The sequence below is a fragment of the Asticcacaulis sp. genome (assembly GCF_035497195.1).
GTDB lineage: Bacteria > Pseudomonadota > Alphaproteobacteria > Caulobacterales > Caulobacteraceae > Asticcacaulis.
This window is the reverse complement of the sequence record NZ_DATJDZ010000017.1, coordinates 110,754-226,096: the sequence shown is the minus strand read 5'-3', so window position 1 is coordinate 226,096 and position 115,343 is coordinate 110,754. Positions and strand designations below refer to the sequence as shown.

The window sequence follows — 115,343 nt, the reverse complement described above, 5'->3', positions numbered from 1 at the left end:
CCGCCACCGGCCGCAGCGGCGTGATCGCTTTTTCCGGTGCTTTCCACGGCCGCACGATCATGACCTCGGCCCTGACCGGCAAGGTGATGCCCTACAAGAAGCAATTCGGCCTGATGCCGGGCGAAATCTGGCATGTGCCGTTCCCGGTCGAACATTATGGTGTCACGGTCACGGACAGTCTGAAAGCGCTGGATACCCTGTTCCGTGTCGATATCGATCCCTCGCGCATCGCCGCCATTATCATCGAACCGGTGCAAGGGGAGGGCGGTTTCCACGTCGCGCCCCCTGAATTGTTGGTCGCCCTGCGGAAGCTGTGTGATGCGCATGGCATCAAGCTGATCGCCGATGAGGTCCAGACCGGTTTTGCCCGCACCGGCAAAATGTTCGCCATCGAACATTCGGGTGTCGAACCCGACCTGGTGACTGTGGCCAAATCGCTTTCCGGTGGTTTTCCATTGTCGGGCCTGATCGGTCGCGCCGATATCATGGATGCAGTCGATCCCGGTGGATTGGGATCGACTTTCGGCGGTTCGCCGCTATCCTGCGCGGCGGCTTTGGCGGTACTGGATGTGATTGAAAACGAACAGCTTCTGATGCGGGCTACGCAGCTTGGTGAGAAGATGCGGGCACGTTTTGCCGGCTGGCCTGAGGCACGGAATATCCGGGGCCTTGGCGCCATGATGGCCTTTGATGTCGCGGATGGCGAGATGGCGAAACGCATCACCGGCCGCGCGCTCGAACTGGGGCTGATCCAGCTTTCCTGCGGGGTCTATGGCGAAACCCTGCGCTTCCTGATGCCTCTAACCATTTCCGATTCTGTGTTCGATGAAGGCATGGACCTGCTGGCGCAGGCGTTGCAGGCCTGACGAAAGAGTGGTGACTTCATCGCACCGCCCGGCGCATCAAAGGCGTCTGGCGAACCCCGGAAGGTCTGCAACACTCCTGTCATAAAATGCGCGCCCTTGACGATCCGGCCACGGACAATCACGATGCGCGCAGTGGCGTAAAGGGGACTGAACAATGACGTGCAAGGGCTGGCTTTCAAGTGTATCTTTTGGGGCCATCGCCCTTGTTTTGCCCTTGGCGGGACCGGCTGGAGCCGTCGCCAACTGGGATATTACCAATACCGGCCAGCCCTATAAGGATATCGAGCTAAAGCTGACCGAAGGCACCTGGATGAGCCTCGATGTCAGCCCGGATGACCAGACCATCGCCTTCGACCTGCTCAACGACATCTATACGATTCCGGTAACCGGCGGTACGGCCACCCTGGTGCACGGTGGCCCGGCCACGCAGCGTATTCCCAGCTTCAGCCCGGATGGGTCTCGGCTGCTCTATCTCAGCGATGCCGATGGTGTCGATAACGCCTGGTCGTCGCGCCCTGATGGCTCTGACGCCCGCCAGATTACCCACGAGGACGGCGCCATCCTCGCCAGCCCGACCTGGACGGCCAAGGGCGATGGCGTTATCGCGGCGCGCACGAAAACGACCTTCCAGCAGATGTATGGTTCGGAACTGCGGCTTTACGATCTGGCCGGCGGTGATGGCCGCGTGGTGGTCGATGCGCCGGCCAATGGCCGCGATGTCGAGGAGGTGCGGCCATCGCCCGATGGGCGCTATGTCTATTATTCCGAACGCATCACCGCGCCGCATATCTATGTCGATGCCAACCATATGAATTTCGCCATCAAACGCCGCGATCTGCAAACCGGTGAGGTGACGCAACTCATTGATGGCTTTGGCGGCGCAGTCGATCCCGCGGTGTCAAACGATGGCAAGCGGCTGGCCTTTGTGCGCCGTGTCGGCGCGAAAACCATCCTGTTCGTCTACGATATCAAGACCGGCGAGCAGCGTCCGGTGTTCGACGGCCTCGACCGCGACGACATGGCCGATTTCGTGCCGCAGGGCCAGTATTACCCGCATTTCGACTGGTTCCCCGATAACCGCCATGTGGCGATCTGGGCGCAGGGCAAGATCTTCAAGGTCGATATGGATACCGGCGAGCGGACGGAAATCCCCTTCACCGTCAACGCCAAACACCGCATCACCACGCCGATCAGGGTCAAGACCGACCTGGCGCCTTCCGAGGTTGTCGTGCGCACCATGCCGCAGATCGCCCCGGCGCCCGATGGCAAGTCGATCATCGTCACCGCGCTCGATCACCTGTGGCGCAAGACCGGTGAGGCCGCGCCGGTGCGCCTGACGAACGCTGTGGCCAACGAACAAGACCCGGCCTTTTCGCGCGACGGCAAGCAACTGGCCTATATCGAGTGGGACGACGAAAAAGGTTCCTCGCTGAAGGTTGGCCCGGCGAGCGGCAAGGGCGGCAAGGTCATCGCCACCTCGACCGGCGTGATCCGTGATCCGTATTTCTCGCCGGATGGCAAGACCATCGCTTACCGTGTCCAGGTCGGTGACAAATCGATGGGCGGCTATCGTGACAAGGCCGGCGTCTATGTCGTGCCGGCTGCCGGCGGGGAAAGCAAATTCCTGGCCGCTAACGGCGAAACACCCCTCATCTCGCCGGACGGCAAGCGCGTCTATTACGTGCTCAGTGATTATGATGGCATCGACAACAGCAATTCGCAGCGGCTGGAAAGCGTCACGCTCGATGGTCTCGATAAGCGCATCCACGCCAAGACGCCCGACGCCGATACGACCGACATGCGCATCAGCCCCGATCTCAAGTGGCTGGCCTTCCGCGACCGCCAGCAATATTACGTCATGCCCTATGTCGAGACGGGGGAAACCCTCTCGGTCAGCGCGCTCAATGACGAGGTGCCAGCGGCGAAACTGACCGACCGCGGCGGCTATTCTCTGGTGTGGGCGGGCAATTCCTCGAAACTCTACTGGACGCTCGGCGAGGAGATTTTCAGCGCCGATCCAACGCGTTACCGCACGCCGGATGCGCCGCTGCCGCAGGCTTACAGCAAGCTCGGCCTGACTGTACCGGGCGACGTGCCTGAAGGCAGCATCGCCTTCACCCATGCCCGCCTGATCACCATGAAGGGCGATGAGGTCATCAATGACGGCACGGTCGTGGTCGAGCGCAACAAGATTGCGGCCATCGGCGGCGCCGATACCGCCATCCCGGCCGGCGCAAAGATCATCGACTCCACCGGCAAGACCATCATGCCGGGCCTGGTCGAGATGCATGGCCATGTCGATTGTTGCTACGGCATGGGTTCGGTGCCGCAAAAGCAACCGACGCGCTATGCCGAACTGGCCTTCGGCGTCACCACCACCTTCGATCCCTATTCCAACGAACAATCGACCTACGAAAGCACCGAGGCGCAGGAGGCCGGCGTCATCGTCAGTCCGCGCTGGATCGGGTCGGGCCTGGTCATGTATGGCCGGTCACGCAAGGCCGATTACACCTTCGTGCCGATCAATACCTATGCCGATGCGCAGGCCGCTTTGGCGCGCAAGAAGGCGATGGGCGGCATCGTCATCAAGAGCTACAAGCAGCCTTTCCGTTATCAGCGCCAGATGCTGATCAAGGCGGCGCGCGAGCAGGGCATCATGGTCGCGGTCGAGGGCGAAAGCCACTATTACAACAATATCAGCATGTTGCTCGACGGCCACACGGCTTTGGAACACAACCTGCCGCTCAACAACTATTATGACGATGTGGTGCAGTTGTTTGCGCAATCGGGCGTCAACAACACGACCGTGCTGAATGTCGTCTTCGGCGAACTGTTTGGCGAGAACTACATGTACCAGCGGACGCGAAGCTGGGACGATCCGAAGGTCAAGACCTATGTTCAGGAAACGATTTCAAGCTACAGTCCGCTGATGACGCCGGGCGGCGGCGCCCCCTATGTGCGCGGCATGACCACGATCCATGTGGCGGATGAGCTGTACAATATCGGCGTGCTGGCCGTTTCGCGCGCCACCAAGAAGCTCGATGACGCCGGCGCCCGTCTCGCTGTCGGATCGCACGGCGATTTCCCTGGCCTCGGCATCCATTGGGAAATGCAGATGCTGGCCGATGGCGGCATGAGCAATGCCCGTGTGCTGCGCGCCGCCACTATGGGCGGGGCCGAAAAGCTCGGCTTCGACTTCCAGTTGGGATCGCTGGAGCCGGGCAAGCTGGCCGACCTGATCGTGCTAGACCGGAACCCGCTGGAGGATATCGCCAATACCAACAGCGTGAAATACACCATGCTGAATGGCCGGCTGTATGACTCGCTGTCGATGGACGAGATCGGCAATTACAACAAACCGCGCACCAGGTTCTATTGGGAACTCCAGGATCGCCACGGCATCGACTGGAACGAAAGCTGGACAGGGCAATAACCATGAAAAAATTAGCCTGTTTCAGCCTGATCGCCCTTCTGGTCGCCCAGCCCGCCCTCGCTCAGACGTGGGATATCAACAATACTGGTCAACCGACCACCGAGGCCGATTTCACCGTCACTGAAGGCACCTGGATGACGGTTGCCGTGTCGCCGGACGGTAGAAGCCTGGTGTTCGACATGCTGGGCGACATCTACAAAATGCCGATCACCGGCGGAGCGGCGACGCCGATCCTCGATGGCATGGCCATGCAGCGCAGCCCGCGTTTCAGCGCCGACGGCCTGCATCTGCTCTATATCAGCGACGCCTCCGGCAGCGACAATGTGTGGGTGTCCGATCCGGATGGCCGCAATGCCCGTCAGATCACCCACGAGGCGACGAGCCAGATGACCGGTCCGGCCTGGGGGCCGCAAGGCACGATCGCCGCCGCCCGCATGGACGCCACCGTGCCGCATCTGCACGCGTCTGAAATCCGGCTATACGATCCAGCCGGCGGGGCAGGGCGCCTGCTCGCCAAACCAATGAGCGGCGAAAACGTTCACGAGGCGGCCTTCTCGCCCGATGGCCGCTATGCCTACTACACTGAAAAAGTCACCGGCCCCAGCGCGTCGCACGTCTATATCGACGGCAACCACATGAACTACGCCATTATGCAGCGTGACCTGCGCACCGGCCAGACCGATGAACTGATCAAGGGCTTCGGTGGCGCCACCACGCCGGTCGTGTCGCGTGACGGCAAACAGATCGCCTTTGTCCGGCGTGTGCAGGCCAAGACGGTCCTGTTTACCTATGATATCAAAAGCGGCGAGCAACGCCCTGTTTATGATGCGCTTTCGCGTGACGATCAGGCCGATTTCATCGGGCAGGGGCTGTACTATCCGCAATATGACTGGCTGCCGGATAACCGCCATATCGTCATCTGGGCCGATGGCAAGCTGCGCAAGATCGATACGCAGACCGGGCGGTCGGAAGAGATTCCCTTCAGCGTGCACGTCCGCCAGCAACTGACCACGCCGGTCCGTTTCCAGCACGAGATCGCACCCGCCACGGTCAAGGCGAAGATCATCCGCCAACTGGCCGTTTCGCCCGATGGCCGCACCACCCTGTTCCAGGCTCTGGGCGCCTTGTGGAAACAGACGGACGGCAAGCCGGTCAAGCTGGCCGCCAGTGCCTTCCCGCAGTTTGAGCCGGCTTTTTCGCCCGATGGCAAATCGGTCGCCTTTGTCGAATGGGACGATGAAAAGGGTTCGGCGCTGAAGATCGTAACCGGTACGACAGTGCGCACAATCCTGGCGACCACCGGCGTGATCCGCCAGCCGGCCTTCTCGCCGGACGGCAAGACGCTGGTGTACAAGATTGACAACGGTGACCATTGCCTCGGCGGTCATTCGACCAATCAGGGCCTCTATCTCATCCCCGCCGCCGGCGGCGAGCCGCGCTACGTCACCACGGCGGGTGATCATCCGATCTTCTCGCCGGATGGCCAGCGCCTCTATTTCGTCAAGGACGATTTCGTCGGTGATGATCGCATCGCCACTCTGTCGAGCGTTGATCTCAACGGTGGCACGCCGCGCGACCACGCGAAGACGCTTGATGCCGATACCTCCGAACTGCGCATCAGCCCGGACCTGAAGTGGATCGCCTTCAAGGATCATCAGCAATATTACCTGACGGCCTTTTCGCCCATCGGTTCGCCGGTCATCATTTCGGCGGCGGATACACGGGCGCCGGTCAGGAAGCTGAGTACGGACGGCGGCTATAGTGTCGTCTGGTCAGCGGATTCCCGAACGATCCGCTGGGCGCTCGGCGCCGAAATCCAGAGCGCCACGACCGGCGGTCAGGCGCTGGCGCCGCAAGATATCGACCTCGAAGTGCCGGGTGATGTGCCCGCCGGTTCGCTGGCTTTCACCGATGCGCGCATTATCACCATGAAGGGCGATGAGGTCATCGAGCACGGCACGGTCGTGGTCGAGGGCAACCGGATCGCCGCCGTCGGGCCGGCCGCCGCCATCACCATCCCGGCGGGCGCGAAACAGATCGACGCGTCCGGCAAGACCATCATGCCGGGCATGGTCGATATGCACGGCCATATCGATGTCTGCTACTATTCCTCGGCCGGGCTTTCGGCGCAGAAGCAGCCATCGCGCTATGCCGAACTGGCCTATGGCGTCACCACCAATTACGATCCATACAGTTCCGAACTGCCGGTCTACGAGATGGAGGAGATGACCAAGGCCGGGCTTATGGTCGGGCCGCGCGCCATTGATGCCGGCATGGTCGCCTATGGCCGCACCGGCAAGTCGGATGCGGTCTATTTGCCGGTCAACGACTTCAAGGACGCGCAGACGCTGATGCGCCGCAAGAACGCCCTGGGCGGCCTGACCGTCAAAAGCTATCGCCAGCCGATGCGTCAGCAGCGCCAGATGCTGATCAAGGCCGGCCGTGAGGCCGGGGTGATGATGGATGTCGAGGGCGAAAGCCACCTGTTCAACAACATGACCATGTTGCAGGACGGCCATTTCAACGTTCAGCACAACATGCCGATCGCTACCTATTATGACGATATCGTGCAGCTATGGTCGCGCTCACAGGTCTCGCATACGCCCACCCTGATCGTCCTGTTCGGCGAAATGATGGGCGAGAACTACATGTACGAAACGACCGAGGCGTGGAAAGACCCCAAGGCGCAGACCTTCGTGCAGGTCACGACCAGCGGTTACGGTCCGCTGGCCGCGCCCTATGGCGCGCCGCCCTACGTCCGCAACATGACGACGGTGCAGGTGGCGGATGAACTGTGGAACATCGGCTTCCGTTCGGTGGCCCGTTCGATGAAAGAGCTTGATGACGCCGGCGTCACCATCAATGTCGGGTCGCATGGTCAGATACCGGGCCTCGCCATGCACTGGGAAATGTGGCTGCTCTCGCAAGGTGGCATGAGCAATCAGCATGTCCTGCGCGCCGCCACGCTGAATGGTGCGAAATCGCTCGGCATGGATAAGGAAATCGGCTCCATCGAACCTGGCAAGCTGGCCGATTTCATCGTACTTGACGCCAATCCGCTGGACGATATCCGCAACTCCAATACCGTGCGTTACACCCTGGTCAACGGCCATCTGTACGACTCGAACACCATGAACGAGATCGGCAATGTCGATAGGCCACGCAGCAAATTCTACTGGGAAGTCGGCCGCGATTTCCACGGCATCGAATGGAAAAAGGCCTGGGCGCATGACTGATATCACCACTGACCTGCCCCAGGATAAAAGCTTCTGGGGCCACCCGAAGGGGCTGGGCTACATCGTCTTCACCGAGGCGTGGGAGCGGTTTTCCTTCTACGGGATGCAGGCGCTTCTGGTCCTCTATATGGCCGGGCACCTGTTCAAGCCGGAATTCGCCGCAAAGGTGCTGGGCTTCGGCGCCTTCCGTTCGGCGGTCGAGGGCGTCTTCGGGCCACTGTCCGTTCAGGCCCTGGCTTCGCAGGTGTTCGGCCTCTATGTCGGCATGATCTACCTGATGCCGGTGCTGGGCGGGCTGGTCGGTGACCGACTGACTGGCCGCAAGGCGGCGGTGGCGGCGGGTGCGATCCTGATGGCCATCGGCCACTTCATGATGGCCTTCGAGGCGGCCTTCCTGTTCGCGCTGCTGCTGATCATTCTCGGCTGCGGCCTGCTCAAGGGCAATCTGGCGGCGCAGGTCGGCAGCCTCTACGCCAAGACCGACAGCCGCCGCGATCAGGGCTATTCGCTCTACTGCATGGCCATCAATATCGGCGTCTTCGTCTCACCACTGGTCTGCGGCACTTTGGGCGAGCTTTACGGCTGGCACTACGGCTTCGGCGCGGCGGGCATCGGCATGGTGATCGGCACGCTGGTCTACCTGCGCGGCGCGAAATACCTGCCTGACGACGCCAAACGCATCAAGGGTGAACCCGCCGTTAAACTGCAAAAGGGCGACGGGTTGGCTATCTCGGCCACTTTGCTGATGCTGCTGATCACATCGCTTTACTGGGTGGCGCAATCGCAGGTCTGGAACACCTACGCCATCTGGGTGCGCGACCGGCTTGACCGCAGTTTCCTGGGCTTCGAGATTCCGGTGACCTGGTTCCAGTCGCTCGACGGATTGGCCGTGCTGGTGCTGACGCCGGTGGCGATCGCCTACTGGAAATGGCAGGCGAAAAAGCGCACGGAGCCGGTCGAACTGGTCAAGGTGGCGATGGGCTGTGGCGTGTTTGCGCTGGCTTGCGGGTTGCTGACGATTGGCGAACTGATCGCCGGCGCCGGCAAGGTGTGGCTGATCTGGCCGGTGGTCTTTCACTTCATCTGCGCCTGGGGCTATCTCTATGCCGGGCCAGTGACCCTGGCGGCGATTTCGCGCTCGGCGCCGGCACCGGTCAACGCCATGATGTTGGGGTCATATTATTTGTCGATCTTCATCGGCGGTGTCGCCAGCGGCTGGCTGGGACGGTTCTACGAGCACATGACACCGGGAAATTTTTGGTTGATGCACGGCGCCATCGTGGCGGCGGGGGCGGTGATCCTGATGGTCTTCCGCAAACCTTTGGCGCGGGCCATGCGTCTTGATGTGGCGGCCTGATCATGCGCCTGAAGATGATCCTGATGACGGCGGCGGGATGGTGTCTCACCGCCGGGGCGGAGGCGCGCACCCTTGAGGTCTGTCCGCAGACCTGCGCCTACAGCGATATCCAGACGGCGGTCGATGCCGCGACGGATGGGGATACGATTCGCCTGGGAGCTGGCGTTTATAAACCGGCGGCTTACCGCGACATCCCCTATGGCAAGCTGACGATCCGCGGCTTTGTCGTGCTCGATAACCGCCGTCTGACGATCACAGGTGAGGGGGCCGTGCTCGATGACGCCGATGGCGTGGCAACGAGCGCCTTGGTGATCCGAGGCGGGCAGGTGACGCTTTCAGGGCTTACCATCCGCAATTTCCATGCGGTCGATACCAAGGACGACATCTATGACGGCCACGGTATCTTCCAGATCGGCGGCCGGACGCGCCTGCGTAATCTGACCATCGAAGGCGTGACCAAGATGGCCCTGGTGGTGCGCGAAGACGGCATGGCCGATGCAACAGGGCTGACCATCGCGCATAACGGCGTCGGCATCTGGACGGACGAACGGGCGCGGCTCCGTTTGCGGAAATCAACGGTTGATGGCAACACCTATTCCGGTCTGGCGGTCTATGCCGAAACCCGCACCGAACTCAGCGAGGTCGCTTTCAACAACCATACGGACGACGCAATCTTTATCGACGGACAGGCGCAGGTGCGGGTGACGCGCTCGACCTTCCGCGACAACAAACCGTTGGTCTTCAATCTCAATGACCGCGCCATCCTGTCCGTTAGCGGTTCGCTGTTTTGTCACAATGAAGCGGTGTCGAAAATGGGGCTGGATGCCCTCGGCGGCGCCAATAAGGAATGCAAGGAATAGTTATGTTTCAATGGGATGACCCGTTTTTGCTCAGCGAGCAATTGACGGACGATGAGCAGATGATCATGGAGGCGGCGCATGATTATGCGCAAGGGTCCCTGATGCCGCGTGTGCTGAAAGCCTATAGCGAAGAATATACCGATCGCGCCATCTTCAATGAAATGGGCGAACTGGGCCTCCTTGGCGCGACGCTTCCGGAGCAATACGGCGGCGCCGGCGCCTCTTACGTCGCCTATGGCCTGGTGGCGCGCGAGGTCGAGCGCGTCGATAGCGGTTATCGCTCGATGATGAGCGTCCAGTCGTCGCTGGTCATGTATCCGATCCATGCCTACGGCAGCGAAGAACAACGCCTGAAGTACCTGCCGAAGCTGGCTTCCGGCGAATGGGTCGGTTGCTTCGGCCTGACGGAACCAGACTCTGGTTCCGATCCCGGCTCCATGACCACCCGTGCCGAGACAATTGACGGCGGTTATCGCCTGACCGGCACCAAGATGTGGATTTCCAATTCACCGATCGCCGATGTGTTCGTCGTCTGGGCCAAGCTCGATGGCATCATTCGCGGCTTCGTGCTGGAAAAGGGGCTGAAAGGTCTCTCCGCCCCGAAGATCCACGGCAAGCTGTCGCTTCGCGCTTCGATCACCGGTGAAATTGTCATGGATGGTGTCGAGGTCGGTGAAGACGCGATCCTGCCGAATGTTTCAGGCCTCAAGGGACCGTTCGGCTGTCTCAACCGCGCCCGCTATGGCATCGCCTGGGGCGCGATGGGCGCCGCTGAGGACTGCTGGCACCGCGCGCGCCAGTATGGCCTCGATCGCAAGCAGTTCGGCAAGCCGCTGGCCCAGATGCAGCTCTTCCAGAAGAAGCTGGCCGATATGCAGACCGAAATTACCCTGGGCCTGCAAGCCGCGCTTCGTGTCGGGCAGTTGTTTGACGCCGGGAAAATGCAGCCGGAAATGATCTCGCTGATCAAGCGCAACAATTGCGGCAAGGCGCTGGATATCGCCCGTCAGGCGCGTGACATGCACGGCGGCAATGGCATCCACGAGGAGTTCCATGTCATGCGCCACGCGCAGAACCTGGAGTCGGTCAATACCTACGAAGGCACGCACGATGTCCACGCCCTGATCCTCGGTCGGGCGCAGACGAGCTTGCAGGCGTTTTATTGATGGAAAAAGCGCTTACTTCTCCTCCCTACGCTTGCGTGGGGAGGTGTCAGCGCGAAGCCCGCAGGGCTGGTGTCGCTGACGGAGGGGCGCCCCTCCGGCGGGACAAGCCCGCCACCTCCCCATTTAAGAAATGGGGAGGAGAAGAGATGACATATTTCATAAGGATAGTTTCCATGAAAACAGCCATTATTGCTCTATTGCTGGCCACTGCCGGCTCAGCCTCCGCCGAAACCCTGACGGTCTGCGCCACGGATAAAACCTGCCGTTTCACCGGCGACAGCGGTATTCAGGCAGCGGTCGATGCGGCGAAGGACGGCGATACCGTCCTGATCAAGGCCGGCGTGTATCACCCGACAGCTTACCGTGACGTGCCGTTTCAGGACCTGGCCTTGCGTGGCTATGTCGTGATTGACCACAAGCGCCTGACGATCAGCGGTGAAGCCGGATCAATCATTGATGGCAAAACAGGAAATCCCAGTATTGCCTTCGTGGTGCAGGACGCCGATGTCGCATTCAAGAACCTGAGCATCCGTGATTTTCGCTACGCCGAGGAAGAGGACAAGATCTACGACGGCCACGGCATTTTCGCCATCAACAGCCGGGTCCGCATCGATGATGTCATGATGGAGCGCATCATCAAGATGGGAATTACCGGCCGGGGCGACAGCCTGATCGACGCCACCAATGTCAGGCTGCTCGACGGGCATCTGGGGGTCTGGCTGGAAGAATCCGCCCATGCGCGCCTGCGCAATATGGTGATCAGGGGTGGCGATTCCGCGGCCATCGGCGCCTATATGACCTCATCGGCCACCTTGTCCAATTCGGTGATCGACGGCAATACCGATGATGGCGTCTACGCCAAGGATCACGCATCAATAGTTGTCACCAATTCACTGATTTTGAACAACAAACCGTTCGGCGTTAATATCGAGGGTGAGGCGCATATCGTCGTCGCCCGCAGTGCGCTTCATGGCAATGCGACCGATTTCAGCGACAAGGTGACCAAAGGCGAGGGGTTGATCCTGGCCGATCCCCTGATTGACGTCGCCTACCGGCCGAAAGCCGGTTCGCCGCTGTCAGGCGTGCGCGATCCTGATCTCAACCGGCCGATTGGCCTCGATACAGAAGGAGACAAGTGATGCGTAAACTGATGCTTGCTGGGGCGCTTCTGGCCGCCATAGCCACGCCGGCCGCCGCCGAACAATACTGGACCATTGCGCCGATCACCGGCGTCGGCGCGGTGGGTAACGACCTCAAATACCCGCAATACAAGGACAGCCTCTATGTCGGTTTCGAGGACCGGTCCTGGTTGCCTGAAAAGTGCGCCAAGATGCCGGGCCTGCTGATGAAGGATGATGAGACGGCCCTCATGACCATGGCATTGGCCGCCTTTGAAAATGGCCGCCCAGTGATTCTCAAGGCTGACGACACCCAAATGATCGGTGAATATTGCACCATCTTCCAGATCACGCTTTACGGCCCTGGGCACAAGGAACCTTAGGAGAGCCGCTTTCTCAGCCGCCAGCCCGCCTGAACCAGGCTGGCGGCGGCAATACCGGCGATCAGAAGACTCAATAAGCATATCAACGTCTTGGTCCACATACCGCCCAATCGTCCGCTATGGATCGGCAACTGGAACTGCATGAAGCGATCGCCGGCCGTGCCTTCGCCGGGGAAACGTCCGCCGATCACCTGGCCGGTGGCGCCGTCGAAATAGAGCCAGTGGTTGCCCAGGCCCGCCGGGTCACGGTAGCCGTAGGCCATGCCGTAGAAATTATAGCCGTAGCTGTAATAGAGTTCGCCGACCGTATCGCCGTAACCGCGCCGCTGCCCCTCGGCTGTGCCGATACGCAGGGCGTCGGCGTAACTCAGCCTGCGCTCGCCAAATCCGCCGGTCATCCGGCCGCGCACGGTGTAGACGTCCGGAGAGACCTTCGAGACCACCGACACGACCGGTTTGAAAACTTCGTCGGCCAGGTTCATGTCGATGCTGGTGACGGCGATGACGAACAGGGGCAGGGCGATGGCGGCGCCTGTCAGGCTGCGGCGGTCGCGGCGGCGCGCCCCTCTTACGATATAGACCAGACAGGCCGCGCCGCCGACCAGTGCCGCAAGCCCCATCAGCCAGCGGCCGATCTCGCCGCTGGTCAGGCTGTGATGCACCTCGTAAGTCCAGTTGGTGAAATTCTGGCGCTCCAGGCAGCATTCGCCCCACAGCCGCGCGCCGACTTCCCGGCCGGTGGCCGGATCGACGTAGAAGGTGTCATTGGTCAGTGTGTTGTCGCCGCGCGGCTCCGTTGTCATCATGGCGGTGCGGCCAGGGTGTGACGGCGACTGTATGTACCACACCTTCAGTTCGGGGTGGACCGCCTCCAACCGCGCGATCAGTTCGGGCGCGGGCAGGGCGGGCGTGGTGACGGGGACATTGTAGAAGCCGGGGTTCAGGGCCTCGTCGATCTCGTAATAGAAGGCCTGGATGGCGCCGGTCAGCCCGGCGATGATGAGCAATGGCGCGAACAGCAGCCACACGCCGTAAGCCGCTGTTTTGGCAAGACGGATGGTTTTCGCCGGATCGAATGGCGTCATGATGTGGCTCCCCTGAAATTCGCTGGCAGATTGGGTGTGCTGATGGGCCAAAGTAAGGTGCCAATGGGCCAGTTTGCGTTGCGCGGGGGGCACCGGATATCGAAGCTTAAGGTGAGGAAATATAAAAAATATATATTTATATCAATTAGATGTGGCGTATTCTTGATGTAATTTCGCTGTCGTGATCGCTTGCTTTGCGACCCTAAGCGCCGGTTGCCTGTCAGCCGGATGTCAGCAAACCTCGCCTATCGGCTGATGCAATTCCAGTTCAACCGAAGGAAAGATCATGCGTAAATCCCTGCCATTTCTCGTTGTCGGCGCTAGCGCCCTGTTCGCTGTATCGGCGCACGCTGAAGACAAGCCGTTTTTCGATATCTCCGGCGAGATCACCGTCGCCACCGACGGCATGAGCAAGGATACGTCCGAAACCGGCAATGATCCGCAGGGCACCGCCTATATCCAGGCGGCGCACGGTCCGTTTTTCGCCGGCATCAAGGTCAAGAACATCACGAATTCGGATGGCGCCGATTCCCAGCAGGAATACGTGCTCGGCGTGAAGGGCAAGAAGGCCGGCTTCCAGCTTGGTTTGCAGGCCGCCTACAAGATCAAGGTCGGCGCCAAGCATTCGCAGAATGAATATGTCGAGTGGAAGGGCAATGTCAGCCGCGCCTTCGGCAACACCACCGCCAAGGTCGAAATCGAGTATTCGGCCGATTCTTCAGGCAACACGGAAGAGGCCATCTGGGTTGACGCCTCGCTGTCGCAAAAGCTGAACGCCAAATGGAGCGTTTCGGGTGGGATCGGCGCGCGCCGCCTGACCCCGGCCAAGGACTATAACGGCGTCAATCTGGGCGTCACCTATGCTCTGTTGCCGGCCACCAGCCTTGACCTGCGCTATTACGACACCGACAGGCACGAATATGGCGAAAAGAACAAGCCGCATCTGGTCCTCAAGCTGGCGCAAAAATTCTGATGCGTGCTCAGGCCTGTGCGCTTTTCATCGCGGCTCTTGCCTCTGCGCCCTTGACCGCGCAGGCGGCGGGGGAAGCCGCGGTCACGCCCTATCCGGCGGATTATTTCGCTCGTTCGCAACCGGCGACGGCGTTTGACATGGTGCGGCTCCTGCCGGGTTTTCGTCTTCAGGAAGGCGATGCCGAACTGCGCGGCTATTCCGGCGCGGCCGGCAATGTGCTGGTGGATGGCCAGCGCCCCGCCAGCAAGCAGGAAACGCTTGAAGATGTCCTGAAGCGCATTCCGGCGGAAACGGTGGAACGGATCGAATTGGTCCGCAGCGGCGCGGGCGGATACGATATGCAGGGCTATCCCCTGCTGGCTAATGTGATCAGGCGCAAGGGCGCCCGAATGCAGGGCCGGCTTGAACTGGAAGACGCTGCGTTTCAGCACGATTACAGCGCGCCGCGCGTGGCTGGCGAACTGACCTATGCGAAGGGCGACCGGGTGCTTGATCTCGCCGCCGCCCTCTATCGCACGATCGACGATGAGCATGGTTTCGGCTCGCGTAATCGCTACCTCGCCGACGGCACGCCGCTGCGTCTGACCGAATACGCCCAGCCGGAAGGCGAAACGACCGGTGAGATGTCGGCCGTCTATCGCCAGCCGGCGTGGGGCGGCAAGATGCGTCTCAATGGCCTGATCAAGGACACGCGGATGTTCGCCGATATCGGCAATGTCATTGTCTTTCCGGAAGCCGAGGTAAGCATCGGCAAGGAACGGCGGCATACGCGGGCCAGCGAATACGGCCTCCAGTATGAACGCTCGCTCGGCCAGCGCTATGCGTTCGACGTTCTGGCCATCCGGCGCGATACCCGCATCGACGCCATGGAAGCGTCATATGACAGTGACGGCGGCGGCGATCTGACCCGCGAAGACTCGCAGGCCAGCGAAACCCTGGCGCGCGGCGTTCTGCGCCGGCAGGGCGACGCCTGGACGCTGGAAACGGGGATCGAAGGCGCGATCAATGTGCTCGACAGCCATGCGGCGCTTGAGGAAGACGGCGCGCCGGTGGCGCTGCCTGCCGCCAATGTCCGGGTCGAGGAACAGCGCGCCGAGGCCTTCGTCACCGCCACCTGGCGGATGCGGCCGTCGCTGACCCTGGAAGCCGGCGGCCGCATGGAAGGTTCGGAATTGACCCAGGCCGGTGACAGCACCCTGTCGAAATCCTTGTCTTTCTTCAAACCCCGGTTGTTGCTGAACTGGAGACCGAAAGCGGGCGACGAATGGCGCTTCCTGTATGAACGCGAGGTCGGACAGCTTGATTTTTCCGATTTCGTCAGTTCGGCTTCGGTGACCGGCGGTAACATCACCGCCGGCAACAAGGATCTGGAGCCGGACAGCCTGTGGCGCAGCGAGGTCGCGTGGGAACACCGCTTCGCCGGCGGTTCGCTGGTCGTGGCGGTGCGCCATGAAGCCGTCAGCGATGTCGTCGATCACGTTCCGGTTTTCGCCGGCGGTCAGGTGTATGACGCGGTTGGCAATATCGGTGACGGGGAACGCGACGAACTGGAAGCCAATCTCAACCTGCCGCTCGATGCCTGGGGCGCGAAGGGCTTTACCGTTCAGGCCAATCTCACCCTGCGCCGCAGCCGGGTGACCGATCCGGCGACAGGCCTGAGTCGCCATATCTCCGGCGATGCGCCGCGCGAAGGCGATATCGGCCTGACCCACGACCTGCCGGACCGGCATCTGCGCTGGGGCGTCAATTATGTGCTGGCCGAGGCTGAGGCGAATTTCGCCATCGATGAGATCGAAGCCGATTCCCTGGGCGACCGGATCGACGCCTTTATCGAATACAAGCCATCCGCGCTGTGGACCGTCAGGGTGTACGGAAAGAACCTGACCAACAGCGCCGCACTGCGCACTCGCACCTTCTACACCGGTTTGCGTGGGACGGGCGACATCACGTACCTTGAGCGGCGCGTGTTGAAAAGCGGCCCCTATGTCGGCATCAGGTTGCAACGCAGCTTTGGCGGATAATCATGATTCACAGAAGGAAACTCTCATGAAACTGAATACGTCTTTATCAATGACTGCGCTGTTGCTGGCCGCTGGTCTGGCTGCCTGTTCGCCCAAACCGGCCACGCCCGCCGGCAGCGAAAGCGCCGCACCCCTCTGGAAGGTTGTCGAAACTTTGAAAGCGCCCGAAGGTGGCTATGATTACGCCTCGATTGATGCCGGTGCCCGCCAGCTATTCATCGGCCGCGAATACGGCGTCATGGCGGTCGATCTGACCACAAAGGCCGTCAGCACCCTGATCACGCGTGACGATGTGGCGGCGGTGCTGCTTATCCCCGGCACCGACCTGATGCTGACCACCAATAACGGCGCCGATACCGCGACCCTGCTCAATCGCAAGACCGGTGCGGCCCTGGCCGATATCAAGACCGGCAAGGGGCCGGACGGCGCGCTTTACGATGCCGGCAGCGGCCTGGCCTTCGTGATGAACGGCGATTCCGAGGACATTTCCCTGATCGACATCAAGGCGGCGAAGGTCGTGGCGACGATCAAGGCCGGCGGCGTGCCGGAAGCGGCGGCGAGCGACGGCAAGGGGCGTGTCTACGTCAATATAGAAGACACCAATGAGATCCTCGTCATCGATGTGGCTGGCCGCAAGGAAGTGGCGCGCTATCCGCTGGCGGGCTGCCATGAACCGACGGGCATCACCTACGATGCCGCCACCGGCCTACTGATCCCGGTCTGTCACAACAATACGGCCAAGCTGATCGATGCGGCTACCGGCGTCGACAAGGGCACGTTTGCGATTGGCGCGGGGGCGGATGGTTCGTTGTTCGATCCCAAGACCCGGACCGGCTATGTCTCCTGCATCGACGGCACCCTGACCATCTATAAGCTGGATGAACAGGGCCAGGTGACGGTTCTGCAAACGGTCAAGACGTCCGATGGCGCCCGCACCGCCGCTTTCGATCCGGTCAGCGGGCAGGTCTATCTGCCGGCAGCGACGGTCGAGCGTGACGACAAGGGCGAATACCTCCGCGCCGACAAGAACTTCAGCGTGGTGGTGGTCGGCAAGAGCTAAACCGGCGTTTTCCACCCCAAGGAAACGGCTAGTCCGCCAAGCGTTGAGCGACCGAGGGTGACATCGCCCTCGGTCGCTTCCGCGAGATCACGCACGATGGCGAGGCCAAGGCCATGACCGGTGCCGGCCTCATCCAGCCGCAGGCCGCGTTTGAGGGCGGCTTCGATGTGCGGCAAATCGATGCCGGGGCCGTCATCCTCCACGGTCAGGCATAGACGGGCTTCATTTATCTGCCCCTCGATGTGGACCAGCCTCCTGGCATGGCGCGCAGCGTTTTCGATCAGCGCACCGAGCATTTCGGCCAGGTCCTCCGGGGCCACCGGCGCGCGCAGGTCTTCGGTGATATCGATATGAAAGACGAGCGTTTCGCCACGCTCAGTGCGCTCGATAACGCCGATCAGGCCTTCAACGACTTTCAAAACCTCGGCGTCGATCGCTGATTCCGCGGCGGCGCGCGCGGCGGCGGAGCGGGCGCGCGTCAATTCGGCCTCCAGGGTGGCCCCCACGGCCGCGATGGCGCGATCAAGGCCATCGGCGGCTTCTTCCGCGCCGGCGGCGCGCGCCCTGCGGCTCTGGGCGGAGAGAACGGACAGTGGCGTTTTCAGGCTGTGCGCCAGGTCGCCGGCGCGCCGGCGGGCGCGGGACAGGTCGCTTTCGCGCGCATCGGCCAGGGCGTTGATAGCCGTGATCAAAGGGGCGATTTCACTGGGGTAGCCGGCGGGCAGGCGCGCGGCGGGGCTGCGGCGCAGGCGTTCCATTTCCACCCGCAGGCGATCAAGCGGCCGCAGACCGAGCGTTACCTGAACCCAGGCGGCGATGGCCAGCACAGTCCACAACAAGAAGAGGGAGCCGGCCAGTTCCCAGCCGAATTCGGCATAGGCCTGCCGCATATCGGCGTCATTTTCGGCGACCTGTATGAGCACCGCCGGGCTGGTCCTGTCAAAGCGCACCCGGCGCTCAACCACCAGCAGACGATCATTGAACGGCCCTGTGAGGGTTCTGGTGCGCCACTGCGCGGCGTCGGGACGGGCGGGCAGGGGCAGGCTCTGGTCCCACAACGAGGCCGAATGCAAGGCGCCAGACGGAAAAGATACCTGCCAGTACAGGCCGCCGGCCATTTCATCAAAACGCGGATCGCGCGGCGGATTTTGCAGAACTGGCGTACCGTTCGGCGTGACGGTAATGCCCGCCACGATCCGCTCGGCCTGCCGGATCAGGACCGTGGCTTCGCGTTGTTCGACATGGCGCTGGAACATCAGGTTCAACCCCGTCCAGGCCAGGGCCAGGGCGAAAAAGATGGCCAGCATGGCGGCGATCAGCAGACGCAGGCGTAAGGAAACCGGTTTCAAGGCGTCGTCTCCGCCAGGGTATAGCCGAGGCCGCGCCGCGTTTCGATGACGCTGGTGCCGATCTTGCGCCGCAATCGCGCCACCAGGGCCTCTATGGTGTTGGCGTCGGTGGTGTCACCCGCGCCATAGAGGTGCTCGGCGATCTCACCGGCCGAAATCACCCGGCCGGATTGGTGCGTCAGATAATCGAGAAAACGGAATTCCAGCGGCGACAGGCGTACCGGCGCGCCATCGACCGTGGCGATCATGCGGCTGGTGTCGAGCGCCAGTCCGCCGATGGTCAGGATGGGCGAAGCGCGTCCCGCCGCGCGCCGAATCAGGCCGCGCAGACGCGCGATCAGTTCGCCCATGGCGAAGGGCTTGGCGAGATAATCGTCGGCGCCGGCCTCAATGCCTTCGACCTTTTCCGTCCAGTCGCCGCGCGCCGTCAGGATCATGACGGGAAAATTGCGTCCGGCGGCGCGCCAGCGTTTCAGCACGGATAGGCCGTCCAGCTTCGGCAGGCCGAGATCAAGCACCACGACGTCGTAATCCTCGACATCGCCCTGATACCAGGCGGTTTCACCGTCCGTGGCCAGATCAGCGACAAAGCCGGCCATCTGCAAGGCGTGGCGCAGATCGGCGCCGACCTCCGGATCGTCTTCAACCACCAGGGCGCGCATCAGTCATCCCCAATCTTCACCACCTTGCCGGTTCGGGCATTGATATCGACCTTGCGGACGCGGCCGTCGGCTGTCAATATTTTCAGCTCGTATTTCAGGCCCCACTCTTTTTGTTCGAGTTCGACATCGATGATATCGCCCGGCACCGCCTTCTGGGCGATGACCAGAATTTTCGGCAGGGGCATGACCTCGCCGCGCGCCACCGCGTCGCGGATGGCCTGCTGTTCGGTGTTTTTGTGGTTTTCACGGGAATGCGGGCGCTGGTCATGACGGCTGTCGGACATGGCGACGGTGGCTGTCATCACGCCGGCGGCTGCGATGAGCGCCGCGATACGAAGCGTTTTGGAGGTGTGTGCATGGGTCATAACCGTTGTTTACACCGCCACGGCTGACGACAGGCTGACAGGTTTACAGCCGTTCGCGCAACCAGGCCGCCGCATCGCTGAACGCTTTTTCGGCCACTTCGGAGATGGATACGGCTTCCAGGAAACTATGTGTGGCGCCTTCGTAAACGATGGTGCGGGTCTCAACGCCAGCGGTCTGTAAGCGGCCATCCAGTATCAGGCTCTGCGTCGTCAACACGTCACACTGGGGGACGCATAGGAATACAGGTGGCAGATCATGCAGGTCGGCCAGCAGGGGCACGGCCAGCGGATTTACGTCGTCACTGCCGGTCAGATACTGCGACCAGAAATAGGCCATTTCCTCAGCCGTCAGCATATATTGCGGGCCGCCGTACTTACGAACATCGTCCGCTGACAGATCGATTGCGAAGGCGCCATAGTTGAGCACCAGCGTGCGCAAGGCCTTGCCGTTTCCCGTATCACGTAAATGAAGCGCCGTGCTCAGGGACAGGTTGGCGCCGGCGGAATCGCCACCCATCGCCAGCCGATCCGGATCTATGCCGAGCAAGGCCGCCTGATCGCGCACATGGTGAACAACGGTGATGACTTGTTCCAGCGCGACCGGGAAGCGCGCTTCGGGGGACAGCGAATAATCGACACCGACCACGCAAACCCCTGCGCGCGCCGCATATTCGCGCATGATGCGGTCGTGGGTATCAATGCTGAACATCACCCAGCCGCCGCCATGAATATAGATCAAGGCCGGCTTATTGGCGCCGCCGTCCGGGTTATAGACCCGAATGCGGACAGCGCCGTGCGGGGTCGGCACGCTCTGCTCGACCGTGGAAAACATGACCGGTCCGCCGGCCACCCAGGGCGCGCGCACCTTTTCGGCGATCTGCCGGGCATTCACCGCGGTTTTCTCCAGGTCGCCGCCGTGGGTGACATAGGCTTCGCCGGTGATCCGGATAAAGTCACGCACGCCGGGATCGAGGTCTGCGCCGGCAGGGGTTGAAGTCGTATTGAGCACAATTGAATCCTGTAACGTGATTTCAATGACTTTTAGCGGTGAGCGGGCGGGCCGGACTACGATGTGCGGATCAATTAATGTTCCGAACGGGCCAAACGACGGTCTACTTGCTCGCGGTCGCCAGATAGTCGGCGGCGGTCGTAGGCCCCTTCGTCACGGTGTCGGTGTGCTCGGCGATATATTTGCGGATTTCAAAGAAGAAATTCGAACCGGATGGCAGGCCGACCTTATCCCAGGCGGCGTCGAAGGCGGCGGCCTTTTCCGGCGGTGTATGGGCCGGCTGAAGCAGCAGGAAATCCCAGTCGGCGCCGTCGCTGTGGATATAGAGCTGGCGCGGCGGCAGACCGGCGAGCTTGTTGGCCTCGTCGCACTTGGCGATGAATTCCAGGAAGGCCTGATGCTGGCCCGGCGCGATGCGGTAGATCTCGACCATGGTACTGGCGACGGGGGCCGGTTCGGCGGCGGCGGCCACAACGGGGGCGCAAAGCAACAGGCTGACGGCCACGAGAACGGACTTTATCATTTGTTTTCTCCACTGTTTGGGTATTCGTTGGCGAACCAGGGTTCAGGCGCGGAAACGGTGTCCGGCCAGACCTGGTTCAGGTTGGCCGTGTCGTAGAGCCGGCCGTTTTTCATCACCTGGACGATCTTCCAGGCATTGGTGATATCCTGGCGCGGATCAGCATTGAGGATCAGCAGGTCGGCGAACTTGCCCGGCGTCAGGCTGCCGATTTCACCGACACGGCCGATGGTTTCGGCCGAACCGAGCGTACCGGCGTGAAGCGCTTCTTCTGGCGTCATGCCGCCCATGACATGTGCCTCAAGCTCCCAGTGGAAGCCAACGCCCGGCGTATTGCCGTGGGCGCCGATGCCGACAAGCCCGCCGGCGCGCTGGATATCAGCCGCGCCCTTGGCGACGGTTGGGAAGGCGTATTCCGACAGCGGTAGCCACTGGTCGAGGCGCGTGGTCATTTGCGCCAGGGCGAAATGCGGCGTGTAGTGGCGGTACTTGTCGCTGGCGGAGGGGGTGTCGCGGGCGATAAAATAATCCTGGCCGGTGGCCCCGCCATTGGTAATCTGCAAGGTCGTCGTGTAGCTGGTGCGGCTCTGCGCCAGTAACTGAATGACGTCATTATAGATCGGCAGGGTGACCAGCGCGTGTTCATTGCCGGAATAGCCGTCCATGATCTGTGTCAGGTCAAGCTTGAAAGATAACGCGCCTTCGGTCGTCGGCTGCAGGCCAAGATCGAGGGCGGCCATATTGATCCACTGGCGGACCTTGCGGTCACCGGCGCGATAGGACTTGATGTTGTGGAGACCGTAATCGTCACGGTAACGGCTGAGCGCCTTGCGGGTTTCATCCAGTGACGAGAAGCGGTTGAAGGAAAAGATGGCCGTGCCGGTGGAAGGCAGGCGCGGGCCGGTCATCAGGCCGGCGTCGAGCATGTCCTTGTAGGCGATTTCGTCGATCGTCAGAGTGGAAGGGTCGAAACTGGTGGTGACGCCATAGGCCAGGCGTTCGCGCAAGGCCCAATCCTCGGTATCAAGGATATCGCGGCGGACCGTACCGATATGATCGTGGGTATCGATAAAACCGGGCATGATCGTCTTGCCGGTGACATCGCGGATCATCGCATCGGCGGGAACATCGAAACTGCCACGCGGGCCGATTTTGGCGATGCGGTTGCCGTCGATCAGGATATCGGCGTCGGGTATGGCGGGCGCGTCCATAGGCAGGGCCGTGCCGCCACGCAAGAGCAGCAGGCCCTTGGGTTCATCACGCGGCACGACGACATCGGCATGATACGAGACCGGCTTGCCCGGATCGGCCGACCAGTTGGGTGTGTCGTCAAAGGTGATGCTGTCGAGTGAGCGCTCGTAAAAAGTCGAACCCAGGCTGTAGGTCAGTGTCTTGCCGTCCGCCGACCATTCAAAGAAATCGGCGCCAACATTGGTGATACGGCGGTGCTTGAGCTTCGGATCGGACAGGTCGATCTGCTTGATATCCGCGGTGGGACGCGCGACGACATGCAGTTGCTGGCCGACCAGGGCGGCGATCCACTTGCCATCGGGTGACAGACGCAAGGCATCGACCGCCACCGGGCCATCCTGGAAATACCAGCCGGGACCATTGACCGAAACGATATCGGTGACCGCGCCGGTCTTGAGGTCGATACGCGACAGGCCCGCGCCGGTTTGCAGATAGGCGGTATCCGGTTCACGGGTGAAGGTCGGACGTTGGCCCATTGTCAGGCTGGCGATATCCCGCGCAGCACCGCCCGCCACCGGCAGGCTGACCAGGGTCGCTTCGCGCAGCGCGCCGTATTCCATATAAAGGCGCAGGCGGTCGCGCTGGGGCGAGCGTTCGGCCAGCACCTGCGCGCCATCCGGCGTGAAGACCGGGTAGGTGTAGTAGTCGGAGGCCGGGCTGATCTTTTTCGGCGCGCCGCCATCGAGCGTCACGGTCCAGACATCGCCCGAATTGCGCGCCGACCAGGTGACATAAGCGAGAGACTTGCCATCCGGCGACCACGACGGCTGCCAGCCATCAGCGATTTCACGCGGTTTGGCGGCGGCTGATAGCGGCATGACGTAGATTTTGCCGAGCGCTGAAAAGGCCATTTGCGAGCCATCCGGCGACATCTGCGGCGTCTGGATGATATGGGCGTGGATCGGGCCGGTGTCTTCGGTGATTTTCTGCCGGCTGAGCGCGCCAAGCGCCAGTTGCACATGGGCGGCGAACGGCACCGGCGTGGCCTTGCCATCCAAAGCGATACGCTGGAACTTGCCGCCAACGGTGATCAGGATCGATTGGCTGTCAGGAGTAAAGGTATAGCGCGGCAGCAGGTCAAGCCAGCTATTGGCCTGCACCTGATCGTGCGTCACCGGAAAGGCCAGCCACTTGTCTTCGCCGGTTTGCAAATCACGCAGGCGCAGGCCGGTCTGGTTGTCGAAGCGGGTGGCATAGGCGAGGTAGCGGCCATCAGGCGAGACGGCCGGCCGGAAATAGGCGCCGGGATTGCGGCTGTGGCCGGAACCGGACGGTTCGGCGATGAGCGTGGTTTCCACGCCGTTGGCGATGTCACGTCTGACAATGGCCCACTCGTCGCGCTGGTCGGGATCGTCAGAACCCAGGTGGCGCGCCATGTAGAGCGATTTGCCGTCCGGTGAAGGCGTGGCGCCAAGGCTGCTGGCCCAGGCGTCGCGGCCCTGATCAGCCGTGGCCTTGGCGGGAATGATCAGGCTTTCCGCGCCATCAAGCCCATAGCGCCAAAGCTCGTAGGCATTATAGCTGGGGCGGTAGCGGCTGAGGGTGAGGGTCTGGCCGTCCGCCGCCCATTCGGGTGACAAAAGCACGGTGTCGTCCTCACCGAAACTGATCTGACGCGCGCCCGTGCCATCGGCCTTCATGATCCATAGATTGTCGGCGCCGGAGGCGTCGCTGATAAAGGCGATCTGTTTGCCATCGGGCGAGAAAACCGGCTGGGACTCGAACGGCAGGCCGGTGCGCAGGGGTTTGGCCTGTCCGCCCTTGGCATCCAGTGCATAGATATCGCCCAGCATGTCGAAGACCAGTGTCTTGCCATTGGGCGAGACGGCCAGCGACATCCAGGTGCCTTCTGTGGTGTCGAAGCTGATCTTGCGCGTGGCCTTGAGCGGCAGGACCTGCCCCTTAAGTTGGCGCGGGCGGACATTATCGAGTGCGCCGGCGCCGTCCTTGATCCAGCCAACGGCATTGCCGAACGGCACGGGCAGGTCGTCGTCATGAGCAAAGGCTGGCGAGGCGGCGAAAAGCGCCAGCAGGGCGACGAGAGGCAGCTTTTTCATTTCTGGTAAACCGGAGGCAGGGCGGCGGGTTTGGCGTACCGGTCGCGCAGCAGGGTCTGGCGTGTTTCCCGCGAGGCCTCGTGGCCCTGAACGAAGACCTTCCACGGATAATTGCCGGGTTCGAGCGGATCGCCGTCCCAGATAACGAGATCGGCGTCCTGATCCTTCGCCAGCGTACCGTAATGATCATTGATGCCGAATATGGCGGCCGGACTGCGAGTCATGGATGCAAGCGCCGTTTCATAAGGCAGGCCGTTGGCGACCGCCATGCCGGCGACCTCGCGCATCGCTTCGCCGGCGTCATAGGAGAGGTAGATGGTATTGCCGGAGGCGTAGAAGGCCAGCGGCACGCCCGCCTTGCCGAGAATGGCGGCGTTATCGAGACGGGCGCCGATCTGGTCAAAGCTGATCGGCAGGTTGTCCATTGGATCGAGAATGACGGGTATTTTCGCCGTCGCCAGCGCATCGGCACAGCGCCAGGCCTCGTTAGCCCCCATGATTGCCACGCGCAGCTTGAAATCCCTGGCTAGGGCAATGGCCTGACGGATATCGGATTCGCGCTGGGTGAGGATGACCAGAAGCTGGCCCCCCAGCACCTTTTGCAAGGCTTCAGCATCGAGGCGCGTAATCGGCTGATCGGGTTTGCCCGGTTTGTAGCGGCCTGCCTCGGTCAGGGCATTGCGCAGGAGTTGCCATTGCGCGCTGCGTGATCCGCCGGCGGTGGAAAGCGTGGCGCTGCCGATCTGGACGTACATCGCCGCCTGGGCGTGGTCGAGAGTATCACCGCTTTCAACCAGTTTGATCACCGCGGCCTGCCCCATAAAGGGGGCCGTGCCCGCAGCTCCAGGGTAGCTGACGGCGCGGGTCAGGCCATCGGCGCGCGCCACGGGCAGGAGCACGCTGTTGGCGTTGAGCGCGTACTGGATATCGAACGCTGCGCCAAGCGTGGTGTTGCTGCTCGATTTGTCGTTGGTCTCGTCGGCCGCGCCGGTTTCGACCAAGCCAAGCTGGGTGGCGGCGTTCATCAGGCCGGGCGTCACCATGCGTCCGCCGGCGTCGATAACGACCGTGCCTTCGGGTACGCCGCCGGACGCCGTTACGGAGACGATCCGGCCATCATGGACGATAATCGTGGCGTCGGACACCTTGCCGTTGCCAGTCATCGGCCAGGCTTCGGCATGGGTGATGGCCATATCCTGTGCGGAAACAGCCGCAGGCATCAGAAGCAGAGCAAGGGCAAGAAAGCGGATCATTGGACACCTCCCGCTTTGCGGCCAAGCTGGAAATCGCTCAGCGGCTGGTAGGCCGGATCGTAGCGGTCATAGGCGATGGCGCCATCGATCAGCACGGTATCGGCCTTGGTGTAGATGCTGAACGGATCACCCGACCAGATGACGATATCGGCATTGTAACCGGGGGCCAGGGTGCCGATGCGGTCTTCCAGACCCAGCACCTTGGCCGGATTGCTGGTGATCCATTTGATGATGTGCTCCGGCGGTTCGGCCAGCCCCATATGCCGCCCGGCGCCAGCCGCCTTGGCCGCTTCGATGTTCAGCCACTGGCCGATAACCGGCGAATCCGAGTGCATGGTGACGCACGCCCCGGCAGCGTCGAGCAGGGCGGCGTTTTCGCGGATGCCGTCATTGGCCTCCATCTTGAAGCCCCACCAGTCGGACCAGACGACGGCGCAGGTGTCCGTTTTGGTGAACAATTCCGGGTTTTTGTACCCTTCGACCGCATGGTGAAAGGCCGTAATTTTAAAGCCGAACTCGGTGGCCAGGGCCTGGATTTCGGCCATGTCGTCGGCGCGGTAGCAATGGACCTGAACCCGAAGATCGCCATCGAGCGTCGCGGCCAGGGTGTCGAGTTTCAGGTCGCGCGTTGGCGGCGGACCGTGCGGGTCTTTCTGGTAGTGTTCCCACATGCCGCGATAGGCGACGGCCTGGCTGAAGACATCGCGGAAATTGGCCATTTCGCCCTGGCGGCTGGTCGGCTTCTGGCCCTTGCCGCCGAAATAGCCCTTGGCGTTCTCGCCGCATGACATCTTGAGGCCTTGCGGCGCATTGGGGAATTTCATCGCCGCGACCGTGGTGGCGGGGATGGTGTGCAGGGTCACCGCCCGTCCGCCGATCTGCGGCGTCGATCCGGGCAGGACCTGGAGCGTCGTCACCCCGCCCTGCAAGGCGTAGATGAAACTGGCGTCCTGGGTATTGATGGCGTGTTCGATCCAGGTGTCGGCGGCGATCGGGCCGCTCATTTCGGACACATCGCCGGATTCGTTGTCGATCGAGGTCAGCGGCATGGAATAGGTGCCGTTGTGGCTGTGCGGATCGATGAGGCCGGGCGTCACCCAGCGCCCTTTGGCGTCGATCACGCGGGCATTACCACCATCGAGATGTGGGCCAATCGCCACGATCTTGCCGTCACGGCTCACCACGTCGGCGTCATCGAAGCGATGACCGGCGCCATCGAGCACGGTGGCGTGGGTAATCAGCAGGTCCTGACGGGGCAGGGGCTTGTAGGTGCTGGGATTGCCGCCGAGCATAAAGGGGATAACCGCCGCCGGTTTCGCAATCGGGGCCTTATCGTGCGGGGCGGGACGGTGCGGACGCGGTTTGGCGTCGGCAGGGCAGGCCAGAGACAGGGCGATCAGGGACATTCCCATTGCGCGAAGAAAGCATTTCATGAAACCGCCCTGATCTTTTTATCTTAAGCAAACATAATACATCAGGCCCGTCTTCGCGTATCGAAAAACGGGCCTGATTTTAATTAGAACTTCCGTGTCAGCGTTGCGGTCCAGGTCTGGCCGGCGCCATAAGTACAGCCGACGTAACCAGAGCAGCGGGCGACATATTTGACGTCGGTGATGTTGCTGCCGTTGAGGGCGATGCGCCAGGCCGGGGTGTCATAGTGAACCGCCGCGTCGAACAGGGTCGATTGCTGCCCCCAATAGCCGGCGCCATTGGAACCGAGGCTCTTGGAGGTGTAACGCACGCCCAGACCGAAACCGAGACCGCCGAGGTTGCCGGATTTCAGCGTATAGTCGGCAAACAGGGAGGCCTTATCCTTCGGCGTAGTCATGAGCGGACCGCCGACTTGAAGTGGATCGTTGCTGGCCAGGACTTCGCTATCCGTATAGGTGTAGGAGCCGTTGATCGAGAACTGCTCGTTGATACGCGCCACGAACTCGGTCTCGAAGCCCTTGACTTCGACTTCGCCGACCTGGGTGCTGGCGAATGCCGGCGAATACACCGTCGAAACGACATTGGTCTGCTTGATGTCGTAAATCGCGGCGGTGGCAAAGAGCCTGACGCCGTTATCCAGCGTGCGGCCGTCATACTTTATGCCCAGTTCGGACTGTTCGCCCTCGCTGGGTATGAAAGCAATACCGGTGGCTGTATCGGTCCCAATTACCGGCTCGAACGAGGTCGAATAGCTGGCATAGGGGGCAAAGCCGGAATCGAAGACATAGTTGGCGCCCACGCGATAGGTGAATTTGCCATCCTTGGTCTTGCTGCCGGTAGCGAGCTGCGTGGTTTCGTCGGTGTCATATCGGCCGCCCAGCGTCACAAAAAGCTTCTGGAGACCGATCTGATCCTGCACATAAAGACCCGTTTGCTCCAGGCGCTGGTTATTGAAGATGTAGGGATAGGTGTAGGCCGGCAGGGGCGTGGCATTATATACCGGATTATAAAGATCGATCGGCGAGAAACCGAGGAAGTTATAGGCCGCGAAATTTTTGACGTTACGATAATCGATCCCGGCAAGAACCTTGTGCGTTACGCTGCCCGATGTGAAGGTGCCGTCCAGACGGTTGTCGACAGCAAAGCTTTCCACATTTTCCATATAAGGATAGAGGCTGCGATCGACAGTGCGATTATCGGCTTCAAGCCAGGTTCCGTAGACCACGACGCTGTTTTCGCGGTACTTGCTGTATTTGGCGTTTGATTCAAACGACAGGTTGTCGGAGAACTTGTGGGTGTAGTCATAGCCGACGGCCCACTGGTTGCGTTTGTAGGTATTGTAATCGGGTTCGCCGAGATTGGTGGATTCGCTCACCCCGCCGTTCGGGTTGGGCAGCAGGGTGCCGAGAACCGGCAGGAAGCCGTTGGTGTCGCCGTCAACCTCGTCATCCTGCAAATAGGCCAGGCCGGTCAGGGTGTCGGCGTCGGTGATCTTCCAGGTCACGGTCGGCGCGATCAGGCTGCGCTTGGCCGAGACGCCATCACGTTCGGCGCCGCGATCAAGATAAAGACCGGTCAGGCGGGCGGATACAGACGAACTGAGCGCCCCGGTCACCGTGCCGGCGAGTGATCTGTAGTCATAATTGCCGAGCTTGGCCTGGATTTCACCGCCAAAGTTGCGGCTGGCGCGACGGCTGGTCTCGTTATAGAGGCCGCCCGGAGGGGAGTTGCCGTAAAGCGTGGCGGCTGGTCCCTTGATGATGCTGGCTGAGTCGAAGGCGTAGAGATCAACGCCGGTTGAGAAGATCGTCGAAGTGACCGGCGCGGCCAGGCCATCAATATACTGTTTGGGCGTGAACCCGCGCAGGGTGATGAAATCATAGCGCAGGTCAGGACCGTAGTTTTCGCCAAAAGCGCCGGACGTATAGCGCACGGCCTGTTGCAGATCGGTAAAGCCCAGCAGATCGATCTGGTCGCGGCTGATAACGGACACCGACTGCGGCGTTTTGATCAGGGGAATGTCCGTCTTGTTGGCCGACATGGCGCCGGCGGGTACGAAGCGCTTAGACTTGATGATGACGAGGGTCGTGCCGTCGACCGTTTCCTTGGTCGTCTTCAGGCCGTCATTATCGTCCTGCGCCACGGCGGCGCCGCTGATACAGGCGGTTGCGACTGTCGCCAGAAGCAAGGTCCGGGTGATGGTTTTCTTTATGAAAGTCCGTTGGGTCAGCATTTCAACTCCGCTCCTTATTGAATTGCTCATGATAAGAAAATGTCTTGTTAACGTGATGAAAGTGTAACGCTCTTTTTTGAAGGCCCGATGTTTAGCTCAGGACAGTTTATCTTGCGATCAGGCCGCGTAAAGTGGATGCCGGATCGCGTGTTGCCAAAGTGCTTCAGTTTTGCTCGAAACAGGCAAAAAACGGGAGGAAATGCGAAAATATTTTGTGCAACGCAATATTTTTTGAATGCGTTGTCATTTATCGCACGATATTCTTTTTCATAAGGCGTCTGCGCGTCCACCACAAACTGATGCCTATTCCGATCATGGTCATCAGCCACAGGCCAATGAGCAACTGCACAATACGACCTGTAACGCCGCCGATTTGCCCGGTATGCAGCGGATAGATGGTGTCGAGCATGAAGCGGGCCGGAGCATGAGCTTGGCGGGCGTCGTAATTACTCAGTGTGCGGCCATCCTGCGCGCTGATGTAGATCGTGGTCAGGCCCCAGATGCGCGGCATCTCGCCTTTTACCCGCAGGCGTACCTTGTACCACGGCGTATCCGAATCAGGCATCGAGAAGCCGGAGAGGGTGGCGCCCGGATATTGCGCAAGCGCCGTGGTCAGCGCGGCGGAAGGTTTGATCCAGGTTTCCGAGGCAGACGCGGACGCGGCGGGCGCGGGGATCGCCGCCTTGAAAAGCCCCTCAAGACCATCGTCAAAAGCCAACAGGACGCCGGCGGAAATGGTGATAAACGCCGGCACGGCCATCCATAAACCGAGCATCCGGTGCCAGCCATAAAGAAGGGGAACGGCAGCCTTGCCCTTGGGCCGGCGCAAGGCCTTTATCCATTGACCGGCGCGTGGCCAGGCGAGTTTGAGGCCCAGGGCGATGTTCGTCAGGAGGAGAATGCCGCTGAGGCCCAGGAAGGCGCGGCCGGTATCACCCAGCATCAGGGCCATGTGAAGCTCGCTCAGGCGGTCAAAGATATTGCCGTCGGAGAGGGTGTCGTTGCGGCGGTCGCGCAAGGAGTCGCCCTGGCCATCGACGCGCAGGGTGCGGTCCGCATCGGCATGGCTGTAGAAAATATCGAAGCGGTTGGCACTGTCATTGGCCGACCAGACGGACGAAATATGCGTGTCGGGTTGTGCCGCCAGGCTGTCGAGGCGCGCCCCTAGCCGTTCGGCCTGAAAGGCGGCGCGGCTGCCAGCGACACCGGCGTCATCCAGTTCCCAGCGGAAGACGATCAGACAGCCCGTGGCCGCCTGAAACACCCAGAGCGCGGCGAAAACGAGGCTGATATAGCGGTGGATTGTCTTGATCTGCATGTCGGAATACCCCCCGGTTTATTCGGCGTCTGGCCGATATGCGTTACGATAACCGTAGAAGGCGTAGATCAGTACGCCCGCCAGCAGATACAGGCCGAGGAAAATGGCCGGCAGAACATCGCCGCGACCGGCCTGTGAGATAATATCCATGCCGACCGGGATAACCATGCCGAGGCAGAGCACAATGGCCAGCAAGGGCACATAGCCGATCCACACCTTGCCGATGGTGAAGCCACCAAACGGCACGCGGAAGGGCCGGTGCAGATCGGGCCGATTATTGCGCAGCCAGATCAGGCTGAAAGCGACGATCGAAAAGGCCAGCGCCGTGCCGAAACTCACCATGTCGCCCAGCACGGAGATGGGCAGGAAGGCCGCGATAATGGCCGAGATGACGCATACGGTGATCGTGCCCCAGACCGGCGTCCTGAAGCGGGGATTTACCTTCGAGAACAGCGGCGGTATCAGGCCGTCACGGCCCATAGCGTAGCAGATGCGCGAATGGCCGTAGCCGTTTACCAGCAGGACGGAGGCGAGGCCGGTCAGGGCGCCGATCTTGATAATCAGCGAAAAAGCCGGCAGGCCGATACGATCGACCGCGACGGCGATCGGGTCGGCGACGCCGAGTTCCTTATAGGGCACGAGGCCGGTCAGGACCGCGGCCACCGCTATATAAAGCGCCGTGCAGACGAAGAGGGCGCCCAAAATGCCGATCGGCATGTTCTTTTGCGGATTTTTCGTCTCGCAGGCGGCGGTCGATACCGTTTCAAAGCCCAAATAAGCAAAAAACAGGATGGAGGCGCCCCGGACAACGCCTTGCCAGCCAAAGGCGAAACCGCCCTCATTTGCCGGGATGAACGGGGTCCAGTTGGCCGGGTTCACCGCGCCGGTGCCGACGGCGACAAAGGCGACAAGCACGGATACCTTTATGAAGACAAGCACGGTGGTGACGAGCGTGGACTTGGAAACCCCCAGGCACAGGATAACGGCGCTGATAAGCAGCGCCACCGCCGCGATCAAATTGACACCGCCGCTCAGCGAAAAGCTGGTCCGGCCATCCACGACGGTGGACACGACCGAAGGTGTGGACAACCAGGCGGGCACATGGACGCCGAAATCAGTGAGAAAACTGACCAGGTAGCTGGAAAAACCGACAGCGAGGGCGGAGCCGGCGAGGCCATATTCCAGCATCAGCAACCAACTCAGCCCCCAGGCCACAACCTGGCCGAGGGTGGCATAGGCGTAGGTGTAGGAGGAGCCGGATACCGGAATCGTCGAGGCGAGTTCGGCGTAGCACAGGGCCGTAAAGCCGCAGGCGGTCGCGGCCAGCAGGAACGACAGCATGACCGCCGGTCCGGCGAAATGGGCGGCGGCGGTGCCGGTCATGACGTAGACCCCCGCGCCGACAATGCAGCCGATCCCCAGAAGCATCAGTTGGAACCCGCCGAGCGTCCGGTGCAGGGGGTGTTCTTCCGCTTGTAGGGCTTCAATCGATTTTCGGGCGAACAGTCTGGCAGGCATGGTTGGCTCCGGTGCTGGAATTCAATGTAATGGCAGCAGGACTCTCGAATGTGCAGTATGCGGATTATTTTTATGCGTCGTGTGTGTCTGGCGCGCTACAGCGAATGGAGCGTAAATCATCTATAACGGGCCACATGATAACGCGCAGCACGCATGGGGAAGACTATCAGAAGGTCAACCGCCCGATAGGGGTGTTGATTGATGAATATGCGCCGGACTATGTTGATCCGCCGCACAGCCATGAGCGCGCCCAGTTGCTTTATGCCACGGCGGGGGTGATGTCGGTTATAACCGATGAGGTCAGTTTCACCATCCCCCCGCAACGCGGCGTCTGGATGCCGGCCGGCGTCCGCCATGAGGCGCATTGCCGGGGCAACGTGTCGCTGCGGACGCTGTATGTTGAGCCGGATGTCGATATCCGGATGCCGAAGCGCTGCCAGAGCCTGAAAATATCGCCCCTGCTGCGCGAACTCATCATTGAGGCGGGCAACCTGCCTATCGAATACAGCCTGAATGGCCGCGAAGCGCGCATCATGGATCTGATTCTCGATGAGATCGCCGAGGCGGTCGAACATCCGGCGTCGGCCCTCAATATACCCATGCCGAAAGATCCGCGCCTTACCCGCATCTGCCGGAAGATCATGGATGATCCGGCGACGGAAGACGATCTGGATCATTGGGCGGAGGTGGCATGTATGGGGCGCCGCACCTTCACGCGTGCCTTCCGCCGGGAAACGGGCATTACGTTTTCGGAATGGCGGCAACAGGTGCGGCTGGCGGAGGCGGTGTCGATGCTGGCGTCGGGCAAATCGGTGACGACCGTGGCCTATGAGGTGGGGTATAACAGCCCCAGCGCCTTCGGCACCATGTTCCAGCGGGCTTTCGGTACGCCGCCCAGCCAGTATTTCAATCAACTGACTAAGCCGGAAACGTCCTGAGAGGCTGTTTGCAAATGCGTGATGCTGGCCTGCAACGGGCTACTTTCTGCGCTTCCGGTGCTCACGTACTTAAGTACGCTGCGCGCCGGTTCTCGAAATCAGCCCGTTTCGGCTCAGCCTGACGCATTTTCAAAACAACCTCTGAGATCAGCGGTCGGGGTTCTGCTGCCGCATGATGGCCGCCAGGTCCGTCGCGCCCTCGCGGTCGAGCGCCGTCAGGATTTCCCCATACTCCTGGGCGCCTTCGTCCTGGCCCAGCTTGAACGCGGCCTGCACGTCGATAATGCGGGCATGGAAACCGACCACGCCGCGCGCCAGCCTGGCCGCCCGTTCGCCCATGTCGTCCAGTGACCAGGCGGCGTCACGGCCCGCCTCCATCGTGTCGATGAGATCACGCAGGAGCGCCTCTATGCCGGCGGCGTCTTCGATCAGACGGATATCACAGTCAAACGCGAGGCTGGCATAGTTCCAGGTGGGAGCCTGGGTCCGGTCCGTCAGCCAGGAGGGCGAGATATAGCCCTGCGGCCCGGTGAGCAGCAACAGGGCGCGGGGATTGGCGCGCAGGCGTTCAATCTGCGGGTTGTTGCGCCCAAAGTGGCCGATCAGGCCCGTCAGCTTGCCGTCTGCGATGTGGGGCCGGATGGGTAGCTGTGTCGCGCCGAATCCATCGGCGGCGGAAACAATCCAGGCGAAGGGAAACCGTGTGACGATATCGATGATATCGGCGTCGGATTTCGGGGCGTACTTGGCGGGTTTGGGGTCCATGATGATGTTCTAACGTGAAGACGGGCAAGACGCAGCCGGAATTTAGGCCCAACCGTCCTGTTTTTGGGCCAACCGGCATCACCGCGCCGAATCTTTGCCGGCGTGCGCAAGGTTGTGGCCGGCGGCTGCGTATAGGTTGCGCAAACCAAATATTTCAAGTGGTCATCCCGCTTCTGTTCAGGCCACATGCCGCGCAATAGCTCACTCATTTACCTGATCGCGGTCACCTCGTTGCTGGCCGTAATGGCGCTTATGGCCGTATTGTTCGGCTATATCAGCGTCGATTCCTGGTACTACATGCTGCTGGCCCAGGCGCTGCGTCATGGCCAGGGATGCAGCCTGCATGGCGAATACAGCGCCGTCTATCCGTGCGGCTATCCGGCGATCCTGGCCCTGACTACGCCAATCGCTACCCCCGGCGTGATGATGATCAGCAGCAAGGTTATCAACCTGATTCTGCTGGCGGCCAGTTTCTGGTTTGTGCTGAAAGCTTCACGTCACGTCTTCATGGCGGCGCTGGTCGTGCTCAATCCGGTGACCTTGATCATCGGCATGTACACCTGGTCCGAAAACCTTCTGCTGTTCTGCTTTTGCGGGGTGGTTTTCGCCCTCTCGCTGATCCACGCCGACAATCGAAAATGGTTGCCCTATGTCTTGTTGACGGGTTTCCTGATCCTCGGCTGTTCGGCGCGTTATGTCTTCGGACCGTTCGCCTTTCTGATGTTTATGTGCACCTGGCCGGCATTTGGTAAGCAAACGGCTCTGCGCGTCTTTCCGTGTTTCTGTATCGCCGGCGTGGCCTTCGTCGCCTGGCAGGTCTTCAATCATGAACTCACCGGCTTTGCGACCGGTATGCCCCGTGTAACCGCACCGGAAGCGCCTCAGTTGCTGGTGCGGCAATTTTTGATCGCGCTTGGTATCAATGGACTGGGTGTATTGATCGCGGCCATCCTGCTGATCGGCGTATCCTTCCGCCAGCTTTCCCGTGTGAGAGGCGGAGAGGGCGCGCGACCGGCGGCGCTGTTCATCACCCTGGCCGGCCTCAGCTTTCTGGCGCTGGCCTTTGCCCTGCGGCTGCGCACCCAGTTCGATCCCTACAATACGCGCACCATCGGCTATGGCATTGTGCTGACCATTGCCGGATTGGTCGGCTTATTCGTGCATATCCGCAAACAGGAAGGCATGGCCCGCCCGGTGACCTTGTGGCCGGTTGTCGCCATGTGCGCCGCTGCCGTCTTTTCGCTGGCCTATGCCGATAATGGCGCGCTGGTTCAGTCGATCATGGATTCCTTCGATGAGTTCCAGTTTCCGGCGACCTCCCTGGCGTACCTGAAAAGCGCCGGACCACCCGCCGATGCCGTGGTGTACTTCCAGTTGCCTGTACCGGGGCTGGATTCGGCCAATGTCGATAATATCGGTGAAATCTATTACGGACGGGACGTTACCTTGCTGACGCCAGCCCAGGGGGAGGACGGTTTGCCCGAAACGCCTGCCGCCCTGCTGGGCCAGGTGCGTGGTCTGGCGAACAAACGCTGCTATTTCGATTTCACACCTTTCGCCACCGCAGCGGATTTCCAGACCTACCTTGCGGGCGTCACCCTGATTGATCGCCGGCTGGTGAATGGATCGTGGCAAAACGTCGAACGCCCGAACCTCGAACCACATATGCAGGTCTGGCTCGCCCGTATATTCCAGCCAGGACGGCTGGTGCCCTGCCGCGATATCCTGACCCATGCCGGATAAACTGATGCCCACGCAAAAACCCATTTTCTATGATCCCACCGGGCGCCGCAAGAAGGCGTCTCTTTTCGGCGTGATCAGCCTGATTATTGCTGCCGTGGTGTTGTTTGTTGGACTTGTGGCGTCGATCCTGATGGTGCCCGTGCCGGAAGGGCTTGATCTGCATCTCGAATATCCCAAGCCCCATGCTTCCAAGATGGTGCTGAACCACGCCGCGCCACGTCACCGGCCGCTCAGTGTGCGCGGTGGGGCCGCCAGGGGGCAGCAGACGCTCGCCGGCTTCTATATAACCGGCGACGACGCCTCACTGGTGTCGCTGCAAAAGCATGTCAACACGCTTGATATGGTCATTCCTGGCCTGGCCTATGTCGGCGGGGCGGATAACAAATTCGTCTATCTGGCTGATGATCAGTTCACCTACACCCTGCAAAACGCCCAGCACAGGCCGTCCGTGCTGATCATGGTGCAGAATATTACCGGCGGCCAATGGCAGGGCGCCAATACCGCACGCCTGCTGGCCAATCCTGCGGCGCGCCTGAAACTGATCGGCCAGATGCTCGACATGGTGGACAGGGAAAAAGCGCAGGGCGTGGTGCTGGATTTTGAAACCCTGCCGGACCCGGCCTTACGCAACTATCTGAACTTTGTCAGGCAGGCTCGCGCCGCCTTTGCGACCAAGGGCTACCTGCTGAACTTGACCGCCCCGGTCGATAATCCTGTCTGGAACCTCAAAGCCTTCGCCAGCGTGGCCGACAAGTTGTTCCTGATGATCTACGACCAGCATTCCATGGTCGATCCGGCCGGCGCCATCGCCGCCCAGGGCTGGTTCAACGAACGTCTTAATCAGGCGCTGAAAAGCGTGCCGCAGGACAAGGCGATCGTCTGCATCGGTAACTATGGCTATGACTGGTATAAACAACCGAATGGCCAGTTGAAGGCCGATCCGACGACCGTGGCCGAGGCCTGGCGCATCGCCCGTGAATCCGATGCGCCGATCCAGTTCGATCCGGCGTCGGGCAATGCCTATTTCTTCTATGACGAGGAAGGGCTGCATCACGAGGTCTGGCTGCTGGACGGCGTCAGTGCCTGGAATCAGCTTCTGACGATCGCCGATTCCAATGTGTCAGGCGTCGGCCTGTGGCGGCTCGGCTCGGAGGACCCGGCCATCTGGCGGGCTTTCGCTGCCTATCAGACCAATGCTGTGCCTGACCTCAACAAGCTGACCGCGCTCGGCGATAATCAGGTCTATGGCAATGGCGAGGTGGTCCATATCGAGGATACGCCCCAGACCGGCCGCCGTGTCGTGACCTATGACAAGGCACGGGTGGCGCAGAATGAGACCTACCAGACCCTGCCGACGCCTTTCGTTGTCCGGCGCGCCGGCTATAAACCCGGCAAGTTGGCCCTGACTTTTGATGATGGGCCGGACGGGCGCTGGACGCCGCAAATCCTGAAAATTCTCGAACAGGAAAAGGTGCCGGCCACCTTCTTCGTCATCGGCGAAAAGGCGATTGCCCATCCGGCCCTGCTGCGCCAGATGGTGCGCGATGGCGACGATATCGGCAACCATTCCTACACGCACCCGGACATGTCGAAAATTCCGGACTGGCAGATCAGGTTCGAGTTGAATTCAACCCAGCGCGTCGTCGAGGCCTATACCGGCCGGTCGATGCGCCTGCTGCGCGCCCCCTATTTCGGCGACGCCGAACCGACGACCAATGACGAACTGGTGCCGGCCCTGGTGGCGCAGAAATTGGGCTATACCGATATTGGCCTGCATGTCGATTCCGAGGACTGGACAAGGCCCGGCGTCGACAAGATTATCCAGAACACGATGGACGGCGTGCATGACGGCGCCGCCAGCGAGCAATCCGCCACCTGCAAGACATCACCTGATGATTGCCGTTCCGGCCAGATCATCCTGATGCACGATTCCGGTGGCGAACGCAGCCAGACCCTCAAGGCCCTGCCAATTATCATCCAGAAGCTGAAGGCGGAAGGTTACCAGTTTGTCCCGGTCGGCGATCTGGTCGGCCTGTCGCACGATCAGGTCATGCCGCAACTGAGCGGCCAGGATCTGCTGGAAGTGCGCTTCGATATCGGCATCTTCATGTTCATGGCGTGGATGGCGGCGGCGCTGAAATGGCTGTTTGTCATCGCCATTGTGCTGGGGATTGGCCGCGCGCTGTTGTTGTCAGGTTTCGCCATCTATGCCGAGTTCAGCAACCATATGGAACCGCCGGGCGATGACAAGCCGGAAGAGGCCGGGCCCGTCGTCGCCTTCGTCAATGCCAGTTTCGTCAGCGTACTGATCCCGGCCTATAATGAGGCACGCGTCATCGAAAACTCGGTGCGGCGCGTCCTGGCCAGTGTCGGCGTGGCGATGGAGGTCATCGTCATCGACGATGGCTCAAAGGACGATACCAGCGCCATCGTCGCCGGGGCTTTCGCCAATGAGTCACGGGTGCGTCTGATTACCCAGGCCAATGCCGGCAAGGCCAGCGCGGTCAATAATGGCATCGCCGCCTCCAAGGGCGACATCATCATCGCGCTCGACGCCGATACGCAGTTCGAGCCGGAAACCATTGCCCGTCTGGTGCGCTGGTTCATGCGGCCGGAAATCGGCGCCGTGGCCGGCAACGCCAAGGTCGGCAACCGCTTCAACTGGGTGACGAAGTGGCAGGCGGTCGAATACGTCACCTCGCAGAATCTCGAACGCAGCGCCCTGGCCATGTTCGGCGCCATGATGGTGGTGCCGGGTGCGGTCGGGGCGTGGCGGCGCACGGCCCTGGCAGACGTCGGCAATTATCCGCACAATACGCTCGCCGAAGACCAGGACCTGACCATCGCCATCCAGCGCAAGGGTTGGAAGGTGGCCTATGACCAGGATGCCGTGGCCTGGACCGAGGCGCCGGAAAGCTTCGGCGCACTGATGAAACAGCGCTTCCGCTGGGCCTTCGGCACCCTGCAATGCCTGTGGAAGCACCGCGGCATTTACCGTACAGGCAAGCCGAAGGGGCTGGCCTGGATCGGCCTGCCGCAAGCCTGGCTGTTCCAGATCGTGTTCTCAGTCGTGTCGCCGCTGATCGATTTCGCCCTGATCGTCAATATCGTCGCCACCATCGTGCAGGTGTCGCAACACGGCTGGGCGCAGACCAGCGGTGACCTCGGCCGTATGGTCATCTACTGGCTGACCTTTCTGGCCATTGACGCCCTCTGTGGCGGCATCGCCTACTGGCTGGAGCCGCGCGAGAAACGCTATCCCGTGTTCTGGCTTCTGTCGCAGCGCTTTGTCTATCGCCAGATCATGTACTATGTCGTGCTGAAGGCGCTGATGTCGGCTGGCCGCGGCCTCAATGTCGGCTGGGGCAAGCTGGAACGCAGCGGGCGGCTGGATGCGACTACTTCCCGCCGCGTTTGATCCAGACGTCGACCTGCTGCGACAGGATATCGAGCGGCACGGGGCCGTTCTTCAGTATCTCGTCGTGGAAGTCGCGCAGGTCGAATTTGGGGCCGAGCGCGGCTTCCGCCCTGGCGCGCAGTTGCCGGATGCGGATTTCGCCGATCTTGTAACCGAGCGCCTGACCCGGCCAGCCGATATAGCGGTCGACCTCGTTCTGGATCGAGCGATCGCTCAGGCCGGTATTGTCACGCAGACAGGAGACGGCCTGGTCGCGGCTCCAGCCCATGACGTGCATCCCCGTATCGATCACCAGACGGCAGGCGCGCCACATCTCCAGCGACAGGCGGCCGAAATCTTCGTAAGGCGTGCGGTACATGCCCATCTCGACGCCGAGATGTTCGCTGTAAAGCGCCCACCCCTCGACAAAGGCGTTGATGTCGTCGCGCCGGCGGAACTTTGGCAGGGCGTCGTTTTCCTGCGCCAAAGCGATCTGGAGATGGTGGCCGGGCACGCCTTCGTGCATGGCCCAGGCGGTCAGGCCTGACGTTGGGCTTTGGTCGAGATGGTCGGTATTGATGATCACCGTGCCGGGCACGCCCTGGGTCAGGCTGCCGGGATTATAGCCGGAGGATGAGCTTTTGAGCTGCGGATCGACCTCGTGAACCGTCACCGGCAGGCGCGGCAGGTTGTGGAAATAGAGCGGCAGCAGGCCCTGGACGCGGATCAGCACGGCGCTGACTTTCTCGTAATAGTCTTCCGGGCTTTCGGCGATGAACCGCGGATCGGTGCGGATAAAGGTCTGGAATTCGGCGAACGTCCCCTTGAAGCCGCTGGCCTTGATATCGGCGTCCATTTCGCCACGGATGCGTTTGACTTCGCTGAGGCCCAGTTCATGAATGGCCTGAGGCGTCATGTCGGTTGAGGCATGGCGGTGGATCAGGTACTGGTAATAGGCCTTACCATCGGGCAGGTCGCCAATGGCGATGCTCTCCGGCGCCTTTGGCACGTAATCAGTCTTGAAAAAGATGACGAGCGCGTCTTCCGCCGGCCGGACCTGGGTGGCGATGACCTGTGTGCCTTCGGTGACGAGTTGGGCGCGTGTGGCGGCGGGAATGCTGTCCGGCAGGTTCTTGAGCGGGTTGAGCAGGCTATGATCGGCCACTGGCTGGGCGGCGTGTTTTTCCATCACCGCCAGCGCCTTGGTCGCAACCAGTTTTGGTCGCATAAAGCCGGTCTGGATGCCGCGCTGCATGTTTTCCGTCTCGGTAGCGTAAAAGGCGGGCAGGGCCTTCAGCTTGGCGATCCAGGCGCGGGCTTCCGGTTCGGTGCGCAGGATGACGCCGGCGGCCGCGTAGTCCGGCGTGGTGTAGAAACCGTCGCCGGTATTGAAGGGCAGGCGGGCTTCATCGAAATGAAGGCCGTCGAGTTCCAGTTCCAGCCGGTCCTTGATCAGGGCCTGGTTGAGCGCCTGCTCCGGGCAGAGACTGGCGGGCGTAATGGCTTTCAGTCGGGACATCAGGCTGTTCAGCGCCTTGCCATAGGCGGACAAGGCCGCGGTGCTGTCATCAGGCCATTGCGAAAGCGCTGCGATATTGCCATTGCTGCTTTCACGCAAAGGATCGCGCGATGCCGACAGGGCTTCGAAATCGGCGACGAGGCTGGTCATGGCCTTGTCCGATGGATTGGCGCAGGTTGCGGCCGGTGCCGGTGTGGTGGCTTGGGCTATGCCGCCGGTCAGCAGGAGTGCCGCCAGGGTAAGGGTGGCGCTGTAACGGATCATGTTTATTTCCTATTGGTCGGCGTAAGGGCCTTTACCGCCATCGGCGATAAAGCGGTCAATGCGGGCTTCAAGAACCGGCAGGGGCACAGACCCCAGTTGCAGCACGGCATCGTGGAACTGGCGGATATCGAACTTGTCACCCAGCGCCGCCTCGGCCTTGTGACGGGCCTTCCAGATGGTCATTTCACCGATATAGTAGGAGAGGGCCTGGCCCGGTGTATTGATATAGCGGTCGGTCTCGGTGGTGATTTCATGCTCGGACAGGGCGGTATTGTCGCGCAGGAAAGCCAGGGCCTGATCTCGCGTCCAGCCCTTGGCGTGCATACCGGTATCGACCACAAGGCGGCAGGCGCGCCACATCTGATAGGTCAACATGCCGAAGTGTTCGTAAGGTGTATGGTATATGCCCATCTCGACGCCGAGCCGTTCCGAATAAAGCGCCCAGCCTTCGCCAAAGGCGGAAATATAGGTCGATTGGCGGAAATCAGGCAGATCCTTGTTTTCCAGCGCCAGAGGCATCTGCCAGGCATGGCCGGGCGCGCCTTCGTGCAGGACAAGCGCGGGCAGGGTATAGAGCGGGCGCGACGGCAGGTTGTAGGTGTTGAGGATCAGCACGCCGGGGCCGCCATTGCCGCCGGTGTTATAGGGCGCAATCGCGTCTGGCGTGGGGATGACGGCGAAGCGCATCCGCGGCATGCGGCCAAAATATTGCGCCGCCTTGCCGTCGAATTCCTTGGAGATCCAGGCGCCGCGATCGAGGAGGGCCTGCGGGGTGGTGACGTAAAACTGCGGATCGGTGCGGAGGAAATCGTTGAACTGCTGCAAGCTGCCCTTGAACCCAACCTCGTCCATGACCGCCTGCATCTCCACCTTGATCTTCGCCACCTCATCGAGGCCGATCTGGTGGATCTGGTCGGGCGTCATATCGAGCGTGACGTATTCGCGGATCAGCGACTGGTAATAGGCCTTGCCATCGGGCAGGTCGTAGGCGGCGATGGTCTTGCGCGCATGAGGGATATAGTCGGTGCGCAGGAAGGCCAAAAGGGTCTTGTGCGCAGGAATGACGCTCTGGCTGATGGCTTCGGCGCCCAGCTTTTTCAGTTCCGCCTGTTTGTCCGCCGGGATCGAGGCGGGCATGGCTAGGAACGGCGTATAGAAGACGGTCTGTTCCGGCGTCTTGTTCTCGAAGGCGATGGCCACGGATGAGTCGCGGCCTTGCAGCGAAATCTGTGATGGCGTGAAACCGCGCTTCAGGCCGGCGCGCAGATTGTCGATATTCTGACCGAAATAACGCGGCACGTCGTTGAGATAGGCGATATAGTTGCGATAGTCCTGCTCGGTGCGCATCGGCTTGCGCGCGGCGTAACTCAGGCCGCTCCAGAAGCCGAAGCGCATCTCGTAACCACGAAACTTTTGCTGCGCGGCCAGGGTTTCGATCTGGTTGTGGTAGACCGTATAATTGACCTGTTGGCCGGGCGAGAGGGATGTGGGATCGATTGTGTCCAGTTGTGCCAGGACGTTCGTCCAGTAAGCCAGCCTGGCGTCCTGAGCGGTTTTCGACACATCGGGGAAATGCGAGTGGATCACGTTTTCGCCGCTGTCGTCGTCATTGTCACCGGTCAGCGCCTTGCGCCACTTCCATTCGGCCTTCCAGAGAGTCTCGAAAGCGACGTCACCGGGCGAAGCGGCGACAGGAACCGTAGCGAAGGCGGGCATGGCGGGCGGCAGACCTATTCCGCAAGACAGGATTGTTCCAACCACAGCCGCTTTGAACAGGTGCCGCATTATACCGTCTCCCATGACAATTTTGTTGAACGTATACGGTATATTTTATTTTGACAATCCCGCCTTATAGGGTCTTTAATATAGATACCGGTAACATGCCGATGGGAATCACCGTGACGACAGACATAATATTTGTTCTGATAACAGCATGATCCTATTGCGCGACCAATTTGTACATTGTATACGATATAATGTTTAATGCGAAAATTCGTGGAGTAATGAGATGACAATCGATTGGCGTGGTGTATTTCCGGCCGTAACGACGCAATTCACCGAAGACCTTTCAATCGATTATGTCGATACGCAACGCGTCGTCGATGACCTGATCAAGGATGGCGTCACCGGCATCATCGCCATGGGCACCTGTGGCGAGAACAACTCCCTGACCGCTGAGGAAAAGCGCCTGCTGCTGGGGGCGATCATCGAAGTCGTCGCCGGGCGCGTGCCGGTCGTCACCGGGGTCTCCGAACTGACCACGCCCCTGGCCATCGCCTGGGCCAAGGATGCCGAAAAGCTTGGCGCTAATGGCCTGATGCTGTTGCCGGCGATGGTTTACGTGCCGAAGACCGCCGAACTGGTCGAGCACTTCACCCAGGTCGCCAACGCCACGACGCTGCCGATCATGCTGTACAACAACCCGACTGCCTATCGTGTCGCCATCACCAATGAAGCGCTCGAAGCCCTGCGCCCGGTGAAGAACATCGTCGCCGTCAAGGAATCGACCGCCGACACCCGCCGCTTCACCGATATGTATAACGCTTTCGGCGATCGCTATATCGTTTTCGCCGGTCTCGACGACGTGGCCTTTGAAGGCCTGCTGCTGGGCGCCCAAGGCTGGGTTTCCGGCCTGACCTCGGCCTTCCCGCAGGAATCCGTCATGCTGGTCAAGGCGCTGGAAGCCGGCGACATCGACACCGCCCGCGAGATCTACCGCTGGTTCCTGCCGCTGCTGCACCTCGACGCCGAGCACGATCTTGTCCAGTCGATCAAGCTGGCCGAGCAGATCATGGGCCGTGGTTCCGAACGCGTCCGGATGCCCCGCCTGCCGCTGACCGGCGCCCGCCGCGCCGAAGTCACGGCCATGGTCGAAAAGGCCGCCGCCACGCGCCCAAGCCTCAAGATCACCAAAGCCGCCTGAACCTAAAGACCATTTGCGTCCTGAGGGCGGTTCGCGGTAACGCGGGCCGCCCTTATTTGTCTGGAGAGACCCTTGCGCCACACCTTCTTCTGTATCGATGGCCATACGGCCGGCAACCCTGTCCGTCTCGTCGCGGGGGGCGCGCCTTTGCTCAAGGGCAGCAATATGTCCGAGCGCCGGCAGGATTTTCTGGAGCGTTTCGACTGGATTCGCACCGGGCTTTGCTTTGAACCGCGCGGCCACGATATGATGTCCGGCGGTTTCCTTTATCAGCCGACCCAGGCCGATACCGACGCCGGCATCCTGTTCATCGAGACCTCCGGTTGCCTGCCGATGTGCGGTCATGGCACCATCGGCATGGTGACCTTCGCGCTGGAAAATGGTCTCGTCACGCCACGCACCCCCGGCAAGCTAAAGCTGGAAGTGCCCGCCGGCGTGATCAATATCGATTATACCACGAGCGCCAACAAGGTGACGTCGGTGAAGATCACCAATGTGCCGTCATACCTGGCGCAGACCGGCATCGAGATCGACGTGCCGGACTTTGGCAAGCTGACGCTCGATGTCTCCTACGGCGGCAATTACTACGCCATTATCGAGCCGCAAGGCCCCTATACCGGCCTTGACGACCTGGGTGCGGCCCGCATCATCGAACTGAGCCGCGTTATCCGCCAACTGGTGCGTGACAAATATGAGCCGGTGCATCCGGTCGATCCGACCATCCGCGGCGTCAGCCATGTGCTGTGGGCCGACAAGCCGAAAAGCGACAATGCCGATGGCCGCAACGCCGTCTTCTACGGCGAACGCGCCATCGACCGCTCCCCTTGCGGCACCGGCACCTCGGCGCGCCTGGCGCATCTGCACGCCACCGGCCGCCTGAAAAAGGGCGACCGCTTCGTTCACGAAAGCTATATTTGCAGTCAGTTCATTGGCCGCGTTGAAGATGAAGTCATGCTGGGCGACCAGAAAGCCATCATTCCCTCGATCGAGGGATCGGCGATTGCGACCGGCTTCAACAATATCTGGATCGACCGCGAAGACACCTTCTGGGCCGGTTTCCAGGTCGTCTAACGCCTGCCCCGTGATGCGAACCGGGGCGCGTCACGGGTATCCATATCAATGCCAGCCTCATGAGGTTTCCATGGCCTATCCCGGTGTGACTCGACGTTTCAGTCTACAAATCCTGGCTGCGGGCGGTGTCGGCGCCCTGGCCAGCGGTGCGCAGGCTGCCGCCCTCAAAATGGGCGCGGCGCCGGTAGAGCTTCTGGTCACTTCCGCTGCGCCGGATATTGTGCGCCTGGCCCTCGTGTCGGCCGGTGGCGCAATGGCCGCCAATGATACAGGCGCCCTCGCGGACCGCGACTGGCCTCAACCGGAGGCGCGCCTGGCATCGACCGATGCGCATCGCTTAACCTGCGGCAATCTCGATGTGACAGTCTCCGGCGACCCGCTGGTCGTCGAGGTTAAACGCCGCGACGGCAGCCTGGTTCAGCGACTCACTTTCGAAAACGGTGGCCTGCGTTTCCAGCTTGGCGATGCGCCGGTGTTGGGCATGGGGCAGGGCGGACCCGGCTATGACCGCCGGAAGACCCTGCAAACCATGATCAGTGGTCAGGGCGGTTACCAACTCGATACCCACGGCGCGCGAGTGCCAGTGCCCTGGTTGATCGGCACCGAAGGCTGGGGTCTGTTTATCCACACACCGACCGGCGCCTTCAACCTGACCGGGGCGGAGGGCCGCTTTTTCCCGGATCAGCCCGGCCAGACGATTGATCTGTTTGTCGTCGGCGCCCGCGAACCGGCCGCCCTCATGACCGCCTATGCCGAGATCACCGGTTATGCCGAAATGCCGCCTTTGTGGTCGCTCGGTTATCAGCAGTCGCATCGTACCCTGGGCGAGCCATCCGAGATCGTCGCCGAGGCCAGGCGGTTCCGCGACGAGAAGATGCCATGCGACGCCATGATCTATCTCAGCACCGGCTTCTGCCCCAATGGCTGGAATACCTATAACGGCGAATTCACCTGGAACGACAAGGCCTTTCCTGATCCGGGGGCCACGATCGATCAGTTGCATGATCTCGATTTCAAGGTGGTGCTGCACGTCGTCGTCGAGGGCGAGACCATGACCGGCCGGGTGACCGATCCGTGCACCGCCGCGCCCCTGCCCAGCGGGCGGACGGCGGATGAAAAATGGCCGCCGAACCGCCAGGTCAGTTGTTACTGGCCGGTGCACAAGCCGCTGGTGGATATCGGCGTCGATGGCTGGTGGCCCGATCAAGGGGATGGCTTCGATGCCCCCTCGCGGCTGGCGCGCAACCGCATGTATTTCGAGGGCCAGCAGCTCTGGCGGCCCAATAAGCGCGTCTATGCCCTGCACCGCAATGGTTTTGCCGGGATGCAGCGCTTCAGCGCCTTCCTGTGGTCGGGCGATGTCGAAACGCGCTGGGAAACCCTGACGAACCATGTGCCGATCGCCATCAATACTTCTCTGAGCGGCCTGACCTACTGGGGCACCGATATCGGTGGCTTCGTCACGACCGAGGAATACAGCGGCGAACTTTATGCCCGCTGGTTCCAGTTCGCCGCCTTCAACCCGCTGTTCCGCTCGCATGGCCGCGACTGGCGGATGCACACCCCCTTCGGCTGGACGGATGGTAATCGCGGCTATCCCGAAACCAAGTGGAACCCGACACCGGAGCAGTTGCACGATCCGCGCATCGAGCCGATCTGCCGGCAATATCTCAACCTGCGCTACCAGTTGATGCCGTATCTCTACAGCGCCGTCGCCGAAGGCCACCGTACGGGGATGCCGATCATCCGCGCCCTGTGGCTGCATTATCCCGATGATGCCAAGGCCGTGGCGCGCGGCGATCAGTATCTCTATGGCCCCGATATCCTGGTGGCGCCGGTCACCGAAAAAGGCGCGACGGCCAAAAAGGTTTACCTGCCGAAAGGCCGCTGGTATGATTTCTGGACGGCGGAGGCGATGGATGGCGGCCGTGAGATCAGCCGCCTGGTCGATCTCGCCACCCTGCCGCTGTATGTGAAGGCGGGCGCCATCCTGCCGCTCGGTCCGGTCAAGCAGACGACCGGAGAGCACAGCGATGCGCCGGTGACCCTGCGCCTGCATCCCGGCGCCGATGGCAGCTTCACCCTCTATGAAGACGACGGCGAGACCTTCGATTTCCGCAACGGCGCTTACAGCCTGACCGCCTTCACCTGGAACGACGCCCGCCGCGAACTGAGGATCGCCGGCACCCACGGCGAAGTGGTGAAACGATCCTACACCATCGAGATAGCCGGATCGGATACCCGGCGGACTGTCGTTTTCGACGGCACAGCCGTAACCCTTACCGTTTAATGGAGCTTTCGATGAAAAGTCTCGTTCTTGCCCTGGCTTTGATGGCCGCCCCGCTGACGGTTGCCGCGCAAACACCGACGGTCTGGCCGACGCAGGAAGGCGATTATGTCGCCCATAATTTCCGCTTCGGTACGGGCGAAAGCCTGCCGGACGTAAAGCTGCATTACACCACGCTCGGCCAGCCGCATCGCAATGCGCAGGGCGAGATCGACAACGCCGTCATGGTGCTGCACGGCACCGGCGGCAGCGGCAAGCAATTTCTGACATCCTACTTCGCCGATGAACTTTACGGTCCCGGCCAGCCGCTCGATATCCGCAAATATTACATCATCCTGCCGGATAATATCGGCCACGGTGGTTCTTCCAAACCGTCGGACGGCCTGCACATGACATTCCCGAAATACGATTATGACGACATGATCGAAGGCCAGCGGCGGATGCTGACCGAAGGCCTGGGCGTCAAGCACCTGCGCCTGATTATCGGCACCTCGATGGGCTGTATGCACATCTTCGTCTGGGGGGAAAAGCATCCGGACTTTGCATCGGCGCTAATGCCGCTGGCCTGTGAGCCGGTGGAAATCGCCGGGCTGAACCGTATGTGGCGGCAGATGATCATCGACGGCATCGAGGCCGATCCGGCGTGGATGGGCGGCGAGTACAAAACCCAGCCGCTGCTCGGCCTGCGCACGGCGTCATCGGTTTCGGTTATCGCCGGCGCGGCGCCGCTGAACTTGCAGATGATCGCGCCGACGCGCGACCAGGCGATCAGGCTTGGCCGCGAACGCGTGGCGCGTGACATGGCCGGACGCGACGCTAATGACATGATTTATCAGTTCGATTCGTCGCGGAACTATAATCCGTGGGTGGATATCGAAAAGATCACGGTGCCGACTGTGTGGATCAATTCGGCGGACGACTTCATCAATCCGCGCAATTTCGATTTTCCGGCGCAGGTGGTGAAGCGCAATGCGAATATCCGCTTCCGGCTGATTCCGGAAACCACGCAGACCAATGGCCACGGCACCCATACCCGCGCCGTCAACTGGAAGGCCGATCTCGTTGACCTCTTGGAGCGGACCGGGCGCTAGTTCGCGCTCGGCACATCATAGGCCGAGACGTGATTGAGGGCGATGACCCAGTGACCATCGACCTTGCGGAACAGCCGCGTATTGACGCCTTCCAGCGCGTGCTGCGGCCGTTCGAGGTGGAAACGGCCGATCAGTTGCGCCGAATCCGGCCCCAGAATCTCGACCTTCATATCGTAGAAGTGCAGGGTGCCGCGCGTTTTCGGTGAGGCGCCGTAATCGCGCACATAGTGATCAAGCGTGCCCTGCCAGTCCGATTGAAAGCGCCCGCCGGAAACGAACACGACATCCGGATTTTTGAACCCCGCCATGTAGCCCTTGAAGTCGCCTGTATTCCACGCCGTTTCCATATCGGCGACCACAATCAGGATGGCTTGGGTATCGGCATCCGTGGAGGACTGCGCTTTGGCCGGCGGAATGAAGGCAAGGCCGAGAGCTAAGACAAGGCTCAGGATCAAGGTTTTCATGAGGATCTCCGGTTGACAGTTCAGGTGCCAGTACATCATATCGTATAAAGTATATACATGGAGGGCGAGGGATGTCTGCAACAAATCTGCTTCTGGTCGGTTGCGGCAATATGGGCGGCGCCATGCTGGCCGGCTGGCTGAGTCAGGGGCATGATCCACACACGATCACAGTGATCGACCCGAAAAAGCCGGATGCCGATGGGGTGCAGTGGTTTGCAGAATTGCCCGCAGACCTGCCACCGCCTGATGTTGCTGTCCTGGCGGTCAAGCCGCAGATGCTGGCGGCGATAGCCCCACGGCTGAACCCGCTGATCAGCGTGGAGACGGTTGTATTGTCGGTGCTGGCCGCTGTCGAATTCGCCACCCTGCGCCAACGCCTGCCGCGTGCCGGAACGATCGTGCGCGCCGTGCCGAACCTGCCGGCGTCGATCGGGCAGGGGATCACGGCGTTGGCCGGTGACCGATTGACCCAAGCGGCGCGAAACGTGGCTACCACCCTCTGCGAACCATTAGGACTGGTCGCATGGATGGAAAGCGAGGCGCACCTTGATGCCGCGACGCCGGTTTCTGGTTGCGGTCCGGCCTTTCTGTTCCGCTTTACGGATGCTGTCTGCCGCGCGGCGCAGGCACAGGGTCTGCCGGAAGATCAGGCCCGGCGGCTGATGGGCCAGACAATGATCGGCGCAGGCGCCATGTTGCTGCAATCAACTGAAAGTCCCGGCCAAATGGCGTCGCGCGTGGCCAGCCCTGGTGGTGTCACCTTGGCCGGACTGGGGGTGCTCGATCAGGATGATGCGCTGGTCAAACTGATGGCGGCGACCCTGGAAGCCGCCGCCCGGCACAATGCCGAAATGGCGCAGGCCACGCGCTAGTCGAGCAGGGCCAGAATGTCCTTATAGAGTGCGGTCGGGATGCTGACCGTGCCGTTGGCCTCGCTGCGGGTGCGGGCTTCATAACGGCGTTGCGACGGCAGGCGGGCGCCCTGATCGACGATCGCCTCGAACAGCTTTTCGGCGCGGGCGCTGTGCAGATCGGCCGATGGCCCCATGAAGACCTGCGGATCAATGGCGATGACCAGTTCGCCGTGATAGGGCGTGGCACCGGCGCCATTGTCAAACGCCTGCGATTCCAGGCTGAGCAGATCGCCGATCAGCGGACCAGCCATCAGTTCGATCATGGCCGACAGCGCCGAGCCCTTGTGGCCGCCAAAGGTCAGCATGGCGCCGGCCATCGCTTCGGTCGGATCAGTGGTCGGCTGGCCCTCGGTATCGACCGCCCAGCCTTGGGGAATCGGCTTGCCGGCGCGGCGGTGCAGTTCGATTTCGCCGCGCGCCGCGGCACTGGTGGCGAAGTCGAAAACAAACGGATTCTGCCCCGGACGTGGCCAGGCGAAGGCCAGCGGATTGGTGCCGAAGACGCCTTTGGTGCCACCAAAGGGCGCCACCCAGCTATGGCTTGGTGTCAGGGCAAGCCCGACCAGCCCTTGCGCGGCGATGGCCTCGACCTCCGGCCACAGGGCCGAGAAGTGGTAGCAGTGATTGATGGCCAGGGCGGCGATACCTTGCTTGCGCGCCTTTTCCGCCAGGACCGGCAGGCCGGTTTCAAACGACAGCAGAGAATAGGCGCCTTTCGCATCGACGCGTACCAGACCGGGGGCGGCGTCATGCACTTCCGGCAGGGCGTCGGGCGATACCTTGCCGCCTTTCAGGGTGTGGGTGCAGACCAGCAGGCGATAAAGCCCGTGCGAATGGCACTCATCACGCTGGCCCTTCCAGATATTGCGTGCGATCGCGCCGGCATGTTCAGGTGAGAAGCCGTTCTTTTCCAGAACGGTGAGGCTTAAGGCGAGGGCCTCGTCCAGGGATAAGGTCTGTTGGGTCATATCTATTTTACTCTCAGCAGCACCGCGCCATGTTTCGGCACGGCATAGGAATAGCCTTCATCGGCGTGGTGATCGCTGTGCGCCCACAGATCGCGGACGGTCTCCCCCTTCACGTCGATATCGGCCCATTTGCCGCTGATCAGGGTGGTTGTGTCACCGCGATTGAACAGGCCGACCGCTACGGAACCATCGGCCAGTTTTTTAGTCCAGACCTCGATCGCGCCGTCCTTCTTTGCCGGCAGTCCCTGCGCGCCGAGCGTATCCTGATCGATAGCGATGACCTCTTTATTGGTCAGCAGCGACAGGGTTTCCGGCGTCATGTGGCGGACATCATTGCCCAGTAACAGCGGCGCCGAGAGCATGGCCCACAGCGACATGTGCGTGCGGTATTCGTCCTGGGTCATGCCGCCATTGCCGATTTCGAGCATGTCGGGGTCGTTCCAGCCGTTAGGGCCGGTGTGGTTGGCGACGCCGTTCTTGTCGAAGCCGATCCTGGCCATGACGTCGTAATTGTCTTCGATATCGCCGGTGGTGCGCCACAGATGGCCCCCGACCTGGCGTCCCCATGAACCGACATCGAAACGGCCGTATTCGCATAGGGAGTAGACGATATCGCGGTCTGTGGCGTTGAGCGCCTCGCCCATCTCCTGATAGGTGGCATAGACGGTCTCGGCCGTCGAGTAGAAGGATTCACCGGAGCACAGGTCGTATTTCAGATAGTCGATACCCCAGGCGGCGAAGGTGTCGGCGTCCTGTTTGATATGGCCGTAGGAGCCGTTATAGCCGGCGCAGGTTTTCGGTCCGGGCGAGGAGTAGATGCCGAGTTTCAGCCCGCGCGCATGGACGTAATCGGCGAGCGCCTTCATGTCGGGAAAATTCTTGTTGGGATGGAGCACGCCCTGGGCGTCGCGCTCGCCCTGCCAGCCGTCATCGATATTGACATAGATATATCCGGCATCGCGCAGGCCCGAAGAGACCAGCGCGTCGGCCGTCTCGCGGATGGTCTGGTCGCTGATATCGGTGGCGAACTTGTTCCACGAACTCCAGCCCATCGGCGGGGTGGCGGCCAAAGGCTTCTGTGTCACCACACGCTTTTCCGGCAAGGGGTAGGTGGCGAAATCGAGCGCCTTCAGTTCCGCGCGCTTGCCCTTGTGGGCGGTCAGGTCGAAATCCTGATACCACACCTTGCCGGTCATGCGGACCGATTTGCCGTCGGGCTTGACCACGATATCGCTCATGGTGACGCGCGGATTGCCGTTATAGAGCTTGAATACGAGATTATCGCCATCGGTGTGCAGGTCGGTCAGCGGCAGGTCGCCGTACCATTTCGACGTTACCTTGCCGGAAAGCTGGCCCTTCTTTTCCTCGATGACCAGCCGCGTGAAGCCCGGATAGTCGGGCGATGAATCGAACACCCAACCGCCTTTCGGCACTTCCGCCACTGCCGTTTGAGCGAGCAGCAAACCGCTCAAAATGGTGGTCATCAACAGTTTGCGCATAACGGGAATCCCTGAATTAACGGCTTGTCCGGCCATCGGTATATAGTATACATCATGACGGGTATCACAGGAATGGCAAGAGGGCAGGATGAAAATGCGGACGCAAACGGGACTTTTGACGCTCGGCCTGGCCATTTTTGCGACGAGCGCCACGGCTGCGCCGACCGTGGCCGATTACCAGCGCTCACTCAATCTGCGCGACGACTGGTCGGGCCTGACGGAGAATATCGCCGAGCCGGCGCAGTGGATCGAGGGCACGCACCGCTTCATCTATCGCAAGACCGTGCCGGGCGGTTTTCAGTTTGTCATGATGGACGCCGACACCAAGCAGAAGTCACCGGCTTTCGATCAGGACCGGCTGGCGGTGGCGCTCGGCAAGGCTTTGGGCCAGACCTATAACGGCCTGCATCTGCCGTTCACCGCGCCGATGACCACGGTGACTTTCACCGATGGTGGCAAGGGGCTGGTGGCCTATCTCGATGAGGACAATGCCTGGACCTGCACCCTCACGGATTATGTCTGCGCCCATGTGCGGGAAGGTACGGGCCAGCCGCGTGGTTTCGGCGTGGTGCGCGACCTGACTATCCCGGCCGACAATAGCCCGAAGCCCTCGCCGGATGGCAAATGGCTGGCCTTCGTTCAGGGCTTCAATATCGTGGTGCAGCCTGCCACAGGCGGCGTGGTGACCGTTCTCAGCACCGATGGCTCCGAGGGCGAGTTCTATGATCCGCAGTCGATCGTCTGGTCACCCGATTCGCAAAAACTGGCCGCCTATCGTGTGCGCCCCGGCTTCGTTCGTCGCGTGACACGGGTGGTGTCCTCGCCCGAAGGTGAGGTCGAGCCGAAGCTGGCCACGCAGCTTTACCCGAAACCCGGTGATGCCGTCGATATCGACCGGCCGGTGCTGTTTGATGTCAGCGCCAGGCGCCAGGTCAATGTTCCGTTCGACCTGTTCCCCAATCCCTACACCATGTCGGATATCAACTGGCGGGCGGATTCCTCGGCCATCACCTTTGAATATGACCAGCGCGGCCACCAGGCCTACCGCCTGATCGAGGCCAGCGCCAAGACCGGCGCGCCGCGTATCGTCGCCGAGGACCACGCCGCTACCTTCGTCAACATAGAGCGGCGCTACAGCCATGATATCGGCGGGCTAGGCAAGGAACTGATCTGGATGTCGGAACGCGATGGCTGGAACCATCTTTACCTCTATGACCAGACGACCGGGAAGGTGAAAAACCAGATCACCAAAGGCGACTGGATCGTGCGCAAGGTGCTGAAGGTCGATGACAAGACACGCCAAATCTGGTTTGCCGCCAGCGGCATGTATGTCGGTAAGGACCCGTACTTCCAGCACGTCTTCCGCGTCGATTTCGACGGCAAGCACCTGACGCCGATCACCGCGGCCGACGCCTGGCATGACGTCTCCTTCTCCAGCGACATGGCCTACTATGTCGATACCTGGTCGCGCATCGATCTGCCCAATGTGGCCGAACTGCACAGCGCCGACGGCAAGCTGGTCACCGAGGTCGAGCACGGTGATATCACCAAACTGACCACCGCCGGTTTCAAGGCGCCGGAGGTCTTCACTGCCAAGGGCCGCGACGGCAAGAGCGATATCTGGGGCATCATCGTCCGGCCACGCAATTTTGATCCGAGCAAGAAATATCCAGTGATCGAAAACATCTATGCCGGTCCGCATGACAATTTCGTGCCCAAGACCTTCTGGCCGTTCGGCCTCCATTCGGGCGGCGACAAGGTGGTCGGGATGCAGGCCCAGGCCGATCTCGGTTTCATCGTGGTGCAGATCGACGGCATGGGCACGATGAACCGCTCGAAGGCCTTCCACGACGTGGCCTGGAAGAATGTCGGCGATTCCGGCTTCCCCGACCGCATCCTGTGGCACAAGGCGGCCGCCGCTAAATATCCGTGGTACGACATCAGCCGCGTCGGTATCTATGGCGGTTCGGCCGGGGGGCAAAGTTCGCTGGGCGCGCTGGAATTCCATCCAGACTTTTACAAGGCGGCGGTCGCCTATGCCGGCTGCTATGACAACCGCATGGATAAGATCAGCTGGAACGAGGAATGGATGGGCTGGCCGGTCGATGACTCGTACAGCAAATCCTCCGGCATTGATAATGCTTGGCGGCTACAGGGCCATATCCTGATGATCGTCGGCGAACAGGACAGCAATGTCGATCCGTCCTCGACGATGCAGGTGGTGAATGCCCTGATCAAGGCGCGCAAGGACTTCGACCTGATCGTGGCGCCGAACCAGGGCCACGGCGCCTTGCGCAATGTTGGCGATTTCGGTTATGGCCTGCGCCGCCAGTACGACTACTTCGTGCGCTATTTGCAGGGCGAGCCGACACCTGACTGGAATGCCCTGCCGGAAACGTCGCCAAAAGCGCCATGATCTGTCACAAAATCGTATAATTTATATTTGACGGACTATTGGATAGGTGTTTTACATTATCCCGGTCGGTCGCCGCGCTTCCCTGTGCTGCGATCGACATTCCTTTTTTTTGATCGAAAGCCTGTTATGACTCTTCGTACCGCCTCCGCCTTCCGCCGCTGTTCGAGCCTGCTGGTTCTGGCTACAGCCTTGACGATGAGCGGTCTGGCCCTGCCGGTCATGGCGGAAACCGCTACGGCGGCGCAGCCGTGGAACAGCGCCGAGGCGCAGGTCCAGGTTTTCGATACGCCGGACTTCATGCTGTCTCTGCAACAGACCTCGCAGACCCTGGTGTCGCTGGCCCCGAAAGCGGCGAAGGATGGCTTCGACTTCGCGCCGTCAAACCGTTTTACCCAGCGTCTGGGTGACGGCGCCTATCGCGTCGGCGATCTCGACCTGCGTGTTCGCGCTGTCGGCAGTGAAACGTGGAGCGACTATTCGACGGCCTTCAAACGCGCCAAGGTGACACCACTTAAGGTCAAGGGCACGCTCGCCGCCGCCGATATCACGCCTTCTCTGGGCGCCGGTTTCCCGCTGAAAGTGACGCGCACCTGGTCTGTCGTCGCCGGCAAGCTGGTCCTGCGCTACACCCTGACCAATCCCGGTAAGACGGCGATCGAAATCGGTGGCCTGGGCCTGCCGATGGTGTTCGACAATATCATTACCGGCCGTCATCTCGACGACGCCCACGAAACCGCGTCCTTTTACGACCCCTATGTTGGCAAGGATGCCGGCTATCTCCAGGTCAATCGCCTGAATGGCGCCGGTCCGTCGTTGCTGGTCCTGCCGGAAAAGAACACGCCGTTCGAGCTGTACAAGCCGATCCTCAACGAACGCAATCCGGACAAGTCGCTGAAGATCTACAACGATCCCGAACAGCGCAACATGACCTTTGAGGGCTTTTACGACTGGATGGTAGCCTCGAAGGGCTTTGCCGATACTGATTGGAAGGGCGTTCAGCAGTGGAATGATCCGACATCTCTGGTGCTGAAAGCCGGTGAGAGCCGGACCATCGGCGTGCGCTTCGTGCTTTCGCCGTCGATTCGTGAAATCGAAACGACCCTGATGCAGAACGGCCGGCCGGTTGTCGTCGGCCTGCCGGGCTATGTCGTGCCGACCGACATGAATGCCGAGCTATTCGTCCATTCGGCGCAGGCGGTGAAGTCGGTCAGCATCTACCCTGAGGGCGCGCTGGCGGTTGGTGCGTCGCAAAAGGCGAAAGATGGCTGGGTGAAATACGCCGTCACCGGCAAAATCGATGGCCGTGCGCGCATGACCCTCACCTACGCCGATAACTCGGTCCAGACCGTGCACTATCTCGTCACCAAACCGGAACAGCAGGTGGTCGCCGATATGGGGCATTTCCTGACGACGAAGCAGTGGTACGAAAACCCGTCCGATCCTTTCAAGCGCAGCCCGTCGATCATGGGCTATGACCGCGACGAGAACAAGATCATCACCCAGGACAACCGAGTCTGGATTTCAGGCCTGAGCGACGAGGGCGGGGCCGGTTCGTGGCTGGCCACCATCATGAAGCAACTCGATAATCCGGTGCCGGAAGAGGTCGCCAAGTTCGAGCAGTTCGCCGACACCACCTTGTGGGGCCAAATTCAGGTGCCCGATGGCGCTGACAAGTATGGCGTGCGCAAGTCGGTGATGTTCTATGATCCGAAGACCATGCCGGAAGGCACCTACGATCCGAAACTGAAGTGGGATAGCTGGTCGGCCTGGGATCGCGAAGGCGCCGCCGATCTCGGCCGCTCCTACAACTATCCGCACGTCGCCGCCGCCTGGTGGACGCTCTATCGTCTTGGCCGCTATCATGACGGCCTGACGACCAAGGAAACCTGGCAGACCTACCTGACCCGCGCCGCTGAAACCACCAAGGCGATGATGACCAAGGCGCCTTACTACACCCAGTTTGGCCAGATGGAAGGCGATGTCTTCGTCTATATTCTCGAAGACCTGAAGCGCGAAGGCTACACCACTGAGGCCACCGAGATCGAGACGATGATGAAGGGCCGCGCCGACATCTGGAAGACGCTGAAATATCCGTTCGGCTCGGAAATGCCGTGGGATTCGACCGGCCAGGCCGAGGTCTATATGTGGTCGCGCTATTTCGGTGACGACAAGGCCGCCGATACCACGCGCGAAGTCATCCTCGCTTACGATCCGACGATCCCGCACTGGGGCTTTAACGGTTCGGCGCGTCGCTTCTGGGACTTCCTCTATGCCGGCAAGTCGTCGCGCATCGAGCGCCAGCTTCACCATTATGGTTCGTCGCTCAACGCCGTGCCGCTGTTTGACGCCTACCGCATTAATCCGGCGGACTTCCAACTCCTGCGCGTCGCTTACGGCGGCCTGATGGGGTCGCTGACCAATATCGATTCCGAAGGCTTCGGTTCGGCCGCTTTCCATTCCTTCCCCGACGCCATGCACTGGGATGGCATGAACGGCGATTACGGCATGAGTTTCTTCGGCCATGCCGTCAGCGCCGCATCCTATCTGGTCGATCATCCGACCTTTGGCTGGGCCGGCTTCGGCGGCAATGTCAGCGAGGCGAACGGCCTGATCACCCTCCAGCCGAAGGACAGCGCCCGCGCGCGTATCTTCATCGCGCCGGCGGGCCTGTGGCTCACCCTCGATGCCGGCAAGTTTACCGCTGTTGCCTATGACCCGAAAGCGGGCCTGGTGACGGTGTCGCTGGCGCCGGCGGAGGCTCATACGCCGAAAGCCTATCTCAACGTCAAGACCACGACGGCCACCGGTAAGACCTACACCGCGAATGCGCCGATCGAAGGTGCCGCCTATGCTATCCAACTCGGTGCAAATGCAACCACTCTTGAGTTGACGCCAAAAGCCAACTAACACTCATCAGGCCACGATCTATCCGGATCGTGGCCAATTATATTTTTGGGAAACACTTATGGGATTATTCGGACCGCTAAAGCCGCTCAACCGGGTGGAAGCCGACGGCAAGGCGCTGGCCAAGACACTGAGCTGGCCCCACCTGATGGCGCTGGGGATCGGCGGCATCATCGGCACCGGCATCTATACCCTGACCGGCGTCGGCGCCGGTCTGGCCGGGCCGGGCGTCATCCTCTCCTTCGCCATCTGCGGACTGGTCTGCGCCTGTGCGGCCCTGGCCTATACCGAAATGGCGACCATGATCCCGACGGCGGGTTCGGCCTATACCTATACCTACTCGGCCATTGGCGAAGTCGCCGGCTGGGTTGTCGGCTGGGCCTTGATCCTCGAATATTCGCTTGCCTGCTCCAGCGTCGCGGTCGGCTGGTCGGCCCACCTCGTCGGCTGGCTGGAACAGGGGATGGGCCTGCACCTGCCGGCCTTCCTGCTCAACGCGCCCCATGCGGGCGGGCTGGTCAACCTGCCGGCGGTCGGCGTGGCCCTGGCGGTCATGGGACTGCTGTTGCTCGGCACGCGTGAAAGCGCCACCGTCAATATCATACTGGTGCTGGTCAAGATCGTGGCGCTGGGCGCCTTCATCTTCCTCGGACTGCCGGCGATTCAGGCGGGCAACTACGATCCGTTCGCGCCTTTCGGCTTCATTGGTCAGCAAATGGGCGGCGAAAAAGTCGGCATCATGGCCGCCGCCGCGATTGTCTTCTTCGCCTTCTTTGGCTTCGACGCCGTATCGACCTCAGCGGAAGAAACCAAGAAACCCGGCCGTGACCTGACCATTGGCATCCTCGGCTCGATGGGCGTTTCGACCCTCATCTATATGCTGGTTGCGGCGGTGGCCGTCGGCGTAGCGCCTTTCCAGGAAATCGCCAACAGCGCCGAACCTCTGCCGCACATCCTGCGCAGCATCGGCTACCCGCTCATGGCCGGACTGGTCGGCATGGCGGCGATCGTGGCCCTGCCGTCGGTTATTCTTGTCATGATGTATGGCCAGAGCCGTATCTTCTTCGTCATGGCGCGCGACGGTCTGCTGCCGGCCGCTGTCGCCAAGGTCAACTCCAAGGGGGCACCGGCCCTGATCACACTGCTGACCGGCATTTTCGTCGCCATCTTCGCCGGGTTTGTGCCGCTGAAAGAAATTGCGGCTCTATCCAATGCCGGCACACTGATCGCCTTTATAGCCGTGGCATTGTCCATGATTATCCTGCGCAAAAAGATGCCGCACGCGGAGCGGACCTTCAAGACGCCACTGTACTGGCTTGTCGGTCTGGTCGCTATCAGCGGCTGCGCCTTCATCTTCTACAGCCTGCCGATCCAAAGCCAGCTTTTCACCCTGATCTGGATGGTCATCGGCCTTGTAGTCTACTTCTCTTACGGACGCTGGAACAGCCGGTTACGCAAGGAAGCCGAGGCTGAAGCTGCCGAATAAAATAAAAGGCCCCGGAGCAATCCGGGGCCTTTTCATTTATCAATGTGGGAAAAGTCAGGCGCTGGCGGCCGTCTTTTCCGTGTCAAACTGGCTGCGCAAGTCGTCCAGGGTCATGGCGATATGCTGCCGCATCAAGGCGGACACCTCGTCCGATTTGCCAGATGACCACAGTTCAAAAAGCGCCATGTGTTCATTGTGGGCGCGGTCATCGCGGCCCGCCGGCTCCAGATGCTTGCCGACATATCGTTCGGAAATGATGTTCAGTCGTTCGATGATCTGGAGCGTGACCTGACGGTGCAGCGGGCGGACCAGCGACATGTGGAAGGCGCGGTTGAGTTTGCCGACCTGGGTTTTATCGGTGTTGGCGGCGACATCGAGCGCATCGAGCGCGATACGGGCGGCCTTGCGGTCGGCGTCGGTGGCGACCTTGGCAGCCTCCCCAACAGCGTCGGGCTCGAGCTTGAGGCGCAGGGCGTAGACTTCCTCGACTTCATCGGCATTGAGCGGCCGGACAAAGAAACCGCGATTGGCGTGCGACAGCAGCAAACCGTCCTGCTCCAGTCTGGCCAGTGCTTCGCGCAGCGGAATCTTACTGACGCCCAGTTCGGCGGCCAGGGCGTCCTGGCGGATGGCGGCGTCTGTCGGTATCTTGCCGGAAATGATGCGATCACGAACCAGCGAAAAAATTTGTTCAGAAAGGGTTTGAACCACAATAGTCATGGAAGGTGTCCGGTGTGCGGCAGGGCGTAAGAGCGCTGTGCTGTTTTTATATAGTATACACTAGACACCAGTCGATCCTGATGACAAGGGATCAACGCTTGTATGGGATTAAATTCTGACATTTTCGTGATCAAAACGTCATCGCCTAACGAAAAAGCCGTGGCGAAGGGGCCACGGCTTTCATTAAAAAGGGTTGATTCCAGGTTTACGCGGCTTTGGTGATTTTGAAGCTGGGGCGAGTCGCCGCGGCCTTTTCGACCATGGCGGTGACCTCGGCCCGACGGGCGCCAGTCAGTGGCAGGCGCGGCAGGCGGACGCGTTCGGAGCCGCGGCCCATGATCTGCTCGGCCAGCTTGATCGACTGGACGAGATCGTGATCAGCATCGAGGTGCAGAAGCGGCATGAACCAGCGGTAGATCTCGCGGGCGGTGTCGAAATCACCGGCTTCCAGCGCCTTGACCAGCATGACGGATTCCTGCGGGAAGGCCGAGGTCAGGCCGGAGACCCAGCCTTGCGCGCCCAGCAGCAGGCCTTCGAAGGCCACGTCGTCGAGGCCGGCGAAGATCGAATAACGGTCGCCGAAGGCGTTATGCAGGTCGGTGAAACGGCGGGTGTCGGCGGTCGATTCCTTGACGGCGACGATGTTGCTCACCGGACGCAGGGCTTCGAGCGCTTCGTTGGTGATGGCGACGCGATAAGCGGTCGGGTTGTTATAGAGCATGATCGGCAGCGTCGTGGCGTTGGCAACCTGGGTGAAGTGCTCGACCAGTTCGGCGGTCTTCGGCACGTAAACCATGGCCGGCAGCAGCATCAGGCCGTCGGCGCCAAGCGCTTCGGCGTCCTTGACCCAGGCGATGGCCAGCGGCGTAGTCAGTTCGGAAACGCCGGTAATGACAGGTACGCGTTTAGCGACAACTTCAATGATCGCCTTGAGAAGAATGCGCTTTTCCGCGGCCAGCAGGGAGTTGTTTTCACCGACGGTTCCCATGGCGATGATCCCGGTGACGCCATCCTTGATCAAGGCGTCCACAACCCGTTGTGTGTCGGCGACATTGATCGACAAGTCTGCATTAAATTGCGTCGTAACGGCCGGAAACACGCCTTGCCAATCGATTTTCATATATGTACTCCTAAAGCTTGCGTAAAAACATATATCGTATACTATATTCGATAATCTATAGCAATAAGGATAATGACGGTCGATGACGGCACCCCAAAATAACGCACTTAAGAAGAGCTTGGTAATTGGTGGCGGCGTGGTCGGTCTCAATATCGCTTTGCAGCTTCAGGCGCAGGGATTCCAGGTGACCCTGTGCGATAGCGGTCATAAAGAATCGGCGTCTTATGGCAATGCCGGGCACATCGCCACCGAGCAGGTCGAGCCGCTGGCTTCGATGGCGACGGTGCGATCGGCCTGGCGGCGCTGGTTCATGCGTGGCGGGGCGCTTTCCCTGCCGCCGCAAGGGATCAGCGCGTGGCTGCCGTTCTCGTTACGTATGATTTTTGCGGCGCAGCCGGCGCGTTTCGCGCGTGGTAAGGCGGCATTGGGCGGGCTGATAAGCGAAGCCATGCCGGCGTGGCGGCGGCGTATGACCGATATTGGCGCCCCTGACCTGCTGCGTGAAGACGGCCATTTTGTGGTTTGGGAAACGCCGGAAAGCGCCGCCAGGGGATTGAAATCCTGGTCGTCCGCCGATACCGGAATGACGACCTTGCGGCCTGTGACAGACGCTGAAATGGCGCAGCTATCGGCGCTGACGAAGCGGAAAATTCACGGGGCGATTCGTTTTATCGGCACGGCGCAGATCGCCGACACCCGCCGGATGCTGGAAACCCTCGATGAGCGATTTGTCGAACGCGGCGGTCGCTATCTGCTTGAGCGCGTTGAGAAGATGATTATCCGCAAGAGCAGCGCATGGGCGGTGCTGACCGGCGGCGAGCAACTGACCGCCGATACGGTCGTGATGGCGGCCGGTATCGGCTCGAAAACCCTGCTGGAAAGCCTGGGCGAGACCGTGCCGATGATCGCCGAGCGCGGCTATCATATCCAGACCCCGGACCACAATTGGCCGAAAGGTTTCCCGCCGGTGGTCTTCGAGGATCGCTCGATGATCGTGACGGGTTTTGAAAACGGCCTGCGCGCCGCCAGTTTTGTCGAATTTAACCGTCAGGACGCGGCGCCGGACCCGCGCAAATGGGCGCGCCTGCGAAAGCATGTTGGTGATCTAGGCTTGCCGTTTGAAGGAGAGGGAGCCGAGTGGATCGGTACGCGGCCGACCCTGCCGGACTATCTGCCGGCCATTGGCCGTTCGGCGCGCGTCGAAAACCTCTATTACGCCTTCGGTCACCAGCATCTTGGCTTGACGCTGGGGGCCGTTACCGGCGAAATCGTCGCCAATATGATTAAAAGCGGCGAGGCGCCGGATGCCTTCAGCCTGTCGCGATTCAAGTAAGGAACACCCCATGATCGGTTCATCCACACCCGAAGCCGAACTGGCCAGGCTCTCGACCTATGCGCATCAGGCGCCGGCTATCACTGTGGCCGAGCGGCTGGCGCGCATCGAGAAAGCCCGCAAACTGACCCGCGATATGGGCGCTCACGCCCTGCTGGTCGGGGCCGGGGCCAGCCTCAACTATTTCGCCGGCGTGCCGTGGGGCGCGTCGGAGCGACTGGTCGGGATGCTGATCCCCGTGACCGGTGATCCGGTGATGATCTGCCCGTTCTTCGAACTGGGTTCGCTGGAAGCCGATATGAAGATCGCCGCTGACTACCGCCTGTGGCAGGAGCATGAAAGTCCGCACGCCCTGATCGGCCAGGCCATGAACGACTGGGGCGCGAAAGTAATCGCCGTTGATCCGGCCATGTCGTTCGAGATGGTCAGCCGGCTGGGCCGCGAAACTGGCTTGGAAATCAAGGAAGCGTCATCGGTGATCAATGGCTGCCGCATGTACAAGTCGGCGGCGGAACTGGCCCTGATGCAGCAGGCCAAGGACATGACTATCCTCGTCCACAAGGCGACGGCACGGATGCTCTATGAAGGAATCACCACGAAAGAGGTCAATAATTTCATCGAGGCGGCGCACCGCAAACTAGGGGCTTCGGGCAATTCGTTCGTCATTACACAGTTTGGTCGCGGGACGGCCTTTCCGCACGGCCTGCCGGGCGAGCAGCGCCTGAAGGAAAATGACCTGGTGCTGGTCGATACCGGCTGTTACGTGCAGGGCTATACCTCGGATATCACCCGCACCTATATCTTTGGCCAGCCCAGGCCGGAATATCAGCGCATCTGGGATATCGAAAAGGAAGCGCAGGCCGCCGCCTTTGCGCGGGTCGAGGTCGGCCTGCCATGCGAAGCGGTCGATTATGCCGCCCGAGTCGTGCTGGAAAAGCATGGCCTCGGCCCGGATTATAACTTGCCGGGGACGCCGCACCGCACCGGCCACGGCATCGGCCTGAGCATCCACGAGCCGGCCTTCCTGGTGCGCGGCGATAAAACCCCGCTGGCGCCGGGGATGTGCTTCTCGAATGAACCGATGATTGTGGTGCCGGATACCTTCGGCGTCCGTCTGGAAGACCATATGTATGTCACGGAAAACGGCGCGAAGTGGTTCACCGAGCCGCAGGAAGCCATCGACCGGGTGTAGCTTGTGCGAGATACTGACAAGGTATATATCTTGTCAGTATCTTTTGCGGGAGCACCTGATGTCCAAAGACGCCGTTTTCACAATGAAGATCGAACCGGAATTGCGCGACGCCTTCATGGCGGAAGCGGCGGCTAGCCATCGTCCGGCCTCGCAGATCGTGCGCGAGGCCATGCGGGAGTTCATCGACAAGCAGAAAAAGCAGCGCGAATATGATGCGTGGTTCATTGCCGAGGTCGAGGAAGGGTTGCGCGAGGCCGATGATCCCAACACGGTCTGGATTCCGCACGAAGAGGTTAAAGCCAATATGGAGGCTCAGCGCCAGCGGTTTCTCGCCCGTATCAAGGCGGGTGAATGATCCGGGTCATCTGGACATCAGCCGCCGAAAAGAAACGTGACGCCGCGCTCGATTATATCGCTGTGGATAATGTGCGTGCGGCTTTCGGCCAGTTGAGCGAGATTGAACGGCAAACCGATCTGCTTATGGAACAGCCCAATATGGGCCGGCCCGGTAAGGTCAAAGGCACGCGTGAACTGGTGATCCGCCACACGCCTTTTATCGTTGTTTACCGCGTCAAGGAGGACGTCGTGCAGATCGTTCGTTTCCTGCACAGCGCCCAAAATCGCTAAGTGAATCGCTAAGTCAGCGGACCATTTGCCACGGGTTCGCCGAAATCCGGCACGCCGTCTGCCGTGTAATGGATCGGCTGAATGCGGGTATGGCGGTTCGGATCGAACAGCGGATCGCCCTGGATGTCCTTGTAGTCGCGCGCATGATAGACCAGCACGTCGTGGCCCTTTTCATCGACGGTAAAACTGTTATGGCCGGCCCCCCAGACATTGTGCGCCGGTGAACTTTTGAACACGGGTTGCGGCGATTTCGTCCACGACGCGGGGTCCATGATATCGGCGTCGTCACGCGCTGTCAGCATACCCATGCAGTAATGATAGTCGGTGGCGGCGGCAGAATAGGTCAGGAACAGGCGACCGTTGCGCGCCAGCAGGGCAGGGCCTTCATTGACCCTGAAGCCGATGGTTTCCCAGTCATAGGTGGGGACCGTCAGACGGGCCGGTTTAGCGGCGAGGGTAACCGGCGTGGCCAGAGGCGCCAGGTAGAGATTGCTGTTGGTGTCGATGCCAGGTTCGTGCTGTGCCCAGCACAGATAGCGCACGCCACGATGAACGAAGGTGGTGGAATCCAGATTGAAGGTATCCCACGGCGTTTCCAGTTGGCCGGTCAGGGACCATTTGCCGGTCAGCGGATTGGCGTCTGCGCAGCTCAGCACATAGGTGCGGATATGGAACTTGTCGTCACCATTGCCGGCGGCGAAATAGATATGCCACTGGCCGTCAAAATGATGCAGTTCCGGCGCCCATATGTAACCGGCCATCTGGCCGCTTTCGGGACGGCGCCACACTACGGCTTCTTCCGCCGTCGCCAGTCCGGCGAGGGTGCGGGCGCGGCGGATGGCCAGCCGGTCATATTCCGGCACCGAGGCCATCATGTAATAAAAGCCATCCTCATGCCGGAATATCTGCGGGTCGGCGCGCTGAAGCACAAGCGGGTTGACGATTTTCGACGGGATGTCAGCCGCTTGCGCGAGAATAGGGGCCATCAGACCCGCACCTGCGGATGTGGCTAGAAAATGACGACGCGAAAAGATGGGCATGACGCACTCAGGAAAATGTCAGACAATTGCCCTTACTACGCCCAAAATCGCTTTGTCAAACCGCTGTGGTTTACGAGAAGCAGTCGTCTCTGGCCTTGCCGGTGTCGTCGAGGTGGATGTGGGTGCTGTTCATGCGGGCCGGGTGCATATAGTAGGCGTCGGCCGGGATGCGGTGATCCCAGCGATAGACCTCGGACAGGAGGGCGTAGAATTCCGGATCGTGCGTCTTGAAGTCATCGGCATTGAGCACGGTCAGGGTGTCGGTAATGTAGGCCTTGTTCGAATTGAACCAGAACTGCGTGCCCTCGGCCCAGTATTCATCGAGCGTATTGGCCATATAGGCGCCCTGCCAAAGACGTTGTTCCTTAGCATGGGCGTAGGCCGCCTCGACGCGTGCCGCCAGCGCCGGATCGGCGGTGCGGATGGCCTCGAAAATGTTGTGCGAGAACTCATGGACGAGGATGTTTTCGCCGTAATAGCGGGTGCCGGGCACGCCCATGATATTTTCCGCAGCGCCGGTGGTGTAGGTGCCGCCCATACCGCGCGCGCGTTTCGCCCAGTAGTCGCGGTCGCTTTGCAGGCCAATGGTTTTGGCGTAGTCGCGTACGTCGCATTTCGACAGGCGCGGATCGTCAATAGCCGGCTTCTTCCAGTCGCTTTGTTCGGGAATGTCGGTCGTGGTCTCGTCAATCGCCATGATGCCAATGCGGGCGCCATTGCGGATCAGCTGGTCGCGGATGTCGGGGCGCTCGGACAGCATGTAGAGCACGATATCGCGCGCCACCAGAATGCCGGTATCGGGCACGTTCTGCGAGCCGATGATGGGGATGCCGCCGGCATCGGCGTATTTCTGGTAGAAGGGATCGAGGTTCAGCCAGGCGGGCGGCGCTGTCAGGACGCGGCTTTCCAGGGATGGAAACTCCGCCTTCGCCATGACGGCGCGCTCGGCCTCCGTCGCCTGAACTGAGCCAGACGACAGAAGCGCGGCGATGATGGAAGCAGTCAGCAGCCCCCGCTTCATACTACTTCTCGTCGGCGTAGGGGCCTTTACCGCCATCGGCGATAAAGCGGTCGATGCGAGCTTCGAGCACGGGCAGCGGCACCGAACCCAGTTGCAGCACGGCGTCGTGGAACTGGCGGATATCGAACTTTTCGCCAAGCGCCGCTTCGGCCTTGTGACGGGCCTTCCAGATGGCCATTTCGCCGAGATAGTAGCTCAGCGCCTGACCCGGCCAGGCGATATAGCGATCCACTTCCGTGGTGACTTCATGCGTCGAGAGGGCGGTGTTTTCCAGCAGGAAGTTCTGCGCCTGCTCGCGTGTCCAGCCTTTGGCGTGGATGCCGGTATCGACCACCAGGCGGGCGGCGCGCCACATCTGGTAGCTCAACATGCCGTAGGTCTCATAGGGCGTGTGGTACATGTCCATCTCAACGCCCAGGCGTTCAGCATAGAGCGCCCAGCCCTCGCCATAGGCCGAAATATAGGTGAACTGGCGGAAGGGCGGGAGCGCCTCGTTTTCCATGGCGAGCGGCATTTGCCAGGCATGACCGGGGGCCGATTCATGCAGGGTCAGGGCCGTCAGTGAATAGAGCGGGCGCGCGGGCAGATTATAGGTGTTGACCCAGTAACCGCCGGGGCCGCCCCGGCCGCCGGTGTAGAAAGGCGCCAGTTCCGGCGCTACCGGAATGATGGCGAAGCGCGAGCGCGGCATACGTCCGAAATACTGCGCGGCCTTGCCGTCGAATTCCTTGGCGGTCCAGGCGGCGCGATCCAGCAGGGCCTGCGGCGTCGTGACGTAGAATTGCGGATCGGTGCGCAGGAAGTTGTTGAACGCCGGCAGGTCGCCCTTGAAGCCGACCTGTGCCTTGATGGCCAGCATTTCCGCCTTGATCTTGGCCACTTCGTCGAGACCGATCTGGTGGATCTGCTCCGGCGTCATGTCGGTCGTGGCATATTCGCGCACCTGCGACTGGTAGAAGGCCTTGCCGTCGGGCAGGTCATAGGCGGCGATGGATTTGGTGGCGCCCGGCATATATTCGTCGCGCATGAATTTCAGCAGGGTCTTGTGCGCCGGAATGACCTTGGTATTGATGACATCGGCCGCCAGTTTTTTCAGTTCCGCCTGTTTCTCAGCGGGGATGGTGGCAGGCATCGCCTTGAAGGGCGCGTAATAGGCGTTGTCCTCGACCGCCTTGGCGTCGAGAATACTGGTGATGGTGGCGTCGCGGCCCTCCAGCGAGATGCGGGGCAGGGTGAAGCCGCGCTTCAGGCCGGCGCGCATGTTGTCGGTATTGTCCTTGAAATAGCGCGGCATGTCGCCCAGTTGCGCGATATAGTTGCGATAGTCGGTCTCGGTGCGGAAGGTGCCGCGCGCCATGCCGGCGAGGTCGCCCCAGAAGGAAGTGTCGCCACTCAGGGGGCGCTGATAGAGCTTGAATTTCTGGTCGGCGATCAGGGTCTCGATCTGGAAACGGTAGACCTGATAGTCTTCGGCATCCGTGGGCGACAGGGCCTTGGTGTCGACGCCATCGAGTTGCTTCAGCACGTCTTGCCATTTGGTGAGCTTGGCAGCTTGCGCCTTTTCAGAAACGTCCGGCAGGTGCGCGGCGACTTCGCCGGAGGGGCTGTCTTCGTTTGCGGCCTCCTGCTGGCTGCGCCAGTCCCATTCGCTCTTGTATATGGCCTCGAACTTCTGATCCGTTGCGCTGTCGGCGATGGCGGGCAAGGTGTTAAATGAAGTCAGGACAAGGGCGATGGCGGTGGCGTGCAGCAGGATTTTCATCAACGTAACCTCACATTTATATGTATTGCCAGACAATTGTATACAGTATAATCATTGAGGTGCAACTGCCGGATTCACATAACGAGGCTATGAAATGACCCGCCCGATACTGCCAAACGCCAGCACTATTGACCGCCGTTTCCTGCTGCGCGGGGTCGCCGCCGGTACGCTTTTGACAACGATCGGTGGTGTCGTCTACGCGAAAGAGGCGGGCGTGTCCCTGCCGGCCATGGCGCAATCAGTGCCGCTGAGCGATGTGCGCCTGCTGCCGTCGCCCTTTCTGAACGCGGTAGAGGTCAATAGCAAATACCTGATGTTCCTGTCGCCGGATCGCTTCCTGCACAACTACCATAAGTTCGCCGGCCTCCCGGTCAAGGGCGAGATTTACGGCGGCTGGGAATCCGACACCATCGCCGGTGAAGGCCTCGGCCATTATCTCAGCGCCCTGTCGCTGATGTACGCCCAGACCGGCAATGCGGAATGCCTGACGCGCATCCGCTACATTATCGCCGAACTGAAAAAGGTGCAGGCGGCGCATGGCGACGGTTATGTCGCGGGTTTCATGCGTAAGCGCAAGGATGGCTCGATCGTTGACGGCAAGGAAATCTTCCCGGAAATCATGGCGGGCGATATCCGCTCGGCCGGTTTCGATCTCAATGGCTGCTGGGTGCCCTTCTATAACTGGCATAAGCTCTACGCCGGCCTGATGGACGTGCAGACCTATACCGGTGACGATTCGGGCATCCCCATTCTGGTGGGCCTCGGCGGCTATATCGAAAAGGTGTTCGCCGCGCTGAATGACGAGCAGGTGCAGAAGGTCCTGGCCTGCGAATATGGCGGCATCAACGAGTCGTTCGCCGAGCTTTATACCCGTACCAAAGATCCGCGCTGGCTGGCCCTGGCGGAGAAAATCTACGATCGCCGTATGCTCGATCCGATGAAGGCGGGTGAGGATAAACTGGCCAATAATCATGCCAATACGCAGGTGCCGAAGGTGGTCGGGCTGGCGCGTCTTTATGAAGTCACCCAAAAGCCGGAATATCAGAAGGCGTCGAACTTCTTCTGGCAGCGCGTGACGGGGCACCACAGCTTTGTCATCGGCGGCAATGCCGACCGCGAATACTTCTTCGAGCCGGATACCATCGCCACCCATATCACCGAGCAGACCTGCGAAAGCTGCAACACCTACAATATGCTCAAACTGACGCGCCACCTCTATAGCTGGTCGCCGGAAGGCTCCTATTTCGATTATTATGAGCGCGCCCATCTCAACCACATCCTGGCGCACCAGAACCCCGAAACCGGCATGTTCACCTATATGATGCCGCTGATGTCGGGGACGGCGCGCGAGTTTTCCTCGCCGGACAACGATTTCTGGTGCTGCGTGCTCTCCGGCATCGAGAGCCATTCCAAGCACGGGGATTCGATCTATTGGGAGTCGGACGACACTCTGTTCGTCAACCTCTACATTCCGTCGAAGCTGAACTGGGCGTCGCAAAAGGCGGCCTTTGAACTGAACACGAAATATCCCTATGAAGGTCATATCGCCTTCAAGGTCACCCAGCTTTCCGGTGCGAAAACCTTCACTGTAGCCCTGCGTATTCCCGGCTGGGCCTCAAGCTCGAAGATCCTGGTCAATGGCAAGCCGGCGATGGCCGCCTCGGCCAAGGGCTATGCCCTGATCCGCCGCAAGTGGCGCGCCGGCGACGTCGTGACGCTCGACCTGCCGCTTGACCTGCGCTTTGAACACGCCGCCGGTGACGAAAAGGTCGTGGCCCTGATGCGCGGGCCGATGGTCATGGCCGCCGATCTGGGCGCTGCCGATGACAAGTGGGAAGGTGATGCGCCGGCCCTGGTCGGCGCTGATCTGCTGGCCGCCATCACGCCGGTGTCGGTCGAGCAGGCGGTTTACAAGACCAATGGCATCGGCCGTCCGGGCGACATGACCTTCAAGCCCTTCTATGCGCAATATACCCGCCGCAACGCCATCTATTTCAGCAAGTATAATGATGCTGAATGGGCCGACGCGCAGGTGACCTACAAGGCCGAACAGGCGCGCCTGAAAGACGAGGCGGCGCGCTCGGTCGATGTCATGCACCTCGGCGAAATGCAGCCCGAGCGTGACCACAACCTGCAATCGGATATCTCCTATCCGGTCGTCTATCGCGGTCGCAATGGCCGTGATGCCCGCACGCTCGGCTTCTTCTCGTTCGAGATGAAGACCCAGCGCGACGGCAAGGACGTGGGGCCGCTCATTTTGCAGGCGACCTATTGGGGTTCGGAAAATAACCGCGTGTTCGATATCCTGGTCGATGGCGTGGCCATTGCGCACGAACGCCTGTCCGGACGCCAGCCCGGCGCCTGGATCGATGTCGATTATCCGATCCCGGTCGAGTTGACCAAGGGCAAGGCCAAGGTGACGATCAAGTTCGATCCGAAGGAGGGCAAGACCGCTGGTCCGGTCTTCGGGGTCAAGGTATTTACCGCCGCTGTTGCAGGGACAACCACTTAAAGAAAATGCCTCGCATCGGAAACGCTGCGGGGCTTTTTCTTAAATCTCGCCCTTGCGCAAGGCGAGGATGCAGGCAAGGGTGATGACCGCCGCCGCCAGCATGTAATAGCCGACATATGCCAGGCCGTAATGCGCTTGCAGCCAGGTGGCGGCATAGGGCGCGAGCGAGGCTCCAACGATGCCGGCCAGATTAAACGTCATGGAGGCGCCGGTATAGCGGACGCTGGTGGGGAAGGGGGCGGCCAGGGCCGTGCCGATGGGGGCATAGGTCATGCCCATCAGCGCCATGGCGATGATGGCGAACAGGAAGATGCCGACCTCGCTGCCGCCCATCAGAACCGGCAGCAGGAAGGAAAACGCCCCAATCAGAATAGTGGTGCCGATTAGCACTTCGCGGCGGCCGAAGCGTTCCGCCAGTTTGGCCGACAGCGGAATGAAAATGCCGAACGAAATGGAGCTGAAAATCTGGATCGCCAGGGCGTCGAGGAAAGGAATGTGCCTGACCTTGACATTATAGGCCATCAGGTAGGCGGTGCTGAGATAGAACAGCACGAAGGTCACCAGGGCGACGAAGGTGCCGAGGAACAGGCTGCGTTTATGGCGGCGGAAGATTTCGGCCAGCGGCACCTTTACGCGCACTTCGGTATCGATGGCCTTCTGGAACTCCGGGGTTTCGGTGATCGACAACCGCATCCACAGGCCGATCATGATCAGCACGATCGAGGAGATGAAGGGCACACGCCAGCCCCAGCTCAGCAGGGCGTCCTGCGAGATGAAGTGCAGCAGCACCCAGAAGATGCCGGAAGAGAGAAACAGCCCGATCGGTGCGCCGAGTTGCGGGAACATGCCATACCATGAGCGCTTGCCTTCGGGGGCGTTTTCCGTGGCCAGCAGCACCGCGCCGCCCCATTCACCGCCCAGACCGAAACCCTGGCCGAAGCGGCACAGCGACAGCAGCAGAGGCGCCCAGACGCCGATCTGCGCATAACCAGGCAGGAAGCCGATCACCACGGTCGAGATACCCATAGTCAGCAGGGCGGCCACCAGGGTCGCCTTGCGGCCGATGCGGTCGCCGAAATGACCGAACACCACGGCGCCGACCGGGCGGGCGAAGAAGGCGATCGAGAAGGTGGCGAAAGATTGCAGCATCGCCGAGGTCGGGTCGCTGGACGGGAAGAACAGGGTGGGGAAGACCAGAACCGCCGCCGTGGCGTAGACGTAGAAGTCGAAAAACTCGATGGTCGTGCCGATCAGGCTGGCGATCAGCACCTTGAAAGGCGAGTTGAGCGGGGCTTGCCCCGTGACCGAAGGCGTTGAGTTCGTCATTTTGTTTTCTGATGCTTCCCTGTGTCATCTGCCGCCTAGCGCATTTTTGACCGCAGGGAAACCCCTGCGCTTATGGTTCCAGTGATTTGCGCAGCGAAGCCTTGATGCGCCGGATCAATTCGGGCGTCAGCGGGCCGAGCGATCCCTTATCGCCGTCCGCCAGATGCGCCAGCGGATCGCCGCCGCCGGTGAAGACGTAGTAGTCGAACACGGTCTTCCACAAGGCCTGATGATCTTCCGGCATGTCGCGTATGGCCAGTATGGTGTGGAATAGGGCATCATATGGTGCGGCGGGCTGCGGGGCTTCATCCCACCAGTAGTTGACCAGGACATTGAAGCGCGACAGCGAATGGACCTGATGCCACCAGCCGTAGGGGATATAGAGGGCGTCGCCGGCCTCCAATTCGACAGTCAGCCTGGTTTTCTGCGCTTCGGCGAACCGCGGATATCGATCCAGGTCCGGGTTCTCCGCATCCACCATGCTGACGGGCACGCCGCCGATGGTGCGGTCGAACGGGCCGGGATACAGGTTGACCAGTTGCTCCGGGGGAAACAGGTGGAAGCGCCGGCGGCCGGCCACCACGCAGGCGATATTATAGTTGAGATCGTAATGGGCGCGGGTGACGGCCGCGTTGCCGATCCAGATGCGCGGCTCGACGCCCGGCAACAGGTCGAGTCGATTTTCGACCGCGAAACCCGGCATGTGCTTGGCTATGATGGCTGACTGGACGTAGATCGACTGCGGGTTCGCATTGGCGCGTTCCTGCAACAACCGATCGAGCGCCATCGGGATCGGCGTGGGGCCGTGACGGAAATTCTCGTTGCGGGTATTGGTGCCGTAAAAGAAGTTGCCGCGAATCTCAGGGGCGCCGACGTAAACGCCCGCCACCTGGCCGTTATCGTGGGCTTTCAGGTAATCGACCAGAGCTTCGTCCGATTGCCGGCCCGATTTAACGGCGGGCCAGTCCTTGACTACGTCTTTCAAAATGGCTGGTTGCCCGGACGCATGAACGCCGGTGGCGAAATCCTGAGGTGTGAGGGTGTCGAAAATGGCGATTGAGTTCATAATGAGCCTGAATGAGGGAAGAACGCAGAATGAGTTTCGCTATTGGCGGGAATGCCGTTCTGACCGGTTATGGTAGCGCTTTCCTTTGCGCTGCAAAGCCCGGCATAGCGATTAAGCATGACATAAAAGCATCACATGCCTAAAAATAGACAATATCGTATACTTTATGTAACAAAATCGTATAATTTATAATTGACGCGTCGCAAAAGTGATGGTTGTTTTCCTCCTGCGTCAGATTGCGGCGGTACTGCGGAATGCAACCCCGAACAACGGGTAATTTGTCTGGCGTTAGGAAAAGGGATTAAGCAATGAAAATAAACAAGAGAGCGCTGATCATGACCGGGGTCGCTGTGGCGGCACTGGGATCGGCCTTCGCCATTACGCCGGCGTTCGCACAGGATGCGGCTCCCGCAGCCGACGAAGCGCAGGCCACCACGGTCGTCGTTACCGGCACGCGTATTCGTCGCCCCAACCTGAAAAGCGCGTCGCCGATCACTACGGTCGATGCCAAGGAAGTCAAGCTTCAGGGGGCCATCGCTGTGGACTCCTTCCTGAAGAGCCTGCCGCAGATCGAAGCAGGCAACAATGAAAACCAGTCGAACAATTCCGACGGTACGGCGGGCGTCAACCTGCGCAGCCTGGGCGGCAGCCGCTCGCTGGTGCTGATCGACGGCCAGCGCTTCCTGCCGACGCTCGGCGTCGACCTCAACTTCATCCCCTCCACGCTCATTGAGCGCACGGACGTCCTGACCGGCGGCGCCTCGTCGGTCTACGGTTCGGATGCCATGTCCGGCGTCGTCAACTTCATCATGCGCAAGAAGTTGAACGGTATCCGGTTCGATTCGCAATACAGCATCTACCAGCACACGAACGACGATGACTATCTGCGCGGCATTCAGGAAGCCAAGGGTATTACGCCGGCCAAGGAAAATGTCTGGGACGGCCAGAAGTACGACTTCAACATTGCATTCGGTTCCAACCTTGAAGATGGCAAGGGTAATGTCACCGGCTATTTCGGTTACCGCAAGATGGAAGCCGTACGCCAGGACGCGCGAGACTATTCAAATTGCGCGCTCGAATTTAATGATCCCGCCGGCGAGACCTTCCGCTGCGGCGGTTCCAGCTCGCACGCCTTCGGCCGTTTCCGTCCTCTGACGATCACATTGGACGATGGCACGGTCATCGATTCTCCGGGCAAGAATACGGACTACGCCAATTCCAAGGACGGCTCGAAGACCTGGGTTCTCAATGACCCCTCGTTCAACTACAACTACGCGCCGGACAACTATACCCTGCGTAATTCCGAGCGTTACAATGCCGGTGCCTTCGCCAACTACAAGGTCAACGAGCATGTTGAAGCCTATGGCAGCTTCATGTTCATGGATGACCATTCGGTCAGCCAGGTCGCGCCCTCGGCCATCTGGGCCGGCCGTGCCTTTGACGTCAATTGCGACAACCCGTTCCTGAGCGCGCAACAAGGCGCCATCCTCTGCGGCGCGGCCTACGGCACAGATGCGGTCGCGCAGACGCAGGTCGTCTATCGTGCCGCTACCGGTGCTGGTCGCCGTAACGATATGCGCCACACGGACTATCGTCTGGCAGGCGGCTTCCGCGGCGCGATCAACGATGCCTGGAGCTATGACGCCAACTATATGTACGCCACCACAATCGGTCAGTTCAACTATCAGAACGACATCAATCAGGACTTGGCCGGGCAGGCGCTGATGGCCGTGATGGACAACGGTACGCCGGTCTGTATTGACCAGTCGAAGGGCTGTAAGCCTATCGACGTCTTCAGCGCCAACGGACCTTCGGCCGAAGGCCTCGACTTCATCTACGCACCGACATTCACGCGCAACGAACAAAGCATTAATGTCTTCAATGCCTTTGTCAGCGGTGATCTGGGCAAGTATGGCATAACTTCGCCTTGGGCGGATGATGGCGTTGCCATCGTGTTGGGTGTTGAAAGCCGCAAGGAGGCCATCGACGAGAAGCGCGACCAGACTCAACTGGATGCGGATATTCCGGAAGCACACGGCAAGATCTGGGCTGACGAATACTTCACCGAACTGGAAGTGCCGATCGTCAGCGACAAGCCCTTCATCAAGTCGCTGAATACGTCGTTCGGTTACCGCAGCACGACCTTTAATTCGGAGTCGCCAACAGCCAAGGGCGAGGAAAAAAAGACCGAAACCTACAAGGCCGAAATGCGCTATGCGCCCACGAGCGATATCCTGTTCCGCGCCAGCTACAACAAGGCCATGCGCGCTGCAAATGTCAGCGAACTGTTCGCCTCGCAACAGGTCGGTAATGTTGGCCTGATCGATCCGTGCGCGGGTCCGACACCTGTAAAATCCGAGGCGGCATGTGCCTTGACAGGTGTAAAACCCGGTCAATACGGAACGATTGAAGCGACGCCGGCCGACACCGGCTCCGGTCTCGGCGGTGGCAATCCAGACCTTAACCCGGAAGAAGCGAAAACGACCACCTACGGCTTCGTCTTCACGCCGCGTGGCCTGCCGCTCGCTATCAGCCTGGATTACTACAAGATCCGTATTGAAGGGTACATCGGCACTGTCGATCCGCAGGTCGCCGTCAGTCAATGCGTCAATACCGGCGACCCGTTCTATTGTGGTCTGATCGTGCGTAACCATGATACCGGCGCTCTGTTCGGTTACAACAAGGCTCTGGGTGGTTATGTCATCAACACTAACATCAACACCGGTTATCTGGAAACCACCGGGATTGACGTCAGTGCGACCTACAATCTCGACACTGAACAGGTATTCGGTCATGATTACGGCAGCGTCAATTTCTCGCTGGTCGGAACCTATCTGAATTCGCTGGAAACCGAAGTGCTTCCCGGTTTGGGCTCCTTTGATTGTACCGGCTTGTTCGGTGGCGCTTGTGGTCAGCCCAAGCCGAAGTGGCGCCACAACCTGCGCGCCACCTGGGCTGTTCCGGGTGAAAATGTCTGGGCGCCCACCTCGGTCTCGATCAACTGGCGCTATTTCGGCAAGGCCGAACTGGCAACCAACACCGATGATCAGTACCTGAGCGGCACCAAGTCGACGCGTAACGCCGAGATCGAAGCCTATAACTATATCGATCTGGCCGTGACCAAGAACCTGCCGCATGGCCTCGTGCTGCGCGCCGGTGTCAATAACGTGTTCGACAAGGACCCGCCCGCCATCATGGGGGGGCTGCTGGTCCAGAATGGCAACGGCAACACCTACCCCAGCACCTACGATCCGCTGGGCCGGATGTTCTTCCTTGGTCTGTCGACTGCATTCTAAGCGTATGATTGTTTAAGGCTACCCTGCGGCGTCGTCGGCGAAAGCCGGCGGCGCCTTTTTCATGACTTTCAGGAGACTCCTAATGCCCGTTCGTTTTGATCGCCGCGCCTTTCTTACCGGATCAGCAATCGCCGCCGTGACTGCCCCCGCTTTCGCCGGATCGGCACTGGCCGGACCGAAATTCACGCCCGCACATGAGGCGCCTGTCTCCGGGCATGCGAAGCTGGCGGCATTCGACGGCTGGACGGTTTACGAAGACCAGACCAAACGCGATGGCGTCATCACCTTTGTTTCCGGCGACCAGGCGCTGGTTCTGCCGAAGCGTCTGGAAGCCTGTTTCGACGATATCAAACCCTCCTATCTCGGTCTGGCATTGAAGGATATCTGCCTGGCCGACGCCGACCTGCTGGCCGATAAACTGCTGGCGGGCGGTGGCGATCCCGATCCGGAAGCGGTGCGCCGTGCTGCCCCGCCGGCGGGCTGGAACTACACGCCGGAAGGGCTGTATACGCGTCTGGCCTGGACCAATTTCGTCGGCACGCGCCAGCAGGGCGACACCATGCCGGTCTTCCCCAACGGCCGCACGCGGGGCTATCGTCCGGAACACGCTTTCCCTGAATTGCAAGGCGATGACGGTGTGAAAACGCGTTGGGAGGGGATGCTTGGCGGCTGGCTGCCGGCAATCCACAAGATCATCGAAGTGTCGCCGACGCGCTATTATGACCTGCTGGTCTTCGCCGACGTCAAGGCGCCCGACGCCCTGCTGGTCCAGACCTGGCACCGCACCATCCAGTACGATAACGGCAAACCGGTAAAGACGGCGTTTGGCTATTCTTACGCGCCCTATCCACCGCGCCGAACCGAGCCTTCCGCCGCCGATTTCTACAAGGGCCTGTTCGATTTCGCCGCCTACTGGCAGAACGAAGTGAAGGATCAATGCGCCCTGACCATCCCCGACAAGGCCTTGGGCGATATGGTCAGCCACGCCTTCGCCAAGGAACTGATCACGCGGCCGCAAGGTGTCTATCCGAAATACGGCGTGGTCGATCGTGATTATTTCGGCCCGGAATATGACGGCTTCCAGGATATCCTGACCTCATCGCTCTACGCCAATCTCGAATGGGGCCGTTTCGATCAGGCGAAGGCCGTGCTCGATAACTATTTCAACGACTTCACCGCGCCCGACGGCATGATCAATATGCGCGGGCCGGAAACCCCGCAATTCGGCCTGACCCTCAGCCTGCTGGCGCGCTATTTCGCCTATACCGGCGATGTGGCGACCCTGCGCACCCATGCCGGAAAGATCGCCAATACCGCGGCGATCCTGACAGAGATGCACGATCTCAGCCTGAAAAAGCCGGCCCTCGACGCCGGCTTCGGTCTGATCGACGGCTGGAGCGAATCCGACGCCTGCCTGCATCCGGACCCGGCCCTGTGGTGGAAACCCTACTGGAACAATTCGGCCTTCGCCGTGCGGGGCTGGCGCGATATCGCCCGCATCTGGCCGGTGATCGCGCCGGACCAGGCGGCGCTGGCGGCCGACTGGAACCGCCGCGCGGACCAGCTTCAGGCGCAATTGGTGAAGACACTGCGCGCCAATGTCCGCAAGGATCTGACGCCGCCTTATGTCGCCGTCCTGCCGGGCGCGAAGCTGACCCACCGCGAAGCCTATGCCGAAGCGCGGGAAAAGAAACAGCGCACCGAGCAGGGCTGGGCGCACCGCGTCTATGCCGAAATGCTGCACGCCGATGTCCTGCCGGATGATCTGGCCCAGACGGTGATCGATGGGGTGCGCGGCCATGGTGGCACCTGCATCGGCGTGGTCGCTAATATCGCGCCGGCTAATGAGACCTCGCGCAGTCAGTTGGGCTTCGTCTCCTATGGCTACGCCCAGCAGCTCCTGCGCTCAGGCCGCATCGAGGAATATCTGCTGTTCCTGCATTCGCACCGCTATCATTCGCATACGCCGGGCACCTGGGTGGCCGGCGAAGTGACCGGTATCGACGGCGATCTGCCGCTCTATTGTATTCCGGCACAGCTCACCATTCCGAAATTGGTGCGCTGGATGCTGGTTTTCGAGGCTTCTGATAGCGAGACGCTTTATCTCGGCAAGGCCATTCCGCGCGACTGGTTCGCCTCCGGCCAGCCGATCCGCATCGACGGCGCCCCGACCCGTTGGGGTAAGGTCGATCTGGTTCTGCAAGGCGGTGGTGAGAAGGTAACCGGAAAGGTAACTTTCCATGGCGAAGGCAGGCCGGACCAGGTGCAACTCAGCCTGCGCCTGCCGAAGGGTCTAAAGGTGAAAAGCGTCAGGCTTGGCGGCAATACGGTGAAGCTCATCGGCGACACAGTGGTTTTCAAGCCCGGCAAGGCAGCGGAACTCTCCATCGAGGTCGTTCTTGCCAAACCGGCTCTGACCGCCTAAATCAGCCAGACAGCCGTCGAACAGGATAAGCCAGCGCATGTGATTTCAACGCTCAGAGACAAACGCCTTTTGTTGACCTCCGAGGAAATCCATATCCATGTCTATTATCCTGTCCGACCTGTCATGGTCGATTGAAGACCACACGCTGTTTTCCCATCTCAACCTGACCTTCGGTGCCGAGCGCACCGGACTTGTGGGCCGTAATGGCACCGGCAAAACGACTCTGCTTAATCTCATATCCGGCGCTTTGCCGGTTCAGATGGGGTACGTCTCCGTCACCGGCACCCTGGGCATTTTGCGCCAGACAGTTCAGGTTGGTTCGGCGGACACCCTGGCTGATCTGTTTGGCGTAACCGACGCGCTGACGATCCTGCATCGCGCCGAGGCCGGTGAAGCCACGGCCGCCGATCTGGACGCCGCCGACTGGACGCTGGAGGCGCGCATGGTTTCAGCGCTGGCCCGTGTTGGTCTGGAGGTGGGACCGGAGACAAGGCTTGCTGCCCTGTCCGGCGGGCAAAGGACGCGCGCCGGTCTGGCGGCACTGGTCTTTTCCGAACCGGATTTCCTGCTGCTCGATGAACCGACTAATAATCTCGATCGGGAAGGACGGCGGGTTGTGCTTGACCTGCTCAACTGCTGGCGCGGCGGCGCCATCATTGTCAGTCACGACCGCGAACTGCTGGAGAGCATGGACGCCATTGTCGAACTGACCACGCTTAGCGCCACGCGCTATGGCGGCAACTGGAGCCACTACCGCCAACGCAAGGCGCTGGAGCTGGCTGCCGCGCAGGCCGATCTGGCCGACGCCGAAAAGCGCATCAGTGACGCCGCCCGCGCTGCGCAAACGACTGCCGAACGCAAGGCGCGCAAGGACAGCACAGGCCATAAGAAGGCGGCGAAGGGCGATGCGCCGCGTATCCTGCTGGGCGCCATGAAAAACCGCAGCGAAAACACCGGCGGCGACAATGCCCGCCTGGCCGAGCGGCGGCGCACCGAAGCCGTAGAGTCGGCGGCCGGTGCGCGTGAACGGATCGAGATCCTCCAGCCGCTGTCGGTATTTGTACCGCCGACCGGTTTGCCGGCCAGCCGGACGGTGCTGCAAATCGAGGGCGTGACCGCCGGTTATCAGGATCAGCCGGTCATTTGGGATTTCTCACTCAATATTACCGGCCCCGAGCGCATTGCCATCACCGGGGCGAATGGTTCCGGCAAGACAACCCTGCTGGCTCTGATTTCAGGCAAGCTCAAGCCCTGGTCAGGCGCAGTGCGAATCACAGACAGTTATGCTCTGCTCGATCAGTCGGTGAGCCTGCTTGACCCCGCCCTGTCGATCCGTGACAATTTCCGCCGCCTGCATCCACAGGCCGATGAAAATGCCTGCCGGGCGGCCTTGGCGCGCTTCATGTTCAGGGCGGATGCCGCCTTGCAGATCGTCTCCACACTCAGTGGCGGGCAGATGCTGCGCGCCGGATTGGCTTGTGTGTTGGGAGGCGGCGCACCGCCTGACTTGCTGATCCTCGATGAGCCGACAAACCATCTCGATATCGACTCGATTGAAGCGGTTGAGGCCGGCCTGCGTGCCTATGACGGCGCGCTTCTGGTGGTCAGTCATGACGAAGCTTTTCTGAAAGCGATCAATATCGAACGCAGGATAGTTCTTCTGACTTCGGCGGCATCCACAGGATAACAATTTCGTTTTCGGCCGATTTTCAGCAAAGAAAGGAAGATTTTACTCTGCGGCTCGTGGCAAGCTGGCAAAAAAACCGACACAGGGAGTGCGGTCAGATGCCGGATAAGACGCGTCTTCAGCTTTATATTCCCAAGCCGCAGGCGCGGCCTGGGGAACCCGTGAATTTCGACGGCCTGGTCGTGCCCGAAGCCGGCTCCGTGCGCCGGCCGGAACCATTGGGCTGCGAAGCCGATATGCGCGATATGCCGTTCTCGCTGGTCCGCGTGCTGGACGAAGACGGTCGCGCTGTCGGGCCATGGACGCCGGATATTTCGCCGGACGTGCTGCGCAAGGGCCTGCGCGCCATGCTGCTTACGCGGCTGTTCGATGACAAGCTGTTTCGCATCCAGCGCCAGGGCAAGACCAGCTTCTATATGAAATCGACCGGCGAAGAAGCCATCGGCGCGGCGCAGTCCCTGATGCTGGGGCAGGGCGATATGTGCTTCCCGACCTACCGCGTTTTGAGCTGGCTGATGGCGCGCGATTATCCGCTGATCAATCTCGTCCACCAGATATTTTCCAACGAAAAAGACCCGTTGAAAGGCCGCCAGCTTCCCGTGCTCTATTCGGCGCGGGAGTACGGCTTTTATTCGCTGTCCGGTAATCTTGGCAGCCGCTTCGGCCATGCGGTTGGCTGGGCGATGGCCTCAGCCTACAAGAACGATGACAAGATCGCGCTGGGCTATGTCGGGGAGGGTACGACCGCCGAGGGCGATTTCCACGAGGCCCTGACCTTCGCCGGCGTCTATCGTGCGCCGGCGATATTGTGCGTCACCAATAACCAGTGGGCGATCTCGACCTTCGCCGGTATCGCCAACCCGCGCGATACCACCTTCGCCGCCAAGGCCATCGGCTACGGTATTCCTGGCCTGCGCGTCGATGGCAATGACTTCCTCGCTGTCTGTGCCGCCACCCAATGGGCGGCCAAACGCGCCCACGCCAATCTTGGTTCCACCCTGATCGAATTCTTCACCTATCGTGCCGCCGGCCACTCCACCAGTGACGACCCGACCAAGTATCGCCCGGTCGACGAGCCGGTTCACTGGCCTCTGGGTGATCCGATCGTGCGGTTGAAAAATCATCTGGTCGCCATCGGGGAATGGGACGAGGCGCGTCACGAGGCCCTGGCCCTCGAACTCACAGAGGCCATCAATGCCGCTGTCCGCGAAGGCGAGGCGGTAGGGACGCTCGGTAAGTCCAAGCCGCCGGTCAGCGAGATGTTCGAGGGCGTCTTCAAGGAACCCGACTGGCGCGTGATCGAACAACGCAAGGAGCTGGGACTCTGATATGGCCAGCATGAACATGATCCAGGCGCTCAATAACGCGCTCGATATCACCCTCGCCAGCGATCCGGATACGCTGATTTTCGGCGAGGATGTCGGCTATTTCGGCGGCGTTTTCCGTGTCACCGACAAGCTACAGGAAAAGCATGGCCTGACGCGCTGCTTCGATGCACCGATCAGCGAGGGCGGCATCATCGCCGCCGCTATCGGCATGGGCGCCTATGGCCTGCGGCCGGTGGTGGAAATCCAGTTCGCCGATTATATCCTGCCGGCCTTTGACCAGCTTGTCTCCGAGGCGGCGCGGTTGCGCTATCGTTCGAATGGCGAATTCTGGGCGCCGCTGACCGTACGCTCGCCCTATGGCGGCGGCATTTTCGGTGGCCAGACTCATAGCCAGTCACCGGAAGCCATCTTCGCCCATATCACCGGCCTGAAAACGGTCATCCCGTCCAATCCCTATGACGCCAAGGGCTTGCTGATTTCTGCCATTGAATGTGACGATCCGGTGATCTTCCTGGAGCCGAAACGACTGTATAACGGCCCCTTTGATGGCCGTCCCGATCAGGCGATGAAGACCTGGGCGGGCCACAAGGATGCCGAGGTGCCGGAAGGCCACTATACCGTGCCGCTCGGCAAGGCGGCGATCACCCGGCCAGGCAGCGAGGTCACGGTGCTGGCCTATGGCACGATGGTGCATGTGGCGCTGTCGGCCATAGACGAGTGCGGCATAGACGCCGAGCTGATCGACCTGCGCTCGATTGTGCCGCTCGATATCGACACCATAGTAGCCTCAGTGAAAAAGACCGGCCGCTGTGTTATCGTTCATGAGGCCTCGCGTTTCGGTGGCTTCGGCGCCGAGCTTTCGGCTTTGGTGCAGGAGCGTTGTTTCTACCATCTGAAGGCGCCGATCGGCCGGGTGTGCGGCTGGGATACGCCTTATCCACACGCCTTTGAATGGGACTATTTCCCCGGACCTGCCCGCATCATCCGGGCGCTCAACTCTGCCATGGAGAACTGAAGTATGGGCCTGTATCTCTTCCGTCTGCCCGATGTTGGCGAAGGCGTGGCTGAGGCCGAAATCGGCTCCTGGTATGTCAAGGCCGGCGATGTCGTTCAGGAAGATGCGCCGCTGGTCGATGTGCTGACCGACAAGGCGTCGGTCGAGATCACCTCGCCGGTAACCGGCAAGGTTCTGGCCGTTCATGGCGCAACCGGCGATTTCGCGCCGGTCGGGTCTGTGTTGGTGGAACTGGAGGTCGAAGGGCAGGGCGAGGCCACGCCGACTGTTGCACAGGAACCCGCCGAGCCTCTTGCGCCGCCAGTTACATCCCCAGCGGCATCAAAGTCCGCGCCTTTGGCGGCGCCGGCCACGCGTCATCGCGCCGATGAAATGGGCGTTTCCCTGTCGTCCGTGACTGGTAGCGGACCGGAAGGACGTGTCCTGCCGGATGATCTCGACGCCTATGCCCAGCCGGAAAGCGGCCCTGCACCTGTCAAATCCGACGGCGTGACCGAAATCCGCATTGTCGGCCTGCGCCGCAAGATCGCCGAGAAGATGCAAGCCGCCAAGCGCAATATCCCGCATTTTGCCTATGTTGAGGAATTCGACCTGACCAATCTGGAAGGCTTGCGCAAGGAACTGAACGACAGCCGTGGCGCGGACCAACCCAAGCTGACCCTTTTGCCCTTCTTCATGCTAGCGGTGGCAAAGCTGCGGTCGGAATTTCCCAATGTGAATGCGCGCTATGATGACGAGGCCGGAATCCTGCGTGCCTATGACGCCGTTCATATCGGCATCGCCACCCAGACGCCGAACGGTCTGGTCGTGCCGGTGGTGCGTCATGTCGAGGCGCTCGATCTGTGGGGCTGCGCCCGCGAACTGGCGCGGGTCACGAAAGCCGCGCGCGACGGCACGGCCAGCCGCGAGGAACTGAGCGGTTCGACCATTACGCTGACCAGCCTCGGCGCGCTCGGCGGCATCGCGGCCACGCCGGTGATCAATGCGCCGGAGGTGGCGATCCTCGGCCCCAACAAGCTGGTCGATCGGCCGGTGGTGCAGGACGGGCAGGTGGTGATACGCACCCTGATGAACCTGTCGTCCTCCTTCGATCACCGGATCATCGACGGCTTTGATGCGGCGTCCTATGTCCAGCGGCTCAAGCGGCTGATCGAAAAGCCGGCCCTGTTATTTATCGGCTAAGGGCGTCGTGGAGTTCGCGGTAAGCCGCAACAAGCGCATCCAGTTGGAAGGCGCGATTCAGGCCGCTGGGATTGGGTAAAATCCAGACCTGCGCGCCGCCGAACCGGTCAGATTGCCGTCCCCAGGACAACTGGCGCTGACCGGTTATGGCGGCATAGGCTGGCTTGCCGAGAAAAGCCACGTAATGTGGCGTGTAGGTTTCGATCTTGGCCTTGAGTGCCGCGGCACCGGTCGTGAATTCGCTGCGTGACAGTTCACCGGCGCTGACCGTCGGGCGCGGCGCGGCCGTGGTCAGGCCACAGCGGTAATCCAGCAGGGTGCGGTCTTCTTCGGGCTTAAGCTGGACCTGTGTGAAGCCCGCCAAATGTATGGCGCGCCAGAAGCGATTGCTGCGATTGGCGAAGCTGTGCCCCGTGGCCGCCGAGGTCAGGCCGGGATTAAGACCACAGAAAAGGACATCGAGATCAGGTCCGATGATATCCGGGAGGGCGGTTGGCGCGAGGGACATCACGATAATTTGCCGTCCAGATAATCGGCGATGGCGACGGCGTTGTTGTGCACCGGGTCGTGCGCCGCAAAGAGCAGGGTGGTTTTCCCGGTCTTGATCAGGTCGCGCACCTGCTTGACGGCTTCGGGATTGGCGTCGAGTTCGCGGGCATATCGCGCACGAAATTCCGCCCAGCGCGCCGGATCATGATTGAACCATTTACGCAGTTCCGTTGTCGGCGCCACGGTCTTCATCCAGGTATCGACGGCCGCCTTTTCCTTGGTCAGGCCGCGCGGCCAGATGCGATCGACCAGAATGCGCTGGCCGTCTGTCGTTTCCGCCGGTTCATAAACCCGTTTGATATGCAGGGACATGTGGTTCCTCTCCAATCTGAATGCATTTATAGCACGACTGGCGACAAAAAGCCCCCACTTCACAGGCTGGGCCGTGCGGAGCGGGGGCAAGTCAGGAAGGGAGCCTTGAGAGCCATGCAAGTCGGGGAAAGCTGACAACACATCAAGGCTATCTGACTAATCTAAAATATTACCCGGCTGATTGCAACGTGTTTATATAGATACCCCTCTCCGCGGAGAGACTTTTAACCCCGGCGCTTTCACATATGCCAGCCGCCGGAGCGCATTTTGAGGTGTATTTTACAGCATGTCCGATAAATTTGATCACTTGATGGCGGTGATATGATGTGCCAATAAACATAATACATCAGACCTCTTGCAATTGAGGCGATAATGCCGAGGAAATCCCAATGACCATGACGCGACGTACCCTGATTGAGGCTGGCATGGCTGGCATGTTGGCGGCTGCGGCAGCACCTGCCTTTGCGCAGCCCCCTGCCGGTGAAACGGCCTCAGGGCTGCAAAAAACATCCTCGATATTATGGTATGACAAGCCGGCGAACCAATGGGTCGAGGCCAATCCGGTCGGTAATGGCCGATTGGGCGCCATGATTTTCGGCGGCATCAAGCGTGAACGTCTGCAACTCAACGAAGATACGCTATGGTCGGGCGGACCATACAACAATGTCAATCCGGCGGCGCGTGAAGCCCTGCCGGTCATTCGGAAACTGATCTTCGACGGCAAATACGCCGAGGCCGAAACCTATGCCGATGCGCATGTCCAGGCCGTCCCGATGCGTGAAATGGCCTATAGTTGCGTTGGAGATCTGTGGCTCGACCTGTGTGATGTCGATGAGACCTCGGCCAGCGGTTACCGGCGCGAACTGGATATCGCCGCCGCGGTCAGCCGCGTCAGTTTCACCGCCGATGGTGTCAGATATATCCGCGAAGTCATCGCCTCATATCCCGATAACCTGCTGATCGTCTCCATCCGCGCCGAAGGCGGCCCGCTGGCGCTCGACCTGGGTTTTTCCTCCGGCTTGCGCACGCAAATCACCGCAGATGGCGACATCCTGGTCATGGCGGGAGTCAATAATGCCGATCGCGGCATTCCTGGCGCCTTGCGTTTTCAGGCGCGGGCGCAGGTTATTGCGGATGGGGGCACGATCCGTCCGAACGGCTCACAACTCGAAGTGCGCGGTGCGAAGGCCGTCACGATCCGCGTGGCGATGGCGACCAGCTATCGCGGCCCCACCGATGTCGGCGGCGATCCGGAAGCCTTGACGCGCGCCCATCTGGCGGCGGCGCAAGACAAGGATTTCGCCGCGCTTATGGCCGCCCATACGGCCGATTACACGCCCCTGTTCAGCCGGGTGTCGCTCGATCTGCCCGCCGGCAAACGCGCCGCGCAGGTGACCAGCAACCGGATCGAACACACGGCCGACAGCGATGATCCGTCACTGGCAGCGCTGTATTTCCAGTTCGGCCGCTATCTGCTGATCTCGTCGTCGCGCAGCAGCCAGTCGGCCAATCTGCAAGGCATCTGGAATGACAGCAACACACCGCCCTGGGGCAGCAAATACACCATCAATATCAACACCGAGATGAACTACTGGCCAGTCGATGCCGCCAATATGAGCGAGTGTATCGAGCCGCTGGTCAACATGATTGCCGAACTGGCGCAATCCGGCGCGCGGACCGCAAAAGAGATGTATGGCGCGCGCGGTTGGGTGGCGCACCACAATACCGATCTTTGGCGCGCCTCCGGGCCGGTCGATCACATGCAGACCGGACTGTGGCCGACCGGCGCGGCCTGGCTGTGCACGCACCTGTGGGATCACTATGATTACACCGGCGATATGGCCTATCTGGTGCGCGTCTATCCGCTGATGCAGGGGGCTTCACTGTTCTTCCTCGATACCCTGGTCAAGGACCCGAATACCGGCTTCATGGTGACCAATCCGTCGCTGTCGCCGGAGAACAATCATGGACGCGGCAGCACCCTGTGCGCCGGCCCGACGCTCGATAACCAGTTGCTGCGCGATCTCTTCGGCCAGACGGTGCGCGCGGCGGAAATTCTCAAGCGCGACAAGGTCTTGCGCACCGAAATCACCGCCATGCGAGATCGCTTGCCGCCGAATAAAATCGGCGCGCAAGGGCAGTTGCAGGAATGGCAGCAGGACTGGGACGCCGGTGCCCAGGATATCCACCACCGCCACGTCTCGCATCTCTACGGCCTGTTCCCAAGCCAGCAGATCAATATAGACGAGACGCCAGGACTGGCGCAGGCGGCGCGCGTCTCGCTGGAAACGCGTGGTGATGAAGCGACCGGGTGGGGGCTTGGCTGGCGATTGAACCTGTGGGCGCACCTGCGCGACGGTGATCATGCGCACAAGGTCCTGTCCATGCTGCTCAGTCCCGAGCGCACCTATCCCAATATGTTCGATGCCCATCCGCCGTTCCAGATCGATGGCAATTTCGGCGGGGTGCGGGGAATCGTCGAAATGCTGGTCCAGAGTCGCGGCGACACGATTCGTTTGCTGCCAGCCCTGCCATCCGCCTGGCCGGACGGCGAGGTGAGGGGGCTGCGCTTGCGCGGTGGCGCGGAGATTGACATCGCCTGGACGGGGGGAAAGCTGAAAGAAGCGCGAATTCGCAGCGCCATTGTCGGCACCCGGACGGTATATGCCGGTGGTGGCAGCGCCCGCATATCCCTTAAGGTCAAGGGTAGTCTGGTTTTGAGGTCTTCTGATTTTGTCTGAGCGCTTTAAATATAATACATAACCCATCATACAAATTATTTGACAAACCTGTCTGATAACTGTAGATCGGTCAGCTGACGGCGCTTCACCAAGATAGCGTCGCGCCCATACCAAGCCAAGCACACAGGGCCGACCAGAGGCCAGGGAACAAAGGGATTAGTTATATGTCGATCAAAGCCAGTTTAATGGCGTCGGGCGCCTGTATAGCGCTTATCATGATGGCCGCGCCGGCCTTCGCTCAGGATGTCGCCGCCGCCGTTGCAGCGCCTGCGGATGATACCGTTGTTGTCGTCACCGGCCTGCGCAAGAGCCTGCAAAGCGCCACCAATCTCAAGAAGAATTCCGCGCAGATCGTTGATTCGATCGTCGCTGAAGATATCGGCAAGTTGCCGGATACCAATATCGCCGAAACCCTTCAGCGCATTCCCGGTGTCCAGATCTCGCGCAATACGCGTGGCGAGGGCAATGCTTATGTCGTCCACGGCCTCAAGCAGGTCATGACCACTCTGAATGGCCGCCTGCTGTTCACCGTTGCCAACCGTTCGGCGACCCTGCTCGATTTTTCGGCCGATATCCTGTCAGGTGTGGATGTTTACAAGACGGCGACCGCCGACCAGATCGAAGGCGGCCTCGGCGGCCTGATCAACGTTCACGCCGCGCGTCCGTTCGATTTCAAGGGTTTTCACGCTTCTGGCACCATCGCCGGCAATTACAGCAATATCCACGGTGATGTGACGCCGCGCCTCTCTGGCGTCGTCTCCAACCGCTGGAACACGTCGCATGGCGAATTCGGCGCCCTGCTGGGCTTCCAGTATGAGCAGATCGATTCCGGCGGTTATCAGACCGGCGCCAATGCCTATGTCACCCGCAACGACATCTACGATTTTGATGGCGACGGCCAGCTTAACAGTGCCAACAATGCCGACGCCATCCAGATTCCGACAACGGCCAAGGCGCAGTATGAACTGGGCGAGCGTCGCCGTGGGGCGCTTTATTCTTCCATGCAGTGGAAACCGAACGACGATCTGACCCTGTATACCGACCTGCTGTGGACCTATTCCGGCGGTCATTCATCCACCAAGGTGCTGACGCTGAAGTACGCCGCCGCGGATGGCGCGATCGCCGGCCCGATCACGCTTAAGCCGGGCACCGATATCGTCGATACGGCCACCTTCACCAACCCGACCGTACAGACTCAACAGGGCTACTCCGACAATCCGTACAATAATTACAATGCGGCCTTCGGCGGTAAGTATCACCACAATAATCTGACTGTCGGCGCCGAACTGTCGTTCGAACGGAGCGCCGGTCCGTTCTATAGTCGCTCAATCACCCTGCAGGGCAAGGCGCCCAGCGCCACGGTCGATCTGTCCGGTAGTCAGCCCGATATCAATCTGAACGGCTTTGATGCCACTAACCCGGCCAATTTCGCATATGCCACCTATAGCGACCTGGGCCAGCGCACGACCGGCAAGGAAACGGTCGCTAAGGTCGACGTTCGCTATGACTTCGAAAAAGGTCCGATCAGGGCGCTTCTCGGCGGTCTCTACTATTCCGACCACACGGCCACCAACGATGTCTACAGCGTCTCCTTCAATCCATCGAATTCCGGTTTGAGTGTGCCGCTTTCGGCGATCACCGAGACGACTCCGAATAACCTGTTCGATGGCGAAGACAGCTCGCTGAATCAGTGGATCACGGTAAAAGACGACATCCTCAAGAGCATGCGCGATACGCGTATCCTGGTTGGCGTGTCGCCGAATGACCAGCCCTATCCGGTGGGCAACCATTACAACTACAACGAAAAAGTGACGGGCGCCTATCTCGAAGCCCAGTTCGCTTTCGACACCTTGCCGATCCCGATCGATGGTAATATCGGCGTGCGCTCGGTCCATACAGACGGCGTCAACTCGGTGTACGAAAAGGATATCAACGGCGTTTATCAGCCGATCAAGGGCGGCAAGCCGTATGATAACGTTCTCCCGAGCCTGAATGTCCGCGCCAAGTTCACCGACGATCTGTACCTGCGCCTGGCCTATTCCAAGGCGATCTCGCGTCCGGAATTTGGCAACCTGTCGCCCGCCTTGGTGCTCAATGTAACGAGCGCCACCGGTTCCGGTGGTAATCCGGATCTGGAGCCGGTCAAGGCCGATCAGTATGATGCCTCGTTTGAATATTATTTCGGCCGTTCGAACATGCTGGCCCTGTCGCTGTTCCAGAAGGACGTGACTGGCTTCATACAGAAATTCGCCGTCTCGGAAGATATCGATGGCGTTTCCTACCAGATCAGCCGCCCGCGCAATGCCGGCACCGGTTCGATCAAGGGCTATGAAGTCAACTATCAGCAGTTCTTCGACTTCCTGCCGGGCCTCTGGTCGGGTCTCGGCGTTCAGGCCAACTACACCTATGTCGACAGTTCGCTTTCGACCTTCTATCTCGACTCGGCCAACGTCCAGCACTTCTACAATGTGGCGGCCGAACAATTATCGAAGAACAGCTATAACCTGACCGGCATCTACGAAAAGGGCCCGATTTCGATGCACCTGTCGTACAACTGGCGCGACAAGTACATCCAGACGACATCGGGCGATACCTTCTCGCGGCCTCTGATGGTTGATCCATTGGAATCGCTCGATTTTTCGGCCACCTATAAGCTAAGCCAGCGGTTGTCGGTCAAGTTTGACGCCGTTAACCTGACCAAGGCCTTCCAGCATCAGTATTACGGGGCTTCGCCGCGTGATGGAGTGGTCAATGCCTCCGGCGACTACAGCGCGCCGTTGCTGCCGGCCCTGGCCAATCAGCTCGACCACAGCTTCGAAATCGGCTTACACTACACCTACTAAGCTGAGCTAATGTGAGAAGGCGCATTCCATCCGGGGTGCGCCTTCTCACTTTTCCGGAGATGGCCATGCGATCCTTTGCGTTTGCCTTGAGTGCGTACCTTCTGGTGTCTGGCGTACAGGCGGCGACACCCGCCACGGCCGGGCTTGATGGCAATTTCGACGAGGCGCTGGCGGGTAGCTATACCCTGCCGGACCCGCTGGTGATGCAGGATGGCCGGCCTGTGACGTCGGCGAAGATGTGGCAGGAGGCGCGGCGGCCTGAACTGCTGAAACTGTTTGAGGATAACATTTTCGGTGTGTCGCCGGCGGCGCCAAAGCATATGCGTTTTGTCGTCACCGATAACGATCCGAAGGCGCTGGGCGGTCTCGCCGCGCGCAAACAGATCGCGATCTATCTCAACGGCAAGGACCAGGGACCGCAGATGCGCGTCCTGCTTTATCTGCCGAACGGTGTGAAGGCGGCGCCGGTTTTTGTAGGGCTTAATTTTCACGGCAATCAGTCGATCGATCCGGACCCGGCCATCGATATCACCACCACCTGGCTAACCGATTACCAGTCGCCCGGCATCATCAAGCATCACGCCACGGCGGCCTCGCGCGGCCAGGATGCGGCGGAATGGCCGCTGCAACAAATACTCTCGGCGGGCTATGGCGTGGCGACCTTCGCGCCCGGCGATCTTTATCCGGACAGCGACAATATGATCGCCGAAAGCGTCCACCCCTATTACGGCACGCAGAGTTCCGCGCCCAATCACTGGGGCGCCATCGCCACCTGGGCCTGGGGCCTGAGCCGCGTCTATGACTATCTGGCGACCGACAAACAGGTGGATGCGAAGCGCGTCATCGTCATCGGCCATTCGCGCTATGGCAAGGCGGCGCTGTGGGCCGGCGCCAGCGATCCGCGTTTCGCTATGGTGGCGTCCAACGACTCGGGAGAGGGCGGCGCCAAGCTCTATCGCCGCAATTTCGGTGAATCCATCCGGGTAATGAACACCTACTGGTTCGCGCCGCGCTTCAAGAGCTTTGCCTCGCGCGAACAGGATTTGCCGGTCGATGCCCACGAACTGATCGCCCTGGTGGCGCCGCGTCCGGTCTATGTCGCCACGGCCACCGAAGACCTGTGGGGCGATCCGAAAGGGGTGTTCCTCGCCGCCAGGGCCGCCGATCCGGTCTATCGCCTGCTGGGCACGGATGGGCTGGGCGTAACCGACATGCCGCCGCCCGATACGCCGGTGCAGACGACAATCGGTTTTCATAACCGGACCGGCGTCCATGAGATTACCGCCTATGACTGGAGCCAGTATATCCGCTTTGCCGATACCCACCTGCGCACGCTTGCGAAATGAATTGGACTGATGTGGTCGTCTGATATATTTACGAATCGCTATCACAGACGGCGGATAACAGGAATCTATTTCTATGGCGGCGGAGAATCAGAAGCTTTATCAGAATATTATCGCGGCCTTGCAGGCGGATATCGCCGAAGGACGGTTCCGCGAGGGTGATCGCCTGCCGCCGGAACGGGTTCTGGTCGAGCGCTTCCAGGTCAGCCGCCTGACGATCCGTGAAGCCATGATCGGTATGGAGATTCTGGGGCTGGTCGCAGCGCGGCGTGGATCGGGCGTCTATGTTACGGCCCCGCCGGCGGATGGCCTCGCCACCAGCGAACTGGATATCGGCGCGTTTGAGCTGACGGCGGCGCGGCGGGTGGTCGAAGGCGAGACGGCGGCCATCGCGGCCAGCATGGCGTCAGATGAGGAAATTGCCGAGCTTGAGCAAATCCTCAGCCGCATGATCGATGAGAACAACGAAGGCGAAACCCTGACGCACGATGAGGCGGCCGACCGCGATTTCCACCTTGGCATCGCCAGCGCTACGCAGAACGACGCCCTGCTGCTGGTCGTCAAGACTTTGTGGGATGTGCGTGAACGCTCGCCACTGACCATGGAAATGCTGCGCCGGTCGCGCTCAGCCGGCGTCAAGCCGCAGATCGACGATCACCGCGCCATTGTCGACGCCATAGCGGCGCGTGATCCGGAGGCGGCGCGCAATGCCATGCGCGATCACCTTGGCCGGGTCATCGAAAACCTGTTGATCGTCACCGAAACCGACGCCATCAATCGCGTGCGTAATGAAACGGCGCGCCTGCGCGGCCGGGCCGGGCTTGGCCGGTAAAAGCGATGTGCAATCCGAATTGCGGCTTGTTTCGCTACCCGACACCGTGTACATTGGTCTGATAACTTTGTCAGACTTAAGTCAGTATCCATGCAATTGAATAAAATTACCGGCACGCAAATCCACGCCGGCGCGGCGATCATCCGGGCGGCGCGCGTCATCGTTACCTCGCCGGGGCGCAATTTCGTCACCCTGAAGATCGAGACCGACCAGGGCGTCTACGGTATCGGCGACGCCACCCTGAATGGCCGTGAATTGTCGGTCGTGTCCTACCTCGAAGATCACGTCATCCCCAACCTGATCGGCAAGGACGCCCAGCGCATCGAGGATATCTGGCAGTTTTTCTACCGCGGTGCTTACTGGCGGCGCGGGCCGGTCACCATGTCGGCGATCGCCGCGGTCGATACCGCCCTGTGGGACATCAAGGCCAAGCTGGCGGGGATGCCGCTTTACCAACTGCTCGGCGGGCGCTCGCGTGACGGCGTCCTGGTCTATGGTCATGCCAATGGTTCCGATATCGAGCATACGGTCGATGAGGTGGGGCGCTATATGAGCCTGGGCTACAAGGCGATCCGCGCACAGTCGGGCATTCCCGGCGTCAAAGGCGCTTATGGGGTCGGCCGCGGCGACATGTACTACGAGCCGGCTGACGGCACCCTGCCGACCGAGACCCTGTGGAACACCAGTTCCTACCTGAATTTCGCCCCGAAACTGTTCGAGAAGTTGCGCGATGTCCACGGCTTTGGCATCGAATTGCTGCACGACGTCCACCATCGCCTGACGCCAATTGAGGCCGGGCGTCTGGGCAAGGATCTGGAGCCTTACCGCCTGTTCTGGATGGAAGACGCGACTCCCGCCGAAAATCAGGAAGCCTTCAGGCTGATCCGCCAGCACACCACGACGCCGCTGGCCGTCGGTGAGATTTTCAACACCATCTGGGACTGCAAGGACCTGATCCAGAACCAGTTGATCGATTATATCCGCACCACGGTGGTCCATGCCGGCGGCATCACCCACCTGCGCCGCATCGCTGATCTGGCGTCGATGTATCAGGTGCGCACCGGCTCGCACGGCGCTACCGACCTGTCACCGGTCTGTATGGGCGCGGCCCTGCATTTCGATACCTGGGTGCCCAATTTCGGCATTCAGGAATATATGCGCCATACGCCGGAAACGGACGAGGTCTTCCCGCACGATTATAGCTTTGCCGACGGCTATCTCAAGGTTGGCGACACGCCGGGCCACGGCGTCGATATCGACGAGGCCCTGGCGGCGAAATACCCTTACCAGCCCATGCAACTGCCCGTCGCGCGCCTGCAGGACGGCACCATGTGGAACTGGTAGGGCGCTAAAAGATGACGGCGCGGGCATGTATCCGCGCCGCATTCTGATAAACGGGCAATTTATTGAAAGGGTCACGACCGATGTCGGCGTATCGCCTGTTTGCACGTTTATTCGTCCTCCTCATTCTTGCCGTGGCGCTTCCCGCTGCCGCCGCACCGTCTGACCGTGAGATCGCCGGGCCGTGGCGCTCGGCCCTGTTCGAGGCCGATGCCAACGGCAAGACCACCGGCGCCGACAATGCCTATCAGGCGGCCGCTTTCGCAGACAAAACCTGGACCTCCGTTTCGGTGCCTCACAACTGGCAGGGCTATACCTATGCCCGGCAGGTGGTGAATGGCAGCCGACATGGCACGGCCTGGTATCGCAAGGCGATCGACATTCCTGACCATTCGGCCGATGAGCGCGTTTTCCTGATGTTTGAAGGTGTCAATGCCTACGCCACCATCTGGTTGAACGGAAAGCCCGTTGGCAAGCATGGCGGCGGTCTGACCACCTTTACGGTCGATGTCACCGATGCGGTGCAAAAGGGCCAGAATCTGCTGGCGGTGCGCGTCGATAATCCGGCCGGTATTCGTGACCTGCCATGGGCGGCGGGTGACGATAATCCGATGAACGGTTTCGCCGAGGGCTCGCAGCCCTTCGGTATCTTCCGGCCGGTGCATGTCATCGTCAAATCGGCCCTGCGCGTGCAGTCGTTCGGTCTTTATGCCTGGGGCACGAAGGATACTATCACCGCCGTCAGCGCCACGCTCAATGTGCGCAGCGAACTGGAAAACCTGTCGGCGAAGGCGCGCAAGTTTCAATTGGTTGATGAACTGGTGGACAAGGACGGCAAGGTCGTCGCCAGCGTGACCCGGAACAGCGAATTGGCGGCTGGCGAAAAGGCGCGCGTCGATCAGGTGTTCCCGGCCATCGCCAATCCGCATCTGTGGTCGCCGGCCACGCCCTATCTCTATACCCTGCGCGCCCGGTTGATCGAAAACGGCCAGGTGATCGACGAATCCGAGACGCCGTATGGCATCCGCTACCTCGAAATCGCCACCAACGCGGACAGCACGCGGCAACTGATGATCAACGGCCAGCCATTCTTTATTCATGGCACAGCGGAATACGAACACCTGCTCGGCAATTCGCACGCCTTCTCGCCGGAGCAGATCCGCGCCCGCATCGAGCAGGTCAAGGCCGGCGGCTTCAACGCCTTCCGCGACGCCCATTATCCGCATAACCTGCGCTATCAGGCCATCCTTGAACAGGAAGGCATGATGTGGTGGCCGCAGTTCAGCGCCCATAACTGGAACGATAATCCGGCCTTCCGCGCCAATTTCCTCAGCCTGCTCCGCGACTGGGTGCGCGAGCGCCGCAACAATCCGGCCAATTTCATGTGGGGCCTGCAAAACGAAAGCACCCTGCCGGAAGAGTTCGTGGCCGAGGCCATGAAAGTCATCCGCGATCTTGACCCGACCGCCTCGGTGGAGCGCCTGATCGTCACCTGCAATGGCGGCAAGGGGGCGGACTGGAATGTGCCGCAGAACTGGTCGGGCACCTATGGCGGTGATCCGGAAAAGTACGGCGAGGAACTGAAGACACAAAGCCTGGTCGGCGAATATGGCGCCTGGCGCTCGCTCGGCCTGCATTCGGAACGGCCCTATCCGGTGACCGCTGCCTATGACGAAAGCAGCATGACCCAGATATTGGAAACAAAGTCGCGCCTGGCGGAGTCGGTCAAGAATCAGGTGGTTGGTGATTTCGTCTGGCTGTTGACCACGCACGAAAACCCCGGTCGGCCGATGAAGGTCGATGGCACGCAGATTTTCGACGGTATCCGCCCGCTTGAGCATATCGGACCGGCCAACAACAAAGGCCTGATGACCCTGTGGGGTGAGCCGCTCGACGCCTATTACATGCTGCGCGCCCGTGCGATCCCGGCTTCGCAGACGCCGATCGTCTATATCGTGTCGCACACCTGGCCGGACCGCTGGACGGCGCCGGGCGTCAAATCAGGCATCGAGGTTTTCTCCAACTGTGATCAAGTCGAACTGTTCAACGACGTCACTGGCAAGGTCTCCTTGGGCGTGAAAGACAAGGCCGCCGATGGTAAGCCGTTTGTTTGGGACAAAGCCAATATCCGTTATAATGCCCTGTCGGCGACCTGCCTGATTCATGGCAAGGTAGCTGCGCGTGATGTGGTGACACTGAACAACCTGCCGCCGGCGCCTGATCTGGCGGCATTGGTCACCGACCGCACCGATATTACCAAGGGCGCGGCGGGCGCCAGCTATCTCTATCGCGTCAATGCCGGTGGTTCGGACTATACCGATGCCGATGGCCAGTTGTGGTTGGGTGACCGTCACCTGACGGATGGGGCGCGGTGGGGCTGGAAAAGCTGGGCTGACGATTATCCCGACCTCGATCCGGCACTTGGCAGCCGCCGTGTCCAGTATGACCCTGTCGAAGGTACCTCCGAGCAAGGCCTGTTCAAGACCTACCGTTTCGGCCGGGATCGCCTGGTCTACAGCTTTGCCGCGCCGAAGGGCGTTTACGAAGTCGAACTGTATTTCGCCGAGCCGTGGTATGGCCGCACAGGCATCAACGCCACCGGCTGGCGGCTGTTCGATGTCGCGGTCAATGGCAAGACGGCGCTGAAAGATGTCGATCTCTATAAAGAGGCCGGTTTTGAACATGTGGTGAAAAAGGTCATCAAAGCGACTTCGGTCGATGGCCGGATCGTTATCAGCTTCCCGCACGTCGCTGCCGGACAGGCGGTGATATCAGCCATAGCGATCCGCAAGGCCGGAAAAGGTGCGACCTATGCCGCTGATGGCACTGACCTGATCGACGGGAAGGGCGCGCACAGCTTCCTCGATAATGGCGATGCGGTTGGCGTGGGTAAACTGACCTGGAGCCGCCTGCCGATGGACCTGCTCGACAGCGACTGGACGACAGGAAGTTTCCATACGAGGGTCGACTCCGATGTCTACCTGCCGCTGCGCACCGGAGACTCCACGCCCACCGGTTGGGCCGAGACCGACCTGAAAGCCGAATGGATCGGCGAGGGCGGGGCAAGCGTGCGTTTCGTCAGTCGCCGCTTTGCCGCTGGTGAAACGGTCGCGGTCGAGACGGCCAATCCGCTGCTGGTGCGTCGCCACCTGCCATCGCCTTATGCGCCGGGCGTCTTCACCTTTGTCAAAACGACCGGTCTGTTCGAGGCCGAAACCGCCAGGTTCGACAAGGGCGTGATCGCCTCGAATCTCAAAGGCTATGGTGGACCAGGTTATGTCGAAATCCAGGCCGGCGGCAATATCACCTGGTCGGTGACCTATGGCGCGGCGGCAATGCACAGCTTCAGGTTCCGTTATCAGGGCGCCACAAACGGTCACCTGACCCTGACCGACGAAAGCGGCATTGTCGCCGCCGACATGCCGGTTAGTCTGCCGGCAGGTGAAAAAGGCGTCTGGCAGGAAGTGACGATCGAGACGCCGACCCTGATCAATGCCGGCACCTATGCGTTGAGACTGACCACGGACGCCGGCGTGATCGTCGACTCGCTGCGGATGCAATAACCTTATGCCGACAAAGCGCGCCAGAGCTGATAAAAGGCTTTGGCGCGTCATCTTTCTTGTTTAGTATGCGCCGAAACTACGCATTCTCAAGGTAAGACCAGCATGACCGGCGAAAACGTCAATCCGATCCCCAACCTCCTGACAGGCGTCCGCCTGGTGTTCGGCGTGGTGATCTTCGTCCTGCTGGCCGGTATGGCGGGCGGTATTCCGTTCCTCAACCCGCAGTCAAATGTGCTGTTCAGTATGCAGCGGTGGAGTGTCTATGTCTTCGTCATCGCCGCCCTGACTGACCTGTTCGACGGCATACTGGCGCGTAAGCTCCACGCCGAAAGCCAGTTGGGCGCCATTCTCGATCCGATCGCCGACAAGATCCTGGTGTGCGGCACCATCCTCGGCGTTTTCGCCATTCATTCCGGTGATCCGTGGTTCGCCCTGCCGGCGGCCTTCATCCTCTTCCGTGAGTTCGCCGTCAGCGCCCTGCGCGAAGCGGCCGCCGCCAAGGGGGTCAAGGTGCCGGTCAGCTTCCTCGGCAAGGTCAAAACGACCATCCAGCTTATCGCGCTCGGCGTGTTGCTGTTCGCCGACGCCTGGTCGGCCTTCGGTCTGCAACCGGACGGCTCTTCCGCTGTGCTGGTGACGGGTTACGCGCTGGTCTGGATCGCGGCGATCATCTCGCTGTGGACCGGAATCGCCTACTTCATCGCCGCGAGTAAAGATTTGTAAATTGGCCAAGGATGCCAATTTACGCGCCGATGTTCGGAAACGGACACTTTCAAGGCGCGGCTTTAACACAACAGGTCGCAGCCGCAACCTATGTTACGCCGATTTAATTAGACCTTTATCAAAAACTTATAGATGTTGCCCTCATCGTGCATTGCGCACCTAAAAGTGGTAATATGTCCCTAGCTCTATCGACCCTGTTATATGAATGGCGACGGTATATGGCGGCCGTCATCGCCCTGGCCGTGGCAGGCCTGCTCGTGCTCGCCATGTCCGGCATGTTCATGGGGATGGCCAAGTCCTTCACCGCCACGGTCGATAAGTCACCGGCGCAGGTTATGATCCTGCCGCCGGACGCCGAAGGGCTGTTTGGCAACAATTCCGGCCAGCCGCGCCGCCTCATTCCCACCATCTACCAGCACCCGGACGTCCTTGAAGTCCAGCCGCTGAATGGTAGCTGGGCCTTCTGGTCGAACTTCCCCAAGGACGGTCAGCCGGCCAAGGGGGATGGCGTTCAGGTCGTGGTGGTCGATCCCGTCAAGGGCGCCGTGACACTGCCGACCGATTTCAGCGATGAGGTGATCGCCGCCCTGCAACAGCCTTTTACCGTCGTGCTCGATCGCTCCAGCCTGAACAAGCTCGGCGTCAAGGTGGGCGACAAAGCCAAGATGAACGGCCGTATGGTCACAGTCGGTGCGGTGGTGGACGGTTATCCGTCGATGTTCAACTCCCAGGTCTTCGTCTCCTATCAGACCGGCAAACTGATCTATGTCGTCGATGAAGGTCCGCGCGTCGGCCCGCTGGTGGTCAAGATCAAGGACCCGACCAAGGCCGCGACGGTGGCTGCTGAACTGAATACAATGGCGAACGGCCAGTATAAGGCGTGGACCCGCGAACAATTGTCCAAGGCCAGTCAGAAGTCGATGCTCAAGGAAGGCGGCATCTCGATGATGATCGGCTTCGCAGTTCTCGTTGGTATCTTCATTGGTATCGTCATCACCTGGCAGACGCTGCAAGGCGCGATCATGGCCAATATCAAGGAGTTCGCTAGCCTGCGCGCCCTCGGCGTTTCGATGGGGGCCTTGCGCCTGATCATCATGGAACTGAGCTTCTGGGTCGGCATCGCCGGCCTGACCATGACAGCGATCCTGACGGGTCTTGTCGCCTTCGCTGCAAAATCGGCTGCGGTGCCGATGGACTTCCCGCTGTTCATCGTCATCCCGGTCACCATCGGCCTGATGCTGATCGCCATCCTGTCGGGCCTGTTCTCGCTCGGCGTCCTGAAAAAGAGCCAACCTGCGGATCTGCTGCGATGACCGGTAAACTAGCATTACAAGCCACAGGCCTCGGCAAGAGCTACAAGATCGGCAAGGTGAAGCAGGCCGTGCTCAAGGGCGTCGATTTCACCGCCTATCATGGTCAGGTCACTATGGTCATGGGGCCATCCGGTTCCGGCAAATCAACCCTGATCGCGGCGCTTTCCGGCCTGATGAAGCCCGATGAGGGCGAGGTTCTGGCGCTAGGCGAAAACCTGTGGAAGAAGAAACGCGGCAAGATCGACAAATTTCGTCTCGATCATTGCGGTTTTATCTTCCAGGGCTTCAACCTGTTTCCGGCGCTGAACGCCACCCAGCAGGTGGAGCAGGTGCTGAAATACCAGAAGGTGCCGCATGGCGAAGCACATAAACGCGCTATCGCAGTGCTGGGTTCGGTCGGTCTCGAACATCGCCTCAGGCAGAAACCGTCGGAACTTTCCGGCGGGGAAAAGCAGCGTGTCGCCATCGCCCGCGCCCTGTCCAAGATGCCTTCGCTGATCTTCGCCGATGAACCGACCTCGGCGCTAGATTCGGTCAGCGGTCAGGTGGTTATCAAGCTTCTGCACCAGGCGGCCAAGGAGCGCGGGGCGGCGGTCGTCGTCGTGACCCATGATCCGCGCCTCGAAGCCTATGCCGACCGCGTTATTCACATGGAAGACGGCAAGATCCTCAGCGACACGATGGTCGCCGAGCCGCCCGTCATCGCTTAAATTTGAACCAGAGAAATCATATGTCTCGTAAATTCGCAGCTACAACCGCCCTTACTTTTAGTCTTCTGACCCTCGCCGGCCTGTCGCTTTCCGCCTGTCAAAAACCGGGCGCGCCCGGCAGCAAGGCGGCGGAAGTCAAGGCGCCGCCATCGCCATATGCCGCCATCGCGGCCGGTAAGGTCGATGTCGATGGCGGGGTGATCGAAGTGGCCGCCCGCCGCGCCGGCATTGTCGATCAGGTCTTCGTGCAGGAAGGCGATATGGTCACCAAGGGCCAGATTCTCGCCCGTCAGGAAGATGAAGATACCTTGCTGGCGGTCAATAACGCCCGCGCCACCGTGGCGCAGGCCCAGAGCGCCCAGGTCCTGACCGAAGTCAATATCCGCACCGCCCAACGCGAATATGATCGCCTCAAGGAACTGGCGCCAAGTAATTTCGTCGCCCAGCAAAAGCTCGACCAGGCCAAGGACGCCATCGATGCTGCCCGCGCGACGCTGGAAGCCCAGCAGGCCGCTGTTGCTGTCGCGCGGTCGCAACTGGCCCAGGCCGAATATCAGCAGGACCTGACCATCATCCGCGCGCCGATGGACGGCAAAATCATCCGCCGCTACGCCAATCCGGGCGCTGGCGCCTCGACGCTCAATGTCTCGACCATGTTCGATCTGGAACCGGCCATTCCGCATATCATCCGCTCGGAAATCGTCGAAAGCTCCATCCCCGACGTGAAGATCGGCCAGGAAGCCGAGATCGTGCCTGAGGCCGATCCGACCAAACTCTATACCGGCAAGGTGATGCGCATCGCCGCCACCTTCGGCGCGCGCAAGCTGAAATCGGACGGCGGCAATGAAGCCTCGGATGAACGCGTCGTCGAGGTCGTGGTGTCGGCTGACAACACGCCCTTCCTGATCGGCCAGCGGGTTCTGGTGAAATTCATGAAGCCTGGCGAAAAGGCGGGGATCAAGCGCGAAGTCCCGAAACCGGTTACGCCGGCGAAATAGCATCCATATCCTGTACCTCCCCGACTTGTTCGGGGAGGGGGCTTACTTTCTTCCATACCTCAAAATTTTAACGACCTCGCGTTATGATCGTGGTCGTGAAACCCTTCTCTTTTGCCCTATTCCATACGCACCATGCACCCGACGCCCAGCCGAGAGCCGGCGGGGCCAGTCTCGATGTGCTGCGTTTTCTGGCGGCCAGCTTCATTTTGCTGTTCCACTATGGCTCGACCGCGCCGGTCAATCTCGGCGCCGTGATGCCGGTTTTCCAGCAGGGCTGGCTGGCGACGGATTTCTTCCTGTTCCTGTCGGGCTATATCCTGTCGCGCGCCTATGGCCAGCGACTGGTGACCTCGCACATGCGCCGCACGCATTTCTTCCTGCGCCGGTTCGCCCGGCTGTGGCCCTCGCATATTCTGGTGCTGCTGGCGTTCGGCGCTTTTGTCATCGCCTCGACGGCCGCCGGTTTCGCGCCTAATCATGCCGAAAAATACGGCGCGGCCGATTTTGTCGCCCAGGCTTTTCTGGTGCACGGCTGGGGCATGATGCACGCGGAATCGTGGAATACGCCGACCTGGACTCTATCGGTCCTGCTTGTCTGTTACGGCCTGTTCAGCGTCTATATTCCCTATATTTACAAGCGATCCCTGCCGGTCATGATGGGGCTGTCCGCCGTGGTGCTGCTTATCGCGCACGGTCTGGCTCTGAGCCTTGCGCATCATGCCTTTGTCGATCTGCCGTTCGCTTGGGGCTTGCTGCGCGCCGTGCCGCTGTTTTTGCTGGGCAACCTGATCGAACGCATGACGGTCGGCCTGCGGGTGTCGAAACCGGTGTTCTGGCTTGGCATGATTGGCTCTTTCCTGGCCATCAGCGGCCTGTGCCTGCTGCCGCGCAACGCCATCATCGACAGCCTGATCCTCGTCCTGCTGGGAGTCGTTCTGGCGGTTTCGGGCGGTGTGACCTTCCACGAGAATATCGTTACGCACCGCATGGGCCGCGCCTCTTTCGCCCTGTTCCTGACCCATTCTCTGGTCGGGGCTGTGTGGTTCGGTATCAGCCCGAAACTGATTGGACACTTTGACCTAAACGCGCCGGCGCAATGGTGTCTTTGGGGCGCAGGCGTGGTCATGGCGATTGTCGTCGCTTTCCTGTTTGATGCCCTGATCGACAAGCCCCTCAGCCAGCGGGTATCAAAGCTTTCCTTCGTAAAAGGCGGTATCTAAGCGTCCAAAAAACGCTAAACTCATGTCTATCGGAGGTGGTCATGAAGAAGGTGGCGCGCATCATCGCAGGTGGCGGATTGTTGTTTGGCCTGATCGGGCTTTTGCTGCAATTCAGCCTGACCATCCCGGCGGCGATGGCGGCGGGACGCAATTTCTGGCTGTCGGTCCTGTTTTACTTTTCGTTTTTCACCATCCTGTCCAATATCGCGGCGGTGCTCACTCATGCAGGGCAGCTACTTCCCGCACAGGCGCTGTACTATTTTCATCGCCGCAGCACGGCGGGCGCTATCACCACGCTCATGATGGTGGTGGGTATCGTCTATCATTTTATCCTGGCGCCGCTTTGGTCCCCTAAGGGCCTGTTTCTGGTCTGTGATGTGATCCTGCATTATGTCACGCCGCTCCTGATGGCGGCGTGGTGGCTGGTCAGCGCCAATGGCAAGGCGCGCTTCAAAACCCTGCTGTGGTGGTTGGTCCCGCCGGTTGTCTATGTTGTTTGCGTCTATATTCGCTGGGCCTTCGTACATGAAGTGCCGTATCCGTTTCTTGATCCGGCGCTGCCGCGTCAGGAACTGATACGCGGGATTGTCGGTATCATCGTGCTGTTCGTCATTACCGGCCCGGTGGTGGTCATTTCCGATAAGGTGGTCGGCTGGCTAAAGCGTCAGTATTCATAACGCTCAGACCGCATCCAGGCCAATGTCAAAATTTGGCGCGCTGTGCGTCAGGGCGCCGACCGAAATAACATCCACGCCGGTTTCGGCGATCCCGCGCACCGTCGCCAGATTGACACCGCCGGAAGCTTCCAGAATGGCTTTTCCACTCGCCAGTTTCACCGCCTCGACATACATATCGAGCGAGAAGTTATCGAGCAGCAGCACGTCCGGAGCATAGGGCAGGGCGTCTTTAAGCTGGGCGATGGAATCGACCTCGATCTCGATCTTCATGGTGTGACCCACCCCCGCCTTGGCGCGCTCCATCGCCGGCCCGACGCCGCCGCAGATGGCGATGTGGTTGTCCTTGATCAGGATGGCGTCATCGAGGCCGTATCGGTGGCTATGTCCGCCGCCGCATTTGACGGCGTGTTTTTGCAGGCCGCGCAGGAGCGGCAGGGTCTTGCGGGTACAGACGATTTTGCTTTTCAAGCCATCGATCGCGCTGACATATTCCGCCGTCAGCGAAGCGACACCGGAGAGATGGCAGAGCAGGTTAAGCGCCACGCGCTCGGCGGCCAGTATGGCGCGGGCATTGCCTTCGATGCGGGCGATGACATCGCCCTTTTTCACCGGACTGCCATCGGGCAGGAGGGTTTCAAAGCGGATCTGCGGGTCCATCAGGTTCATAGCCAGGCGGGCGCAATCGATGCCGGCGGAAATACCGGTTTCGCGCGCGCGAAATTCCGCCTTGAAGCGCGCCTTGGGAGGCACAACCGCCGATGCCGTCACATCCCCCGCCAGGCCCAGGTCTTCTTTCAGCGCGTCGCGAATAATCGGTTCGATCAGGAGGTCAGGCAATCCGGTGATGAACATGTACTCAACTCCCCATGTGTTTTTGTCTGGACTTCGGTCCAGTTTGTGAAGGTCCGCGCGCCAATGGCGTCGGTCAGCGGATAATCGCTGCGATAATGAGAGCCGCGACTCTCGTGCCGGCGCAAGGCGCAAGTGGTGATCAGGCGCGCATTTACCAGTGCCAGGGCATTCGGATAACGGTCGTCCATATCCGAAATCAGGCGCAGCAGGCGGGTCAGGCCGGCTTCATCGCGCACCACGCCGGCGTAGCGGCTCATGGCGTCACGCAAGGTTTGCAGGTCGTTTTCGGCGAGGCTGGGCGGCAGGGCAGGGCGAACAGCGTGGGTGGTATCCGGCGCGAAATCGTGCGGTAGTTCGGCCGTGGCGGCGATGCCGATACGTTCACCGAAGGCGGCGGCTTCAAGCAGGCTGTTCGAAGCCAGGCGGTTGGCCCCGTGTACGCCGGTACAGGCACATTCGCCGACGGCATAGAGGCCTTTCAGCGAGGTCTGGCCGAAGATATCGGTCCTGATGCCGCCCATATGGTAGTGTGCGGCGGGCGCGACCGGCATGGGCATGGTGCGCGGATCGATGCCCTGGGCCATGCACGAGGCGAAGACGGTGGGAAATTCGGCCGGGAAATGGTCGCCGATGGCCGTGCGGGCATCGAGGAAGGCACCGCCATTCTGGTCGGCCTTGTGGACGGCACGGGCGACGATATCGCGCGGGGCCAGTTCGCCGTCCGGGTGGTCGTCGAAGACGAAACGATGGCCGTTCTTGTCGATCAGGGTGGCCCCTTCACCGCGCAGGGCCTCGGTCGCCAGCGGGGCGGGGTCGAGGCCGAATTTCAACGCGGTGGGGTGGAACTGCACAAATTCCGGATCGGCGATTTCCGCACCGGCCAAGGCCGCCATTGCCATGCCTTCGCCGCGCAGGTTGGCCGGATTGGTGGTGACGGCGAACAGGCCGCCGGAGCCGCCGCTGGCCATGATCACGACCGGTGCATAGACCTCGACCTGTTTATCCGCATGTTGCACCAGGGCGCCGATGACGGCACCTTCGGCTGATTTGATCAGGCCGAGGGCCGTGGCGCGTTCCCAGATTTCGATATGCGAGGCATTCAGCGCCTGATGAACGACAGCCTCAAGGATGGCCTTGCCGGCGAGATCGCCACCGACGCGTGCCACGCGGGCCAGGCCGTGCGCGGCTTCGCGGTTGAGCACGAACGAACCGTCGGGCTTGTGATCGAAGGGGGCGCCGAGCGCATTGAGCTTGCGCACAGTTTCCGGCCCCATGTCGGTCAGGGTTTTCGCGGCCAGTTCATCGACAATGCCTGCCCCAGCATTGATGGTGTCGGTGGCGTGGTCTTTCGGCGAATCTTCGGGGGAAAGTGCCGCGGCAATGCCCCCCTGCGCCCAGGCCGACGAGCAGGCGACGCCGAGGGCCACCGGCGCCAGCACCAGCGTCTTGTGGGGCGCGGTATTCAGCGCCACGCTCAGGCCTGCAAGGCCGGCACCAATCACCAGCGGACCCTTATGGATATAGGTTTTCGTGGCCATGATAGCCTCCTGTGGATAGTCAGAAGCGGTCGTCATGAAGGAATTGCGCGTAATCTTCTGGACTCATGACCAACCTATTGATCTGATTGCAGATGTCATAAGCATTATCTTGTGAAATTGTTTTCTTATTGTGCGATTTGAAAACACTTAGCTTTTTGGCCCAACCCGTATTGTTCTTTTTCAGGATAAGCGTCGTATTCTTTTTGGTGCCTATGTCGAAAGTTCGATACATATTGGCGAACGTTTTTTTGGTCATGGGCGCAGCGCCCGCCCGTTTTTCCAATGCGTGATAAATATCATAGGCTTCGGTCGCTTTGTACCGGCCTGACCGCCACAACGAATCGATGGTCCGGTTTTGCCAGAAACACTCCCAAGATGTGAATGGCAAGTCTGTCAGGCGGCAAGCCATGGATAGGCGCGCCTTAAATCTGGAAAGCGTAGTTTTGTCGCTGGCTACGATCCTGATATATTTGCTGGTACAGGTGACATACGCCGTGCCATTGGGAATAAGCATTAGCTGATCATCTCGACATCGACATGATGACGAGCCTTGACCATATCGTAGCGGGCAGGGGTTTTCAGCGGTGGCATGTCGATCATGCGCTGCACGGCTAGGGCGGCGCGCGGGATAAGCGCCGGATCGACCGTCACTTCGTACTGATGGAAACGCAGGCTGTCATAAATCCCTTGCAGGGTGATGCGCTTCATGTGTGGACACAGGTTGCACGGGCGCAGGAACTCGACACCCGGCGCATCGGCGGTGACATTATCGGCCATCGAGCATTCGGTGATCAGCACCACCTGCTTCGGCCGGTTCCTGGTTACGTAGTCGCTCATGGCCGTGGTCGAGCCGGTGAAGTCCGAGGCGGCGATGACGTCCGGCGGGCATTCCGGATGCGCCAGAACCACAGCGCCCGGATGGGCGGCGCGGACATCGGCGATATCCTGCGCGTCGAAGCGCTCGTGCACCTCGCAGGCGCCAGCCCAGGCGATGATCTTGATGTGCGTCTGGCGGGCGACGTTCTTGGCCAGGAACTGGTCCGGCAGCATGATGACCGTATCGACGCCCCATTCGGCGGCGATGTGCTCAACCACCTGCACGGCATTGGCCGAGGTGCAGCAGATGTCGGTCTCGGCCTTCACATCGGCCGTGGTGTTGACATAGGTGACGACCGGCAGGCCGGGATAGCGTTGCTTGATCAGGCGCACCTGCTCGCCGGTGATGCTTGAGGCCAGCGAACAACCGGCGCGCAGATCGGGGATCAGCACGGTCTTCTGCGGGGCCAGGATCTTGGAGGTTTCGGCCATGAAGTGGACGCCGCCCTGGACGATGATGTCGGCGGAGGACTTCGCGGCTTCGCGGGCCAGGCCCAGGCTGTCGCCAACATAATCGCCGACGCCATGAAAGATATCCGGCGTCATGTAGTTATGCGCCAGGATGACGGCGTTCATTTCCGTCTTTAGCGCGTTGATGGCGTGGATGAGCGGGGCTTGAAGTTGCCATTCCAGCGGCGACAGCTTGCCCTTGAGACGGGCATAGATGTCCGCTGTCTCGGCTTCGATCGCCGGGGTGAACTCAAGTAGGGCAGCCGTGTCGGCCATTTGTCTCTCTCCAAACACTTATGCTCATTTTCAGCATAAGGTCTGTATAAAATAATCCGATGGTCGCGCATTGCAACTGGATTTGCGGTAACAAACTATCACGTTTTATGACAGTAACCCGCAACGCAAGTCGCGCTAGACCTGGCATGAAAAGGCAGGCAGAGAAAATATTCGACTGGACCAAACTCCCTCATTGTATCTTTATGGCGGTATTCTCATATGTGGTCCATCACACTTGAGCACGCGCAATTTATCCGAAAAGTGCTGTACACTTTATCGGATTGCGCTTTAGAACCCCCATCTGAGGAGAGATATCATGAGCGAATCCGGCGTCGATAACAGCAAAAAGGTAGGCCTGGCGCTGTCCAAGGTCTTGGCGGACACCTTTACGGTGTACCAGAAAACCCACGGCTATCACTGGAACGTGGTCGGCCCGAATTTCCGTGGTCTGCATCTGCTGTTGGAAGAGCAGTATAACGAAATCTGGACATCGATCGATGAAATCGCCGAACGCATCCGCGCCCTCGGCCAGACCGCGCCGATGGGCAACGGGGCGCTCGGCAACCTGACCGCGATCAAGGACGGCGACCCGACGGCCTCTTCGCAAGACATGCTGAAGGACCTGGCCGCTGACCACGCCACGGTCGTCGCCACGCTGAAAGCGGCGGTAAAGGCGTCGGAGGACGCCGGCGATGTTTCGACCGCCGATCTTTGCACCTCCCGCCTGACCGCCCATGAAAAGCACCTGTGGATGATCCGGGCGACCTTGCAGGCTTAAGCCTGACGCTTATTAAGCCGCTCGTCTGTTCCCAGACGGGCGGCTTTTTGCTATGGGGCGCCTATGGTTTTTATCACGCCCCAGATTTCCGTCCCTGATGACGAACTGCATGAGACTTTCGTGCGCGCTTCCGGCGCCGGTGGCCAGAATGTCAACAAAGTCTCGACCGCAGTTGAGTTGCGCTTCTCGATTTTTGAGAACCTGACTATTCCCTATGATGTCAAGCAGCGCCTGATCAAGCTGGGTGGCCGGCGCGTCAACAATGAAGGCGTGCTGGTGCTGTTTATCCAGACCCACCGCACGCAGGAAATGAACCGCAAGGCGGCCGAGGCGCGCTTTGTCGAACTGGTGCAGAAGGCCGCCGTTCCGCCGCCGCCGCCGCGAATCGCCACCAAGCCAACACGGGGGGCGGTCAAGCGTCGTCTGGTCGGCAAGGCGATCCGCTCGACGGTAAAATACAACCGCAAACGCCCGGATGGTGAAGATGAGTTATAAGATTCGCGCGAGTACGCCTGATGACGAAGCCGGCATCCATGCGGTTTATCGCGCGGCAGCCCATCAGGGCGGTGGCCTGTTGCGGCGTGAAGATGAGATCACGCAAGACTATATCAGGCATAATCTCGAAAACAGCCTGCGTATCGGCATATCGTTGGTGGCGGAAACCGAAGACGGCCGTATCCTCGGTGAAATACACGCCTGGCCATCGGAAACCCGCCAACTCGGTCATTGCCTGACCAATACGACTTTGGCCGTCGATCCGGCGGCGCAACGGCGCGGTGTCGGGCGGGGACTGTTCGAGCACCTGATCGATACCGCCAAAGCCAACCCGAAGTTCCGTATCATCGAGCTTTACTGCCGCGAGGATAACCAGCGCGCGCTCGATCTTTACCAGTCGCTGGGCTTTGTCTTCGAAGGCCGGCTAAAAGGCCGCGTCTGGCAGGACCACGGCAAGCTCTATCTCGACGACCTGCTTATGGCCTTGCATTTAACAGCGGACGCGTAAGCAGGCGCTGGCGCAGGATCAGCCAGCCGGCGGTATAGGCGATGATCAGGGCCGCCAGAACAAAAAAGCGTATGTCGGTGTGGTAAATTCGATCAACGAACCTGGCACCGACGCCGACCAGGCTGGAGAACAGGCACAGACCCCAGATACGCACCGCCAGCCGCCAGTGCGATCCGTCGTGGCGTTGCAGCCATATCTGGTAAAGATGCTCCTTGTGCGGCGTAAAGACGTTGGCGTGTTTGCGCGCCCGCGTAATCAGGGTCAGCACGACATCGACCAGCAGAGGCGCCAGCAGGAAGCCGCCGAACCACACCGAACCAACACCATAGGCCTTGACCACAAGTGTGGCGCCGCCGATCAGCGCGCCGGCGAACATCGATCCGGCGTCGCCCTGGAAGGCCTTGGCCTTTTGCGGAGTGCCGGGTGGCAGATTGAACGGCGCAAAGCCGATATGTGCGCCAGCGACGCAGACGCAGATCAGCAGGATTACGCCGAGATAGGCGCCGAAAAAGCTCAAGGGCGCCATCAACAGGATCAGGCCGGCGAAGACCAGCATGGCGATGGTCTGGGCGCCGATCGCCAGGCCATTCGAGCCATCCATGAAATTGATGGTGTTGAGTGTCAGGATCAGCCAGGCGGCGCTGCCGAGCAAACCGATGAACGGGTGCACGGTCACGATCAGGCCAGGCCCGAAATCGAGCACGGTGACCCGATAGAACCAGGCGAAGATCAGGCACAGGCTGATCTGAAAACCGAGCCGCCACAGGGCTGGCAGGTCAACGACATCATCTATAGCGCCCGAAATCCCCATCAGGCTGGCGAAGCCGAACAGGATCAGTCCGTCGCGCCAGCTTCCGGGGATGGCAGCGCCGTAAAAACAGATGACCAGACCGATAATCAACGCCGATGCCGCCATGATGGCCAGGCCGCCGCTGGTGGGCGTGGGGTCTGAATGGGAGCCGCGCTCACGCGGATTATCAACCGGCCCGCCCTTGATAACCAGCAGGCTGAGCAATGCGCTGACAAGCGCCGAGGCAGCCAGGGCGCCAAGAAGCAATCCCGGCGGAATCAGCCACGTTATCTGCCAGAAACCCGTCATTTAGCCATTGCTTGCCTTGTTTTCGGAAAGAGGGCAAGCGCAAGTTTATGCTGGCGCGGCATTACGCGCATCCGGCGCATTTTCTCGAATTGAGGGACTTGCGATTCTGCCCTTGCCCTTCTTATATGTGGAGCGTATACATTTTATATATGAATCGTATAGGGCGTCCCAATGGGCATTGTGAATATAGATGGCGATTTGCACGATCAGGTGCGTAAGGCGAGCACTGTCTCGTGTCGTTCTATCAATGCGCAGGCTGAATACTGGATCAAGATCGGCATGTTATGTGAGACCAATCCGGCGCTCAGCTTCACCGAGATCATCCGGCGCGAGATGTGTTCCGCGGGCGTTTCCGCTCACCCCGTGGCGGTGAATGAAGCATGACAAAAACGCCCCGGGAAGTGGCGTTGATGGCCGAATCCGGCCGGCTGCTGGCGTCCGTATTCGGACTGCTGGACCGGACCCCGCTCGCGGGTCTGTCGACCCTTCAGATTGATGAAATAGTCGAGCGCTTCATTGTTGATGATCTTAAGGCCAGGCCCGCCAGCAAGGGCCAGTATGGTTATGGCTTTGTATTGAATGCCTCGATCAACGATGTGGTCTGTCACGGCGTTCCCTCTCTATCGGATGTGCTTCGGGACGGCGATATCGTTAATCTCGACATCACGCTTGAGAAGAACGGCTATATCGCCGATTCCAGCAAAACCTATCTCGTAGGTGAGGTTAATCCGGCGGCCAGGCGGCTGGTCCAGACCACCTACGACGCCATGTGGCTGGGCATCCGGGCGGTGCGTCCAGGCGCGCGGTTGGGCGACATCGGCTGGGCGATCGAACGACATGCCAGGCGAAATGGTTATTCCGTCGTGCGTGAATATTGCGGCCACGGCATCGGGAGGGAGATGCACGAAGACCCGCAGGTCCTGCACTTCGGCAAGCCGGGAACGGGCCTGCCCCTGCGTGAAGGCATGGTGTTCACGATCGAGCCGATGCTCAATCGCGGCCGGCGGAATGTAAGGACGGAGCCTGACGGCTGGACGGTCGTAACGAAAGACGGGTCGCTTTCCGCCCAGTTCGAGCATACAGTCGCCGTTACAGCTTCCGGCGTATCGGTGCTGACCTTGCGTCCTGATGAAGTGGACAGGACAAAGGTCGCCGCTTGATCGATCGCTAAAACGCCAAAGAAAAAGGCGCGGCCAATGAGACTGGCCGCGCCTTCATTTTGTTCGTTTAACCCGGCTTATTTCAGGCTGGCGCAGAAACGTTGAATCCGCGAGCAGGCCTCGGTCAGGACCGCTTCCGAGGTGGCGTAGGAAATGCGGAAGAACGGCGACAGTCCGAAAGCGGCGCCGTGAACCACGGCCACTTCCTCGGTTTGCAGCAGTTCACCGGCGAACTCTTCGTCATTGGTGATGACCTTGCCCGAAGGCGCGGTCTTGCCGATGCAGCCGGCGATCGACGGATAGACGTAAAACGCGCCTTCAGGGTTCGGGCAGGTGATGCCTTTGGCATTGTTCAGCATGGCGACGACGAGATCACGGCGCTTCTGGAAGGCCGCCGCGCGCGGGGCGATGAAGTCCTGCGTGCCGTTCAGCGCTTCCACGGCCGCCCACTGGGCGATCGAGCAGGCATTCGAGGTCGACTGCGAGATGATCTTGGACATCGCCTTGATCAGCGGCTCAGGTCCGGCGCAGTAGCCGATGCGCCAGCCGGTCATCGAATAGGCCTTCGACACGCCGTTCATGGTCAGCGTGCGATCGTAAAGCTCCGGCACGACCTGGGCGATGGTGGCGTATTCCATGCCGTCGAACAAAAGGTGCTCGTACATGTCGTCGGTCAGAATCCACACCTGCGGATGGCGCTTCAAGACTTCGCCCAACGCCTTGAGGTCGGCGGCGGTATAGACCGCGCCGGTCGGGTTGGACGGCGAGTTGAGGATCAGCCACTTGGTCTTGGGCGTGATGGCGGCTTCCAGGGTTTCCGGCGTCAGCTTGAAGCCGGTTTCCATGCCGGCCACGGCGAAGACGGGCGTGCCGCCGGCCAGCAGGACCATGTCGGGGTAGGAGACCCAGTAGGGGGCCGGCACGATCACTTCATCGCCGGCGTTCACCGAGGCCATGAAGGCGTTGTAGATGACCGGCTTGCCGCCAGGTGACACGGAAACCTGCGTGGTCTTGTAGTCCAGGCCGTTTTCGCGCTTGAACTTCGCGACGATGGCCGCCTTCAGTTCGGGGATGCCGTCAACGTCGGTATAGCGGGTTTCGCCGCGTTTGATCGCCTTGATGGCGGCGTCGCAGATATTTTCCGGCGTGTCGAAGTCGGGTTCGCCGGCGCCCAGCGAAATGACCTTCTTGCCCTGACGGACCAGTTCACGCGCCTTGGCGGTGACGGCCAGGGTGGGGGAGGGTTTGATGCGCTTGAGGGTGTCGGATTCGGAAAAATCGGCCATAGGGTGCTCACAGGTGGAATGCGGTTTTCAGGAGAAGAACCGAGGGGAAAATGCAGGCCTCTCTTTACGCGCCCAAGTTCATTTGTCCAACTGTCATCATCCGGAATTTTGCGAATTTTGCTTTGATTTTTGCTGGCTGTGGGCATTTGGCCGCCGAACCGGTTTCAACTGTTTCCAAAAACGCAAATTTGCAGCTTATTTACTTGCCCGAAGCATCGCTTTGAAGACATACAGCGAGCCATGCACACCCGATTACAGCATTTATGGCGACGCGCCACAGGCCTCTTCCTGCATATGGACGCCAAGGCCGTGCGCGCCCTGTGGGGCAGCGTGGTCTTGCTGGGCCTGGTCGTGGCGGTGTTCCTGATCGGCAAATCGGCCTGGGGGCAGGATATCCTCAAAGGCCTCGAACTGTGGATGGAGCAGTATCGCCATTCGCCGATGGCCGTGGTGATCGTCATCGTCGTCTTCTGTGTGTCGGCTCTTTTCGGTGCGCCGCAGTTTGTGCTGATCGCCGCCTGCGTGGTGGCCTTCGGGCCGTGGTGGGGCGGATTCTATAGCTGGGTCGCCACGGTGCTCTCGGCGGTCATGACCTTTTATATGGGGCGGTTCGCCGGCGCGGGCGTCATGAAACGGCTCGGCGGCAATCATGTCGGCCGGTTGAGCGAATATATCGGCCGCAATGCGTTTTCGGCCTCGTTCATCATTCGCAATATCCCGTCGGCGCCGTTCATCGTCGTCAATATGGCGTTCGGCACCTCGCGCGCGCCCTTCCTGCCATTTATTGCCGGTTGCGCGCTCGGCACTCTCCCGAAAACCGCCCTGGTCGCCATGTTCGGGTCTTCCTTCGCGTCGGTGAAGGGGGGCAACTGGAAGATGGCGCTTTTGATGGCAGCTATCGCCGTGGCCTGGCTCGGCCTGATGCTGGTCGCTCGCAAGGTTTACGAGGCGGCCCAGAACCGGCCGCAAGCTCCGGAATGAAATTGCTTTGAACTACTGACAATCCCAAGTGTCCGCGCAACCTGAGCGCAATTATTCCAAGGCCTTCGGGCCTTGGCAAGGGCGCCCGCCCGCCCGAGCTGATGCGAGGCAAGCCATGCGGCGCCTGAGCTTCACTTAAAGATGACATTTTATGTGATCGGGCGGCTGTTTCGCTGCTGGTTATCTATTGAAAACAGATGGTTAACTATTTCGCTTGTAGGGTGAAACTATCTTTTTTTTCAAGCCCCTTGAAATATGATTCCAATAAGGGCAAGTGAGGTCATTCCGGGCGTGAAAACCTGTTGATTCAAGGTAATTTGGCCTTGCTCCACAGCCGATTGCACGGATTGCCCCCAAAATGCCTTCCTTAGACCTTACGGGGTACGCCCCACTGTAAAAACCGGCCTCGCCAAGCGCCAACTTCAAGAACCAAGGTAGTTTATCTCAATGCTCAAGTCCTTCTTCGGCGGATTTTCCAACGACATCGCCATCGACCTTGGTACGGCCAATACGCTGATCTATATGAAGGGCCGGGGCATCGTCCTGAATGAGCCGTCCGTTGTGGCGCTGCGCAATGTCGGCGGCCGCAAGCTGGTTCACGCGGTGGGGATCGAAGCCAAGCAGATGCTGGGGCGCACGCCGGGCCATATGGAGGCCATCCGCCCGATGCGTGATGGCGTAATCGCCGACTTTGAAGTCGCCGAGGAAATGATCAAGTATTTCATCCGCAAGGTGCACAACCGCAAGGGTTTCGTGAACCCCAAGGTCATCGTCTGCGTGCCGTCGGGCGCCACCGCCGTCGAGCGCCGCGCCATCAATGACTCCTGCCTGAACGCCTCGGCGCGCCGCGTCGGCCTGCTCGATGAGCCTATGGCCGCGGCTATCGGCGCGGGTCTGCCGATCCACGAACCGACCGGCTCGATGGTCGTCGATATCGGCGGGGGCACCACGGAAGTGGCGGTGCTTTCGCTGTCGGGTATCGTCTATTCCAAGTCGGTCCGCGTCGGCGGTGACAAGATGGACGAAGCCATCACCAACTTCATGCGCCGCAACCACAACCTGCTCATCGGCGAAACCACCGCCGAGCGCATCAAGAAGGACATCGGCACCGCCCGCGTCCCGCACGATGGCGAAGGCCTGGCGATCGACGTCAAGGGCCGCGACCTGATGCAGGGCGTGCCGCGCGAAGTGCGTATCTCGGAGCGCCAGGCGGCGGAAGCCCTGGCCGAGCCGGTGGCGCAAATCATCGACGCCGTGAAGGTGGCGCTGGAAGCCACGCCGCCCGAACTGGCCGCCGATATCGCCGACAAGGGCATCATGCTCACCGGCGGCGGCGCCTTGTTGCGCGGCCTCGACATCGAAATCCGCGACCAGACCGGCCTGCCGGTTTCGGTGGCCGAAGACCCGCTGTCCTGCGTCGCCATCGGCTGCGGACGCGTGCTTGAGCATCCGCGCTGGATGAAGGGCATTCTCGACGCAACCATGTCGTAATCGAACAGCGATCATACTTAAGTACACTGGCTCTCCGGCACTAAGGATTTATGTAGCGTGGCCTACGGGGACAAGAACGGACACTTCGAGCATCTGAAACTGCCCATGACCTGGGCGGTGATGGGGGTGGTCGCGCTGGTCTGCGTCACGGCGGCCCTGTTGTTCCTGGGGGATCGCCGCGAGGAGGTCGACTCCTCCGGCTACGCCAACCGCGCCGGCTTCGATACCGTGGCCGGCTTCCCCGACAAGGTGCTGGCCTATCCGGTCCACAAGATCGGTGACGGCACTAACTGGTTCGACGATTATTTCTTCGCCATCCGCGAAAACCGCAAGCTCAAGATGAAGGTCGCCGAGCTGACGCAGTACCGCGACCTGTATATCGAAGAAAAAGACATCAATACCCGCTACGAAAAGCTGCTCAACCTGCGCACCGAGCCGCCGGTTGAAATGGTGACGGCGCGCTCGGTCGCCGTTTCGCGCGGGCCTTTCGCCAATAATCGCCTGATCGATGCCGGCTCATCGAAAAAGATCGCCTTTGGTAATCCGGTCATCACCGACCAGGG

At 60.6% G+C, this 115,343-nt stretch carries 86 protein-coding genes (2 of these 86 cut by a window edge); 53 read left to right on the top strand and 33 right to left on the bottom strand.

The window, feature by feature from the left end:
• The 8 genes from gabT to VL130_RS09785 all read left to right on the top strand — a co-directional run.
• Positions 1 to 866: the 3' portion of a 4-aminobutyrate--2-oxoglutarate transaminase gene (gabT, locus tag VL130_RS09820; protein ID WP_325362695.1), read on the top strand. It extends 370 nt beyond the left edge of the window; 866 of the gene's 1,236 nt are visible here — the last part of the coding sequence; its start codon lies off the left edge, out of view; its stop codon occupies positions 864 to 866.
• Positions 867 to 1,020: 154 nt separating this feature from the next.
• Positions 1,021 to 4,299 (top strand): amidohydrolase family protein, encoded by a 3,279-nt coding sequence (locus VL130_RS09815; protein ID WP_325362694.1) that lies wholly within the window; start codon positions 1,021 to 1,023, stop codon positions 4,297 to 4,299.
• A gap of 2 nt (positions 4,300 to 4,301) precedes the next feature.
• On the top strand, positions 4,302 to 7,535 hold the full coding sequence (locus tag VL130_RS09810; protein WP_325362693.1) for an amidohydrolase family protein: 3,234 nt from the start codon (positions 4,302 to 4,304) through the stop codon (positions 7,533 to 7,535).
• Positions 7,528 to 8,892 (top strand): peptide MFS transporter, encoded by a 1,365-nt coding sequence (locus tag VL130_RS09805; RefSeq protein WP_325362692.1) that lies wholly within the window; start codon positions 7,528 to 7,530, stop codon positions 8,890 to 8,892. Before VL130_RS09810 ends, VL130_RS09805 begins: the two co-directional genes overlap by 8 nt.
• Positions 8,893 to 8,894: 2 nt before the next feature.
• On the top strand, positions 8,895 to 9,752 hold the full coding sequence (locus tag VL130_RS09800) for a right-handed parallel beta-helix repeat-containing protein (RefSeq protein ID WP_325362691.1): 858 nt from the start codon (positions 8,895 to 8,897) through the stop codon (positions 9,750 to 9,752).
• A complete protein-coding gene (locus VL130_RS09795; RefSeq protein ID WP_349255485.1) occupies positions 9,740 to 10,918 on the top strand; it encodes an acyl-CoA dehydrogenase in 1,179 nt (392 codons plus the stop codon). The genes VL130_RS09800 and VL130_RS09795 overlap by 13 nt, the downstream gene beginning before the upstream one ends.
• A gap of 173 nt (positions 10,919 to 11,091) precedes the next feature.
• Entirely contained in the window at positions 11,092 to 12,057 is a 966-nt protein-coding gene (locus VL130_RS09790; protein ID WP_325362688.1) for a right-handed parallel beta-helix repeat-containing protein, read from the top strand.
• Positions 12,057 to 12,419, top strand: coding sequence for a hypothetical protein (locus VL130_RS09785; RefSeq protein ID WP_325362687.1), 363 nt, complete (start codon positions 12,057 to 12,059; stop codon positions 12,417 to 12,419). Before VL130_RS09790 ends, VL130_RS09785 begins: the two co-directional genes overlap by 1 nt.
• Here the strand turns inward: VL130_RS09785 and VL130_RS09780 are convergent.
• Positions 12,416 to 13,504 (bottom strand): PepSY-associated TM helix domain-containing protein, encoded by a 1,089-nt coding sequence (locus tag VL130_RS09780; protein ID WP_325362686.1) that lies wholly within the window; start codon positions 13,502 to 13,504, stop codon positions 12,416 to 12,418. The two genes, VL130_RS09785 and VL130_RS09780, sit on opposite strands and share 4 nt — an antisense overlap.
• 286 nt (positions 13,505 to 13,790) lie before the next feature.
• Between VL130_RS09780 and VL130_RS09775 the strand changes: the two genes are divergently transcribed.
• Genes VL130_RS09775 through VL130_RS09765 form a run of 3 tightly spaced genes read left to right on the top strand, consistent with a single transcriptional unit; the run spans position 13,791 to position 17,558 of the window.
• Positions 13,791 to 14,477 carry a TorF family putative porin gene (locus VL130_RS09775; protein WP_325362685.1) on the top strand — a complete coding sequence of 229 codons (687 nt, stop codon included), beginning with the start codon at positions 13,791 to 13,793 and terminating at the stop codon, positions 14,475 to 14,477.
• Complete coding sequence (locus tag VL130_RS09770; RefSeq protein WP_325362683.1) at positions 14,477 to 16,498, top strand: TonB-dependent receptor plug domain-containing protein; 2,022 nt, start codon at positions 14,477 to 14,479, stop codon at positions 16,496 to 16,498. Before VL130_RS09775 ends, VL130_RS09770 begins: the two co-directional genes overlap by 1 nt.
• A 25-nt stretch (positions 16,499 to 16,523) precedes the next feature.
• Entirely contained in the window at positions 16,524 to 17,558 is a 1,035-nt protein-coding gene (locus VL130_RS09765) for a hypothetical protein (protein ID WP_325362682.1), read from the top strand.
• On the opposite strand, the gene VL130_RS09760 is transcribed toward VL130_RS09765, so the two are convergent.
• The 11 genes from VL130_RS09760 to VL130_RS09710 form a co-directional block, all read right to left on the bottom strand.
• Positions 17,555 to 18,907, bottom strand: a complete 1,353-nt coding sequence (locus tag VL130_RS09760; RefSeq protein WP_325362681.1) for a sensor histidine kinase — start codon at positions 18,905 to 18,907, stop codon at positions 17,555 to 17,557. The two genes, VL130_RS09765 and VL130_RS09760, sit on opposite strands and share 4 nt — an antisense overlap.
• A complete protein-coding gene (locus tag VL130_RS09755; RefSeq protein WP_325362680.1) occupies positions 18,904 to 19,569 on the bottom strand; it encodes a response regulator transcription factor in 666 nt (221 codons plus the stop codon). Before VL130_RS09755 ends, VL130_RS09760 begins: the two co-directional genes overlap by 4 nt.
• On the bottom strand, positions 19,569 to 19,934 hold the full coding sequence (locus VL130_RS09750) for a PepSY domain-containing protein (protein WP_325362679.1): 366 nt from the start codon (positions 19,932 to 19,934) through the stop codon (positions 19,569 to 19,571). Before VL130_RS09750 ends, VL130_RS09755 begins: the two co-directional genes overlap by 1 nt.
• A 43-nt stretch (positions 19,935 to 19,977) precedes the next feature.
• Positions 19,978 to 20,943, bottom strand: coding sequence for an alpha/beta hydrolase fold domain-containing protein (locus VL130_RS09745; RefSeq protein ID WP_325362678.1), 966 nt, complete (start codon positions 20,941 to 20,943; stop codon positions 19,978 to 19,980).
• Between the two features lie 103 nt (positions 20,944 to 21,046).
• Positions 21,047 to 21,466, bottom strand: a complete 420-nt coding sequence (locus VL130_RS09740; protein WP_325362676.1) for a hypothetical protein — start codon at positions 21,464 to 21,466, stop codon at positions 21,047 to 21,049.
• Positions 21,463 to 24,771 carry an amidohydrolase family protein gene (locus tag VL130_RS09735; RefSeq protein ID WP_325362674.1) on the bottom strand — a complete coding sequence of 1,103 codons (3,309 nt, stop codon included), beginning with the start codon at positions 24,769 to 24,771 and terminating at the stop codon, positions 21,463 to 21,465. The genes VL130_RS09740 and VL130_RS09735 overlap by 4 nt, the downstream gene beginning before the upstream one ends.
• Complete coding sequence (locus tag VL130_RS09730; protein ID WP_325362673.1) at positions 24,768 to 26,024, bottom strand: amidohydrolase family protein; 1,257 nt, start codon at positions 26,022 to 26,024, stop codon at positions 24,768 to 24,770. Before VL130_RS09730 ends, VL130_RS09735 begins: the two co-directional genes overlap by 4 nt.
• The gene (locus tag VL130_RS09725; RefSeq protein WP_325362672.1) at positions 26,021 to 27,430 is read right to left on the bottom strand and encodes an amidohydrolase family protein; all 1,410 of its coding nucleotides are present in this window, start codon (positions 27,428 to 27,430) and stop codon (positions 26,021 to 26,023) included. Before VL130_RS09725 ends, VL130_RS09730 begins: the two co-directional genes overlap by 4 nt.
• Positions 27,431 to 27,540: 110 nt before the next feature.
• Positions 27,541 to 29,688 (bottom strand): TonB-dependent siderophore receptor, encoded by a 2,148-nt coding sequence (locus VL130_RS09720; protein ID WP_325362671.1) that lies wholly within the window; start codon positions 29,686 to 29,688, stop codon positions 27,541 to 27,543.
• Positions 29,689 to 29,935: 247 nt separating this feature from the next.
• A complete protein-coding gene (locus VL130_RS09715; protein ID WP_325362670.1) occupies positions 29,936 to 31,006 on the bottom strand; it encodes a PepSY-associated TM helix domain-containing protein in 1,071 nt (356 codons plus the stop codon).
• 18 nt (positions 31,007 to 31,024) lie between these two features.
• Complete coding sequence (locus VL130_RS09710; RefSeq protein WP_325362669.1) at positions 31,025 to 32,524, bottom strand: amino acid permease; 1,500 nt, start codon at positions 32,522 to 32,524, stop codon at positions 31,025 to 31,027.
• Positions 32,525 to 32,658: 134 nt separating this feature from the next.
• Here VL130_RS09710 and VL130_RS09705 point away from each other — a divergent pair, with 134 nt between their 5' ends.
• Positions 32,659 to 33,462 (top strand): helix-turn-helix transcriptional regulator, encoded by an 804-nt coding sequence (locus VL130_RS09705; RefSeq protein ID WP_325362668.1) that lies wholly within the window; start codon positions 32,659 to 32,661, stop codon positions 33,460 to 33,462.
• Between the two features lie 147 nt (positions 33,463 to 33,609).
• Here VL130_RS09705 and VL130_RS09700 read toward each other — a convergent pair whose 3' ends face one another.
• Positions 33,610 to 34,227: an FMN-binding negative transcriptional regulator gene (locus VL130_RS09700; protein ID WP_325362667.1), complete on the bottom strand. Its 618-nt coding sequence runs from the start codon at positions 34,225 to 34,227 to the stop codon at positions 33,610 to 33,612.
• A gap of 186 nt (positions 34,228 to 34,413) precedes the next feature.
• Here VL130_RS09700 and VL130_RS09695 point away from each other — a divergent pair, with 186 nt between their 5' ends.
• Both VL130_RS09695 and VL130_RS09690 read left to right on the top strand, forming a co-directional pair.
• Complete coding sequence (locus tag VL130_RS09695; RefSeq protein WP_325362666.1) at positions 34,414 to 35,970, top strand: hypothetical protein; 1,557 nt, start codon at positions 34,414 to 34,416, stop codon at positions 35,968 to 35,970.
• Between the two features lie 4 nt (positions 35,971 to 35,974).
• Positions 35,975 to 39,388: a glycosyltransferase gene (locus tag VL130_RS09690; protein WP_325362665.1), complete on the top strand. Its 3,414-nt coding sequence runs from the start codon at positions 35,975 to 35,977 to the stop codon at positions 39,386 to 39,388.
• On the opposite strand, the gene VL130_RS09685 is transcribed toward VL130_RS09690, so the two are convergent.
• Positions 39,369 to 41,150, bottom strand: a complete 1,782-nt coding sequence (locus tag VL130_RS09685) for a DUF885 domain-containing protein (RefSeq protein ID WP_325362664.1) — start codon at positions 41,148 to 41,150, stop codon at positions 39,369 to 39,371. The genes VL130_RS09690 and VL130_RS09685 overlap by 20 nt on opposite strands.
• A 9-nt stretch (positions 41,151 to 41,159) precedes the next feature.
• A complete protein-coding gene (locus tag VL130_RS09680; protein ID WP_325362663.1) occupies positions 41,160 to 42,935 on the bottom strand; it encodes a DUF885 domain-containing protein in 1,776 nt (591 codons plus the stop codon).
• Between the two features lie 223 nt (positions 42,936 to 43,158).
• Between VL130_RS09680 and VL130_RS09675 the strand changes: the two genes are divergently transcribed.
• The 4 genes from VL130_RS09675 (at position 43,159) to VL130_RS09660 (ending at position 48,522) form a co-directional block, all read left to right on the top strand.
• Complete coding sequence (locus tag VL130_RS09675; protein ID WP_325362662.1) at positions 43,159 to 44,073, top strand: dihydrodipicolinate synthase family protein; 915 nt, start codon at positions 43,159 to 43,161, stop codon at positions 44,071 to 44,073.
• 72 nt (positions 44,074 to 44,145) lie between these two features.
• Entirely contained in the window at positions 44,146 to 45,144 is a 999-nt protein-coding gene (locus VL130_RS09670) for a 4-hydroxyproline epimerase (RefSeq protein ID WP_325362660.1), read from the top strand.
• 70 nt (positions 45,145 to 45,214) lie between these two features.
• Positions 45,215 to 47,434 (top strand): TIM-barrel domain-containing protein, encoded by a 2,220-nt coding sequence (locus VL130_RS09665; RefSeq protein ID WP_325362659.1) that lies wholly within the window; start codon positions 45,215 to 45,217, stop codon positions 47,432 to 47,434.
• Positions 47,435 to 47,445: 11 nt separating this feature from the next.
• On the top strand, positions 47,446 to 48,522 hold the full coding sequence (locus VL130_RS09660) for an alpha/beta fold hydrolase (RefSeq protein WP_325362658.1): 1,077 nt from the start codon (positions 47,446 to 47,448) through the stop codon (positions 48,520 to 48,522).
• On the opposite strand, the gene VL130_RS09655 is transcribed toward VL130_RS09660, so the two are convergent.
• On the bottom strand, positions 48,519 to 48,986 hold the full coding sequence (locus VL130_RS09655; protein ID WP_325362657.1) for a nuclear transport factor 2 family protein: 468 nt from the start codon (positions 48,984 to 48,986) through the stop codon (positions 48,519 to 48,521). The two genes, VL130_RS09660 and VL130_RS09655, sit on opposite strands and share 4 nt — an antisense overlap.
• 71 nt (positions 48,987 to 49,057) lie before the next feature.
• Here VL130_RS09655 and proC point away from each other — a divergent pair, with 71 nt between their 5' ends.
• Positions 49,058 to 49,858, top strand: a complete 801-nt coding sequence (gene proC, locus VL130_RS09650) for a pyrroline-5-carboxylate reductase (RefSeq protein WP_325362655.1) — start codon at positions 49,058 to 49,060, stop codon at positions 49,856 to 49,858.
• Here the strand turns inward: proC and VL130_RS09645 are convergent.
• Both VL130_RS09645 and VL130_RS09640 read right to left on the bottom strand, forming a co-directional pair.
• On the bottom strand, positions 49,855 to 50,868 hold the full coding sequence (locus tag VL130_RS09645) for an Ldh family oxidoreductase (RefSeq protein WP_325362654.1): 1,014 nt from the start codon (positions 50,866 to 50,868) through the stop codon (positions 49,855 to 49,857). The two genes, proC and VL130_RS09645, sit on opposite strands and share 4 nt — an antisense overlap.
• 2 nt (positions 50,869 to 50,870) lie before the next feature.
• A complete protein-coding gene (locus VL130_RS09640; RefSeq protein ID WP_325362653.1) occupies positions 50,871 to 52,367 on the bottom strand; it encodes a glycoside hydrolase family 27 protein in 1,497 nt (498 codons plus the stop codon).
• Positions 52,368 to 52,455: 88 nt separating this feature from the next.
• Between VL130_RS09640 and VL130_RS09635 the strand changes: the two genes are divergently transcribed.
• The 3 genes from VL130_RS09635 (at position 52,456) to VL130_RS09625 (ending at position 59,173) form a co-directional block, all read left to right on the top strand.
• Complete coding sequence (locus VL130_RS09635; RefSeq protein WP_325362652.1) at positions 52,456 to 54,783, top strand: S9 family peptidase; 2,328 nt, start codon at positions 52,456 to 52,458, stop codon at positions 54,781 to 54,783.
• 126 nt (positions 54,784 to 54,909) lie between these two features.
• Positions 54,910 to 57,690: a DUF5695 domain-containing protein gene (locus VL130_RS09630; protein ID WP_325362651.1), complete on the top strand. Its 2,781-nt coding sequence runs from the start codon at positions 54,910 to 54,912 to the stop codon at positions 57,688 to 57,690.
• A gap of 58 nt (positions 57,691 to 57,748) precedes the next feature.
• On the top strand, positions 57,749 to 59,173 hold the full coding sequence (locus tag VL130_RS09625; protein ID WP_325362650.1) for an amino acid permease: 1,425 nt from the start codon (positions 57,749 to 57,751) through the stop codon (positions 59,171 to 59,173).
• Positions 59,174 to 59,227: 54 nt separating this feature from the next.
• On the opposite strand, the gene VL130_RS09620 is transcribed toward VL130_RS09625, so the two are convergent.
• The gene (locus VL130_RS09620; RefSeq protein WP_325362649.1) at positions 59,228 to 59,893 is read right to left on the bottom strand and encodes a GntR family transcriptional regulator; all 666 of its coding nucleotides are present in this window, start codon (positions 59,891 to 59,893) and stop codon (positions 59,228 to 59,230) included.
• Positions 59,894 to 60,098: 205 nt separating this feature from the next.
• Positions 60,099 to 61,013, bottom strand: a complete 915-nt coding sequence (locus VL130_RS09615; protein ID WP_325362648.1) for a dihydrodipicolinate synthase family protein — start codon at positions 61,011 to 61,013, stop codon at positions 60,099 to 60,101.
• 82 nt (positions 61,014 to 61,095) lie between these two features.
• Here VL130_RS09615 and VL130_RS09610 point away from each other — a divergent pair, with 82 nt between their 5' ends.
• Genes VL130_RS09610 through VL130_RS09595 form a run of 4 tightly spaced genes read left to right on the top strand, consistent with a single transcriptional unit; the run spans position 61,096 to position 64,165 of the window.
• A complete protein-coding gene (locus VL130_RS09610) occupies positions 61,096 to 62,346 on the top strand; it encodes an FAD-binding oxidoreductase (RefSeq protein ID WP_325362647.1) in 1,251 nt (416 codons plus the stop codon).
• Between the two features lie 10 nt (positions 62,347 to 62,356).
• Positions 62,357 to 63,538: a Xaa-Pro peptidase family protein gene (locus VL130_RS09605; protein ID WP_325362646.1), complete on the top strand. Its 1,182-nt coding sequence runs from the start codon at positions 62,357 to 62,359 to the stop codon at positions 63,536 to 63,538.
• Between the two features lie 58 nt (positions 63,539 to 63,596).
• A complete protein-coding gene (locus tag VL130_RS09600; protein WP_325362645.1) occupies positions 63,597 to 63,893 on the top strand; it encodes an antitoxin of toxin-antitoxin stability system in 297 nt (98 codons plus the stop codon).
• The gene (locus VL130_RS09595; protein ID WP_325362644.1) at positions 63,890 to 64,165 is read left to right on the top strand and encodes a type II toxin-antitoxin system RelE/ParE family toxin; all 276 of its coding nucleotides are present in this window, start codon (positions 63,890 to 63,892) and stop codon (positions 64,163 to 64,165) included. The genes VL130_RS09600 and VL130_RS09595 overlap by 4 nt, the downstream gene beginning before the upstream one ends.
• 8 nt (positions 64,166 to 64,173) lie before the next feature.
• On the opposite strand, the gene VL130_RS09590 is transcribed toward VL130_RS09595, so the two are convergent.
• The 3 genes from VL130_RS09590 to VL130_RS09580 form a co-directional block, all read right to left on the bottom strand.
• The gene (locus VL130_RS09590; protein WP_325362643.1) at positions 64,174 to 65,151 is read right to left on the bottom strand and encodes a glycoside hydrolase family 43 protein; all 978 of its coding nucleotides are present in this window, start codon (positions 65,149 to 65,151) and stop codon (positions 64,174 to 64,176) included.
• A 124-nt stretch (positions 65,152 to 65,275) separates the two neighbouring features.
• On the bottom strand, positions 65,276 to 66,226 hold the full coding sequence (locus tag VL130_RS09585) for a glycoside hydrolase (protein ID WP_325362642.1): 951 nt from the start codon (positions 66,224 to 66,226) through the stop codon (positions 65,276 to 65,278).
• Between the two features lies 1 nt (position 66,227).
• The gene (locus VL130_RS09580) at positions 66,228 to 67,988 is read right to left on the bottom strand and encodes a DUF885 domain-containing protein (RefSeq protein ID WP_325362641.1); all 1,761 of its coding nucleotides are present in this window, start codon (positions 67,986 to 67,988) and stop codon (positions 66,228 to 66,230) included.
• Between the two features lie 94 nt (positions 67,989 to 68,082).
• Between VL130_RS09580 and VL130_RS09575 the strand changes: the two genes are divergently transcribed.
• On the top strand, positions 68,083 to 70,500 hold the full coding sequence (locus VL130_RS09575) for a beta-L-arabinofuranosidase domain-containing protein (protein ID WP_325362640.1): 2,418 nt from the start codon (positions 68,083 to 68,085) through the stop codon (positions 70,498 to 70,500).
• 39 nt (positions 70,501 to 70,539) lie between these two features.
• Here the strand turns inward: VL130_RS09575 and VL130_RS09570 are convergent, their stop codons facing one another.
• Both VL130_RS09570 and VL130_RS09565 read right to left on the bottom strand, forming a co-directional pair.
• Positions 70,540 to 71,826: an MFS transporter gene (locus VL130_RS09570; RefSeq protein WP_325362639.1), complete on the bottom strand. Its 1,287-nt coding sequence runs from the start codon at positions 71,824 to 71,826 to the stop codon at positions 70,540 to 70,542.
• A 70-nt stretch (positions 71,827 to 71,896) separates the two neighbouring features.
• The gene (locus VL130_RS09565) at positions 71,897 to 72,892 is read right to left on the bottom strand and encodes a cupin-like domain-containing protein (protein WP_325362638.1); all 996 of its coding nucleotides are present in this window, start codon (positions 72,890 to 72,892) and stop codon (positions 71,897 to 71,899) included.
• Between the two features lie 335 nt (positions 72,893 to 73,227).
• Between VL130_RS09565 and VL130_RS09560 the strand changes: the two genes are divergently transcribed.
• The 6 genes from VL130_RS09560 (at position 73,228) to VL130_RS09535 (ending at position 83,825) form a co-directional block, all read left to right on the top strand.
• Positions 73,228 to 76,188, top strand: coding sequence for a TonB-dependent receptor domain-containing protein (locus VL130_RS09560; RefSeq protein ID WP_325362637.1), 2,961 nt, complete (start codon positions 73,228 to 73,230; stop codon positions 76,186 to 76,188).
• Positions 76,189 to 76,270: 82 nt separating this feature from the next.
• The gene (locus VL130_RS09555; RefSeq protein WP_325362636.1) at positions 76,271 to 78,613 is read left to right on the top strand and encodes a Tat pathway signal protein; all 2,343 of its coding nucleotides are present in this window, start codon (positions 76,271 to 76,273) and stop codon (positions 78,611 to 78,613) included.
• Positions 78,614 to 78,710: 97 nt separating this feature from the next.
• Positions 78,711 to 80,300, top strand: a complete 1,590-nt coding sequence (locus VL130_RS09550; protein WP_325362635.1) for an ABC-F family ATP-binding cassette domain-containing protein — start codon at positions 78,711 to 78,713, stop codon at positions 80,298 to 80,300.
• A 98-nt stretch (positions 80,301 to 80,398) separates the two neighbouring features.
• Positions 80,399 to 81,628, top strand: coding sequence for a thiamine pyrophosphate-dependent enzyme (locus tag VL130_RS09545; RefSeq protein ID WP_325362634.1), 1,230 nt, complete (start codon positions 80,399 to 80,401; stop codon positions 81,626 to 81,628).
• A 1-nt stretch (position 81,629) separates the two neighbouring features.
• Entirely contained in the window at positions 81,630 to 82,643 is a 1,014-nt protein-coding gene (locus VL130_RS09540; RefSeq protein WP_325362633.1) for an alpha-ketoacid dehydrogenase subunit beta, read from the top strand.
• Positions 82,644 to 82,646: 3 nt separating this feature from the next.
• Positions 82,647 to 83,825 (top strand): dihydrolipoamide acetyltransferase family protein, encoded by a 1,179-nt coding sequence (locus tag VL130_RS09535; RefSeq protein WP_325362632.1) that lies wholly within the window; start codon positions 82,647 to 82,649, stop codon positions 83,823 to 83,825.
• On the opposite strand, the gene mug is transcribed toward VL130_RS09535, so the two are convergent.
• On the bottom strand, positions 83,815 to 84,333 hold the full coding sequence (gene mug, locus VL130_RS09530) for a G/U mismatch-specific DNA glycosylase (protein ID WP_325362631.1): 519 nt from the start codon (positions 84,331 to 84,333) through the stop codon (positions 83,815 to 83,817). The two genes, VL130_RS09535 and mug, sit on opposite strands and share 11 nt — an antisense overlap.
• Positions 84,333 to 84,686: a DUF488 domain-containing protein gene (locus tag VL130_RS09525; protein WP_325362630.1), complete on the bottom strand. Its 354-nt coding sequence runs from the start codon at positions 84,684 to 84,686 to the stop codon at positions 84,333 to 84,335. The genes mug and VL130_RS09525 overlap by 1 nt, the downstream gene beginning before the upstream one ends.
• Positions 84,687 to 85,075: 389 nt before the next feature.
• Between VL130_RS09525 and VL130_RS09520 the strand changes: the two genes are divergently transcribed.
• The 12 genes from VL130_RS09520 to VL130_RS09465 all read left to right on the top strand — a co-directional run bounded on the left by VL130_RS09520 (position 85,076) and on the right by VL130_RS09465 (position 102,990).
• Positions 85,076 to 87,427: a glycoside hydrolase family 95 protein gene (locus VL130_RS09520; protein ID WP_325362629.1), complete on the top strand. Its 2,352-nt coding sequence runs from the start codon at positions 85,076 to 85,078 to the stop codon at positions 87,425 to 87,427.
• Positions 87,428 to 87,591: 164 nt separating this feature from the next.
• On the top strand, positions 87,592 to 90,270 hold the full coding sequence (locus tag VL130_RS09515; RefSeq protein ID WP_325362628.1) for a TonB-dependent receptor: 2,679 nt from the start codon (positions 87,592 to 87,594) through the stop codon (positions 90,268 to 90,270).
• Positions 90,271 to 90,335: 65 nt separating this feature from the next.
• Positions 90,336 to 91,616 carry a hypothetical protein gene (locus tag VL130_RS09510; protein WP_325362627.1) on the top strand — a complete coding sequence of 427 codons (1,281 nt, stop codon included), beginning with the start codon at positions 90,336 to 90,338 and terminating at the stop codon, positions 91,614 to 91,616.
• 73 nt (positions 91,617 to 91,689) lie between these two features.
• The gene (locus VL130_RS09505; protein WP_325362626.1) at positions 91,690 to 92,445 is read left to right on the top strand and encodes a FadR/GntR family transcriptional regulator; all 756 of its coding nucleotides are present in this window, start codon (positions 91,690 to 91,692) and stop codon (positions 92,443 to 92,445) included.
• Between the two features lie 90 nt (positions 92,446 to 92,535).
• On the top strand, positions 92,536 to 93,789 hold the full coding sequence (manD, locus tag VL130_RS09500) for a D-mannonate dehydratase ManD (protein WP_325362624.1): 1,254 nt from the start codon (positions 92,536 to 92,538) through the stop codon (positions 93,787 to 93,789).
• Between the two features lie 80 nt (positions 93,790 to 93,869).
• Positions 93,870 to 97,349: a malectin domain-containing carbohydrate-binding protein gene (locus VL130_RS09495; RefSeq protein ID WP_325362623.1), complete on the top strand. Its 3,480-nt coding sequence runs from the start codon at positions 93,870 to 93,872 to the stop codon at positions 97,347 to 97,349.
• A 102-nt stretch (positions 97,350 to 97,451) separates the two neighbouring features.
• Positions 97,452 to 98,072: a CDP-diacylglycerol--glycerol-3-phosphate 3-phosphatidyltransferase gene (pgsA, locus tag VL130_RS09490; protein ID WP_325362622.1), complete on the top strand. Its 621-nt coding sequence runs from the start codon at positions 97,452 to 97,454 to the stop codon at positions 98,070 to 98,072.
• Between the two features lie 173 nt (positions 98,073 to 98,245).
• Complete coding sequence (locus tag VL130_RS09485) at positions 98,246 to 99,385, top strand: ABC transporter permease (protein ID WP_325362621.1); 1,140 nt, start codon at positions 98,246 to 98,248, stop codon at positions 99,383 to 99,385.
• Positions 99,382 to 100,095: an ABC transporter ATP-binding protein gene (locus VL130_RS09480; RefSeq protein WP_325362620.1), complete on the top strand. Its 714-nt coding sequence runs from the start codon at positions 99,382 to 99,384 to the stop codon at positions 100,093 to 100,095. Before VL130_RS09485 ends, VL130_RS09480 begins: the two co-directional genes overlap by 4 nt.
• Before the next feature lie 20 nt (positions 100,096 to 100,115).
• Positions 100,116 to 101,093, top strand: a complete 978-nt coding sequence (locus VL130_RS09475) for an efflux RND transporter periplasmic adaptor subunit (protein WP_325362619.1) — start codon at positions 100,116 to 100,118, stop codon at positions 101,091 to 101,093.
• Between the two features lie 95 nt (positions 101,094 to 101,188).
• Positions 101,189 to 102,313, top strand: coding sequence for an acyltransferase (locus tag VL130_RS09470; protein ID WP_325362618.1), 1,125 nt, complete (start codon positions 101,189 to 101,191; stop codon positions 102,311 to 102,313).
• A 41-nt stretch (positions 102,314 to 102,354) separates the two neighbouring features.
• Positions 102,355 to 102,990 carry a Pr6Pr family membrane protein gene (locus VL130_RS09465; RefSeq protein WP_325362617.1) on the top strand — a complete coding sequence of 212 codons (636 nt, stop codon included), beginning with the start codon at positions 102,355 to 102,357 and terminating at the stop codon, positions 102,988 to 102,990.
• A 3-nt stretch (positions 102,991 to 102,993) separates the two neighbouring features.
• Here the strand turns inward: VL130_RS09465 and nadC are convergent, their stop codons facing one another.
• The 4 genes from nadC to nadA are packed head-to-tail and all read right to left on the bottom strand — an operon-like array spanning position 102,994 to position 106,982.
• Entirely contained in the window at positions 102,994 to 103,842 is an 849-nt protein-coding gene (nadC, locus tag VL130_RS09460) for a carboxylating nicotinate-nucleotide diphosphorylase (protein WP_325362616.1), read from the bottom strand.
• A complete protein-coding gene (locus VL130_RS09455) occupies positions 103,812 to 105,380 on the bottom strand; it encodes an L-aspartate oxidase (protein WP_325362614.1) in 1,569 nt (522 codons plus the stop codon). The genes nadC and VL130_RS09455 overlap by 31 nt, the downstream gene beginning before the upstream one ends.
• Positions 105,381 to 105,399: 19 nt before the next feature.
• Positions 105,400 to 105,894 (bottom strand): hypothetical protein, encoded by a 495-nt coding sequence (locus VL130_RS09450; RefSeq protein ID WP_325362613.1) that lies wholly within the window; start codon positions 105,892 to 105,894, stop codon positions 105,400 to 105,402.
• Positions 105,894 to 106,982: a quinolinate synthase NadA gene (gene nadA / locus VL130_RS09445; RefSeq protein ID WP_325362611.1), complete on the bottom strand. Its 1,089-nt coding sequence runs from the start codon at positions 106,980 to 106,982 to the stop codon at positions 105,894 to 105,896. Before nadA ends, VL130_RS09450 begins: the two co-directional genes overlap by 1 nt.
• Positions 106,983 to 107,298: 316 nt before the next feature.
• On the opposite strand from nadA, the gene VL130_RS09440 reads away from it, so the two are divergent.
• The 3 genes from VL130_RS09440 (at position 107,299) to VL130_RS09430 (ending at position 108,763) form a co-directional block, all read left to right on the top strand.
• Positions 107,299 to 107,760: a DNA starvation/stationary phase protection protein gene (locus VL130_RS09440; RefSeq protein WP_325362610.1), complete on the top strand. Its 462-nt coding sequence runs from the start codon at positions 107,299 to 107,301 to the stop codon at positions 107,758 to 107,760.
• 63 nt (positions 107,761 to 107,823) lie between these two features.
• Positions 107,824 to 108,255 carry an alternative ribosome rescue aminoacyl-tRNA hydrolase ArfB gene (arfB, locus tag VL130_RS09435; protein ID WP_325362609.1) on the top strand — a complete coding sequence of 144 codons (432 nt, stop codon included), beginning with the start codon at positions 107,824 to 107,826 and terminating at the stop codon, positions 108,253 to 108,255.
• A complete protein-coding gene (locus VL130_RS09430) occupies positions 108,245 to 108,763 on the top strand; it encodes an N-acetyltransferase (RefSeq protein WP_325362608.1) in 519 nt (172 codons plus the stop codon). Before arfB ends, VL130_RS09430 begins: the two co-directional genes overlap by 11 nt.
• Here VL130_RS09430 and VL130_RS09425 read toward each other — a convergent pair.
• Positions 108,732 to 109,862 carry a glycosyl transferase family 4 family protein gene (locus VL130_RS09425; protein ID WP_325362606.1) on the bottom strand — a complete coding sequence of 377 codons (1,131 nt, stop codon included), beginning with the start codon at positions 109,860 to 109,862 and terminating at the stop codon, positions 108,732 to 108,734. The two genes, VL130_RS09430 and VL130_RS09425, sit on opposite strands and share 32 nt — an antisense overlap.
• Positions 109,863 to 110,033: 171 nt before the next feature.
• Here VL130_RS09425 and VL130_RS09420 point away from each other — a divergent pair, with 171 nt between their 5' ends.
• Together VL130_RS09420 and map are read left to right on the top strand one after the other, a co-directional pair.
• Positions 110,034 to 110,246 carry a ParD-like family protein gene (locus VL130_RS09420; RefSeq protein WP_325362605.1) on the top strand — a complete coding sequence of 71 codons (213 nt, stop codon included), beginning with the start codon at positions 110,034 to 110,036 and terminating at the stop codon, positions 110,244 to 110,246.
• Positions 110,243 to 111,022 carry a type I methionyl aminopeptidase gene (map, locus tag VL130_RS09415; RefSeq protein WP_325362604.1) on the top strand — a complete coding sequence of 260 codons (780 nt, stop codon included), beginning with the start codon at positions 110,243 to 110,245 and terminating at the stop codon, positions 111,020 to 111,022. Before VL130_RS09420 ends, map begins: the two co-directional genes overlap by 4 nt.
• A 77-nt stretch (positions 111,023 to 111,099) precedes the next feature.
• Here map and VL130_RS09410 read toward each other — a convergent pair whose 3' ends face one another.
• Complete coding sequence (locus VL130_RS09410) at positions 111,100 to 112,308, bottom strand: pyridoxal phosphate-dependent aminotransferase (protein WP_325362603.1); 1,209 nt, start codon at positions 112,306 to 112,308, stop codon at positions 111,100 to 111,102.
• Between the two features lie 240 nt (positions 112,309 to 112,548).
• Here VL130_RS09410 and VL130_RS09405 point away from each other — a divergent pair, with 240 nt between their 5' ends.
• From VL130_RS09405 to mreC, 3 genes are all read left to right on the top strand, one after another.
• A complete protein-coding gene (locus tag VL130_RS09405) occupies positions 112,549 to 113,289 on the top strand; it encodes a TVP38/TMEM64 family protein (RefSeq protein ID WP_325362602.1) in 741 nt (246 codons plus the stop codon).
• A 447-nt stretch (positions 113,290 to 113,736) separates the two neighbouring features.
• Entirely contained in the window at positions 113,737 to 114,780 is a 1,044-nt protein-coding gene (locus VL130_RS09400; protein WP_090644799.1) for a rod shape-determining protein, read from the top strand.
• A gap of 57 nt (positions 114,781 to 114,837) precedes the next feature.
• Positions 114,838 to 115,343, top strand: the 5' portion of a protein-coding gene (gene mreC / locus VL130_RS09395; protein WP_325362601.1) for a rod shape-determining protein MreC. 685 nt of this gene lie beyond the right edge of the window; 506 of the gene's 1,191 nt are visible here — the first part of the coding sequence; its start codon is at positions 114,838 to 114,840; its stop codon lies beyond the right edge, outside the window.

Coding starts and splice junctions, on each gene's coding strand:
- VL130_RS09815 (WP_325362694.1), top strand. CDS start 1,021: ATGACGTGCAAGGGCTGGCTTTCAAGTGTATCTTTTGGGGCCATCGCC.
- VL130_RS09810 (WP_325362693.1), top strand. CDS start 4,302: ATGAAAAAATTAGCCTGTTTCAGCCTGATCGCCCTTCTGGTCGCCCAG.
- VL130_RS09805 (WP_325362692.1), top strand. CDS start 7,528: ATGACTGATATCACCACTGACCTGCCCCAGGATAAAAGCTTCTGGGGC.
- VL130_RS09800 (WP_325362691.1), top strand. CDS start 8,895: ATGCGCCTGAAGATGATCCTGATGACGGCGGCGGGATGGTGTCTCACC.
- VL130_RS09795 (WP_349255485.1), top strand. CDS start 9,740: ATGCAAGGAATAGTTATGTTTCAATGGGATGACCCGTTTTTGCTCAGC.
- VL130_RS09790 (WP_325362688.1), top strand. CDS start 11,092: ATGAAAACAGCCATTATTGCTCTATTGCTGGCCACTGCCGGCTCAGCC.
- VL130_RS09785 (WP_325362687.1), top strand. CDS start 12,057: ATGCGTAAACTGATGCTTGCTGGGGCGCTTCTGGCCGCCATAGCCACG.
- VL130_RS09780 (WP_325362686.1), bottom strand. CDS start 13,504: ATGACGCCATTCGATCCGGCGAAAACCATCCGTCTTGCCAAAACAGCG.
- VL130_RS09775 (WP_325362685.1), top strand. CDS start 13,791: ATGCGTAAATCCCTGCCATTTCTCGTTGTCGGCGCTAGCGCCCTGTTC.
- VL130_RS09770 (WP_325362683.1), top strand. CDS start 14,477: ATGCGTGCTCAGGCCTGTGCGCTTTTCATCGCGGCTCTTGCCTCTGCG.
- VL130_RS09765 (WP_325362682.1), top strand. CDS start 16,524: ATGAAACTGAATACGTCTTTATCAATGACTGCGCTGTTGCTGGCCGCT.
- VL130_RS09755 (WP_325362680.1), bottom strand. CDS start 19,569: ATGCGCGCCCTGGTGGTTGAAGACGATCCGGAGGTCGGCGCCGATCTG.
- VL130_RS09750 (WP_325362679.1), bottom strand. CDS start 19,934: ATGACCCATGCACACACCTCCAAAACGCTTCGTATCGCGGCGCTCATC.
- VL130_RS09740 (WP_325362676.1), bottom strand. CDS start 21,466: ATGATAAAGTCCGTTCTCGTGGCCGTCAGCCTGTTGCTTTGCGCCCCC.
- VL130_RS09735 (WP_325362674.1), bottom strand. CDS start 24,771: ATGAAAAAGCTGCCTCTCGTCGCCCTGCTGGCGCTTTTCGCCGCCTCG.
- VL130_RS09730 (WP_325362673.1), bottom strand. CDS start 26,024: ATGATCCGCTTTCTTGCCCTTGCTCTGCTTCTGATGCCTGCGGCTGTT.
- VL130_RS09725 (WP_325362672.1), bottom strand. CDS start 27,430: ATGTCCCTGATCGCCCTGTCTCTGGCCTGCCCTGCCGACGCCAAACCG.
- VL130_RS09720 (WP_325362671.1), bottom strand. CDS start 29,688: ATGCTGACCCAACGGACTTTCATAAAGAAAACCATCACCCGGACCTTG.
- VL130_RS09715 (WP_325362670.1), bottom strand. CDS start 31,006: ATGCAGATCAAGACAATCCACCGCTATATCAGCCTCGTTTTCGCCGCG.
- VL130_RS09710 (WP_325362669.1), bottom strand. CDS start 32,524: ATGCCTGCCAGACTGTTCGCCCGAAAATCGATTGAAGCCCTACAAGCG.
- VL130_RS09705 (WP_325362668.1), top strand. CDS start 32,659: ATGATAACGCGCAGCACGCATGGGGAAGACTATCAGAAGGTCAACCGC.
- VL130_RS09700 (WP_325362667.1), bottom strand. CDS start 34,227: ATGGACCCCAAACCCGCCAAGTACGCCCCGAAATCCGACGCCGATATC.
- VL130_RS09695 (WP_325362666.1), top strand. CDS start 34,414: ATGCCGCGCAATAGCTCACTCATTTACCTGATCGCGGTCACCTCGTTG.
- VL130_RS09690 (WP_325362665.1), top strand. CDS start 35,975: ATGCCCACGCAAAAACCCATTTTCTATGATCCCACCGGGCGCCGCAAG.
- VL130_RS09685 (WP_325362664.1), bottom strand. CDS start 41,150: ATGATCCGTTACAGCGCCACCCTTACCCTGGCGGCACTCCTGCTGACC.
- VL130_RS09680 (WP_325362663.1), bottom strand. CDS start 42,935: ATGCGGCACCTGTTCAAAGCGGCTGTGGTTGGAACAATCCTGTCTTGC.
- VL130_RS09675 (WP_325362662.1), top strand. CDS start 43,159: ATGACAATCGATTGGCGTGGTGTATTTCCGGCCGTAACGACGCAATTC.
- VL130_RS09665 (WP_325362659.1), top strand. CDS start 45,215: ATGGCCTATCCCGGTGTGACTCGACGTTTCAGTCTACAAATCCTGGCT.
- VL130_RS09660 (WP_325362658.1), top strand. CDS start 47,446: ATGAAAAGTCTCGTTCTTGCCCTGGCTTTGATGGCCGCCCCGCTGACG.
- VL130_RS09655 (WP_325362657.1), bottom strand. CDS start 48,986: ATGAAAACCTTGATCCTGAGCCTTGTCTTAGCTCTCGGCCTTGCCTTC.
- proC (WP_325362655.1), top strand. CDS start 49,058: ATGTCTGCAACAAATCTGCTTCTGGTCGGTTGCGGCAATATGGGCGGC.
- VL130_RS09645 (WP_325362654.1), bottom strand. CDS start 50,868: ATGACCCAACAGACCTTATCCCTGGACGAGGCCCTCGCCTTAAGCCTC.
- VL130_RS09640 (WP_325362653.1), bottom strand. CDS start 52,367: ATGCGCAAACTGTTGATGACCACCATTTTGAGCGGTTTGCTGCTCGCT.
- VL130_RS09635 (WP_325362652.1), top strand. CDS start 52,456: ATGAAAATGCGGACGCAAACGGGACTTTTGACGCTCGGCCTGGCCATT.
- VL130_RS09630 (WP_325362651.1), top strand. CDS start 54,910: ATGACTCTTCGTACCGCCTCCGCCTTCCGCCGCTGTTCGAGCCTGCTG.
- VL130_RS09625 (WP_325362650.1), top strand. CDS start 57,749: ATGGGATTATTCGGACCGCTAAAGCCGCTCAACCGGGTGGAAGCCGAC.
- VL130_RS09620 (WP_325362649.1), bottom strand. CDS start 59,893: ATGACTATTGTGGTTCAAACCCTTTCTGAACAAATTTTTTCGCTGGTT.
- VL130_RS09615 (WP_325362648.1), bottom strand. CDS start 61,013: ATGAAAATCGATTGGCAAGGCGTGTTTCCGGCCGTTACGACGCAATTT.
- VL130_RS09610 (WP_325362647.1), top strand. CDS start 61,096: ATGACGGCACCCCAAAATAACGCACTTAAGAAGAGCTTGGTAATTGGT.
- VL130_RS09605 (WP_325362646.1), top strand. CDS start 62,357: ATGATCGGTTCATCCACACCCGAAGCCGAACTGGCCAGGCTCTCGACC.
- VL130_RS09600 (WP_325362645.1), top strand. CDS start 63,597: ATGTCCAAAGACGCCGTTTTCACAATGAAGATCGAACCGGAATTGCGC.
- VL130_RS09595 (WP_325362644.1), top strand. CDS start 63,890: ATGATCCGGGTCATCTGGACATCAGCCGCCGAAAAGAAACGTGACGCC.
- VL130_RS09590 (WP_325362643.1), bottom strand. CDS start 65,151: ATGGCCCCTATTCTCGCGCAAGCGGCTGACATCCCGTCGAAAATCGTC.
- VL130_RS09585 (WP_325362642.1), bottom strand. CDS start 66,226: ATGAAGCGGGGGCTGCTGACTGCTTCCATCATCGCCGCGCTTCTGTCG.
- VL130_RS09580 (WP_325362641.1), bottom strand. CDS start 67,988: ATGAAAATCCTGCTGCACGCCACCGCCATCGCCCTTGTCCTGACTTCA.
- VL130_RS09575 (WP_325362640.1), top strand. CDS start 68,083: ATGACCCGCCCGATACTGCCAAACGCCAGCACTATTGACCGCCGTTTC.
- VL130_RS09570 (WP_325362639.1), bottom strand. CDS start 71,826: ATGACGAACTCAACGCCTTCGGTCACGGGGCAAGCCCCGCTCAACTCG.
- VL130_RS09565 (WP_325362638.1), bottom strand. CDS start 72,892: ATGAACTCAATCGCCATTTTCGACACCCTCACACCTCAGGATTTCGCC.
- VL130_RS09560 (WP_325362637.1), top strand. CDS start 73,228: ATGACCGGGGTCGCTGTGGCGGCACTGGGATCGGCCTTCGCCATTACG.
- VL130_RS09555 (WP_325362636.1), top strand. CDS start 76,271: ATGCCCGTTCGTTTTGATCGCCGCGCCTTTCTTACCGGATCAGCAATC.
- VL130_RS09550 (WP_325362635.1), top strand. CDS start 78,711: ATGTCTATTATCCTGTCCGACCTGTCATGGTCGATTGAAGACCACACG.
- VL130_RS09545 (WP_325362634.1), top strand. CDS start 80,399: ATGCCGGATAAGACGCGTCTTCAGCTTTATATTCCCAAGCCGCAGGCG.
- VL130_RS09540 (WP_325362633.1), top strand. CDS start 81,630: ATGGCCAGCATGAACATGATCCAGGCGCTCAATAACGCGCTCGATATC.
- VL130_RS09535 (WP_325362632.1), top strand. CDS start 82,647: ATGGGCCTGTATCTCTTCCGTCTGCCCGATGTTGGCGAAGGCGTGGCT.
- mug (WP_325362631.1), bottom strand. CDS start 84,333: ATGTCCCTCGCGCCAACCGCCCTCCCGGATATCATCGGACCTGATCTC.
- VL130_RS09525 (WP_325362630.1), bottom strand. CDS start 84,686: ATGTCCCTGCATATCAAACGGGTTTATGAACCGGCGGAAACGACAGAC.
- VL130_RS09520 (WP_325362629.1), top strand. CDS start 85,076: ATGACCATGACGCGACGTACCCTGATTGAGGCTGGCATGGCTGGCATG.
- VL130_RS09515 (WP_325362628.1), top strand. CDS start 87,592: ATGTCGATCAAAGCCAGTTTAATGGCGTCGGGCGCCTGTATAGCGCTT.
- VL130_RS09510 (WP_325362627.1), top strand. CDS start 90,336: ATGCGATCCTTTGCGTTTGCCTTGAGTGCGTACCTTCTGGTGTCTGGC.
- VL130_RS09505 (WP_325362626.1), top strand. CDS start 91,690: ATGGCGGCGGAGAATCAGAAGCTTTATCAGAATATTATCGCGGCCTTG.
- manD (WP_325362624.1), top strand. CDS start 92,536: ATGCAATTGAATAAAATTACCGGCACGCAAATCCACGCCGGCGCGGCG.
- VL130_RS09495 (WP_325362623.1), top strand. CDS start 93,870: ATGTCGGCGTATCGCCTGTTTGCACGTTTATTCGTCCTCCTCATTCTT.
- pgsA (WP_325362622.1), top strand. CDS start 97,452: ATGACCGGCGAAAACGTCAATCCGATCCCCAACCTCCTGACAGGCGTC.
- VL130_RS09485 (WP_325362621.1), top strand. CDS start 98,246: ATGTCCCTAGCTCTATCGACCCTGTTATATGAATGGCGACGGTATATG.
- VL130_RS09480 (WP_325362620.1), top strand. CDS start 99,382: ATGACCGGTAAACTAGCATTACAAGCCACAGGCCTCGGCAAGAGCTAC.
- VL130_RS09475 (WP_325362619.1), top strand. CDS start 100,116: ATGTCTCGTAAATTCGCAGCTACAACCGCCCTTACTTTTAGTCTTCTG.
- VL130_RS09465 (WP_325362617.1), top strand. CDS start 102,355: ATGAAGAAGGTGGCGCGCATCATCGCAGGTGGCGGATTGTTGTTTGGC.
- nadC (WP_325362616.1), bottom strand. CDS start 103,842: ATGTTCATCACCGGATTGCCTGACCTCCTGATCGAACCGATTATTCGC.
- VL130_RS09455 (WP_325362614.1), bottom strand. CDS start 105,380: ATGGCCACGAAAACCTATATCCATAAGGGTCCGCTGGTGATTGGTGCC.
- VL130_RS09450 (WP_325362613.1), bottom strand. CDS start 105,894: ATGCTTATTCCCAATGGCACGGCGTATGTCACCTGTACCAGCAAATAT.
- nadA (WP_325362611.1), bottom strand. CDS start 106,982: ATGGCCGACACGGCTGCCCTACTTGAGTTCACCCCGGCGATCGAAGCC.
- VL130_RS09440 (WP_325362610.1), top strand. CDS start 107,299: ATGAGCGAATCCGGCGTCGATAACAGCAAAAAGGTAGGCCTGGCGCTG.
- arfB (WP_325362609.1), top strand. CDS start 107,824: ATGGTTTTTATCACGCCCCAGATTTCCGTCCCTGATGACGAACTGCAT.
- VL130_RS09430 (WP_325362608.1), top strand. CDS start 108,245: ATGAGTTATAAGATTCGCGCGAGTACGCCTGATGACGAAGCCGGCATC.
- VL130_RS09425 (WP_325362606.1), bottom strand. CDS start 109,862: ATGACGGGTTTCTGGCAGATAACGTGGCTGATTCCGCCGGGATTGCTT.
- VL130_RS09420 (WP_325362605.1), top strand. CDS start 110,034: ATGGGCATTGTGAATATAGATGGCGATTTGCACGATCAGGTGCGTAAG.
- map (WP_325362604.1), top strand. CDS start 110,243: ATGACAAAAACGCCCCGGGAAGTGGCGTTGATGGCCGAATCCGGCCGG.
- VL130_RS09410 (WP_325362603.1), bottom strand. CDS start 112,308: ATGGCCGATTTTTCCGAATCCGACACCCTCAAGCGCATCAAACCCTCC.
- VL130_RS09405 (WP_325362602.1), top strand. CDS start 112,549: ATGCACACCCGATTACAGCATTTATGGCGACGCGCCACAGGCCTCTTC.
- VL130_RS09400 (WP_090644799.1), top strand. CDS start 113,737: ATGCTCAAGTCCTTCTTCGGCGGATTTTCCAACGACATCGCCATCGAC.